General features: G+C 71.2%; 111 protein-coding genes and 1 other RNA gene (1 of these 112 only partly in view). 34 read left to right on the top strand and 78 right to left on the bottom strand.

Annotation, left to right across the window (positions count from 1 at the left end; genetic code table 11):
• The 7 genes from AB0K15_RS33245 to rnpB all read right to left on the bottom strand — a co-directional run.
• A protein-coding gene (locus AB0K15_RS33245) for a hypothetical protein (protein WP_364059474.1) crosses the window boundary here: on the bottom strand, positions 1 to 151 show its start. Its footprint begins 458 nt before the window's first position; 151 of the gene's 609 nt are visible here — the first part of the coding sequence; it begins with the start codon at positions 149 to 151; its stop codon lies off the left edge, out of view.
• A gap of 3 nt (positions 152 to 154) precedes the next feature.
• Complete coding sequence (locus tag AB0K15_RS33240; RefSeq protein WP_364059471.1) at positions 155 to 2236, bottom strand: magnesium transporter; 2082 nt, start codon at positions 2234 to 2236, stop codon at positions 155 to 157.
• A complete protein-coding gene (locus AB0K15_RS33235) occupies positions 2233 to 5205 on the bottom strand; it encodes an ATP-binding protein (RefSeq protein ID WP_364059468.1) in 2973 nt (990 codons plus the stop codon). Before AB0K15_RS33235 ends, AB0K15_RS33240 begins: the two co-directional genes overlap by 4 nt.
• A 3-nt stretch (positions 5206 to 5208) precedes the next feature.
• On the bottom strand, positions 5209 to 5697 hold the full coding sequence (locus AB0K15_RS33230) for a hypothetical protein (protein WP_364059465.1): 489 nt from the start codon (positions 5695 to 5697) through the stop codon (positions 5209 to 5211).
• A 12-nt stretch (positions 5698 to 5709) separates the two neighbouring features.
• On the bottom strand, positions 5710 to 5976 hold the full coding sequence (locus AB0K15_RS33225; protein WP_285970229.1) for a hypothetical protein: 267 nt from the start codon (positions 5974 to 5976) through the stop codon (positions 5710 to 5712).
• A 460-nt stretch (positions 5977 to 6436) separates the two neighbouring features.
• Positions 6437 to 7294 (bottom strand): hypothetical protein, encoded by an 858-nt coding sequence (locus tag AB0K15_RS33220; protein WP_364059462.1) that lies wholly within the window; start codon positions 7292 to 7294, stop codon positions 6437 to 6439.
• Positions 7295 to 7374: 80 nt separating this feature from the next.
• Positions 7375 to 7770, bottom strand: an RNA gene (gene rnpB, locus AB0K15_RS33215) — RNase P RNA component class A.
• A 263-nt stretch (positions 7771 to 8033) separates the two neighbouring features.
• Here rnpB and sfnG point away from each other — a divergent pair.
• Both sfnG and AB0K15_RS33205 read left to right on the top strand, forming a co-directional pair.
• Positions 8034 to 9209: a dimethylsulfone monooxygenase SfnG gene (gene sfnG, locus AB0K15_RS33210; protein ID WP_364059459.1), complete on the top strand. Its 1176-nt coding sequence runs from the start codon at positions 8034 to 8036 to the stop codon at positions 9207 to 9209.
• 136 nt (positions 9210 to 9345) lie between these two features.
• Positions 9346 to 10590, top strand: a complete 1245-nt coding sequence (locus AB0K15_RS33205; RefSeq protein ID WP_364059456.1) for an SLC13 family permease — start codon at positions 9346 to 9348, stop codon at positions 10588 to 10590.
• A gap of 159 nt (positions 10591 to 10749) precedes the next feature.
• On the opposite strand, the gene AB0K15_RS33200 is transcribed toward AB0K15_RS33205, so the two are convergent.
• The 6 genes from AB0K15_RS33200 to AB0K15_RS33175 all read right to left on the bottom strand — a co-directional run bounded on the left by AB0K15_RS33200 (position 10750) and on the right by AB0K15_RS33175 (position 16557).
• A complete protein-coding gene (locus AB0K15_RS33200; protein ID WP_364059453.1) occupies positions 10750 to 12495 on the bottom strand; it encodes a hypothetical protein in 1746 nt (581 codons plus the stop codon).
• Positions 12496 to 12690: 195 nt separating this feature from the next.
• Positions 12691 to 13842 carry a bifunctional RNase H/acid phosphatase gene (locus AB0K15_RS33195; protein ID WP_364059450.1) on the bottom strand — a complete coding sequence of 384 codons (1152 nt, stop codon included), beginning with the start codon at positions 13840 to 13842 and terminating at the stop codon, positions 12691 to 12693.
• Entirely contained in the window at positions 13839 to 14576 is a 738-nt protein-coding gene (locus AB0K15_RS33190; protein ID WP_364059447.1) for a C4-type zinc ribbon domain-containing protein, read from the bottom strand. The genes AB0K15_RS33195 and AB0K15_RS33190 overlap by 4 nt, the downstream gene beginning before the upstream one ends.
• Before the next feature lie 35 nt (positions 14577 to 14611).
• Complete coding sequence (locus AB0K15_RS33185; protein ID WP_364059444.1) at positions 14612 to 15427, bottom strand: Nif3-like dinuclear metal center hexameric protein; 816 nt, start codon at positions 15425 to 15427, stop codon at positions 14612 to 14614.
• Between the two features lie 243 nt (positions 15428 to 15670).
• A complete protein-coding gene (locus tag AB0K15_RS33180) occupies positions 15671 to 16288 on the bottom strand; it encodes a hypothetical protein (protein WP_364059441.1) in 618 nt (205 codons plus the stop codon).
• On the bottom strand, positions 16285 to 16557 hold the full coding sequence (locus AB0K15_RS33175) for a hypothetical protein (protein ID WP_364059438.1): 273 nt from the start codon (positions 16555 to 16557) through the stop codon (positions 16285 to 16287). Before AB0K15_RS33175 ends, AB0K15_RS33180 begins: the two co-directional genes overlap by 4 nt.
• Positions 16558 to 16722: 165 nt before the next feature.
• On the opposite strand from AB0K15_RS33175, the gene AB0K15_RS33170 reads away from it, so the two are divergent.
• The 5 genes from AB0K15_RS33170 to AB0K15_RS33150 all read left to right on the top strand — a co-directional run bounded on the left by AB0K15_RS33170 (position 16723) and on the right by AB0K15_RS33150 (position 19918).
• Positions 16723 to 17571, top strand: coding sequence for a helix-turn-helix transcriptional regulator (locus AB0K15_RS33170; RefSeq protein ID WP_364059435.1), 849 nt, complete (start codon positions 16723 to 16725; stop codon positions 17569 to 17571).
• Positions 17568 to 17750, top strand: a complete 183-nt coding sequence (locus tag AB0K15_RS33165; protein ID WP_364059432.1) for a DUF397 domain-containing protein — start codon at positions 17568 to 17570, stop codon at positions 17748 to 17750. The genes AB0K15_RS33170 and AB0K15_RS33165 overlap by 4 nt, the downstream gene beginning before the upstream one ends.
• Before the next feature lie 102 nt (positions 17751 to 17852).
• Positions 17853 to 18314: a low molecular weight protein-tyrosine-phosphatase gene (locus AB0K15_RS33160; RefSeq protein ID WP_364059429.1), complete on the top strand. Its 462-nt coding sequence runs from the start codon at positions 17853 to 17855 to the stop codon at positions 18312 to 18314.
• Between the two features lie 79 nt (positions 18315 to 18393).
• A complete protein-coding gene (locus AB0K15_RS33155; RefSeq protein WP_364059426.1) occupies positions 18394 to 19224 on the top strand; it encodes an SURF1 family cytochrome oxidase biogenesis protein in 831 nt (276 codons plus the stop codon).
• 79 nt (positions 19225 to 19303) lie between these two features.
• The gene (locus tag AB0K15_RS33150; RefSeq protein ID WP_364059423.1) at positions 19304 to 19918 is read left to right on the top strand and encodes an FMN-binding negative transcriptional regulator; all 615 of its coding nucleotides are present in this window, start codon (positions 19304 to 19306) and stop codon (positions 19916 to 19918) included.
• 1 nt (position 19919) lies between these two features.
• Here the strand turns inward: AB0K15_RS33150 and AB0K15_RS33145 are convergent, their stop codons facing one another.
• Complete coding sequence (locus AB0K15_RS33145) at positions 19920 to 20927, bottom strand: cobalamin biosynthesis protein (RefSeq protein ID WP_364059578.1); 1008 nt, start codon at positions 20925 to 20927, stop codon at positions 19920 to 19922.
• Between the two features lie 94 nt (positions 20928 to 21021).
• Positions 21022 to 21732: an FCD domain-containing protein gene (locus AB0K15_RS33140; RefSeq protein WP_364059420.1), complete on the bottom strand. Its 711-nt coding sequence runs from the start codon at positions 21730 to 21732 to the stop codon at positions 21022 to 21024.
• 95 nt (positions 21733 to 21827) lie between these two features.
• On the opposite strand from AB0K15_RS33140, the gene AB0K15_RS33135 reads away from it, so the two are divergent.
• Together AB0K15_RS33135 and AB0K15_RS33130 are read left to right on the top strand one after the other, a co-directional pair.
• Positions 21828 to 22322 (top strand): gluconokinase, encoded by a 495-nt coding sequence (locus tag AB0K15_RS33135; protein WP_364059417.1) that lies wholly within the window; start codon positions 21828 to 21830, stop codon positions 22320 to 22322.
• Entirely contained in the window at positions 22319 to 23686 is a 1368-nt protein-coding gene (locus AB0K15_RS33130) for a gluconate:H+ symporter (RefSeq protein ID WP_364059414.1), read from the top strand. The genes AB0K15_RS33135 and AB0K15_RS33130 overlap by 4 nt, the downstream gene beginning before the upstream one ends.
• A gap of 5 nt (positions 23687 to 23691) precedes the next feature.
• Here AB0K15_RS33130 and AB0K15_RS33125 read toward each other — a convergent pair whose 3' ends face one another.
• On the bottom strand, positions 23692 to 24669 hold the full coding sequence (locus AB0K15_RS33125; RefSeq protein ID WP_364059411.1) for an aldo/keto reductase: 978 nt from the start codon (positions 24667 to 24669) through the stop codon (positions 23692 to 23694).
• Between the two features lie 91 nt (positions 24670 to 24760).
• Here AB0K15_RS33125 and AB0K15_RS33120 point away from each other — a divergent pair, with 91 nt between their 5' ends.
• From AB0K15_RS33120 to AB0K15_RS33110, 3 genes are all read left to right on the top strand, one after another.
• A complete protein-coding gene (locus tag AB0K15_RS33120; RefSeq protein WP_364059408.1) occupies positions 24761 to 25651 on the top strand; it encodes an AraC family transcriptional regulator in 891 nt (296 codons plus the stop codon).
• Positions 25652 to 25722: 71 nt separating this feature from the next.
• On the top strand, positions 25723 to 26049 hold the full coding sequence (locus AB0K15_RS33115; protein ID WP_354871546.1) for a metalloregulator ArsR/SmtB family transcription factor: 327 nt from the start codon (positions 25723 to 25725) through the stop codon (positions 26047 to 26049).
• Entirely contained in the window at positions 26046 to 26555 is a 510-nt protein-coding gene (locus tag AB0K15_RS33110; RefSeq protein ID WP_354871544.1) for an SRPBCC domain-containing protein, read from the top strand. The genes AB0K15_RS33115 and AB0K15_RS33110 overlap by 4 nt, the downstream gene beginning before the upstream one ends.
• 40 nt (positions 26556 to 26595) lie before the next feature.
• On the opposite strand, the gene AB0K15_RS33105 is transcribed toward AB0K15_RS33110, so the two are convergent.
• The 13 genes from AB0K15_RS33105 to AB0K15_RS33045 all read right to left on the bottom strand — a co-directional run bounded on the left by AB0K15_RS33105 (position 26596) and on the right by AB0K15_RS33045 (position 41843).
• Entirely contained in the window at positions 26596 to 27606 is a 1011-nt protein-coding gene (locus tag AB0K15_RS33105; RefSeq protein WP_364059404.1) for a BadF/BadG/BcrA/BcrD ATPase family protein, read from the bottom strand.
• On the bottom strand, positions 27603 to 28868 hold the full coding sequence (locus AB0K15_RS33100) for a 6-phospho-beta-glucosidase (protein ID WP_364059401.1): 1266 nt from the start codon (positions 28866 to 28868) through the stop codon (positions 27603 to 27605). Before AB0K15_RS33100 ends, AB0K15_RS33105 begins: the two co-directional genes overlap by 4 nt.
• Complete coding sequence (locus AB0K15_RS33095) at positions 28865 to 29755, bottom strand: carbohydrate ABC transporter permease (RefSeq protein WP_364059398.1); 891 nt, start codon at positions 29753 to 29755, stop codon at positions 28865 to 28867. The genes AB0K15_RS33100 and AB0K15_RS33095 overlap by 4 nt, the downstream gene beginning before the upstream one ends.
• Before the next feature lie 70 nt (positions 29756 to 29825).
• Positions 29826 to 30815: a sugar ABC transporter permease gene (locus AB0K15_RS33090; RefSeq protein WP_364059395.1), complete on the bottom strand. Its 990-nt coding sequence runs from the start codon at positions 30813 to 30815 to the stop codon at positions 29826 to 29828.
• Entirely contained in the window at positions 30812 to 32188 is a 1377-nt protein-coding gene (locus AB0K15_RS33085; protein ID WP_364059392.1) for an extracellular solute-binding protein, read from the bottom strand. The genes AB0K15_RS33090 and AB0K15_RS33085 overlap by 4 nt, the downstream gene beginning before the upstream one ends.
• A gap of 20 nt (positions 32189 to 32208) precedes the next feature.
• Positions 32209 to 33450, bottom strand: coding sequence for an ROK family transcriptional regulator (locus AB0K15_RS33080; RefSeq protein WP_364059575.1), 1242 nt, complete (start codon positions 33448 to 33450; stop codon positions 32209 to 32211).
• Between the two features lie 599 nt (positions 33451 to 34049).
• Positions 34050 to 34427 carry a hypothetical protein gene (locus AB0K15_RS33075; protein ID WP_364059389.1) on the bottom strand — a complete coding sequence of 126 codons (378 nt, stop codon included), beginning with the start codon at positions 34425 to 34427 and terminating at the stop codon, positions 34050 to 34052.
• Positions 34428 to 34857: 430 nt separating this feature from the next.
• A complete protein-coding gene (nudC, locus tag AB0K15_RS33070; RefSeq protein WP_364059386.1) occupies positions 34858 to 35865 on the bottom strand; it encodes an NAD(+) diphosphatase in 1008 nt (335 codons plus the stop codon).
• Complete coding sequence (locus AB0K15_RS33065) at positions 35865 to 37250, bottom strand: pitrilysin family protein (protein WP_364059383.1); 1386 nt, start codon at positions 37248 to 37250, stop codon at positions 35865 to 35867. The genes nudC and AB0K15_RS33065 overlap by 1 nt, the downstream gene beginning before the upstream one ends.
• Positions 37247 to 38545 carry a pitrilysin family protein gene (locus tag AB0K15_RS33060; protein WP_364059380.1) on the bottom strand — a complete coding sequence of 433 codons (1299 nt, stop codon included), beginning with the start codon at positions 38543 to 38545 and terminating at the stop codon, positions 37247 to 37249. The genes AB0K15_RS33065 and AB0K15_RS33060 overlap by 4 nt, the downstream gene beginning before the upstream one ends.
• 9 nt (positions 38546 to 38554) lie before the next feature.
• Complete coding sequence (locus AB0K15_RS33055; RefSeq protein WP_364059377.1) at positions 38555 to 40129, bottom strand: DUF2207 domain-containing protein; 1575 nt, start codon at positions 40127 to 40129, stop codon at positions 38555 to 38557.
• Positions 40122 to 40808 (bottom strand): DUF2207 domain-containing protein, encoded by a 687-nt coding sequence (locus AB0K15_RS33050; RefSeq protein ID WP_364059374.1) that lies wholly within the window; start codon positions 40806 to 40808, stop codon positions 40122 to 40124. Before AB0K15_RS33050 ends, AB0K15_RS33055 begins: the two co-directional genes overlap by 8 nt.
• A 3-nt stretch (positions 40809 to 40811) precedes the next feature.
• Complete coding sequence (locus AB0K15_RS33045; RefSeq protein ID WP_364059371.1) at positions 40812 to 41843, bottom strand: RDD family protein; 1032 nt, start codon at positions 41841 to 41843, stop codon at positions 40812 to 40814.
• 152 nt (positions 41844 to 41995) lie between these two features.
• Here AB0K15_RS33045 and AB0K15_RS33040 point away from each other — a divergent pair, with 152 nt between their 5' ends.
• Positions 41996 to 43000, top strand: a complete 1005-nt coding sequence (locus tag AB0K15_RS33040) for a stage II sporulation protein M (protein WP_364059368.1) — start codon at positions 41996 to 41998, stop codon at positions 42998 to 43000.
• On the opposite strand, the gene AB0K15_RS33035 is transcribed toward AB0K15_RS33040, so the two are convergent.
• From AB0K15_RS33035 to AB0K15_RS33010, 6 genes are all read right to left on the bottom strand, one after another.
• Complete coding sequence (locus AB0K15_RS33035) at positions 42997 to 43773, bottom strand: ricin-type beta-trefoil lectin domain protein (protein ID WP_364059365.1); 777 nt, start codon at positions 43771 to 43773, stop codon at positions 42997 to 42999. The genes AB0K15_RS33040 and AB0K15_RS33035 overlap by 4 nt on opposite strands.
• Before the next feature lie 93 nt (positions 43774 to 43866).
• Positions 43867 to 45159: a DUF58 domain-containing protein gene (locus tag AB0K15_RS33030; protein WP_364059362.1), complete on the bottom strand. Its 1293-nt coding sequence runs from the start codon at positions 45157 to 45159 to the stop codon at positions 43867 to 43869.
• 3 nt (positions 45160 to 45162) lie between these two features.
• Entirely contained in the window at positions 45163 to 46146 is a 984-nt protein-coding gene (locus tag AB0K15_RS33025; protein WP_364059359.1) for a MoxR family ATPase, read from the bottom strand.
• Entirely contained in the window at positions 46143 to 47282 is a 1140-nt protein-coding gene (locus AB0K15_RS33020) for a DUF4350 domain-containing protein (RefSeq protein WP_364059356.1), read from the bottom strand. The genes AB0K15_RS33025 and AB0K15_RS33020 overlap by 4 nt, the downstream gene beginning before the upstream one ends.
• Complete coding sequence (locus tag AB0K15_RS33015; RefSeq protein ID WP_364059353.1) at positions 47279 to 47914, bottom strand: DUF4129 domain-containing protein; 636 nt, start codon at positions 47912 to 47914, stop codon at positions 47279 to 47281. The genes AB0K15_RS33020 and AB0K15_RS33015 overlap by 4 nt, the downstream gene beginning before the upstream one ends.
• Entirely contained in the window at positions 47908 to 49170 is a 1263-nt protein-coding gene (locus AB0K15_RS33010; protein ID WP_364059350.1) for a hypothetical protein, read from the bottom strand. Before AB0K15_RS33010 ends, AB0K15_RS33015 begins: the two co-directional genes overlap by 7 nt.
• Positions 49171 to 49544: 374 nt before the next feature.
• Between AB0K15_RS33010 and AB0K15_RS33005 the strand changes: the two genes are divergently transcribed.
• Complete coding sequence (locus tag AB0K15_RS33005; protein WP_364059572.1) at positions 49545 to 50543, top strand: neutral zinc metallopeptidase; 999 nt, start codon at positions 49545 to 49547, stop codon at positions 50541 to 50543.
• Between the two features lie 56 nt (positions 50544 to 50599).
• On the opposite strand, the gene AB0K15_RS33000 is transcribed toward AB0K15_RS33005, so the two are convergent.
• The gene (locus tag AB0K15_RS33000) at positions 50600 to 51019 is read right to left on the bottom strand and encodes a hypothetical protein (RefSeq protein WP_364059569.1); all 420 of its coding nucleotides are present in this window, start codon (positions 51017 to 51019) and stop codon (positions 50600 to 50602) included.
• Between the two features lie 169 nt (positions 51020 to 51188).
• On the bottom strand, positions 51189 to 52271 hold the full coding sequence (locus tag AB0K15_RS32995; RefSeq protein WP_285970266.1) for a potassium channel protein: 1083 nt from the start codon (positions 52269 to 52271) through the stop codon (positions 51189 to 51191).
• 106 nt (positions 52272 to 52377) lie between these two features.
• Here AB0K15_RS32995 and AB0K15_RS32990 point away from each other — a divergent pair, with 106 nt between their 5' ends.
• Entirely contained in the window at positions 52378 to 52761 is a 384-nt protein-coding gene (locus AB0K15_RS32990; RefSeq protein WP_364059347.1) for a hypothetical protein, read from the top strand.
• Between the two features lie 37 nt (positions 52762 to 52798).
• On the opposite strand, the gene AB0K15_RS32985 is transcribed toward AB0K15_RS32990, so the two are convergent.
• Entirely contained in the window at positions 52799 to 56239 is a 3441-nt protein-coding gene (locus AB0K15_RS32985) for an ATP-dependent DNA helicase (RefSeq protein ID WP_364059344.1), read from the bottom strand.
• Positions 56236 to 59409 carry an ATP-dependent DNA helicase gene (locus AB0K15_RS32980; RefSeq protein WP_364059566.1) on the bottom strand — a complete coding sequence of 1058 codons (3174 nt, stop codon included), beginning with the start codon at positions 59407 to 59409 and terminating at the stop codon, positions 56236 to 56238. The genes AB0K15_RS32985 and AB0K15_RS32980 overlap by 4 nt, the downstream gene beginning before the upstream one ends.
• Positions 59410 to 59548: 139 nt before the next feature.
• Here AB0K15_RS32980 and AB0K15_RS32975 point away from each other — a divergent pair, with 139 nt between their 5' ends.
• Positions 59549 to 59875, top strand: coding sequence for an MGMT family protein (locus AB0K15_RS32975; protein ID WP_364059341.1), 327 nt, complete (start codon positions 59549 to 59551; stop codon positions 59873 to 59875).
• Between the two features lie 26 nt (positions 59876 to 59901).
• Positions 59902 to 60723, top strand: coding sequence for a siderophore-interacting protein (locus AB0K15_RS32970; protein WP_364059338.1), 822 nt, complete (start codon positions 59902 to 59904; stop codon positions 60721 to 60723).
• 17 nt (positions 60724 to 60740) lie between these two features.
• Here AB0K15_RS32970 and AB0K15_RS32965 read toward each other — a convergent pair whose 3' ends face one another.
• Genes AB0K15_RS32965 through AB0K15_RS32955 form a run of 3 tightly spaced genes read right to left on the bottom strand, consistent with a single transcriptional unit; the run spans position 60741 to position 62996 of the window.
• On the bottom strand, positions 60741 to 61232 hold the full coding sequence (locus tag AB0K15_RS32965) for a DinB family protein (RefSeq protein WP_364059335.1): 492 nt from the start codon (positions 61230 to 61232) through the stop codon (positions 60741 to 60743).
• Positions 61232 to 62026, bottom strand: coding sequence for a uroporphyrinogen-III synthase (locus tag AB0K15_RS32960; RefSeq protein WP_364059332.1), 795 nt, complete (start codon positions 62024 to 62026; stop codon positions 61232 to 61234). Before AB0K15_RS32960 ends, AB0K15_RS32965 begins: the two co-directional genes overlap by 1 nt.
• Complete coding sequence (locus AB0K15_RS32955) at positions 62019 to 62996, bottom strand: YafY family protein (RefSeq protein WP_364059329.1); 978 nt, start codon at positions 62994 to 62996, stop codon at positions 62019 to 62021. The genes AB0K15_RS32960 and AB0K15_RS32955 overlap by 8 nt, the downstream gene beginning before the upstream one ends.
• A gap of 62 nt (positions 62997 to 63058) precedes the next feature.
• On the opposite strand from AB0K15_RS32955, the gene AB0K15_RS32950 reads away from it, so the two are divergent.
• Together AB0K15_RS32950 and AB0K15_RS32945 are read left to right on the top strand one after the other, a co-directional pair.
• A complete protein-coding gene (locus AB0K15_RS32950) occupies positions 63059 to 63457 on the top strand; it encodes a DUF3224 domain-containing protein (protein ID WP_364059326.1) in 399 nt (132 codons plus the stop codon).
• An 11-nt stretch (positions 63458 to 63468) separates the two neighbouring features.
• Complete coding sequence (locus AB0K15_RS32945; RefSeq protein ID WP_364059323.1) at positions 63469 to 64587, top strand: crosslink repair DNA glycosylase YcaQ family protein; 1119 nt, start codon at positions 63469 to 63471, stop codon at positions 64585 to 64587.
• Here the strand turns inward: AB0K15_RS32945 and AB0K15_RS32940 are convergent, their stop codons facing one another.
• Positions 64588 to 65061 (bottom strand): MarR family transcriptional regulator, encoded by a 474-nt coding sequence (locus tag AB0K15_RS32940; protein WP_364059320.1) that lies wholly within the window; start codon positions 65059 to 65061, stop codon positions 64588 to 64590.
• 111 nt (positions 65062 to 65172) lie between these two features.
• Here AB0K15_RS32940 and AB0K15_RS32935 point away from each other — a divergent pair, with 111 nt between their 5' ends.
• A complete protein-coding gene (locus tag AB0K15_RS32935) occupies positions 65173 to 66372 on the top strand; it encodes an FAD-dependent monooxygenase (RefSeq protein WP_364059317.1) in 1200 nt (399 codons plus the stop codon).
• A gap of 508 nt (positions 66373 to 66880) precedes the next feature.
• Here AB0K15_RS32935 and AB0K15_RS32930 read toward each other — a convergent pair.
• The 10 genes from AB0K15_RS32930 to AB0K15_RS32885 form a co-directional block, all read right to left on the bottom strand.
• A complete protein-coding gene (locus AB0K15_RS32930) occupies positions 66881 to 67984 on the bottom strand; it encodes a uroporphyrinogen-III synthase (RefSeq protein WP_364059314.1) in 1104 nt (367 codons plus the stop codon).
• On the bottom strand, positions 67981 to 68319 hold the full coding sequence (gene nirD / locus AB0K15_RS32925) for a nitrite reductase small subunit NirD (RefSeq protein WP_364059311.1): 339 nt from the start codon (positions 68317 to 68319) through the stop codon (positions 67981 to 67983). Before nirD ends, AB0K15_RS32930 begins: the two co-directional genes overlap by 4 nt.
• Positions 68316 to 70835 (bottom strand): nitrite reductase large subunit NirB, encoded by a 2520-nt coding sequence (gene nirB / locus AB0K15_RS32920; protein ID WP_364059308.1) that lies wholly within the window; start codon positions 70833 to 70835, stop codon positions 68316 to 68318. The genes nirD and nirB overlap by 4 nt, the downstream gene beginning before the upstream one ends.
• Positions 70835 to 72172 (bottom strand): nitrate/nitrite transporter, encoded by a 1338-nt coding sequence (locus tag AB0K15_RS32915; protein ID WP_364059306.1) that lies wholly within the window; start codon positions 72170 to 72172, stop codon positions 70835 to 70837. The genes nirB and AB0K15_RS32915 overlap by 1 nt, the downstream gene beginning before the upstream one ends.
• A 32-nt stretch (positions 72173 to 72204) precedes the next feature.
• Complete coding sequence (locus AB0K15_RS32910) at positions 72205 to 73620, bottom strand: FAD-dependent oxidoreductase (RefSeq protein ID WP_364059303.1); 1416 nt, start codon at positions 73618 to 73620, stop codon at positions 72205 to 72207.
• Positions 73617 to 75671 (bottom strand): molybdopterin oxidoreductase family protein, encoded by a 2055-nt coding sequence (locus AB0K15_RS32905; RefSeq protein WP_364059300.1) that lies wholly within the window; start codon positions 75669 to 75671, stop codon positions 73617 to 73619. Before AB0K15_RS32905 ends, AB0K15_RS32910 begins: the two co-directional genes overlap by 4 nt.
• 118 nt (positions 75672 to 75789) lie before the next feature.
• Positions 75790 to 76587 carry a TIGR02569 family protein gene (locus AB0K15_RS32900; protein WP_364059297.1) on the bottom strand — a complete coding sequence of 266 codons (798 nt, stop codon included), beginning with the start codon at positions 76585 to 76587 and terminating at the stop codon, positions 75790 to 75792.
• 153 nt (positions 76588 to 76740) lie between these two features.
• Positions 76741 to 77922 (bottom strand): adenylyltransferase/sulfurtransferase MoeZ, encoded by a 1182-nt coding sequence (gene moeZ / locus AB0K15_RS32895; RefSeq protein ID WP_364059294.1) that lies wholly within the window; start codon positions 77920 to 77922, stop codon positions 76741 to 76743.
• A gap of 147 nt (positions 77923 to 78069) precedes the next feature.
• On the bottom strand, positions 78070 to 79278 hold the full coding sequence (locus AB0K15_RS32890; protein WP_364059291.1) for a DUF3152 domain-containing protein: 1209 nt from the start codon (positions 79276 to 79278) through the stop codon (positions 78070 to 78072).
• Positions 79279 to 79358: 80 nt separating this feature from the next.
• A complete protein-coding gene (locus AB0K15_RS32885; RefSeq protein WP_364059288.1) occupies positions 79359 to 80360 on the bottom strand; it encodes an alpha/beta fold hydrolase in 1002 nt (333 codons plus the stop codon).
• A 108-nt stretch (positions 80361 to 80468) separates the two neighbouring features.
• On the opposite strand from AB0K15_RS32885, the gene AB0K15_RS32880 reads away from it, so the two are divergent.
• Positions 80469 to 81095: a TetR/AcrR family transcriptional regulator gene (locus tag AB0K15_RS32880; protein ID WP_364059285.1), complete on the top strand. Its 627-nt coding sequence runs from the start codon at positions 80469 to 80471 to the stop codon at positions 81093 to 81095.
• A 5-nt stretch (positions 81096 to 81100) separates the two neighbouring features.
• Positions 81101 to 81784: an alpha/beta hydrolase gene (locus AB0K15_RS32875; protein ID WP_364059282.1), complete on the top strand. Its 684-nt coding sequence runs from the start codon at positions 81101 to 81103 to the stop codon at positions 81782 to 81784.
• On the opposite strand, the gene AB0K15_RS32870 is transcribed toward AB0K15_RS32875, so the two are convergent.
• Positions 81747 to 82682, bottom strand: a complete 936-nt coding sequence (locus tag AB0K15_RS32870; RefSeq protein WP_364059279.1) for an alpha/beta hydrolase — start codon at positions 82680 to 82682, stop codon at positions 81747 to 81749. The two genes, AB0K15_RS32875 and AB0K15_RS32870, sit on opposite strands and share 38 nt — an antisense overlap.
• Positions 82679 to 83587 carry a diiron oxygenase gene (locus AB0K15_RS32865; RefSeq protein ID WP_364059276.1) on the bottom strand — a complete coding sequence of 303 codons (909 nt, stop codon included), beginning with the start codon at positions 83585 to 83587 and terminating at the stop codon, positions 82679 to 82681. Before AB0K15_RS32865 ends, AB0K15_RS32870 begins: the two co-directional genes overlap by 4 nt.
• 54 nt (positions 83588 to 83641) lie before the next feature.
• Here AB0K15_RS32865 and AB0K15_RS32860 point away from each other — a divergent pair, with 54 nt between their 5' ends.
• Together AB0K15_RS32860 and AB0K15_RS32855 are read left to right on the top strand one after the other, a co-directional pair.
• Positions 83642 to 84430, top strand: coding sequence for a TetR/AcrR family transcriptional regulator (locus tag AB0K15_RS32860; protein ID WP_364059273.1), 789 nt, complete (start codon positions 83642 to 83644; stop codon positions 84428 to 84430).
• A 29-nt stretch (positions 84431 to 84459) separates the two neighbouring features.
• Positions 84460 to 84780 carry a DUF4873 domain-containing protein gene (locus tag AB0K15_RS32855; RefSeq protein WP_364059270.1) on the top strand — a complete coding sequence of 107 codons (321 nt, stop codon included), beginning with the start codon at positions 84460 to 84462 and terminating at the stop codon, positions 84778 to 84780.
• 88 nt (positions 84781 to 84868) lie between these two features.
• Here the strand turns inward: AB0K15_RS32855 and AB0K15_RS32850 are convergent, their stop codons facing one another.
• From AB0K15_RS32850 to AB0K15_RS32840, 3 genes are all read right to left on the bottom strand, one after another.
• Positions 84869 to 85090 carry a hypothetical protein gene (locus AB0K15_RS32850; RefSeq protein ID WP_364059267.1) on the bottom strand — a complete coding sequence of 74 codons (222 nt, stop codon included), beginning with the start codon at positions 85088 to 85090 and terminating at the stop codon, positions 84869 to 84871.
• A gap of 90 nt (positions 85091 to 85180) precedes the next feature.
• Positions 85181 to 85411, bottom strand: a complete 231-nt coding sequence (locus AB0K15_RS32845) for a DUF3107 domain-containing protein (RefSeq protein ID WP_220246448.1) — start codon at positions 85409 to 85411, stop codon at positions 85181 to 85183.
• 97 nt (positions 85412 to 85508) lie between these two features.
• On the bottom strand, positions 85509 to 86162 hold the full coding sequence (locus tag AB0K15_RS32840) for a ferritin-like fold-containing protein (protein WP_364059264.1): 654 nt from the start codon (positions 86160 to 86162) through the stop codon (positions 85509 to 85511).
• Between the two features lie 290 nt (positions 86163 to 86452).
• Between AB0K15_RS32840 and AB0K15_RS32835 the strand changes: the two genes are divergently transcribed.
• Both AB0K15_RS32835 and AB0K15_RS32830 read left to right on the top strand, forming a co-directional pair.
• Positions 86453 to 88219, top strand: a complete 1767-nt coding sequence (locus AB0K15_RS32835) for a DEAD/DEAH box helicase (protein WP_364059261.1) — start codon at positions 86453 to 86455, stop codon at positions 88217 to 88219.
• 35 nt (positions 88220 to 88254) lie between these two features.
• Positions 88255 to 89634 (top strand): hypothetical protein, encoded by a 1380-nt coding sequence (locus tag AB0K15_RS32830; protein ID WP_364059258.1) that lies wholly within the window; start codon positions 88255 to 88257, stop codon positions 89632 to 89634.
• On the opposite strand, the gene AB0K15_RS32825 is transcribed toward AB0K15_RS32830, so the two are convergent.
• The 4 genes from AB0K15_RS32825 to AB0K15_RS32810 form a co-directional block, all read right to left on the bottom strand.
• The gene (locus AB0K15_RS32825) at positions 89573 to 90340 is read right to left on the bottom strand and encodes a class I SAM-dependent methyltransferase (RefSeq protein WP_364059255.1); all 768 of its coding nucleotides are present in this window, start codon (positions 90338 to 90340) and stop codon (positions 89573 to 89575) included. The genes AB0K15_RS32830 and AB0K15_RS32825 overlap by 62 nt on opposite strands.
• Positions 90341 to 90346: 6 nt before the next feature.
• Entirely contained in the window at positions 90347 to 90895 is a 549-nt protein-coding gene (locus tag AB0K15_RS32820) for a hypothetical protein (RefSeq protein WP_364059252.1), read from the bottom strand.
• A gap of 40 nt (positions 90896 to 90935) precedes the next feature.
• Positions 90936 to 91796, bottom strand: coding sequence for a PD-(D/E)XK nuclease family protein (locus AB0K15_RS32815; RefSeq protein ID WP_364059249.1), 861 nt, complete (start codon positions 91794 to 91796; stop codon positions 90936 to 90938).
• A gap of 70 nt (positions 91797 to 91866) precedes the next feature.
• The gene (locus AB0K15_RS32810) at positions 91867 to 92700 is read right to left on the bottom strand and encodes an NAD(P)H-binding protein (RefSeq protein ID WP_364059246.1); all 834 of its coding nucleotides are present in this window, start codon (positions 92698 to 92700) and stop codon (positions 91867 to 91869) included.
• 87 nt (positions 92701 to 92787) lie between these two features.
• On the opposite strand from AB0K15_RS32810, the gene AB0K15_RS32805 reads away from it, so the two are divergent.
• Complete coding sequence (locus tag AB0K15_RS32805) at positions 92788 to 93228, top strand: MarR family transcriptional regulator (RefSeq protein ID WP_364059243.1); 441 nt, start codon at positions 92788 to 92790, stop codon at positions 93226 to 93228.
• Here AB0K15_RS32805 and AB0K15_RS32800 read toward each other — a convergent pair.
• From AB0K15_RS32800 to AB0K15_RS32785, 4 genes are read right to left on the bottom strand one after another with little or no spacing between them, the layout of a single operon-like run.
• Positions 93209 to 93838, bottom strand: coding sequence for a MarC family protein (locus tag AB0K15_RS32800; protein ID WP_364059240.1), 630 nt, complete (start codon positions 93836 to 93838; stop codon positions 93209 to 93211). The two genes, AB0K15_RS32805 and AB0K15_RS32800, sit on opposite strands and share 20 nt — an antisense overlap.
• Before the next feature lies 1 nt (position 93839).
• Positions 93840 to 94712: a PHP domain-containing protein gene (locus AB0K15_RS32795; RefSeq protein WP_364059237.1), complete on the bottom strand. Its 873-nt coding sequence runs from the start codon at positions 94710 to 94712 to the stop codon at positions 93840 to 93842.
• A 55-nt stretch (positions 94713 to 94767) separates the two neighbouring features.
• The gene (locus AB0K15_RS32790; RefSeq protein WP_220246440.1) at positions 94768 to 95328 is read right to left on the bottom strand and encodes a PH domain-containing protein; all 561 of its coding nucleotides are present in this window, start codon (positions 95326 to 95328) and stop codon (positions 94768 to 94770) included.
• Positions 95329 to 95347: 19 nt separating this feature from the next.
• A complete protein-coding gene (locus tag AB0K15_RS32785) occupies positions 95348 to 95512 on the bottom strand; it encodes a hypothetical protein (protein ID WP_285970301.1) in 165 nt (54 codons plus the stop codon).
• A gap of 169 nt (positions 95513 to 95681) precedes the next feature.
• On the opposite strand from AB0K15_RS32785, the gene AB0K15_RS32780 reads away from it, so the two are divergent.
• On the top strand, positions 95682 to 96083 hold the full coding sequence (locus AB0K15_RS32780) for an NUDIX domain-containing protein (RefSeq protein WP_364059233.1): 402 nt from the start codon (positions 95682 to 95684) through the stop codon (positions 96081 to 96083).
• A gap of 240 nt (positions 96084 to 96323) precedes the next feature.
• Here AB0K15_RS32780 and AB0K15_RS32775 read toward each other — a convergent pair whose 3' ends face one another.
• Positions 96324 to 97439, bottom strand: coding sequence for a DUF2332 domain-containing protein (locus AB0K15_RS32775; RefSeq protein ID WP_364059230.1), 1116 nt, complete (start codon positions 97437 to 97439; stop codon positions 96324 to 96326).
• A 347-nt stretch (positions 97440 to 97786) separates the two neighbouring features.
• Here AB0K15_RS32775 and corA point away from each other — a divergent pair, with 347 nt between their 5' ends.
• From corA to AB0K15_RS32755, 4 genes are all read left to right on the top strand, one after another.
• A complete protein-coding gene (gene corA, locus AB0K15_RS32770; protein WP_364059227.1) occupies positions 97787 to 98875 on the top strand; it encodes a magnesium/cobalt transporter CorA in 1089 nt (362 codons plus the stop codon).
• A 194-nt stretch (positions 98876 to 99069) separates the two neighbouring features.
• A complete protein-coding gene (locus AB0K15_RS32765) occupies positions 99070 to 99723 on the top strand; it encodes a metallophosphoesterase (RefSeq protein ID WP_364059224.1) in 654 nt (217 codons plus the stop codon).
• Positions 99720 to 100583, top strand: a complete 864-nt coding sequence (locus AB0K15_RS32760) for a chromosome partitioning protein ParB (protein WP_364059221.1) — start codon at positions 99720 to 99722, stop codon at positions 100581 to 100583. Before AB0K15_RS32765 ends, AB0K15_RS32760 begins: the two co-directional genes overlap by 4 nt.
• A 48-nt stretch (positions 100584 to 100631) precedes the next feature.
• Positions 100632 to 100982 carry a ClpX C4-type zinc finger protein gene (locus AB0K15_RS32755; protein ID WP_364059218.1) on the top strand — a complete coding sequence of 117 codons (351 nt, stop codon included), beginning with the start codon at positions 100632 to 100634 and terminating at the stop codon, positions 100980 to 100982.
• Here AB0K15_RS32755 and AB0K15_RS32750 read toward each other — a convergent pair.
• A complete protein-coding gene (locus AB0K15_RS32750) occupies positions 100968 to 102149 on the bottom strand; it encodes an alpha/beta fold hydrolase (RefSeq protein WP_364059215.1) in 1182 nt (393 codons plus the stop codon). The two genes, AB0K15_RS32755 and AB0K15_RS32750, sit on opposite strands and share 15 nt — an antisense overlap.
• 104 nt (positions 102150 to 102253) lie before the next feature.
• Positions 102254 to 103759: an MFS transporter gene (locus AB0K15_RS32745; RefSeq protein WP_364059212.1), complete on the bottom strand. Its 1506-nt coding sequence runs from the start codon at positions 103757 to 103759 to the stop codon at positions 102254 to 102256.
• A gap of 121 nt (positions 103760 to 103880) precedes the next feature.
• On the opposite strand from AB0K15_RS32745, the gene AB0K15_RS32740 reads away from it, so the two are divergent.
• The gene (locus AB0K15_RS32740) at positions 103881 to 104594 is read left to right on the top strand and encodes a TetR/AcrR family transcriptional regulator (protein ID WP_364059209.1); all 714 of its coding nucleotides are present in this window, start codon (positions 103881 to 103883) and stop codon (positions 104592 to 104594) included.
• A 45-nt stretch (positions 104595 to 104639) separates the two neighbouring features.
• On the opposite strand, the gene AB0K15_RS32735 is transcribed toward AB0K15_RS32740, so the two are convergent.
• Positions 104640 to 104834, bottom strand: coding sequence for a PspC domain-containing protein (locus AB0K15_RS32735; protein WP_360583287.1), 195 nt, complete (start codon positions 104832 to 104834; stop codon positions 104640 to 104642).
• A gap of 225 nt (positions 104835 to 105059) precedes the next feature.
• Here AB0K15_RS32735 and AB0K15_RS32730 point away from each other — a divergent pair, with 225 nt between their 5' ends.
• Positions 105060 to 105974 carry a hypothetical protein gene (locus tag AB0K15_RS32730; RefSeq protein WP_364059206.1) on the top strand — a complete coding sequence of 305 codons (915 nt, stop codon included), beginning with the start codon at positions 105060 to 105062 and terminating at the stop codon, positions 105972 to 105974.
• A gap of 55 nt (positions 105975 to 106029) precedes the next feature.
• Here the strand turns inward: AB0K15_RS32730 and ugpC are convergent, their stop codons facing one another.
• The 8 genes from ugpC to AB0K15_RS32690 form a co-directional block, all read right to left on the bottom strand.
• A complete protein-coding gene (gene ugpC / locus AB0K15_RS32725; protein ID WP_364059203.1) occupies positions 106030 to 107211 on the bottom strand; it encodes a sn-glycerol-3-phosphate ABC transporter ATP-binding protein UgpC in 1182 nt (393 codons plus the stop codon).
• Between the two features lie 3 nt (positions 107212 to 107214).
• Complete coding sequence (locus AB0K15_RS32720; RefSeq protein ID WP_364059200.1) at positions 107215 to 108057, bottom strand: carbohydrate ABC transporter permease; 843 nt, start codon at positions 108055 to 108057, stop codon at positions 107215 to 107217.
• The gene (locus AB0K15_RS32715) at positions 108057 to 109046 is read right to left on the bottom strand and encodes a sugar ABC transporter permease (protein ID WP_364059197.1); all 990 of its coding nucleotides are present in this window, start codon (positions 109044 to 109046) and stop codon (positions 108057 to 108059) included. Before AB0K15_RS32715 ends, AB0K15_RS32720 begins: the two co-directional genes overlap by 1 nt.
• Positions 109043 to 110359 carry an ABC transporter substrate-binding protein gene (locus AB0K15_RS32710; protein ID WP_364059194.1) on the bottom strand — a complete coding sequence of 439 codons (1317 nt, stop codon included), beginning with the start codon at positions 110357 to 110359 and terminating at the stop codon, positions 109043 to 109045. Before AB0K15_RS32710 ends, AB0K15_RS32715 begins: the two co-directional genes overlap by 4 nt.
• A gap of 386 nt (positions 110360 to 110745) precedes the next feature.
• Complete coding sequence (locus AB0K15_RS32705) at positions 110746 to 111267, bottom strand: general stress protein (RefSeq protein ID WP_364059563.1); 522 nt, start codon at positions 111265 to 111267, stop codon at positions 110746 to 110748.
• Between the two features lie 96 nt (positions 111268 to 111363).
• A complete protein-coding gene (locus AB0K15_RS32700) occupies positions 111364 to 112254 on the bottom strand; it encodes an alpha/beta hydrolase (RefSeq protein ID WP_364059191.1) in 891 nt (296 codons plus the stop codon).
• Between the two features lie 66 nt (positions 112255 to 112320).
• Positions 112321 to 113280: a sigma-70 family RNA polymerase sigma factor gene (locus AB0K15_RS32695; RefSeq protein ID WP_364059188.1), complete on the bottom strand. Its 960-nt coding sequence runs from the start codon at positions 113278 to 113280 to the stop codon at positions 112321 to 112323.
• A gap of 60 nt (positions 113281 to 113340) precedes the next feature.
• The coding region (locus AB0K15_RS32690; RefSeq protein WP_364059185.1) for an acyl-CoA dehydrogenase family protein at positions 113341 to 113772 on the bottom strand (432 nt) is incomplete at its 5' end.

Raw genomic sequence — 113772 nt, 5'->3', positions numbered from 1 at the left:
TGCCCATCACCTTCGGCAGCACGATGCCGAGCGCGGTGACCACGATCGCCAGGAACACGATCGTGCCCACGAGGTGGCGCGGCGAGCGCAGCGGATAGCCCCACAGGCGGCGATAGACCGCGGTCCGGCCGCGGTTGGTCCGGATCGGCACGCGTCACCGCCCCATGAGCTGATCGGTGTCACGGACCTCGATGCCGCGGGAAGGCCGATACAGCACGAAAACGGGCTTGCCCGCCACCACCTCCGGGTCGACCCGGCGCGGCTGCGCGCGGATGCCCGGCGGTGTGTAGACGTTGGCCTGCTCCGGAATCGACTCCGGCGAGGCGTAACCGCGGTCCGACGAGCTCATCCGCGAGGGGACGACCACGGGTTCCGGCTCGTCACTCCAGCGCCGATCCGCGACCGGCGACGTGTCGACGCGCCGGCTCTCCCGCGACGGCACGCGGCGGCCGCCGACGACGTAATCGCCCGGCTCGCCCGTGACCGGGTTGTACTGCGAGAACACCGGCGCTCCACCGCCGCCCGAGGTCAGCGCGGCACGCTCGCCCGCCGACCCGACAGCGCCCGGCCAAGGCGCACCCGACCACGCGGCGGCCGGACGCGCGGAGCGAGACCCGTTGTCGAGCCGCTGCGCGCTGGCGAAGACCGCGGCCTCGGGCCGGTAGCGCCCGCCGCCGACGGTGGCACCCATCGGGCCGCGCGCTTCTCCGTCGACCACGTCGTCGGTGTCGCGCACGTTCTGCCAGAACTCGTCCTGCGGCGACGGCCCGGTCTTCTTGCGGAAGCGGGAGAAGATGCCGCCGTTGGGCGAAGGCACGGCCGCGCCCACGACGTTGACGGACATCTCGACCATCTGCCACAGCCGCCGCACGGGCCGCCCGACGAGGAACAGCAGCACCGTGATCAGGCCCGCGAGCACCATCTGCGTGAGCAGATTGAGCGAGTTGCCGGCGTCGAAGATCGCCTGCAGCAGCAACGCGTGCACACCCGCGAGCACCGACAGCACCACCAGGTTGAACGCGATCCCGCCGGCCACCTTCAGCACACGGCGCAGGATGTCCGGGTGCAGCAGCGCCACGAGGCCGATGAGCGGCGCGGTGAGCGTGAACAGGCGGATCAACACCTGCGCGAGGAGCACGGAAGCCTTGGCCAGTAACTGGAACAGCGAATAGACGATGCTCTGGCCCAGCGCCAGGAACCCGGCCCCGGTGCGGCCGCCGGACTCACCGGTGAAGTAGCCGGTGGCGGGGCCGAGCTTGCCGGAGATGTCCTTGAAGGCGGCCTTTTTGGCGTCGACGACGTTTTGTTTGCCGTCATCGCCGTTCACGAGCTGGTCGCGGGTGAACGCCTGCGCGTCGAGCAGCGGCTTGCCGAACTGCTCGGCCTGCGGCGCGGTCGGTGAACCGAACTCCCCCCGCAGCCAGTTGTCGTAGACGATCTGGGTGTGCAGGTTCGTCGGCAGGATGTCGCGCACGATCCGGTCGGAGTTCTCGTCGACGAAGCCTGCCTGGATGTTGGTGGTGGTCTGGACGATCGCTTTGTCGATCGGGTCGAAGTACCGCAGCATCGCCAGTGACGACGCCGCGAGCCACACCCCCGCCAGCGCGTACAGCGCCCGTTTGCTCACCGCCGCGAGGTCACCCCGCCAGATCTGGCGGAACAGCATGATCGACAGGATCAGCGCGACGAGCCCGAACAGCTGCGCGTAGATGTTGTTGTAGACCTTCTCCGCGCCCGATTTCACCGCGTTGTAGATCGGGTTCAGCAGGCCGCCCTCGAGCACGGTGTAGTGCAGCGAGTTGGTGGCGCCGACGATGTTCTTGCCGATGTTGAACAGCTGGTTGCCCGCCCACGTGTCGATCGTCGAGCTGGGCGAGGCGATGGCGGACAACGCCGTGCAGTTGGTCTGGTAGGTGTTCCAGACCATGCCCGCGTAGCTGTAGTCGATGTAGGCGCTGCCGGGCTCGCCGTGACCTTCGGGCGGGTCGATCGCGCCGACCATGCCGGAGCCCGGACGCTCCGGGTTCGGCGACTCACCACAGGCCGCGGCGTTGGCCGACGGCGCCATGAGCACCGTCTGCAAGCCGAGGATCGTGATCACGGCGAGCATCGCGGCCCGCCGGCTCGGCCGCCGACCCGTGCTCGATCGTTTGGGGCCGTCCTTGATGCGCCGCTTCAGGGCATGCCAGCCGGCGGCGAACGACAGGACGAACGCCAGCGTCCAGACTGTGTTCACGCGGCATCCCTGCCGGTACCACCCTTGCCGCCGGCCCGGGCGTGCCGGTCCGGGGAGTGTCCGTTGGCAGGTTGTCCGTTTCCGTTGTGCACCGCACCCTCCACCTCGCCGGTCTCGGACGCGAGCGGGTCCGGCGAGCCGAGGAGCTGCTCGTCGGTCAGGCCGACTTCGAGCTCGGCCTGGAGCTCGAAGTCGTGTTCCAGCTCGTCGTCCTCCGGTGGGGTGGGGACGTAGGGGGCGGGCGCCTCTTCGTGGGGTAGCACGAGGTCGGTGCCCGGCTTGGTGCGCGCGTCGGGGGAACCCGGGGTGGTGTCCATGACCGAGCGCAGCTGGTCGAGGTGGGGGCCGGAGAAGTCGACGCGGATGCGTTCCACGCCGCCGGCGCCGTCGCCGAAGATGAACTGGCGGGGTTCCACGTCGCGTTCCGTGCCGCGTTGGGAGCCGGGGCGGCGGCCGAGCGCGGCGACGACCTGTTCGTAGCCCACGCCGACGGGCACCTTGAGCAGGCGCAACGCATCCGCTTGGGCATCGTCGTCGTCGAGGCGGCCGACGAAGACCGAGTCCAGCAACGCGACGAAGCCCTGGATCTTCAGGAAGTCGGCCGGGATCTGCGACGACAGCAGCACGCGGACGTTCCACTTTCGCGAGTCACGCGCGAAGCGGTTCATCAGCACGCGACCGGTCGGGACCTCGGAGAGGAAAAACGCCTCGTCGATCCAGACGCCCTTGCGCTGTTCCTTCGGCTTCTCGTAGACCGACCGCTGCGTGAGCCACGCGGCGAGGTTCAGCATCTCGACGCCGAGCGACTCCGCGTCGGTCCAGTACTCGCGCGGCACGCCGTCCTTGGGCAGGGTCAGGCCCGCCATGGTCAGCACCGTCATGCGGTCGTCGCGCGTTTCGGAGTACGGGTCGGCGTCGCGCTCCGGGATGAGCAGCGCCATGCGTTCGCGCATCTCGTCGAGGAAGTCGGCGACGACGACGGCGTGCTCGTGGTGCTCGCTGGAGTCGCGGCGCAGAGCGTCGATGACCTGGCCCGGGTCGGCGTCGAAGCGGCCGCCGACGGCGCGGACGGCCCGCAGCAGCACGATGCGGGTCTGCGCCATGCGCGACACCTCGTACGGCAGCACGCCGGTGAGCACGTCGAGCACCAGGCGGCGCCGGGTCGCGCCGGCGAGCGCCTTTTCGCGCCGCCACGAGCGTTCCGGGTCGTCCTCGTCCATGAAGTGCTCGAGCAGCGGGTCAGCGACCACGCGATACGGGTTGAGGATGCCGGGCTGCGCGTTGAGCAGGTTGATCGGCCGCGCGTACGGCCGCAGCTCCGGCAGGTCGCACAGCCGCGCCAGCGGGCCCGACGGGTCGAGGATCGTCCAGTGCGCCCCGGCGCGCAGGGTCTTGTAGACGATGCCGCCGCCGAGGAACGACTTGCCGCCACCCAGGCCGGCCACCATCGCGGTGAGGCCCGAGCCGTCGCGGATCTCCTGCGCCATCCACGGGTCCCACGCCACCGGGCGGCGGGTCGCGGTCACGGTCTCGCCGAGCAGGATGCCGCGCCGGTCGCCGACCTCCGCGGTGGCCGTGGGCACGGCCGACGCCGTCCACACCACCGAGCCGCGGCGCATGTACGCCGCCGACGCCAGCGGCTCACCGGGGATGAACTCCCGCGCCATCGCGTACTGGGCCTCGGGGTGCTCGATCGCGACCTTCGGCTTGTACAGGTCGAGCAGCTGCTGGGCCAGGCGCAGCGCGTCGCGTTCGGTCGGACCGGACACGGCCAGGCGCCACCACGAGCGCACGCGCGTGGCCAGCGCGGTGAAGCCCGACGTCATCTCGTCGTCGATCTCCAGCACGCGCCCGGCCTGGCGCGCAAGCGATTGCGGCGGCTCCAGCTCGTGCTCGTCGGTGTAGTGCTTGACCTGCGAGCGCACCTTGTTCATCTGGCGCTGCAGCTCACCCGCGACCTCTTCGGGCCGGCGCACGTAGATGCGCGCGGACACCTCGACGGCGGCGGGCAGGCGGTCGGCGTGCTGGATCCACGGGTCGTCGACCTCGGGGATCTGCAGGCCGTGCATCTGGCCGACGGTGAGCACGGCGAGGTGCCGCGACACGCCGGCGTTGGACCCCGTGCGGCCACGGACGGTGACCGTAGGCGCGTACGGGTCGGCGTGGAAGTCGGCCGCGTCGGTGAAGCTGGCGAGGTCCTCGGGCTCCCACGCGGCGCCCGGCACGGCCGGCATGTTGCGCGGCGCGGGCAGGCCCAGCGAGCACGAGCGGTGCATCAGCCAGGACATCTCCTCGGCGTGCACCGGACGGCCTTCCAGCCCGGCGGTGCCGATGACCTGGTCGAGGTGCTCGACCTCGGAGTCGAGCGCCACCAGCTCGGCGTCGACGGCCTCGGGCAGGATCTTGCGCAGCACCGGAGCGGCGCGTTCGACGGCGCGGTCGACCATGCGCCGGGTCTGCACCTGGACGCCGAGGTAGACCTCTTTTTCGGCCATCGAACGGCCCATCAGCTGCTGCTGCTCGCCGATGAGGTAGTCGTCGAAGGAAAGGGCACCCGGCACGTCCTGGGGCCGGCCGACGGCGTTGTGCACGTGGGCCTCGGCCCACATGCGAATCGGGTACGGCCGGTTGGTCACGCGCAGGTGCAGCCAGCGGCCCTGCAGCTCGGCGTACTGGCCCGCGATGGCCGCGATCAGGTCGCGGCGCTGGGAGTCGGAGCGGAACGACCACCGCTGCGGCGCGAGCCGGTACCAGGCGTACACCTCGTGGCCGGTGCGCAACAGGTGCCCGTCGATGCTGCGCGCGGCGATCGACGGCGTGTACGCGGGTATGGCCTGCTCACCGGGCAGCCTCTTGCCCGCCGAGGAGTTGTTCCTCGGCGAGGGTTGCCGGACCTGCTGCGGGGTTTCCCAGGCGCCCGTGGGCACGCTTCGATCCCGCTTCCCTCGGCTTCCGCCGCGACCGAACAACGACTACCTCCCGGCCCGAGCCGCGGGGCGGCTCCGGCGCGCTCGTGGTGCTCCCTGTGCTCCGGCCGTAACCCCGGTGCCTTGGCCGTAGCCGTGGTGCCGGTACTGCCGCCTCCTCTTGTGCTTCGGCAGCGGGCGCTCGGCCCGCACGCGGATGCGGCTGGCGCTGACGGCGCCGCCCGTGCCCGCGGGCTTCTCACGCGGTGTGTTGAGCTCACGGCCGGCCATCGCGATCACCGCGCCCAGCGGGCGCTCGTGGCTGATCTTGGCGGTGATCAACCGGGTGATCACGATCGTGGCCACGAAAGCCCACGCCGTGGAGAAGAACCCGAAGCTCCAGCCGGCCCACCGTTCGATGGTGAGCACGACCAGGAAGACCGGTATGCCGATGAGCCACGCTACGTAGCGGGCCCTCCAGGGAAAAGTCGCCTTCGGCGGGCCGAGCCAGACGGCGTCGACCCGGTAGACCTCGTCATCCGTCCTGATACGCACGCCTGCTCCGCCTCAGCCCGTGAACAGGCCGGCGATCCACTGGCCCACGTTGACGCCGGCGCCGCTGACCGCGAGTCCGATGATGGCGAGCGCGATGACGACACCGGCGAGCCTGCGCATGACACCGGCGTTGTCACCCTTGCCGCCACCGAGCCAGAGCAGCAGGAGCGCGACGGCGAGCAACACCAGGGGGACGATGTTGTCGAGCAACCAGTTTCGGACGTTTCCGGTGCCGAGTTCGCCGGCAGCCAGCGTCTCGAGGGTGGTCATGGTCATCATCGCGATACTCCCGGTGCGCGGACGGTCCCGCGCGGTTCTGGCTTCGGCGAAGCCTCGAACAACATCATGGCGTCACAAGGGGTAGTGGTCAAAGCGCGCTGCGTTAATGTCGACTTGTGGACACGGGGCGGGGTAGGGGTCGTCTGGTCAGAATTCCTCGCCCTCCATCATGGTGGCAAGGGTGCTTGGGATTAACCCCGGCCACCCGGATTTCGCAGTGGACCCACGAACTCACCCTGCTGGGAGTGTTTTGCTCACTCTCGGTACTTCCCAAGCGGTCGGGATCCGGCCGGACCCAGTGTGGCATGCCCCATTCGGCCTCCCCGAGCGAGCCCGCAGTGTCACCACCACGCTGCCCCAGGGTCGCCGGGAGCAGTGAGGCGCTTGTCACGATACGCGCAAGCCAGGCCAGGATTTTCACTACATAGCGTGATGCCGGACATCGGGCACGAGAGGTGCCTTATCGGGAAGACGTCACCGCTCGGGGAAACGCTCCGGCCTTGACGACGGCGCGGCTCAGCGGCCGGCACAGCTCGGCGAGACGGGCGGATTTTTCCTTACCCAGGTGCCGCCAGGGGCCTTCGGAGGCGGCGTTGGTGGCGGCCTCGACGCGCTCGCGGAGCTCGGCGCCCTTGTCCGTGAGGTCGCCGTCGGGGCCGATGACGCCCTGGTTCGCCAGGCGCGCGACCTCGGCGTTCCACTGCTCGTCGCTCCAGCCGCGCGTGCCCTTCGCCATTTCGGGCGTGAAGCCGGCGCCGCTCGCGACGTGCGTGACGAGGGCGGCCAGGCCGTCGAGGCCGTGGAGCACAAGGGCGGCGACGTGGGCGTCGCCGCGGTGCTCGCGCAGGAGCGTCAGGGCATGCCACAGAGCGAGGTGCGGCTTTTCGGGCCAGGCGAGGCTCGCGTGGCCGGCGTAGAGGGCTCGGCCTTCCGGGCTGCAGCCGTCCGTGGCTTCGCGCGCGAGCTCGGCGGCTTCGGCGGTGGTTTCGGCGTGGATCTCGTCGCCGAGGAGCCTGCTGAGGGCGGCGTCGACGGCGTTGAAGCGGGCTTCGGTGATTTGCTCGGGCGTGGCGAGGGTCCACGCGCGCGGGATGTGGCGCTCGACGATCTCGGGGTTGAAGTTGTAGAACGTCGCGGCCACCACGCCGGCGTCCACAGCTCCCATCGGCGCCGAACGGCTGGCGAAGTACGTCATGCGCCCAGGCCGCAACCCCGCGGCGGTGAGGTGCTCTTCGGCTTCGGGGACGAAGTAGATCAGGGAGTGGAGGGTGTCGAAGGTGCCCTTGAACTTCTTCGCCGCTTCGGCTGCTTCGCCCATGAGCAGATGCTACCGGGCGGTAGGTGCCTCTGCCTTGAGGCCGGCCGCGGGTTTTCGACAGCCTGCAGCGAAGGACAGGGCGGACGAGTTGGCGTGTAAGCCGGATCCTGTGCCCGGCGCGGCCTCGCGGCCGGTCGGGCGACGGTCATCCATCTCGGCCTGCCGTTGCCGGCAGGCTCCAGCGGCCTACCCGCAGGCATCGGACGGGCCGTCCTCAAGCGCCTGCGCAGGAGCGGCAGCTCCCTCTTGGCCTTGCTCCGGGTGGGGTTTACCGAGCCACCCCGGTCACCCGGGGTGCTGGTGGTCTCTTACACCACCGTTTCACCCTTACCCCCGTCCGGAGACGGGGGCGGTCTGTTTTCTGTGGCACTGTCCCGCGGGTCGCCCCGGGTTGCCGTTAGCAACCACCCTGCCCTGCGGAGTCCGGACTTTCCTCGGACCGGGTCACCCCGATTCGCGACCGTCCAGCCAACTCGTCCGCGCGTGAATCGTACCCGCGCACCGCCGGACGGGCGCGCGGCGGGGCGAGCAGTTCGACGACGCCGAGCGTCACGATCACCGCCAGCGCCACGAGCTCCACGACGTTGATCAGATCCACGAGCCACCAGCTCCCTCCGCAAAGGGGAGTACGGACCCCGCCCGGGACCGGTTCAAGTCGATCACCGCAAGGTCCTTTGTGGATGATCCCACGCCGTGGACGTGCGTTGACGCTGCTCAGGGCCGCTGTTTCACTCGCGCCATGTCCGCACCAGACCTGCACGAGCCCCTGAAATTCGCCTACTGGGTCCCGAACGTGAGCGGCGGCCTGGTCACCAGCGACATCGAGCAGCGCACCGACTGGGGGTACGAGTACAACAAGCAACTCGCCGTCCTGGCCGAGAACAACGGCTTCGAGTACGCGCTCACCCAAGTCCGCTACACCGCCAGCTACGGCGCCTCCTACCAGCACGAGTCCACCGGCTTCAGCCTCGCGCTGCTGCTGGCCACGCAGCGGCTCAAGGTGATCGCCGCGATCCACCCCGGGCTGTGGCACCCCGGCGTGCTCGCGAAGTTCGTGGCCAGCGCCGACGTGATCTCCGGCGGGCGCGCGGCCATCAACGTCGTCAGCGGCTGGTTCAAGGACGAGTTCACCAAGCTGGGCGAACCGTGGCTCGAACACGACGAACGCTACCGCCGCACGGAGGAGTTCATCACCGCCGTGCGCGAGCTCTGGACGAACGACCACGCCGAGTTCGGCGGCGACTTCTACCGCATCCACGACTTCGACATCAAGCCCAAGCCCGAGGTCTCCCCCGGCCGCCCGCACCCGGAAATCTTCCAGGGCGGCAACTCCACGGCTGCCCGCAAGGTCGCCGGCCGCGTGTCCGACTGGTACTTCAGCAACGGCAAGGACTACGACGGTTTCACCGAACAGGTCGAAGACGTCCGCGCCGTCGGACGAGGCCGCACTGTCCGCTTCGGACTCAACGGCTTCGTCATCGCCCGCGAAACGGCTTCCGAAGCCGAAGCCGTGCTACGCGAGATCATCGAGAAGGCGAACCGGCCGGCCGTCGAAGGGTTCCGCTCCGCGGTGGCGCAGGCGGGAAAGTCCACGGCGGACGACAAGGGCATGTGGGCCGACTCCGAGTTCGAGGACCTCGTGCAGTACAACGACGGTTTCCGCACCCAGCTCATCGGCACGCCGGAACACATCGCCGACCGCGCCATCGAGTACAAGAAGCGCGGCGCGAACCTGCTGCTGCTCGGTTTCCTGCACTACCTGGAAGACGTGGAGCACTTCGGGAAGCACGTGCTGCCGGTGATCCGCGAGAAGGAGCGCGAACTGGCGAAGGGCAAGGGAATCCCGGAACCGGTGTTGTCCGCCTCAGCTGAGTCATCTGCCTCGGCTCCGCCGAGGCGTGCGGGATCGCGTTAAGCCGCGGGGCGTATGGGCGCGGGCGCACTGGCGAGCCGGCAGCGTGTGGTCGACACGGCCGTGTGCAGGCCGGGCCGCGGCAGCACCTTCAACAGCCGCTCACCGGTCGCCGGGTGGGCTCGATTAGCGTTCTCGCGTGCCCGAACCCCTCGCCGCGGTCGTCTCGCTCGTTCTCCTGGCCGTGACGCTGGCGTTCGCGATGGTGCGTCCGCGCGGGCTGCCTGAGGCGGTCGCCGCGGTGCCCGTCGCGGTGGTGGTGCTCGCGGTGGGGCTCACGACGCCGGAAGCCGCGTGGGACCGGGTCGTCGAGATCCTGCCGACGATGGGGTTCCTGGCCGCGATCCTGCTCGTCAGTCACCTCGCCGCCATCGACGGTGTGTTCACCTGGCTGGGCAGCCGGCTGGCCGAGGTCTGCCGGGGCCGGCCCCAGCGGCTGCTCGTGCTGACCTTCGCCGCGGCGGCGGGCGTGACGGCGGTGCTGAGCCTCGACGCGACCGTCGTTCTGCTCACGCCTGTCGTGCTGGCCACGGCGGAGGGGCTGCGGCTCGAGTCGAAGCCGCACGTCTACGCCTGCGCCCACCTCGCGAACTCCGCGTCGACGCTGCTGCCCGTCTCCAACCTGACCAACCTGCTGGCCTTCGCCGCGTCCGGGCTGACGTTCGCCGGGTTCACCGCGCTGATGGCGCTGCCCTGGCTGGTCACGATCCTGATCGAGCTGGCCGTGTTCACGCGGTTCTTCAGACGCGACCTGGCGGGCCCCCGCAGCACCGAAAAGCCACAGCACCGCGAGCCGCCGGTGTTCGCGCTCGTCGTGCTCGGCGTGATGCTCGTCGGTTTCGGTGTGGGCCAGCTCGTGCACGTCGAACCCGTCTGGGTCGCGGCGCTGGCGGCGCTCGTGCTCAGCGCGCGGGCGCTGGGCGAACGCAAGATCAAGCCGTGGCAGGTGATCACGGAAGCGTCGCCGATGCTGGTGCTGTTCGTGCTCGGCCTGGCCATCACCGTGGAGGCCGTCGACGAACACGGGCTCGGCGGCGCCCTCAAGGCGTTCCTGCCGACGACCGCGGGGTTGCCCGAGCTGCTGCTCACCACCGCCATCGCGGCCGTGCTGGCGAACCTCGTCAACAACCTGCCCGCGACGCTGATCCTGCTTTCGGTCCTCGGCGACCACCCGAACACGGGCGTGCTGCTGGCCGTGCTGATCGGCGTGAACGTCGGCCCGAACGCGACCTACCTCGGCTCCCTGGCGACGCTCCTGTGGCGCCGCGTGCTGGCCCGCCACGGGCACACACCGAGCGCGAGGGAGTTCACGGCGCTGGGCGCGTTGACCACGCCGGTCTCCCTGGCCGCGGCGACTGCGGCGTTGTGGCTGGTGCTGCCGTGACGGATCAGGGCAAGCGCGCCCGCGGTCCGGGAAACGGCGCGTCGGTGCTGAAGACGGACAGGCACCGCTCGGCGTCGGTCCGTGCGGCGCGGGCGATGCACCGCAGGTAGGCCCGGCGCCGGTCCACCGGCAACGAGTGGACCAGCGAACGAAGCCGGGCTAGGGCCGCGGCGGGATCGTCTGCCCCGGCTCCAGCGTGGGGCCGCAGTCGTCGAGGCCGTTGCCGAAGCGGTAGGCCTCGACGTCCATCATCGTGGTCGCCGCGTAGTGCTGGACGGCCTGGAGCTTGGCCGGGTCCTTCACCGCGTCCTTGCGGACCCAGTCGCCGTTGCGCAGGCCGGGGCCCGGGTAGATGAAAATCGGGTAGTAGTCGCGGTCGATGCGCGGGTCGAGGGAGATGCCGTTGCCGCCGGCCCAGGGGCCCCACGAGTGGATGAAGGTGGGCTTGACCGTGTCGAACACGTAGTCGCGCAGGCCCGCCATGTTCTCGTCGTGCGTGAGGTCGGCGATGGGCGCGTTGACCAGGCCCGCCATGTCCACGAGCTGCAGCCGGCTGGTCATCGACGAGCCGCCGAGGTCCGGCAGCAGCAGCGACGCCTGCTGCAGGCCCAGCATGTCGGCGTAGGTGTTGAAGCCGCGGCCGAAGCGGTCGGCGATGAGGCACGCCGGCACGGTGGGGCTCTTGATGAACTCGTCGGACTGCTGCACGAACCCGACCAGCGACGGGATCGCCGCGGCGACCACGACCACCGACGCGACCGCACGCCAGCGCACCTTCACCGTGCGCAGCAGCTCGCCGAACGACAGCGTGCCCGCGAGCACGCCCAGCACCCACACCGGCGTCGCGAAGCGGAACTGCGCCATCCAGTCGGGCATCAGCACGCCGAAGGCGATCACGCCGAGTGCGAACGGGGTGATCAACGCGGCCAGCGGACGCCGCCACGGCGCCTTGCGCAGCGCCCAGATCACGACCACCGCGAGCACGACGACGGCGGCGACACCGGCGTAGAGGATCAGGGTTCCGGGCCGGACCACCGACATCAGGTCGGGCAGGCCCTGCTTCTTCGCCACCGACGGGTTGGCGAGGAACCGGCCGCCGAACTCGCTGTGGCGCCAAGCCACATAAGCGCCGAACGGGACCGCGAAAGCCACAATGGACAGCACGGCGTAGCGGAAGCTGACCCAGAAACCCTCGCGCCGCACGCCGTACAACAGGACGAGCGGGAACGCGGCGGCGTAGATCAGGCCTTCCGGCCGCGTGAGCGCGGCGAACGCCACGATCACGCCCGCGCCCACCGCGACCTTCCACGTGAGCGTGCGTTCCTTGCGCACCGCGGTGAACAGCAGCACCGCGAGGCCGAGCACCGCGAACGCGAACAGCGAGTTCTCGAGGCCCGAGACCACCCAGATCACGAACGACGGGATCGTCGCCAGCGTGAGCCCCACGGCCAGCGTGGCCGCCCACGCGTGACGCGGGAAGATCTGCCGCGCCACGACGTGGCACAGCGTGAGGATGCCGGCGGTGAACAGCAGGCCGAGCAGCTTCGGGAACAGCACGTAGTCGGGGATGCCGAACAGCAGGCCGTGGTCGAACAGGCCGACGAGCTTCCCGCCCGCGAGCAGGACCATCCACGTCGGGTCGGAGAAGCCCTCGACGGGCGGCGCGCCCGGCTGCAGCACCGGGCCGAGGCCGTCGGCCAGGCTGCGCGAATAGGAGAACGTGATGGCCGCGTCGTCGACGATCCAGTGGCCGTAGCGCGTGGCGTGCCAGGCGACCGCCGCGACACCGGCGAGCACCGCCAGGACGGAGGCGATCCAGCCGTGGCGCAGGCCGACGGCGGTCACGGGCGCGTCCTCGCCGGGGAGGTCGCGTTCGGATGCTTCGGTGAGTGCGCTAGCGGTCATTACCTCGTCACTGTTTCTACTCGCAGAGCTTGCCGAGAAACGCACGAGCCTGCGCCCCCCTGATGAGGATCCCGGGTGGAACCCGCGCCGCGGCGCCGCGGTCGACACAGCACTCTAGCCAATACCGGATCGGCGCCCGCTCACGCGTCGTCCTCCAGGGTGATCCGCCCCACACTTTCCCCGGTCAGAAGGCGGTCACGACAGGTGCGAGATGTCGTTGGCGAGGTGCACGGAGGAGTTGCCATCCGGGTAGAACTCCACGATCGAGAGCGACGCCAGGTCCAGGTGCAGGCGGAACAACAGGCTCGGGCCCGCGTCGAGCCCCATCCGCAGCAGCGTCTTGATGGGCGTGACGTGGCTGACGACGATGATCGTCTTGCCCTCGTACTGCTCGATGAGGTCCCGGCGCGCCTGGCCGACGCGCTCGTGGACCGCGTCGAAGCTCTCGCCCCCGGGCGGCGCGCACGACGAGTCACGCAGCCAGCAGCGGTGCAGCTCGGGGTCGCGTTCGGCGGCCTCGGTGAAGGTGAGGCCCTCCCACTCGCCGAAGTCGGTCTCGATGAGGCCCGGGTGCGTGACGAAGCGGGTGCCCAGCGCGTCGGCCACGGCCTGCGCGGTCTGCTTCGTCCTGGTCAGGGGCGAGGAGACGATGGGGGCGGCCTCGCCGTCCTCGGAGACCAGGCCCGGCCACGCGCCGAGCCGCTTCGCCGCCGCGGCCGCCTGGCCGCGCCCGCGCTCGGTGAGCGGCACGTCGCCGCGGCCGGAGTAGCGGCGGTCGACCGACATCTCGGTCTGGCCGTGGCGCAGGAGCAGCAGGCGGGTGGGCGTGCCGCGCGCGCCGGTCCAGCCGGCCTTGGCGACGCGGTCGGCCTCACCGGTGCCGGAGGTGGTCTTGACCTGCGGTTTGTGCTGCGCCGGAGCCGGGGTGGCAGCCTTGCCGGTGCCGCTGTCCATGGCGACGTTGGCGAGGTGGTCGGCGTGGGAGTTCTCTGCGCGCGGGATCCACATGTAGGTGACACGATCGAACCCGTCCGCGAGTTCACGCGCCCGCGCCGCGAGCGGCTGCAGCGCGGCGTGCTTGATCTTCCAGCGGCCGGACATCTGCTCCACGACCAGCTTGGAGTCCATCCGCACGTCCACAATGGACGCGCCGGCCTCCGCCGCCGCGGTCAGCGCCGCGATGAGCCCCGAGTACTCCGCGACGTTGTTGGTCACCACGCCGAGGTACTCGTGGCGCTCGGCCAGCACCTCGCCGGTGGCGGCGTCCTTCACGACCGCGCCGTAGCCGGCCGGGCCCGGGTTGCCCCGCGACCCCCCGTCGGCCTCGACGACGACCCGGTCGGTCACAGGCCCGACTCCACCGTACGGACCAGGATCGCCCCGCAGTTCTCGCACTGGACGATGGTGTCCTCGGGCGTCGCCTTGATCTCGGCGATGGTGTTGCGGTCCAGCTCCAGCTGGCAGGCGCCGCAGCGGCGGGCACGCAGCAGGGCCGCGCCGATGCCCTTGTGGGCCAGCACGCGCTCGTACAGCTTGAGCACCGGCTCCGGGAAGCGCGGCAGCAGCTTCGCGCGGTCCTCGTCGCGGCGGGCGCGCGTGGTGTCGAGGTCCTTGAACTCCTCGTCGCGGCGCTCGATCGCGGCCGCGACGCCCGCCTCGGCCTTGTCGACCTCGGCGCCGGTGCGCTGCGCGTCGAGCTCCAGGGCCTCGCGCTGCTCCATGAGCTCCAGCAGGTCGTCTTCGAGCGCGCTCTGGCGGCGGCCGAGCGTCTGCAGCTCGTGCTCGATGTCGGTCATCTGCTTGGCGTTGACCGAGCCCGACTCCAGCAGCTTGCGGTCACGGTCCTCGCGGGCCCGCACCGACTCGACCTCTTTCTCCTGCCGGGCGATCTCGCGGTCGAGGTCCGACGCGGCGGTCTGCACGGACACCAGCGCGTCGCGCTTCTCGCGCACGGTCTTCTCGCCCGCGTCGATCTCGGCGAGCTCGGGCAGGGTGCGCCGGCGGTGCGCGGTGCGCGAAAGCTCGGCATCCACCTTCGCGAGTTCGAGCAGCTGGCGCTGGACGGCGGGGTCGGCCTTCACGGTGCTCCTTGGTGAATGGGGGGACTTGCGGTGAGTCAGCTGGCGGGGGTCGCGCGGACAGTCCACGGGTCGGTGCACCGCGTGGAGACGTGACTGTCGACGTTACCCGCAAAGGCCGTGTCGACAAGGGCCGAGGCCTGCCCGCACCAGGGCCATTCGCTGGCCCAGTGCGTGAGCCCGACCAGCGCGGGCCCCGCGGCCGCGAGGTGCTCGCCGGCCGGGTGGTGGCGCAGGTCCGCCGTCACGTACGCGTCGACGCCCTCGGCGGCCGCGCGCGCGAGGTAGGAGTCGCCGGCCCCGCCGGACACCGCGACGGTGCGGATCGGCCGGTCCGGGTCGCCGGCACCCAGCACACCCGGCACGGTGGCCGGCAACGCCTCGGCGACGCGCTGCACGAACACCGCGAACGGCTCGGCTTCGGCCAGGTGCCCGATCCGCCCGATGCCCGTGCGGCCGCCGGGTTCCTGCGGGTCGAGCGGCCGGTCGACGGTGAGGCCGATGGCGTTCGCGAGAGCGTCGGACACGCCGGGGTCGGCCGAGTCGGCGTTGGTGTGGGCGCAGTAGAGCGCGCGGCCGCCGCGGATGAGGCGGTGCACGAGACCGCCCTTCACCGTGTCGGCGGGCACGCCGTGCACCCCGCGCAGCAGCAGCGGGTGGTGCGCCACGATCAGCTGCGCGCCCAGGTCCTCGGCCTCGGTCACCGTCTCCTCGACGGGGTCGACGCAGAACAGCACCCGCGTGACCTCCTCCGCCGGGTCCCCGCACACGAGCCCGACGGCATCCCACTTCTCCGCGAGGCGCGGCGGGTAGTGGCGTTCGAGGACGTCGAGGATCTCGGCTAGGGCAGGCACCACCGGATCTTCCCACGAGGGCGGCGGCAGCCTCGGGACCCCGAGGCTGCAGGACGCCCCCGGCGTCCGAGAAGTCACCGGGGGTGTCCGCCCTCCACCGTTTTCCGCTGTTCGCCGGCGGTCTCCCGGCGGTCTCCGGTGTCGGCCGGTGTCGGGCGGCGTCGGCCGGTGGAGGTGGAGCCCGGCCGCCGCGCCCTGGTCGGGGAAGCGGAACGCGGCGGCCGGGAGCTGGGTGCGGGTGGGTCAGGTGTGGGTGACGTCCTCGGCGAGGCCGCCCCCGGCGGTGCTGTCGTCTGCGGCGCGGTCCTCGGGCGCTCGGTCCTCGGCAACGCGGTCCTCGGCGGCGCGGTCGCGGGCAGCTTGGTCTTCGGCAGCTCGGTCTTCGGCAGCTCGGTCTCGGGCGGTGTCGTCGACCTGACCGCCCTCGGCGGCGCTGGCGTCGGCAACGCGGTCCCCGGCGGCGCGGACCTCGGCGGCGCGGACCTCGGCGGCCCGGTCCCCGGCGGCGCCGCGGCTGGAGGCGCGGTCCTCGGCAGCTCGGTCTCGGGCGGTGTCGTCGACCTGACCGCCCTCGGCGGCGCGGTCCCCCGCGGCGCGGTCCCCCGCGGCGCCGCGGCTGGTGGCGCCGCGGCTGGCGGCGCGGTGGCGGCGGGCCACGAGGATCGCGAGGTGGATCAAGGCGTCGCCGCATTGGGCGGTGTCGGCCAGGTCGTCGATGGTGCGGCCCTGTTCGACGCCGGTCAGGGCCCACTCGGCGAACTCGGCGACGGTGCGCCGGCCGGCGTCGTCGATGGGGCGGCCGGTTTCGCGGTCGGTGTCGACTTCGCAGCCGTCGTCGGTGATCCACCAGCCCACGGTCATCGCCTCGCCCGGAAGCACACGCGGCAGTCGCGGGACTTGTCGCGTTCGTCGCCGAGCTCGTCCGACGACAGTTCGGACCGGAACGCCCAGCGCGCCGGGATCATCAAGCTGCTCAGCACACAGCCAGGCTGGAAGGTGCCGCGGTCCGGGTCTTCGAGCTGCGATCGCAGGTACCGGTGGTTGCGGGTGTCGCCCGCCCAGAAGTGCACCGCGTACAGCCCACGCTCGACCATCGCCGGCGACAGTTCACCCGAAATCCTCGTGCCCATCCGACCCCCTAGCCATGCCTCGGTCCTCCCTGGTCTCCAGCCGGTGCCGCCCTGGTGCCATGCGGTGCCGCCTGAAGCCGGGAAACTATGATCGATGGCACCGTTCGGCACAATGCACCGATCGGGGTAACCGTTCGCAACTCTGCGTGTGGTTTCCTATGGCACATGGCTGGCACCAGTCCCCGAGCGCGCGCAATCGGCGCCGAACTCCGCAGGGCTCGCGAAGACGCGGGGCTCAGCGCGCGAACGCTCGCGGCCCGTATCGGCGTCGCACACACCACGGTCGGCCGTTGGGAGTCGGGTGAGCGGAGCCCGCGACCGACGGACGTGGCCACGGTGCTCGGCGCGCTCGGCACCGACCACGAGCTGCGCGAAGAACTCGTGGAGCTCTCGCGCAACACCGACGGACGGCACTGGGTCGCCTCAGGCCTGCCCGAGCAGCAACGCCAGCTCGCGGCACTGCTCGAACTGGAACGAGACGCCACTCGGATCGTGAACGTGTCGCCGCTGCTGATCCCGGGCCTCCTGCAGACCTCGGGCTACGCGCGCGCCATCATCGGTGCCGGCGGTGTTCCAGCCGGAGAGATCGAAACCCGAGTTGCCGTGCGCATCGGACGCCGTGACGTGATCATGCGACGCGAACGCCCGGCCGAGCTGCTCGCGCTGGTTGACGAGTCCGCGTTGCGCCGGAACATCGGTGGCCCAGCCGTGATGGCGGAGCAGTTGCGCGCACTCGATGAGGCGAGCTGCTGGAGCAACGTGACCCTTCGGGCCATCCCGGAGTCCGCGGGCTGGCATCCCGCGCTGGAAGGTCCGTTCGATGTTCTGGAATTCGTCGACCGCACGCCGGTGGTTCAGATCGAAAACCGGCGATCAGCCCTGTTCTTCCACGAATCCGTCGACGTCGAGGCCTACCGACTGGCGACCGATAGAGTTCAGGACATTGCGATGAGTCCGGACGAAACACGTGCGTTCATCGCTGATGTCCTCGGCAACTTGGAGACGAAGGCATGAAACAGCAGCAGTTCACCGGCTGGCGGAAGTCGAGCCGGTCACAGAACACGTCGAATTGCGTGGAGGTCGCCGTGGCGGCCGACCTCGTCGGGATCCGCGACACCAAGGACCGGCCGGCCGGGCATCTGACGGCCACGCGTGACGGCTGGTCGGCGTTCCTGACGCAGCTCGGACGCTGACCCGCATCCCGAGAAACACCGGAGAAAGCCCTCCAGCGATCCGAGAACCCTGGAGGGCTTTCTCGTGTCCGAGCCACCCACCCGAGGAGTGAAGGAAAACCCGTGCTGAATGTGGTGTTCGTGTGTTCAGGCAACATCTGCCGCTCGCCGATGGCAGAGCTGGTGTTCCGGGCGAAGCTCGCCGAGGCGGGGCTCGAGGACGTCGTGAAGGTGTCCAGCGCGGGTACGGGGCCGTGGCACGCCGGGGAGCCGGCCGACCGGCGGGCACAGGCGACGCTGCGGGCGCACGGTTATCCGACGCAGCACGTCGCGTCGGAGGTGAACGACCAGGACCTCGAAGCCGACCTGCTGCTGGCGGCGGACGAAGGGCACCTCGACTTCCTGCGCGGGCGCGTCGAGGACCCGGCGAAGGTGCGGCTGCTGCGCGAGTTCGACCCGTCGGCGAAAGTCGGCGCGGAGGTGCCGGACCCGTACTACGGCGGTGACGAGGGCTTCGAGAACGTGCTGGCGATGATCGAGCGCGCGATGCCCGGCCTGCTCGACTGGGTGCGCGCGCACGGTTAGGACCGGTTTGTCCCGGGCGAAATCACAGGTGGGAGAGGTCGCCGCGCACCCGGTGCGGGCGACGGCCTACCGTGGAGGGGTGCGGTTGCGGTTTCTGCTCCGGCCCGGCTGGCTGGCATTGACGGTGGTGGTGTTCACCTTCGCCGTCTGCTGCTACACCCTTCTCGCGCCTTGGCAGTTCCGGCGCGACGCCGAGCAGGAAGCCCAGAACAACGCGCTCACCGCGTCGTTCACGGCCCAGCCGGCGCCCGTCGCCCAGCTGCTGCCGGCCGGCACGACACCGGGCCGGCAGACGGAATGGCACCTCGTGTCGATCACGGGCACGTACCTGCCGTCGGCGGAGGTCGTCGCGCGGTTGCGGACCGTGCAGGGCGAGGCCGCGTTCGAGGTGCTCACGCCGTTGCGCGCGGCCGACGGGACCATCTATCTCATCGACCGCGGTTACGTGCGGCTCGACGACCAGTCCGGCGTGCTCCCCTACGCCGCCGCGCCCGGGGGCCAGGTCACCGTGGTCGCCCGCGTGCGCAGCGACGAGGTGGACCCGAAGCACCGCGACGCGTTCTCCGACGCGTCGACGAAGGGGAAGCTGCAGAGCTACACCGTCGACTCGCAGGTGGTGGCGCGCTCGTCCGGCCTGAAGATCCGGTCCGGCTACTTCCAGCTCGACCAGAACCAGCCCGGCGTGCTCGGCGCGCTGCCGCTGCCGCAGCTGGACTCGGGGCCGTTCTTCTCCTACGCGTTGCAGTGGCTGGCTTTCGGCAGCATGGCGATCCTGGGCTGGCTGTACTTCACGATCCGGGAGCTCAAGCCCGGTGGCGCGCTGACCACGGAGAAGCCGGAGCGCACGCGCCGCAAGTCCGTGGCGGAGATGCTGGCCGAAGACGAGGAAGAGTTCACCCCCTCGGCCTAGCCCGCCGCCAAGTGGTCTCCTGGTCCAGCCTGGAACTGGCCCTGTTTCGGGGCCACTTCGCCGGGCGATACTCGACGCCATGCTGATCCACCCTTGGGACGCCGGGGACGACGCGGAATGGCGGCAGTGGCTCAAGGGCCACGACTTCGGCCAGCTCGTGGCCGGTGGCCGCGGCCGCGACCTCCCGGTGGTCGTCCCGACGCACTTCACCTTCGACGGCGAAGCCACCGTCTGGCTGCACCTCGCGCGGCCCAACCCGGTCTGGCCACTGCTGGAGGAACACCCGCGGGCCCTGCTCACGGTGATCGGTGAGTACACCTACATCCCGTCGGACTGGAACACCGCCGACGACCCGGCGGTGGGCGTGCCGACGTCGTACTACGCGACCACGCAGCTCGCCTGTGACGTCCGGATCGTCGACGACCCGGCCGAGAAGGCGGAGGTGCTCAACCGGCAGCTCGGGCACTTCGAGCCGGGCAGCGGCCGGACGCCGGTGTCCTCGGTCGACGCCCCCGACCGGCGGCTGCTGCCGGGGATCCGCGGGATCGAGCTGACCGTGACGTCGGTGCAGGCGAAGTTCAAGTACGGCGGCAACAAGACGCCGGCCGACCGGGAGCGGATCTCGGGGAAGCTGGCGGCGCGAGGCGGGCCCTCGGACGCGGCCGCGCTGGAGCACCTTCAGCGGCGCAGCTGACTCACCTGCGACGGCGTCGGCGCGCGCCGACGAGGACGGCCACCGTGACCGAGGTCGCGCCCGCCAGCCAGCCGACGACCCGCGACAGCTCCACCGCGCGCGTGACGTGACCGGCGTCCGGGTTGCGGCCGACGCCGAGCACGGGCAGCTCCACCACGCCGTGCGGGTACACCGTGCGCCCGCCGACGCGGATCTCCAGCGCCCCGGCGAACGCGGCTTCCACACGGCCCGCATTCGGGCTCGGGTGGGCGATCGTGTCGCGCCGCCAAGCGCGCCAAGCGCCACCCGCGGAGCCGCCGACGACGGGGGCGGCCAGCACCGTCAGGGCGGCCGCGATCCGCGTCGGCACGAGGTGAACGAGCTCGTCGAGCCGGGCGACCAGCCAGTGCCCCGCCGAGCCGCGCGCGAGGACGCTGATGGTCCGCGACGCGAGCAGCCCCGGCACCCCGGCAAGCGCTCCCCACAGCAGCGGCGCGACGACCACTTCGGACGTGTTCTCGGCCAGAGTTTCCACGGCGGCACGGGAAAGCGCGATCATGCCGAGGCCGTCGGCGACGCGTGGGTCCAGTTCGGACAGTGTGCCGCGCGCGGGTTCGAGGCGGCCCTCTTCGAGGTCGCGCGCGAGCTCCGTGCCCTGCGTGGCGAGGCCGGCGGCGCCGACGACCGCCCAGGTCGTGACGGCCGTGGTCACGGCCTGCACCACGGGCCGGTCGCGAGCGGCGCGTTCGGCGACCAGGCCCACCACGACCGCGGCGCCCGCCAGGCCGAGGCCGGCGGCGGCGGCGCGGGCGGACCCGGTGGCGGCGGGCGCACCGGCAGCCTCGGCGCCGGCTTCCTGCGTGCCGGCGGATTCCCCAAGCGCCCCAACGGCAACACCGCTCCCGGCGCGCAGCGCAGCGGCGGAACTCCCGCCCTGCCCGGCGCCCAGCGTCGCCAGGCGGCGGAACGCCGTGACCGGCGGGCGCTGCCGGGGGTTGCCGAGGACACCGTCGGCCGCCAGGCCGAGCATCAAGCCGATCGCGCGTGCCGCGCTCACCAGTAGCCCCCCGGGAACGTGGTTCGATGCCGCCGGGGCGAAGGCCCGGCGAGGTCAGTGCCGCTGTTCACTGCCCGCCGAGATTACTCGACACCGCGGCGGCGATTTCGTCCCGTGCCTGGTCCACGATGCCGCGCATGGCGCGCTCGGCTCGATCGGCGTCGCCGGCGTCCACGGCCACGGCCACTTCCACGTGCAGCGCGACGGCCTCGGGCTGCGGCTCCTCGGGCATCAGGCCGTGGGAGGTGCGGCCCGCGAGCACCTCGGCGACCACCGTGGACAGCTGCGCGAACATCGGGTTTCCCGACGCGGTGAGCAGCAGGTCGTGGAACGCGATGTCGTGGCCGAGGAACGTCGTCAGGTCGCGCGCCCGAGCCGTCTCCTCCAGCCGGTGGCCCAGCGCGCGCAGCCGGCCGCGGTCCTCCGGCGTCGCGCGCAGCGCCGCGAACCGCGCGGCCGACGGCTCGACGCCCGAGCGCAGCTCCGTCAAGGTCCGCAGCGCCACCGCGCGCCCGGAACCGTCGAGCTGCCAGCGGATCAGGCGCGGGTCGTAGTGGTTCCACCCGGCCGGGTCGCTCACGATCACGCCGACGCGGCGGCGGCTCGTGGTGAGCCCCATGGTCTCCAGCACGCGCACGACCTCGCGCGCCACTGTGCGTGAAGCGCCGAAGCGTTCCTGCAGCTCGTCGGACCGCAGCACGGCGCCCGGCGCCAGCTCGCCATTGGCGATCGCCGCACCCAGCACGTCGAGGACTTCCTCGTGCCGATCGCTCCCCATCCGACCAACTTACCGCTCTGATTCGATTAAGTACTACTTCTTCTTGAATAAGTAGTACTTTTGGGTTTGACTCGTGCGGACACAAGGAGGTGCGGATGACCGTCATCGTCGTGATGGGCGTGTCCGGCTCGGGGAAGACGACGGTCGGCGAAGCGCTGGCCGAGCGCCTGGGCGTGGAGTACGCCGAGGCCGACACCTTCCACCCGAAGGCCAACATCGAGAAGATGACCGCCGGCCACGCGCTGACGGACGCCGACCGCGAGCCCTGGCTGCAGGCGATCGCACACTGGATCGCGTCGCACCAGGAGTCGGGCGGGGTCGTGTCGTCGTCCGCGCTGAAACGCCGCTACCGCGACGAGCTGAGAACCGGCGGCAACGTCTGGTTCCTCCACCTCCACGGCGAGCGCGACGTGCTCGCCGAGCGCATGCAGACCCGCAAGGGCCACTTCATGCCCGTTTCGCTGCTCGACTCCCAGCTCGCAGACCTCGAACCGCTGGGGCCGGACGAGCCGGGCCGAGTCTTCGAGATCACCGAAAGCCCCGCCGCCCTCGTCGAGGCGGCGCTTCTCGCGTTCCGGGAGCGTGCATGACCCCCCTCGCCGCCGGCTGGACCGGCCACGACACCCGCCTGATCGTGGCGACGGTGCTCGCCATCGCCGTGATCGTGGTGCTGATCAGCAAGCTGAAGCTCCACCCGCTGCTGGCGTTGACGATCGGTTCCGGCGTGCTCGGGATCGTCGCGGGCATGCCCGTGGACAAGCTGTTGAAGAGCTTCGAAAACGGCGTCGGCAGCACGGTCGCTTCGGTCGGGTTGCTGATCGCGTTCGGCGCGATGCTCGGCAAGCTGCTGGCCGATTCCGGTGGCGCGGACCGGATCGTGGACACGATCCTCGGACGCGTGCACGGCGCCGGGCTGCCGTGGGCGATGGCGCTGGTGGCCGCGTTGATCGGGCTGCCGATGTTCTTCGAGATCGGTCTCGTGATGCTGATCCCGGTGGTGCTGCTCGTCGCCAAGCGCAGCGGGAAACCCGTGCTGCTGCTGGGGATTCCGGCACTCGCGGGCCTGTCCGTCCTCCACGGGCTGATCCCGCCGCACCCCGGCCCGCTGGCCGCGGCGGGTGCGCTCGGCGCCAACGTGGGCATCACGCTCGCGCTCGGCCTGCTCGTCGGCATCCCGACGGTGGTCATCGCCGGTCCGCTGTTCGGCCGCGTCGCCGCGCGGTGGGTGCCGGACGCCACGCCGCCGCAGCGCCTGGTGCCCGAGTCCGAGAGCACCGAGGTCGACAAGCGGCCCAGCTTCGGCGCGACGCTGACCACGGTGCTGCTGCCCGTGGTGCTGATGTTGCTGAAGGCGCTCTCGGACATCCTGCTGGGCAAGGAAAACGGCGTGCGCCGCGTGCTCGACTTCGTCGGCGACCCGCTGGTGGCGCTGCTGGTCGCGGTCCTCGTCGGCATGGTGACGCTGGGCCGCCCGGCGGGCCTGCACCGCGCGAAACTGTCGTCGATCATCAGCGACTCCCTCGCCCCGATCGCGGGCATCCTGCTCATCGTCGCCGCGGGCGGTGGTTTCAAGCAGACGCTGGTGGACGCGGGCGTCGGCGACGTGATCACCAACCTCTCCACCGGCGCCCACCTGTCGCCCCTGCTGCTCGGCTGGCTGGTCGCCGTGGCGATCCGCCTGGCGACGGGCTCCGCGACCGTCGCCACGGTGTCCGCCGCCGGCATCGTCGCGCCGCTGGCCGCCACCCTCGACCCGACCCACAACGCACTCCTGGTGCTGGCCATCGGCGCCGGTTCGCTGTTCTTCTCGCACGTGAACGACGCCGGGTTCTGGCTGGTGAAGGAATACTTCGGCATGTCCGTCGGGCAGACCCTGAAGACGTGGTCGGTGATGGAGACGGTGATCTCGGTGGTGTCGATCGCGTTGATCCTGCCGCTGGGTGCGTTGCTCTAGGTGAGCTAGGGCGTTCGCGACGGGTAGGCGCCGGCGAGGGCCCAGGCCGGGTACTCGGGCGTCAGCGCGCTGACGGCGTCCAGCTCGGCGAGGTCCTGTGCGGTGAGCTCGAGGTCGACGGCGGCGAGGTTCTCGTGCAGCTGGCCGGGCCGCTTGGCGCCGACGATCACGCTGGTCACGCCGCGCTGTGCGAGCACCCAGGCCAGCGCGACGCGGGCGACGCCGACGTCGTGGCGGCCGGCGACCTCGCGCAGCGCGTCGACGATGTCGTAGCCGCGCTCGCGGTCGATCGGCGGGTTGTCGGCCTGGGCACGGCGGCCGGAGGCGTCCTGGCTGTCGCGGGTGAACTTGCCCGACAGGAAGCCACCGGCGAGCGGGCTGTAGACGAGCAGGCCGAGTTTCTCTTCGTTGACCAGCGGAAGCAGCTCACGCTCGAGGTCGCGGCCGACGAGCGAGTAGTACGCCTGCAGCGACACGAACCGGGGGTAGCCGCGCAGGTCGGCGACGCCGAGGGCCTTGGCGAGCTGCCAGGCGAAGGTGTTGGACGTGCCGACGTAGCTGATCTTGCCCTGGCGGACGGCGTCGTCGAGGGCGGAGAGGGTCTCGTCGAGCGGCGTCAGGTGGTCGTGGGCGTGGATCTGGTAGAGGTCGATGTGGTCGGCGCCGAGGCGGCGGAGGCTGTCCTCGATCGCGTGACGCAGGTGCACGCGGGAGAGCCCCACCTCGTTGGCGCCGGCGCCCATGCGCGAGTAGGCCTTGGTGGCGAGCACCACGTCGCGGCGGCGGCCCTTGAGGATCTTGCCCAGCAGCTCCTCGGTCTCGCCGCCGGCGTACATGTCGGCCGTGTCGATGAGGTTCACGCCCTGGTCCAGGGCGATGCCGACCAGTTCGTCGGCCGCCTTCAGGTCCAGGCCGCCGATCACGTCCCACGGCTTCCGGCCGGAGCCGCCGAACGTCATGGTGCCGAGTGCGATCCTGGACACGAAAGTTCCGGTGGCGCCCAGTTGTTGGTACTGCACGGAGGGTCCTTTCTTTCGGTGCTTTCCACGCTAGGCAGAGCGGAGGCCGCGGACCATGAGTGAGCGTTCGGAGCTCGTGCTGGATCGTCCGGATCCCCTCGCCGACGTCCTGTCGATGGCCGACGTCCGCCCGGCTTTCCCGGCCCGGCTGACGGCGGGCGGCGAGTGGGCGGTGCGGTTCGGCGGCTCGCACCCCAAGGTGATCACCGTGACGGCGGGCTCGTGCTGGGTGCTGCCCGAGGACGGCTCACCGGTCTTCTTGCCGGCGGGTTCCTGCTACCTCGTGGGTCGCGACGCCGCATACGTCACGGCCAGCACTCCGGACGTCGCACCGGTCGAGGCCCGCAGCGTATTCACCGGCACCGACGGACAGGCCGGTTCCTCCTCCGACGTCACCCTGCTCGGCGCCGCCCTGGACTTCGCCGACCCCGCGGCGGCGGTGCTGCTGGAGGACCTCGGTTCCTCGATCCGCATCACCGATCCGGACACGGCGCTGAGCTCGACACTGCAGCTGCTCGCGTTGGAAACCGCCGCCCGGCCGGGCGGCGGTGTGATGCGGGAGCACCTCACGCAGATCCTCTCCCTGCACGTGCTGCGCAGCCTCCTCGGTGCCGACGCGCGGCCGGCGGGTTTCCGCGATCCCGCCATCGGCGCCGCGCTGGCCGCGATGCACCGGCGCCCCGCGTTCGGCTGGACGGTGGCCCGGCTGGCAGCCGAGGCGAACCTGTCGCGCACCGTGTTCGCGACGCGGTTCAAGGCGCTGGTGGGCTCGTCCCCGATGGACTACCTGCTGCACCGGCGGATCTCCGGCGCCACCCGGGAGCTTGCCGAGGGCCGGACCGTCGCTTCCGTGGCCTCACGGTGGGGGTACGGCTCGGAGAGCGCGTTCAGTGCGGCGTTCAAGCGGGTGACGGGCCGGTCGCCGGCGAGCAGCCGAACTCGCTGATCAGCACAAACACCACATCCTGAGACGAGCACGGGTTGACATGTGACCTTTTGGTCACCTATTCTCGTCGGGTGCCTGACGACGACCTGGTGTTCAAGGCGCTGGCGGATCCGACCCGCCGGGGCCTGCTGGACCGGCTGTTCGAGCGTGACGGCCGCACGCTCACCGAGCTCGAGTCCGAAGTGGACATGACGCGGTTCGGGGTGATGAAGCACCTCAAGCTGCTCGAGGAGGCCGGGCTCGTCGTCACGCGCAAGGAGGGGCGGGAGAAGCTGCACTTTCTCAACCCCGTGCCGATCCGGGAGATCCACGACCGGTGGATCGACAAGTACACCGAGCGCCACGTATCGGCGCTGATGGAGCTCAAGAGCGATCTGGAGAGGGAGCCACCGAAATGACCGAGACCAAGACCGTGCAGGTCAACCGCGTGTACATCAAGGCGACGCCGCAGGCGATCTGGGACGCGATCACCAAGCCGGAGTGGACGCAGAAGTACGGGTACTCCGGGCTGGCCGAGTTCGACCTCAAGACGGGCGGCAAGCACCGCACCAAGCCGACGCAGGAGTTCATCGACGCGGGATTCACGTCTGACCTGCTGGACGGCGAGGTGCTCGAGTCCGATCCGCCCCGCAAGCTCGTGATCACGTGGAAGCTGCTGATGGACCCGAGCCTCGTCGCCGAGCCCTACACCACGCTCACCTACGACATCGAGGAAACCAAGACCGCCGGGACCAGACTGACCGTGACCCACGACGTCACGGGCGCGCCCGGGCACGCGGCGCTCGTGTCGGGGGCGATGGAGAACGTCGACGCCGGTCCGGGTGAGAACGCGGGTGGCGGCTGGGCGTGGGTGCTGTCCGACCTCAAGTCCGTGCTGGAGACCGGGAAGAACATCGTGGGCTGAGGTTCCGGCCCACACCGCCCCGATGTGGCGTCCGGTGCGCTCAACGCACCGAACGCCACATCGGGGTGCGTTGCGTGGCTGCCTTGAGAGCCGCCTTGGCCTCCGCCGAGGCACCCAGCTCGTCGAGGCCGAACAGAGCCGCGCCGACGACCGGGTTCACGTCGACCACGCGCACCACCGCCCGCGGAGCCACCTTCAGGCAGCGTCGCTCGATCTCGGAGATCACCGACGGGCCGACGCCCGTCAGCACTCCCCCGCCGAGCACCACCTCGGGCGCTTCCGTGGTGAGGTCCAGCCGCCGCAGGATCACGGCGGCGAACACGCTGACCTCCTCCACGAACCGCGTCACGACCTGCTGCGCGACCTCGTCGCCGGCGGCGGCGACGTCGAACAGCAGCGGGCACAGGCCGTGGATGCGCGCGGAGTCGATCTCCTTGAAGTGCAGACCCTGCACCACGTCGAACACCCTCGAAACACCGAAGAAGCCCGAAACCGCCGCCTGCAACGCCGTGGACGGCCCGCGGCCGTCTTCGGCGCGCACGGCCCACCACAGGGCTTCCTCACCGAGGCGGTAACCGCCGCCCCAGTCGCCGGAGACCTTGCCCAGCGCGGGAAAGCGGTGCACGCGCCCATCCGGGCCGACGCCGGCGCCGTTGATCCCGGCGCCGCACACCACCGCCACACCCGTGCCGTCGGAGCTGCCCGCGCGCAGCAGCGCCAGCACGTCGTTGCCCACGTGCAGGGTGGAGCTCCAGCCGCGCGCGAACAACGCGGCGTGCAGCGCCTCTTCCTCACGCGGGAAATCCAGCCCCGCGAGGTAGGCCGACGTGTGCACGCCGAACGGTCGCGTCGTCGGCAGACCCGCCGACGTCAAGGCCGACAGCACCAGGGTCTCCAGCGCCGCGACGCAGCCGTCGACGCCGACGTTCTGCGGCGAGGCGCCGGGGCCACGCGATTCGGCGAGCACGCCGCCCTCGCGCGACACCACGAGCACCTCGGTCTTGCTGTTCCCCCCGTCGATCGCGACGACCGCGGGCCCGGCTTCGCTCATCCGCGCGCCCACGGCAGGAAATCGCGGTTGATCGACACGAGGGAGTCGGCCAGCTGGTCGGCCTTGGTGTACTGGCCGACCAGAGGGTGGGCCAGCAGCGCGTCGGCCACGCGGTCGCGGCCGCCCTTCACCGCGGCTTCGAGTGCGAGGTGCTCATAGGCCGTGACCGCGGCGATGAGGCCGGCGAAGCGCGGCTCCACCGTCTGCTGGGAAATCGCCCGAGCGCCGGAGGAATCCACAGTGGACGACACTTCGATCACCGCGTCGTCAGGCAGGAAGGAGAATGTGCCGTCGTTGCGCACGTTCACCACGTGCTCCTCCGCCGGGCCGCCCGCCGTCAGCGCGTGCACGAGCTGCACGGCGGCCTCCGAGTAGTACGCGCCGCCACGCTTCTCCAGCGAATCCGGCTTGGTGACCTGCTCCGGGTCGAGGTAGATCTTCAGCAGCTCTTCCTCGACGTCGCTCACCACCTCGGCGCGCGGACGCTCGGTGAGCTGCTTGGCCACCTGCGCGTCGTGCGAGTAGTAGTACTTCAGGTAGTACGACGGCACGGCGTTCATCCGCCGCATCCACTCGACGGGCGCGGACACCTCCTCGCCCAGGAACTCCGCGTGCCGGTCGAGCAGCTCCGGCAGCCGGTCGACGCCGTCGACGAGCACGCCGCGTTCCCAGCTCAGGTGGTTGAGTCCCGTGTGGACGAGGCGCACGTCGTCGGTCGACGCGCCGAGCAGCTTGGCGAACTTCCGCTGCAGGTTGATCGCGACGTTGCACAGCCCGACCGCGCGGTGACCTTCCTGCAGCAGCGCCCGCGTGACGATGCCGACGGGGTTCGTGAAGTTCACGATCCACGTGTCGTCACCCGCGACCTTGCGCACGCGCTCGGCGATGTCGAGCACCACCGGCACCGTGCGCAGGGCCTTCGCCAGACCGCCCGCGCCGGTCGTCTCCTGGCCGACGCAGCCGCACGCGTGCGGGAACGTCTCGTCCGACGCCCGCGCCTTCTGCCCGCCCACCCGCAGCTGGATGAGCACGGCCGAAGCGCCCTCGACGCCTTCCTCCAGGTTCGCCGTGGTGCGGACCCGCGCCGGGTGCCCGGCGTGGTCGAGCAGCCGCTGGCTGAACCCGCCGACGGTCTCCACGCGGTAGGCGTCCGGGTCGATCAGCACGATCTCGTCGACATCCAAAGTAGACCTTCGGCCCGCGATTCCGTCGACCAGCTCCGGCGTGTAGGTGGACCCGCCACCGACGACTGCCAGCTTCATCCCTTGACTCCCGTGAACGTGATGCCCTTGACGAACGACTTCTGCGCGAACACGAACAGCACGATCACCGGCGCCATGATCAGCGCGGTCGCGGCCATCGTGAGGTTCCACTCCACGTGGTGCATGCCGCGGAACGAGGCGATGGCCAGCGAAAGCGGCCAGTTGTCCTGGTTCTCGCCGGTGTAGAGCAGCGGTCCGAAGTAGTCGTTCCAGGTGAACAGGAAACAGAACATCGCGGTGGCCGCGATCCCGGGCTTGGCCATGGGCAGCAGCACCCGGGTCATCGCGCGAAACTCGTTGCAGCCGTCGATCTTCGCCGCTTCCAGGTAATCCTTGGGGATGGTAAGGAAAAACTGGCGCAGCAGGAAGATCGAGAACGCGTCGAAGAAGAAGTACGGCACGATCAGCGGAACGAGAGTGCCCGTGAGACCCATCCGCACCCACAGGTCGTACAGCGGCACGACCGTGACCTGCGGAGGCAGCATCATCGCGGCCACCGTGAGCATGAAAAACAGGTTCTGGCCACGCCACCTGAGCTTCGCCAGCCCGTACGCCGCCGGGATGGCCGACACGAGCGCGCCGACCGTCGCGAGCGCCGAGTACAGCAGGCTGTTGCCGAAGTACTCCAGCAGCGGCGCCTTCTTGAACACCTCGACGAAGTTCTCGAAGTGCCATTCCGTGGGCCACAGGCTCGACGTCATCGCCTGGTCGCTCTTCATCACCGCGGTGAGGAACACGAACAGCAACGGCAGCACGAAGATCACGCCGAGCGCGATGCCGATGGCGTGGGTCGCGATGAAGCCCAGCCGCTTGTCCCACTGGCGCCGGAACTGCACGCGCGGCGGGACGGGAGCCGCGGGTTTCGCAGGTGCCGAAATCGTCGTCATGCCCCCACTCCGTTCCTGCGGGACACCCGCGCCCGGTCGGGGTCACGAACAGGCTGGCGCGAGTATAGGTTCATGCCCCCTCCTCCTGGTGCTGGCTCTTGCGCAACTGCCGCACCAGCACCCACGTGAAGCCGGCGGACACGATGAACAGCAGCACGGCCATCGCCGCCGCGTAGCCCATGTTGAAGTAGCGGAAACCCTGGACGTACAGCCAGATCGGATACGTCAAAGTGGAGTTCTCCGGCGCACCGATCAGCTTCGAGTTGCCGGCCACGTCGGCTGTGCCCGCCGAAGCGGACGCGGCCACGATGGCTTGGGTGAAGAACTGCAGCGCGTAGATCATCGAGTTGACCACGCCGAAGAGCAGGACCGGCGAGATCGTGGGCAGCGTGACGTGCCAGAACTTGCGGACCGCACCGGCGCCGTCGAGCTCGGCCGCCTCGTACTGCTCGGCCGGCACGTCGAGCAGGGCGGCCAGGATGATGATCATCAGCTCGCCCGAACCCCACAGCGCCAGCAGCGTGAGTGACGGCTTCGACATCACCGGGCTGTTGAACCACAGCCCGCCGTCGATGCCCACGAGGTGCAGGAACCGATTGACCGGGCCGAACTGCGGGTTGAACACGAAGACGAACGCGAGTGTCGCCGCGGCCGGTGGTGCGAGCGTGGGCAGGTAGCACAGCGTGCGCACCAGGCCGACGCCGGACTTCAGCCGCGAGATCACCGACGCGACGCCGAGCGAGAACAGCACGCGGCAGATCGTCAGGACGATCACGAGCCACAACGTGTTGTACGCGGCGGTTTTCACCAGCGGCTCGCTGGTGAACATCCGCACGTAGTTGTCGAACCCGATCCACTGTGGAGGGTTGATGAGGTCGTAGCGGGTGAACGAGTAGTACACCGTGGCGATGAGCGGGTACCCGAAGAAGATCAGGAACCCCAGCGTCGCCGGCGCCATGAAGTAGAACACCGTGCGACGGCGCTTGGCTCGGCGGGACCCCGCCCGCACCTTCGCGGGTGCGGGCGGGATCGTCGCCTCGGTGGGGAGGACCGAGGTCATCCGCCGGCGCCCTTCTGCGCCAGCTCGTCGTTGACCTGGGCGTCGACCTGCTTGAGTCCGGCGTCGAGGTCGGGCACGGAACCGGCCTGCCACTTCTCGGCGAAGTCGTTGACCGCCTTGAGGAAGGCGTCACCGATCGGCGTGGAGGGGTTGGCGACCAGCTTGCCGCTGCCGTAGATGTCGAGGAACGTCTTGAACTGCGGCGGCGCGTCGAGCTTCGGCGAGGACAGCGAAGCCGTGGTGCTGGGCACGTTCTTGAGGCCGTTGGCCATGTCCACGAGCGTGTCGGTGTCGAGCGTGACCTGCTTGATCAGCTCCCACGCGGCGCCGGGGTTCTTGGCGCCCTTGGGGATCGCGATGATCGTGCCGGTGGCGAAGCCGGCGCCGTAGTGGTCGGCCATGCTGTCGAGCACCGGCGCGGGCGCGGTGGCGTAGTTCAGCGTCGGCGTCTGGTCCTTGATGAACGCGGTGCGGAACTCACCGTCGTACATCATCGCCAGCTTGCCCTTCTGGAAGCCGTTGTCGGCGGAGTACTCGTCGCCGAGGCCGGCCTTGAACTTCTCGACCTTGTCGTGGCCACCGTAGAAGTCGATGAGCTTCTTCTGGAACTCGAACATCGCCTTCCAGCCGGGGCTGGACGAGATCGACGACTTGCCGTCCGGGCCGATGAACTGCGCACCGAAGTTCGGGGCCCAGTACTGTGCCTGGTTGGCGTAGAACGGCATCGACGGGATGAAGCCCATCGTCTTGATCGAGCCGTCCGCGTTGAACTCGGTGAGCTTCTTCGCGTCCTCGAACAGCTCGGTCGTGGTCTTCGGCGGCGAGGAGATGCCGTGCGCCGCGAACATGTCCTTGTTGTAGTACAAGCCGTAGACGTCGGCGAGCATCGGCATGGCGCAGCGCTTGCCCTGGTACGACGTGTAGTCGCGCACCGCCTGCGGGATCTGGTTCACGTCGATCTTGTCGCGGTCCAGGTACGGCTTGAGGTCCTGGAAGCTGCCGGTGGAGCACCATGCGCCGAGGTTGTCGGTGTAGAAGGAGATGGCCACGTCGGGCGGGTTGCCGCCGCGGATCGACTGCGTGAGCTTGTCGTCGTCCTGGTTGCCCTCGTGGTTGATGGTGATGTTGGGGTACTTGGCCTTCAGCTTGTTCAATGCGGCCGTGACGACGCCGTACTCACGGTCGGTGAACTTGCTGTAGACGGTGAGGGTGAGCTTGTCGTCCTTGTTCGGCGGCGCGGCGGCGTCGCCCGAGCCGCTCGGCGCGGCCGCGCCGCACGCGGCGGTCGCCAGCAGCGTGGCGGCGGCCGCGGCGGACAGCAGCAGAGAACCACGCCTTCGCGCGATCCTCCGGATGCGGGTCGTGGGGGCCATGACCCTCCTCCTCATGGTGGTTACTCGGTCGGGGACGGGGCTGAGCTCGGGAGTGCCGTCCGCGGCGCTCCCGCTGGGTCCTCTGCGGGTCGGCTCGGCCCGCGGAGCGTGGGGGTGACGACGCCGAAGACGTCTTCACGGGCGGTGGCGAGCGCGGACTGCAACGCGCCCGCGCGCACGGCGTTGCCCTGCACCGAAGCGAGCGCGACGGGAGTGCGGGGCAGGACGAGTTCGTGAAGCTTTTGTGCGACCAGCTGGGCGAACTCCTCGCCGCCGGCCCGGCTCGTGTCGCCCGAGAGCAGGATGAGCTGCGGGTCGGCCACGGCCACGAGGCTCGCGAGGCCACCGGCGACGCGGCGGGCCAGGTCGTCGAGGAAGGGCTGGTTTTTCTCGGTTTTCGCCATTGTCACGGCCTCGGGGCCGGTTTTCGCGGCCAGGCCGTGGGCGTTCGCGAGCCTTGCGATGGCGGGCGAATCCACGAGGTTGCCGAAGCGCGCGCCGGCCTCGGGCCAGCGGTCACCGGTGTCCACAGTGGCCGGATCGGGCACGCGCATCCAGTCGATCTCGCCGCCACCGCCGGTCGCGCCGCGCAGCAGCCGGCGGCCGATGACCACAGCGCCACCGACGCCTTCGGAGAGCCAGACCATCACGAAGTCGTCGACGTCCTGGGCTTTCCCGACCGTCATCTCCTCGACGGCCACCAGGTTCACGTCGTTCTCGATGGTCACGGCCAGGCCGAGCTCCTCGCTGAGCCTCGCCGGGACGTCGAACCCGAGCCAGCCGGGGATGTGGGGCGCGGACGAGAGCAGGCCGGTGCGCGGGTCGAACGCGCCCTGCGCGCCGATCACGACGTTGGCCAGGTCGTCGAGGTTCTTGCCGGCCTTCTTGGTGACGTGCTTGAGCGCCTTGCCGAAGGTGCCGATCACGTCGGCGCCTTCGTGCACGGGCAGCTCGACCTGGTACTCGGCTCGCACGGTTCCCGCGATGTCGGCGATCACGAAATCGGCGACGTGCGGCGTGAGGTCCACGGCTGCGACGTGGGCGAGGCTGCCGTTCACCGCCCACAGCTGGGCCCGCGGTCCGCGCCCGCCGCCCGCGCGTTCGCCGGCTTTGCCCACCAGGTTGTCGTGCTCCAGGCGCGTGAGCAGCTGCGCCGTGGCCGGCTTGGACAGCCCGATCACGACCTCGAGCTCGGCCCTCGTGAGCGGCCCGCCGCGCAGCAACGCCTCGATCGCCGCGCGATCGTTGATCTCGCGCAACATCCTCGGGCTTCCGGCGCGCACTGTGGCCCCTTAATTAGGATACTTTACAGACGGTTTCGGGCGACTGTAGTGAGCGGGGCCACATCGCGTCAATGGTCATCCGGAACGAGCGGGTAACACTTCGAGTCGAGGAGGTTTCGGGCGCGGCGGTGGGTGACTGAGCGAGTGCTCAACGTGTGCGACCGGGAGTATCCGGCGAGAGGCCGCGCGAGCCCGCTGCTTTTGCGGTGTTCTTATCGGCCCCTGACCTCGAAAAACGGCCGAAGCGAAATCTGTGGACAACCCCGCGCACGACGGGTTCCGTGTGGACAGGTGCCGGCGAGCGCTCGACGCGACAACGACAAAGGCCTCCCCGGCTCAAGCCGGGAAGGGCCCTCTCACGAACAAGCCGAAGCTCACTCCTCCGCGTCAGCCCATGCCTTCGACATCACGCGGGCGATCGACGAGTTGCCCGGCAGGATGATCTCCGAAGCGCCGCCCGCGGTGGGCGTCGGAGTGGCGGTTCGGGGAGGTTTCGGGCGCGGCGGTGGGCGACTGAGCGGGTGCTCAGCGTGTGCGAGAGTGGTCGGCCTCGGGTGCCGTGCGAAGCCGGGCGGCCATCAACCGCCGTAGAAGTCGCCCAGCGAGGTGCGGGTGTAGGAAATCAGCAGGTCGGCGTGGGCAAATTCGGCAGGCAAGCACTCGCGCACGCCGTCGAGGAGCTCCGCGAACCCGACGGGCGGCGTCACGACGTGGGCGAGCGGATGGTGTTCGCGCAGCTGCTTCATCAGCTCGGCGATGTGGATCACGGCGGCATCGGCGTCGGTCTGCCACAGCCACGCCAGGACCTCACCGAACGCGGCCGGCGGGCGCGCGACCCCGTCCCGGGCGGTGGTGCGGAATCGGTCGATCAGCACGGTGGCTGTTCCGGTCACGCTGGCTTGCCTCAGCGCACTGACGACGCTCCGCGGGACGGCGACGGTGTCCATGAGCTCCATGCTGGCACCGCGGGAACGCGGTCGGCGGAGGCTCGCCGGGCGCCGTCCGTCCCCGGAAACCAGCGGCACCGCGAAACACCCTACGGCGAAACGACGAAGGCCCTCCCCTGCTCAAGCCGGAAGGGCACTGTCACCAAGCCGCGGAGGGCATTCCTCGGCAGGAGGAACGCGCGAAGGCAGGTGGAAGCGGCCGCCTCGCCTGGTCGGGGGCCAGAACGCGGAGGCCGGAGGTCAGGGTTACGCCCAACACCACCAACCGTCGGTCGTCGAGACTGTGCGCGCTCGTGGCCGCCGAACCACGCACGACGGGTCCGCTCGCCGGGTTCGCGCAGCGGGCGGCAATCCAGCCCTGAACAACAACCGGCTCGCGAAACGACGAAGGCCCTCCCCGGCTCAGCCGGGAAGGGCCCTGTCACGAACAAGCCGAAGCTCACTGCTCCGCGTCAGCCCACGCTTTCAGCATCACGCGGGCGATCGACGAGTTGCCCGGCAGGATGATCTCCGAAGCGCCGCCCGCGATGGGCGTCGGAGTGGCGGTGCCGCTGTTGCGGAAGGCGGCGCGGACCTCGTCGCGCGAGACCCAGAGGGCTTCCTCGATCTCGCCCTCGGCGGGGACCAGCGGGGCCGTGCGGTCGGCGCGCGCGGTGAAGCCCAGCATGATCGAGCGCGGGAAGGGCCAGGGCTGGCTGCCCAGGTAGCGGATGTCCGACACCTCGACACCCACCTCCTCGCGGATCTCCCGTGACACGCAGCCCTCCAGCGACTCGCCGGCTTCGACGAAGCCGGCGAGAACGGAGTAGCGGCCTGCCGGCCACACCGGCTGGCGCGCGAGCAGCACGTGGGAGCCGTTGACGCCGTCCTGGTCGTGCACGAGGCAGATCACGGCCGGGTCGGTGCGCGGGTACTCCTCGTGGCCCTTGGCCTCACACTTGCTGGCCCAGCCGAACTGGATCAGGTTCGTGGGCGAGCCGTCGCGGGTGCAGAAGCGGGACTGGCGCCGCCAGTGGCGCAGGGCCTGCGCGGTGGTGAACAGGCCGGCCGACGTGTCGTCCAGCTGGTCACCGTAGCCGCGCAGCTCGACCCAGATCTCACCGTCGACGCGCGGGACCTCTTCGACCACGCCCCAGCTGCCGGACATCTTCACGGTGTCCGCGTCACCCTCGGGGCGGCCGGGCAGCGACCAGTAGTCGGTGTCCTCCCACTCGCCGAGGAACACCGCGTCGGCCGGGGGTTCCGTGCCGAAGTCGATGGCCTTGCGGGCAGCCAGCGAGGAGCTGCCCTCGACCACCGGCGTGCGGCCGGTGTCGTCGAGCAGCACCACGCGGGCTTCGGACCACTTGGAGATCAGGCGTTCCGGGTTGGTGCGCAACGTCTCCTGACGGTCCACAGTGGACCGGGACAGGGTCGGCAGCGACTCCAGGGCGAACGGTGCGGTCATCAGTCGGCCGTCTCCGAACCCACCGTCACGTCGCCCAGCGCGGTCAGCTTCGGCGCGAGCAGCTCCGCGTCGCCGACCACCACGCCGGTGAACCGCTTGGGCGCGAAGTATTCCAGCGCCGCCTCGGCCACCTGCTCCCCCGTCACGGCCGCGAGCCGCGCCGGGTGCTCCTGCAGCCATTCGACGCCGAGACCCGTGGTCGCCAGCGCCATCAGCTGCCCGGCGAGGCCCGACTGCGACGACGTGGAGGTGAGCAGCGAGCCGATCGCGTACTGGCGCACCGACTCCACCTCATCGGCCGTCGGCGGCACGAGCCCGAGGCGCGCCAGCTCGTAGCGCGTCTCGAGCAGCGCCGCGGCGGTGACCTCGTTGGCCGTGTCGGCGTCGACGTTCACCACCGCGTTCTCTCCGGTGAACTCGAACCCGGAGTGGGCGCCGTAGGTGTAACCCTTGTCCTCACGGATGTTCTCGACCAGGCGCGAGGAGAAGTAGCCGCCGAAGGCCAGGTTCGCCAGCTGCAGCGCCGGGTACGACGGGTGCGTGCGGGCCACCGTCTGCGCCGAAAGCCGGATCTGCGACTGCACGGCGCCGGCGCGCGGCACCAGCAGCACGTCGCCGCCGGTCAGCTCCGGCAGCGGCGGGAGCACGAGAGCCGAGCGGTCGGAGGCCCAGCCGCCGAGCGCGCGTTCGAGCTCGGCCGGCACGGTGTCGGGGTCGATGTCGCCCACGATCACCAGAACGGAACCGCGCGGCAGCACCGAAGCCGCGTGCAGCGCCCGCACCTGCTCCGGCGTCACGACAGCCACATCGTCGGCCTGCGGGACCTCCCGCGTGACGGGGTGGTCGCCATAGCGCTGCTTCTGCAACGCCTCCCGCGCGATCGTGCGCGGCTGCGTGCGCGACACCGCGATGCGTTCGATCAGCCGCTCGCGTTCCCGGGTCACCTCGGCCTCGCCGTAGGTGGCGCCGGTCAGCACGTCGCCGAGCACGTCGAGCAACGTCGGCAAGCCGTCGGAGAGCGCGGAACCGTTGAGGTACAAGCGTTCCGGGTCCACGCCCGCGCCGAGGTCGCCGCCGATCAGCGCCAGCTCGGCGTCGATCTCCACCCGGTCGCGCTTCGCGGTGCCGGTGAGCAGCGTCTCGGCCAGCACCTCCGCGGTGGCCGGGTGCAGCGCGTCCTCCCCCGCGAACGGGATCCACAGCCGGACCTCCACCAGCGGCACCGAAGCCTTGCGCACGGCCAGCACGCGCAGGCCGTTGCTCAGCGTGGTGTCCACGTGGGACAGGTCGGTGGCGGCGCGCTGCTCACCGAGCGGTGGCAGCGGGCGCGGACCGGTCGACGTGCGGCCGATCTCCTGCGCGCTGCGATGCGTAGCCGAAGTCACTGCTCTTCGATCCCTTCGGTGTTGGCGGCGGGCTTCACGACGAGCACGGCGCGCGCGTCGGGGCGCAGCGCCTTCGCCGCGGCCGACACGGCTTCGCCGGTGACCGCCGACATGCGGTCCGCCAGCCGGTGCACCAGCGACGCGTCGCCGTAGAGCAGCTCGAACGCGCCCAGCGCCAGCGTGCGCGACACCAGCCGGTCGTGCTCCGAGTGCAGGCTCGCGGCCCAGCGCGCGGTCACCTTCTTGAGCTCCTGCTCGTCGGGCGGCGTCGTCGCGAGCTCGTCCAGCACCTCGTCGAGGGCGGCCAGCACGCGCTCGCGCTCCACGTCCGGCGGGTGGATCGCGGTGATCGTGAACGTGTCCGGGTCACGCGCCTCGAACGGGCCGAACAGCCCGGCGCCGGCGCCGATGTCGACCACCAGCGGCTCGCGGTGCACCAGGCGCTGCTGCAGGCGGGAGCCGTCACCGTCGGTGAGGACACCGGCCAGCACGAGGTACGCGAGGTAACCGTCGAGGTCGTTGATCGGGTCGGGCATGCGGTAGCCCACGGCGATCGCGGGCAGCGGTGCGTGCGCGTCCTCGTGCTCGCCGTGCAGCTCGGTGGTGGGCAGCGGCTCGGCGAAGGACGGGCGGACCGGCGCGGGCCGGTGCGGCACGTCGCCGAAGTGCTTCTGGATGAGCTCCTTGGCGTTGTCGACCTCGAAATCGCCGGCGACGGTGAGCACCGCGTTGGCCGGCGAGTAGTAGGTGTCGAAGAAGGCGGCGCAGTCGTCGAGCGTCGCGCCTTCGAGGTCCTCGAACGCGCCGTAGCCGTCGTGGGCGTTGGCGAAGGTCGAGTACAGCACCGGCGGCAGCAGGATCCAGGGGAACCCGCCGTACGGGCGGTTGCGCACGTTGAGGCGGATCTCCTCCTTGACGACCTCGATCTGGTTCGCCAGGTTCTCCGCGGTCAGCTTCGGTGCGCGCATGCGGTCGGCTTCGAGGAACAGCGCGCGCTCGAGGGCCGCCGAGGGCAGCACCTCGTAGTAGTCGGTGTAGTCGGGATGGGTGGACCCGTTGAAGGTCCCGCCGCTCGACTGCACGTGGCGGAAGTGGGCCAGCTTCTCCAGGCTTTCACTGCCCTGGAACATCAAGTGCTCGAAGAGGTGCGCGAAACCCGTCAACCCCTCCGGCTCGGAACGGAAGCCCACGTCGTAGTGCACGCTGACCCCGACAACAGGCGCGGTCGGGTCCGGGGCGAGCACCACGCGCAGACCGTTGTCAATCGTGAAACGGACGAGCTCGGGATCGGCCATGCCCCCACCCTACGCAGAGGACCCGACCCTCGGCTCGGCTGGTGGCACCGCTCCCAGCGCCGGGCGCGCGCTTGTGGTCGCGGCGCCGAGGGCGGCCAGGAAAGCGCTGGTCCGGGCGGGTGTGGCGGGGCCGCCGAACCAGTACGCCTGAAGCGAACAAACCGGTTCCGCGAGCGTCCCGAGCCAACGGCTGGTTTCGCCGAGCGCGAGGGCGTACGGGAGGGCACGGGAGAAGATGAGTTCGGTGACTTCGGCCGGGTCGGCCAGTTCGGCGCGCAGGCCCAGGAGCTGGTCACGGAGGAGGCTGCCGTCCCGCGTGCGCGGGGGCAGCCACGCGGCGAAGAGGCCGAGGGCGGCGCCGGTGGCGACGACGACCAGGCCGAGCTGCGCGTAGCCGGCGGTGAAGGCCAGCAGGGCGGTGAGGAAGGCGCCGTAGCAGCAGAGACGGACGGCGATCTTGGTGAGCAGGGCGGGCCGGCGCGAGAGCCAGCCGCGGCGGACGACGGCCGTGCGCAGTTCGTCCTCGATGTCCGGCGTGATTCTCGACAGCGGCGCCGAATCGCCGGGGACGGCGGTTTCGTAGACCGTCCGTTCGAAGGCGGTGAGGTACTCGTCCGGCGGGTTGCGGCGGTGCAGGGTCCAGCTTTCTTCGCCGGCTCCGCCGACCCACAGGTAGTTGCGGACGCAGAGGTCGAGCACGGTGGCGGCGACGTCGAGGGCGTCGGTGCGGCCCGTGAGCAGGAACCCGAGGTGGCCGGGCAGCACTCCCTGCGGTGAGGAGAACTGGCCGTCGGCTTCGAGGCGGACCGGGAGCGCGGCGGCCCGGTCACGGCGGCGCAGGACCAGCAGCGTGACGAGGCCCGCCAGGACGAGCGCCGCGAAGGCGAGCCACGCGGCCAGGATCGGGGTGGTGACGAGGAAGGCGCCGGCGACGGACTTCGCGGGCACGAGCTGTTCGGTCGCGGGCACGGTGCCGGCGGGCAGCTCCGCGGTGAGCTCCACGCGGTCGCCCGGCGCGAGCTTCGACACCGACACCCGGGTGAGCCCGGAGTGGTCGAGCTGCGCGGCGCCGCACGGGGTGGCGGAGCCGGGCGGGCCCGCGAGGCAGGTCACGGCGTCGGGCAGGTTCGGGGCGGCGAAGGTCGCGCGCATCAGCTCCAGGCGGGTGTCCCAGCCGCCGGCGAGGTCCCACGTCAGGTGCTCGATACCGAACCTGCGGCCTACGGTGCCCACAGCGCCGACGACGGTGTAGCGGACCACCGAGGTCCCGCCGCGCAGGTCGACGACGATCTGGTCGTCCGAGGTCTGCGCGCTGCCCGAGCCCTCGATGCTGAGGTCGCGCACGGTGAGCACGCGGTCGTGACCGGCGTCGGCGGAGCTGCGCAGCGGGAGGGTGCGCGTCATCGTGGTGCCGGCGGGGACCGAGACGGCCTCGGTCACCGACAGCGTGCCGTCGCGCTGGAGTTTGAGCGTGACCTCGGCGCTTTGCGGGAGCGCGGGCAGGTCCTGGGCTTGGGCCGGGCCCGCGGCGAGGACCAGGGCCGGGATCGCCAGGACGACGGCGAAGCTGCGGAGGCTAACCACGGTCGAGCACCTCGAAGCGGTTCTTGCCGCGGCGGCGGTGCAGCCACGTCGGCACGGCGGCGATCAGCAACAGGACCAGGGCGAGCAGGGGAATCCCCGGGCCCTTGAAGAAGTCCGCGACCGGGGAGACGGCGACGAACCGGGCGTTCACGGGCAGCGCGCCGGGCGGGATGCCGACCGCGAGGTCCACGCGCTCGCCGGGGCGCAGGCCGTCCTGCTCGACGCGGGCGATGCCGCCGGCTCCGAGCTCCGAGAACGTGCAGTGGCGGGCCGAGCCGATGACGCCGGCGAAGCAGTCCACTGTGGAGATTCCGGGGGCGGTGAACTCCGTGGTGAGGCGGGTGAGGTCGGCGTCCCAGCCGCCGGTGACCTGCCAGCGCAGCTGCCCGCCGTCGGCGACGGAACCGTCCACTGTGTACGAAAGGGTGGCCGGGCCGGTGTAGGTCGCGGTGAGGCCGTCGGAATCCTCGTCGAGGTGGCCGGAGCCGGTGAGGCGGGCGTCGCGGACGGTGTAGACGCGGTCTTCGTCGTCGGCGATGGGCACGCGCAGGGCGATGCGGTGGGTGGCGGGCGTGGCGGTGGTGACCTGCTCGGCGACCGTGACGGAGCCGTCGGGGTGGGCCGTGGCGGTGACGTCGGCGGTGAGCCCGGCGAGGGCCGTGGCGAGTTCGAGGAGCACCGGTCAGCTCGGCGGGGTGAAGGGGTTCTCCGGCTCCTGCGGCGCGGGCCGCGGGGCCGTCGGCTGGGGCTGCTGGGCCGTCGGCGGCGGGTACTGCTGCGGCAGGGGCGGCTGGGTGACCGGCTGGATCTGCTGGGCCGTCGGCTGGAACTGCTGCCGGGTCGGCTGGGTGACCGGCTGGAACGGCTGAGCCGGCGGCTGTTGCGGGAACGGCTGCGGCTGATGAGCCTGCTGCTGCGACCCCGCGTAAGCCGGCGGCGGCCCCGCGTACACCTGCTGCGCCAGCCGCGCCTGGTCGCGGTTGCGCCGTTCCGCCAGCACCGCCGAGAGGAACACCCACGCCGGCATCCCGGACGGCACCGCCACCCCCACGGCGTGGGCCGTCTGATCGGCGAGCCCTTGACCGAGCGCGTGGGCGGCGTCGGGTCGCAGCTCGTGGAAACGGTTCAGGTACTGACGCGCGGCGAGCGCCAGGTCGTCGGGCAGCCGGCTGAGGTCGAGCTGCGCGGCCCAGCCTTCGAGACCCGGCGGCATCGCGACGTAGGCCTGCGCGCTCTGCGGCACGCGTTCCCGGATCACCAGCGTGCCCGCGAGGTAGTCGCCGACGCGGCGGCCGTTCGACGAGCTCAGCGACACGATCACGGCCACCGCGCCCAGGAACCCGAGAGCCCAGAAGTCGACGAAGAAGCCGGCGAGGGCGCGAGTGAGGGCGTGGCGGAAGCGGATGGGGCCGCCGTCGAGCCGGACCACGCGCAGGCCGAGCGCCATCTTGCCGAGCGACTTGCCGCGGGTGAGCGTCTCGAACAGCACCGGGTAGCCGATCACGATCAGCACGAACACCGACAGCAGCAGCGCGATCGTGAGCGCCGGGTCGAGATCGGCCGAGGTCGCGGCGACGGTGACCACGACGATCAGCAGGAGCGCGCCCTGCACCAGCACGTCGAGCAGCATCGCGACACCGCGGCTGGCCAGCTTGGCCACCCGGAGGTCGAGGACCACGGCCTCACCGGTGACGAGATCGGACTCTTCCTGCACCGGGCAAGCCTAGTTGCCGGTCCGGCCGAAAGGAGGCGGACACCCAATCAAGCACCGCCTGCACGTCGCAACGTTTTCCGCCGTGACTGTGGCCGGATCGGCAACAGTCACGGCGCAGTGGGCCCTAGGCTGGGGCTCCAGGAGGTGATCGGGTGGACGTCGACGTCTTCGTCGCGGCGCACGGAGCGGAGTGGGCCCGGCTCGGCGAGCTCGTGCGGCAGCGCAGGCTGTCCGGGGCCGAGGCCGACGAGCTCGTGACGCTCTACCAACGCACGGCGACGCACCTGTCGATCATCCGCTCGACAGCGCCCGACCCGGCCCTGCTGGCGCGGCTGTCGGCCCTGGTCGCGCGGGGCCGTTCGGCCGTCACGGGCTCGCACAGCGCGGCGTGGCGCGAGGTGGCGCTGTTCTTCACCCGCCGCTTCCCGGCCGCGGTGTACCTCAGCCGGCGCTGGTGGATCCCCGCAGCGCTGGCGTCGCTGGTCGTGATGGCCGTGCTCGGCGTGTGGATCGCGGGCGACGAGTCCGTGCGGTCGGCGCTGGTCTCCCCCGACGAGATCAAAGCCATGACCGCGCCCGGCGGCCAGTACGAGACGTACTACTCGACCGGGCCGGCGAGCTCGTTCGCCGCGAAGGTGTGGACGAACAACGCGTGGGTGGCCGCGACCTGCCTGTTCCTGGGTGTCGCACTGGGCCTGCCCGTGATCAGCGCGCTGTGGCTCAACTCGCTCAACGCCGGTATCGCCATCGGCCTGATGTCCTCGGCCGGCCGCGGCGACGTGCTGCTCGGCCTGCTCCTGCCCCACGGCCTGCTGGAGCTCACGGCCGTGTTCATCGCCGCGGGCACCGGCCTGAAGCTCGGCTGGACCGTGATCGACCCCGGCCGCCGCTCGCGCAGCGCCGCGCTGGCCGAACAGGGCCGGTCCGTGGTCGTGATCGCGCTGGGGCTGGCGTGCGTGCTGCTGGTGTCCGGCGTGATCGAAGCCTTCGTCACGCCGTCGGGCTGGCCGACGTGGGTGCGCATCGGCATCGGCGCGGTCGTGGAGCTGCTGTTCCTGACCTACGTCTTCACGCTCGGCCGCCGCGCCGCTCGCGACGGGGAGCGGGGCGATCTCGACCGCCGCTACACCGGTGACGCGCTGCCGGAAGCGGGCTAGCAGAGGCAGCTGCCCTCGAAGGCGATGGAGTTGCCGTCGTCGAGGGTGGCGCTGCCGGTGAAGCGGATGTCGAACTCGCCGGGATCGGTGAGGACGAGCTTGGGGCTGGTGGCTTCCCCGTCGGCGCCGGTTTTCGCCTGCGCGGTTTCCTTGCCGCCTTCGAAGACCAGGACGTTCTGCGCCCGGGCGGCGTGCACGTAGAAGGTGACCGGCACGTCCGGCGCCGGCTGGCCGTTCTCGCCGATCACGCGGACCACGAACGGCGCCGCGGGGTCTTTCGTGGCCAGGTGCTGGCCGTTGCCGGACAGGATGGCGAGCGTGCGGCCGCCCGCGGCCCACGCGTTGGACAGGCCCGGCAGCGAACAGACTTCCTGGTACAGCCGCGCGCCCGGCGTCGGCGCCTCGGCGGTGAGGCAGCGCGCGGTGGCGACGTTCGCGATCGTCACCAGCCCCGGGTTGCCCGCGACGCGGCGCCACTGCTGCTTGTGATCCCCGTCGGCGCAGGCGGCCATCAGCACGCCGACACCGTCGACGGGGCTCTGCGCGGCGAGGCACTGTCCACTCGCGACATTGCGGTAGTGCTGGGAGGCCTTGTCGTACGTCCAGGCGGCGCCCGGGTCCTTCGCGTCGGCCAGCTGCACCTTGCCGCCGGCCGTGGCGAGCGAGACCGCGCCCCCACCGTCGGCGAGGTAGACGGGCGCGCCGTCGGCCGCGTACGCGACCCCGCCGGACCCGATCAACAGCAGCACCACCACGGACAGCAGCCGACGCACGCGAGCACTCCCTCGAGCCGAAGTTGCTTCCGGCTTAACAGCACCGGAGGCGGCGCACCAAGGGATGCCACTCCAACGAGTGCCGAACCTCCGCTACAGGCGGCCCGCGGCCTTCAGCGCCAGGTACCGGTCCGCCAACGCCGGGGGCAGCTCTTCCGGCACCGCGTCCACCACGTCGACACCGCGGCGGGTCAAGCGGGCGGTGGCGGAGGCGCGTTCGGCGAGGGTGCGCTCGGCCGAGGCGGCGTCGTAGACGGCTTCGGCGTCGCCGCGGGCGCGGGCCATCTCGGCGACGCGCGGGTCGGCCACGGACGCGACGATCACGTGGTGCCGGGAGGTCAGGGAGCTGAGGACGGGGAACAGGCCCTCTTCGAGCGGCGCCGCGTCGAGGCCCGTCAGGAGCACGACCAGCGCGCGGCGGCGGGTGCGCTGGAGGATTTCCGCGACCATGCCGCGGGAGTCGGTCTCGACGAGGGACGGTTCGAGCGGCGCCATGGCGTTCACGAGTGACGGCAGCAGCGTCGCGGCCGACGAGCCCGGCACGGCGGCGCGCACGCGGCGGTCGTAGGCCAGCAGGTCCACGCGGTCGCCGGCGCGGGAGGCCAGGGCGGCCAGCAGCAGCGCGGCGTCCATGGCGGCGTCGAGCCGGGGCGCGTCGCCGACGCGGCCGGCGGACACGCGGCCCGTGTCGAGGACGAGCACCACGTGCCGGTCGCGTTCCGGGCGCCAGGTGCGGACCATCACGTCGGCCGCGCGGGCGGTGGCGCGCCAGTCGATGGAGCGGACGTCGTCGCCCGCCACGTATTCGCGCAGGGAATCGAACTCCGTGCCCTGGCCGCGGATCATCACCGCACTGCGGCCGTCGAGCTGCTGCAGCCGCGCCAGCCGCGACGGGAGGTGCTTGCGGCTGTGGAACGGCGGCAGCACGCGCACCGACCACGGCACCTCGTGCGAACCCTGGCGCGCCGCGAGTCCCAGCGGCCCCATCGCGCGCACGGTCACGCGGAACGCCTGGCGGTCGCCGCGGCGCGTCGGCAGCATCGCGGTGGTGAAGACGCGCCGTTCGCCCGGTGGCACGGAGATCCGGTGGCGGTCGTCGGCGCCCGCGCTCGGCGGCCACGCGTCGCGCAGCAGCCCGCGCACCCCGCGCCGGCCCGGGTTCGTGACGGTCAGGGTGACCTCGGCGGGCTCACCGAGGCGCACGGAAGTGGTGCCACCGCGCGAAAACCGCAGCGAGCGCACGCTGCCGGCGAACACGAGGTCCACGGCCACCAGCACGAGCAGCACCACGACGACGCCGAGCACGCCGGCCGCGGACGGGAACAGCAGCCCGACCACCAGCGCACCCAGCAGCGCCAGCAGCCCGAGCCGCCCGGTGAGGGCCACCGCTCAGCGCGGCACCGGCACGGAGGCCAGCACCCGGTCGAGGACCCCGTCGGCGGTCACGCCCTCGAGCTCGGCCTCGGGCCGCACGTCGAGCCGGTGCCGCAGCGCGGGCCGGGCCAGCGCCTTCACGTCGTCGGGCGTCGCGTAGTCGCGGCCGGCGAGCCAGGCCCACGCGCGCGTGACGGCGAGCAAAGCCGTTGCGCCACGCGGGGAAACGCCGATGCGCACGGCCGGCAGCTCCCGCGTCGCGCGGCACAGGTCCACGACGTAACCGATGACCTCGGGCCCGATCGTCACGCGGGCGACGGCCTGGCGCGCGGTCGCGAGCTGCTCGGCGCCGGCAACCGGACGGAGGCCCGCGGCCGCGAGGTCCCGCGGATCGAAGCCCTGCGCGTGGCGCCAGAGGATGCCGATCTCGTCCTCACGCGAGGGCGCCGGCATCGTGAGCTTGAGCAGGAACCGGTCCAGCTGCGCCTCCGGCAGCGGGTAGGTGCCCTCGTACTCCACGGGGTTCTGCGTCGCGATCACCATGAACGGATCGGGCAATGGCCGCGGCGTGCCGTCGATCGAGACCTGCCGCTCCTCCATCGCCTCCAGCAGCGACGACTGCGTCTTCGGCGGCGTGCGGTTGATCTCGTCGGCCAGCAGCAGGTTCGTGAACACCGGGCCCTCGCGGAACGAGAATTCGCCGCTGTGCGCGTCGTACACGAGGGAACCCGTGACGTCGCCCGGCATCAGGTCGGGCGTGAACTGCACTCGCGTGGTCTTCAGGTCCAGCGACGCCGCCAAAGCCCGCACCAGCAGGGTCTTCGCCACGCCGGGCACACCCTCCAGCAGCACGTGCCCGCGGCAGAGCAGCGCCAGGATGAGCCCGGTGACGGCCGCGTCGTTGCCCACCACGGCCTTGCCGACCTCCGTGCGCAGGGCGATCAGGGCCGCTCGCGCGTCTTGAGCCTGATTCGGCGCCTGCGTCTGTTCGGTACTCAAGACCGCTCCACCTCTCGTTCCACGCTGTCCAGTTCGTCCGCCAGCCGGACCAGCCCGGCCTCGTCGGCCGGGGGCGGACCGTAGAGCACGCCGCCGACCTCGGCCGGGTTGCGGCCCGTGCGCGCGCTCACCGTCTCGACGACCGCCGCCGCCTCGGCGTCGCGCGGCAGGCCCAGTCTCGTGCGCAGCCGCGCGCGGGCCGCTTCCCGCAACGTCTCGGCCGCGTGCCCGGCCGCACCGCCCCGCCGGTACAGCCGCGCGCGGCCCTCGGCCGTTTCCGCCGCGCGCACCACGATCGGCAACGGTTCGCTCACCACCGCGCCGAGGCGGCGCGCGCGCCACAAAGCCAGCAGCACCACGGCGATCGCGGCCGTGACGGCGCCGTAGCGCCAGCCGGGCGGGATGAGCTCGTAGAAGGACTTCTGCCCGCCGCCGAGCGCGGGATCCGTCGGCGACGGCACGTACCAGACGAGCCGCTGGTGGTCGCCCAGCAGCCGCATGCCGAGCGCGGCGTTGCCCTCGTCGGAGAGGCGGTCGTTGGTCAGCGGCGCGCCCGTGCCGAGCACCGTGACGGTGCCCGAGCGGTCGGCGACCTGCACGAACGTCGGCGCCTCGCCGTCGCGGTAGCACTGGCGGGCTTCGGGGTCGTCGGTGCGGAAGCGCGTGCCGCCGAGCGTCGCGGGTCCGGCGCCGACCGCGGCCCCGACCGTGCAGCCGGGATCGAGCGTCGCGACGTCGGTGCTGCCGACCGCGCTCACCGTCGGGAGCACTTTGGACAGTGCCTCCGGACCCGGCGCCAGCAGCACGAGGTGCGCGACGCGGCGGCGCAGGTCGACGAGCCCGTCGCCCGGCACCCGGTCCGGCGAGGTGATCACGAGGGTGCCCCCGTCGACCTGCTGCAGCGCCTCTTCGATGGTGTGGACGGGGCGGACGTCGACGCCTTCCTCCTGCAGCAAGTGGGACAGGGCGTGGCTGCCGTTCGGTTCGTAGGAACCGGGTTCGAACTCGCCGCTCGTCTGGTCGCCGCGGCTGAGCACGAGCGCCAGCGCGACAAGCACGATCAGCAGCAGGAGCGCGAGCGGAACCCGCACGCCGCGCCAGATGCGCCGGAGATCAGGCGAAACGGAGGTCGTCACGCGCCCACCAGCACCGGCCGCTCACGGCGGACGCGGTCGTCGAGGTCGGTCAGAGCGCGGTAGGCGGCCTCGGTGCCGGGCCGGCCGCCGTAGTGCACGTCGTCGAACTGCCGGGCGCCCGCCGCCAGGTCGGCGGCGAGGTTGGGCAGCAGCGCGCCTGCTTCGGCGGCGGCTTCGTCGGCCGTGCGGCCGGAGCGCGAGTCCAGCAGCGCCCGTTCTTCGAGGCCCCGCACGATCGCGCGGAACCGTTCACGCACGGCGTCGGCGAACTGTCCTTGCGCGGCAGCCTGTTCGGCTGCTTTGCGGTATTCGTCGGCGCTGCGGCGCCGTCCCGAGAAGACCTGCCGCGCGGCCTGCGCCGCGCGCCCGACCTTCCCGACGCGCAGCCGGACCACCACGATGAGCACGATCAGAAGGCCGATGATCAGCAGCAGCCCCAGCGGCCCGCCCGGCACCCCGGACAGGCTGTTCAACAGCTCGCTGAACTTCTCGCCCAGCCAGTGCGCGACCTGCTGGAGCAGCCCCGGCCGCGCGGCCGCGTACGCCGGGTCGCTCAGCTCCTGGACCGCCCGCAGGCGGGCGGGGTCCCGGTCGATGTCGACCGGGACGTCGGTGAGCAGGAACGTCACCACGCCTGCCGCGGAGCCGGCGGCGGGTTGAGGCCCGCGGCCCGCGCCAGCTCGATGTCCATGCCCTCGCGGCGCATGCGCTGGTCGATGTAGAGGACCACCGTGACCAGCGCGACGAACGGCGCGACGATCGTCCTCGCGATCACCGAGCCCACCGCGCTCAGCACCAGGCCGCCGGTGGTCTGGACCGGCGCGGTGGCCTGCGGGTCGAACAGGCCCGAGAACGCGCCCGAGCCCAGGTCGAACGGGATGGCGATGATCGCCGTGATCAGCCAGCCGATCACGGCGGCCAGCAGCAGGATGCCGAGCACGCGCCAGAACGCCCCCGACACGAGCGTGCGCGAACGGCCGAACGCCTGCCGGATCGTGCCGCGCTCCAGCACCAGCGCCGGGCTCGCGAGCGCCCAGAACACGTACGGGATCACAGCCGGCAGCAGGCAGAAGATCGCGGCGACCATGGTGGCCAGCCCGTACAGGATCGTGAGGCCCAGCAAGGGAAGCAGCCGCGGTGCGGCCTCGCTCAAGGCCGTGCGGAAGTCGACGGGACGGCCGAGCACGGCCTTGCCCATCACGACCGTGAGGAAGCCGGTGAGGAACGTCTGGCCGAGCAGCGTGATGATCAGCGTCGGGATCAGCGACAACGCGGTGCTGCCCAGCAGGTTGTACATCGCGTCGAGCGCTTCCTGCTGCGTGGCGGCCGGGCCGAGCGTCGCGACGCGGTTGAGGTCGGGCTGCACCACGAGCTGCACGATGAGGGTCAAGCCCGCCACGAACACCGCGATGACCGCCGACGTGCCCAGGATCAGCACCGGGTAGCGGCGGATGGCGGTGATCGCGCCGTCGAGGATGTCGCCGACGTTGAGCGGGCGCAACGAGATCACGCCCGGTTTGCCGAGGCCGTGCGGGGACCAGCCGCCCTGCTGCCCGTAGGCGCCGCCGGGGTACTGCGGCATCGGCTGCCCGTACGACTGCGGGGGCTGCTGGCCCGGCGACTGCCAGCCGCCGGACGGCGGGGTCTGCGGAGCCTGAGCGGTCTGCGGAGTCTGGGGCTGCTGCTGCGAAACGCCGCCGGTGCCGGGCGTCTGCTGCGAGCCTTCGGGCTGCGGGGTGCCGGAAGACGCGGGCGGGCCGGAATCGGGCGCGCCCGTGGCGCCGGTCTGGTCGGGACCGGACGGTTCGGGGCGCCGGAAACCCTGGCTCGGAGTGGGCGCGTCGTCGTCGGGCGCGCCGGACCCCGGCGAACCGGGTGTGTCTGTCATCGAAGCCCCTCGTACTCACGACCCGTCACTTGCTGCCGCTCACTCTTCCAGAGGCGCCCAAACCGGGCCAGACCTGGGGTGACACCCGGGTCGGGTGACGGCGTCGGCACGAGTGGTGCGTACGGCCCCCGTTCCCCCGATATGCTGAACGGAAGCCGGGGGCCGCCCGGCCCGTGCCGAGACCCTCCGGGACTGCCCTGATGACGCAACCGCCCTACGGCCAGGTGCCGCCTCGCGGGACCGTTCAACCGCCGCCGGTCCCGGGTCAAGCGCCCGGCAGGCAGGGACCCCCGGGTCCCTCGCCCCAGGGCCGATCGGCGCAGGGTCCGTCGATGCAGGGCCCGCCCCAGGGCCCTCCGCCGCAGAACCCGTGGATGGGCCAGTACCCGCCGCAGCGCTTCCCGCCGCAGCACCAGAAGAAGTCTCCGGGCGCGATCATCGGGATCGCGCTCGGTGCTGTCACGGTGCTGGTGCTCGGGGTCGTCGCGATCGTCGCGCTGAACCGGCCGAGCCAGGGCGTGAACGCCACCGGCTACCAGAACCCGCCGGCACCGGCGCCGACCAGCGCGTTCGAGCTGCCGCCGAACAACGGCTCGTCCTCCACCGCGTCCTCGGCGCCGACCGAGTCGTCCGAGCCGAGCTCCACCGGCCCGCAGAAGATCCTCAAGCTGGCCGACCACCCGATCCTGCAGGACCCCAACGCCGGGCTGCAGAACCGCGTCTGCGACCTGCCGTCGTGGCAGAGCACGCAGTCGGGCGCGGAAGCGTTCTTCACCGCGGCCAGCAAGTGCCTCGACGCGGCGTGGGGCCCGTTCCTCGAGGCCTACGACCTGCCGTTCACCCCGCCCGCGCTGCACTTCCCCACCGGGCCGAGCTTCGAGACCGCGTGCGGCACGATCCAGGTCGGCATCGCGACGGCGGCGTACTACTGCGAAGACAACCTGTACGTGCCGTTCGCCGGACTCCAGACGGACCAGTACGGCAACAACCCGGGCGTCTACCTGGCGTTGTTCGCCCACGAGTACGGCCACCACGTGCAGGAGGTCGCCGGGATCATGGACGCCGCGTGGCAGAAGATCTACGCGGCCGGCCAGAACAGCCCCGAGGGCCTGGAGATGTCGCGGCGCAAGGAGCTGCAGGCGCAGTGCTTCTCGGGCATGTTCCTCGGTGCCCACGTGGACCAGGGCGGCACGATCACCCGCGACATGTACAACAAGGCCTGGAACGACCAGGAAACCCGCGGCGACAACACGTCCCACAGCCACGACCACGGCACCAACGCCCACTATGCCTACTGGTGGCGCCAGGGCGCGAAGGCCAACCGGATCGCCGACTGCAACACGTTCGCCGCGCCTTCGTCCCTGGTCAGCTAGGGATCCAGGGGCGGGCCGCGGTCCCGTGAGCACGCCCGGTGCCCTGAGGCGGGCGCTCAGTGCAGCAGGGCCAGCTTGCCCGAGCCCCGGATGACCAGGAACGCGTACATGCCGCCGGAGAAGCACGCGAAGACCAGCAGCACGAGCGCCATCGGGCCGCGCGCGTCCTGAGCGCCGGCCGAGGTGTCGGCCGCGCTGACGGTGATCGGGCCGTCGGCCGGGGCGTCCACGGGCACGCCGACCTCGACGCGTTCGCCCTTGGCGTGGCCGCAGCCGTTGAGCGTGCCTTGGCGCGGCTTGCCGCCGAGGCTGAACGTGACGGATTCGACCGGGTCGCCGGCCGAGCACGCGGCCGGCTGGGTCACCTCGGCCTGCACCGGCGCGCCGGCGTCGTCGCCCGCGATGCCGAACAGGCCGGGCCCGGCGAGCCACGCCAGCACCACCACGAGCACACCGGCGGCAGCCGGGATGCCCACCTGCAGCCACCTCTGGACTGAGGTCTTGCTCGTGAGGTCGGAGAGCTGCACGCCGCCATGGTTCCAGATCCACGGGGCAAAACCCAGTGAGGTCCCGGCGGCCGTCGTCACCGTCCGCCGATCGGCCGTCACCCAGCGGTCAGGAAGTCACGGCCCGGGATTCATCGCGTCAGGATTCGACCTTGTCGGCCGAGGTGACCTTCTTGACGTACAGCAGCCGGTCGCCCGGTTCGATCGCGTCGGCCTGCGGGGCGTCGACGCGGTAGAGCACGCCGTCGCGGACCACGCCGAGCACGATGTCGGGCAGGTGCCGCGGCGAACCACCCTCCTCGGACGGCTCCACGGCGCGTTCGGCGATCGCCAGGCCCGACTCCGGCGTGATGAGGTCCTCGACCATGTCGACCACGAGCGGCGTCGACGTCGCCATGCCCAGCAGGCGCCCGGCCGTCTCGCTCGAGACCACGACCTGGTTCGCGCCCGACTGCTTGAGCAAGTGGACGTTCTCCGCCTCCCGCACCGACGCCACGATGTGCGACTTCGGCGCCAGCTCGCGCGCGGTGAGCGTGACCAGCACGGCGGTGTCGTCGCGGTTCGGGGCCACGACCACGGCCTTCGCGTGCTGCACGCCGGCCACGCGCAGCACGTCGGCCCTGGTCGCGGAACCGTGCACGGTCACCAGGCCCATCGAGCTGGCCGCCTCCAGCGCCTGCTGGTCGGTGTCGACCACGACGATGCGGCTGGGCTGCACGTCCTCGTCACCGAGCAGCGCGTTGACGGCCGAGCGGCCCTTGGTGCCGAATCCGACGACGACGGTGTGGTCGCGCACCTTCGTCCTCCACTTCTGGATCTTGAATGCCTGCCGGGAGCGCTCCGTGAGCACCTCCAGCGTGGTCCCGACGAGGACGATGAGGAAGAGCACGCGCAGAGGCGTGATGATGAGGACGTTCACCAGCCGCGCCGACGCCGAGGCCGGCGCGATGTCGCCGTAACCGGTCGTGGAGAGCGAGACGGTGGAGTAGTAGATCGCGTCGAGGAAGGACACCCCGTCGCCGTTGACGTCGCGGTAGCCGCCGCGGTCGGCGAACACGATCAGCACCGTCGCCAGCAGCGCGAGCAGCGCGCCGATGATCCGCTTGACGATCGAGCGCATCGGGCTCGTGGTGAACTCCGGCATCCGGATCACGCCGACGAGCTCGTGGTCGGGGCGGTCGTTGAGCCGGACGTTCAGGGGCAGCCGTTTCAGGGCTTTCATACACCGGCTCCCCGCGGGTGTTCGGCGTCACTCACAGCGGGGAGGATAGCCGAAGGTCATCGCCCGCACACCCGTCGCGGTGATCACGTTGTGGCAGGCTGGACGCATGTCCGACTCGAGCAGGCCGCAACGGCCCGCCTACTGGCTCGCCGGTTTCCTCGCCTCCGCCGGTCTGACGCACTTCCTACGCCCCAGGCAGTACGACGCGCTGGTACCGGAGGAGCTCCCCGGTTCGCGTCGCGCATGGACGTACGCCTCGGGCGCCGCCGAGCTCGGCGTGGCGGCGGCCATCGCCCTGCCCCAGACCCGCCGGCTGGGCGGGCTCGCGGCGGCGCTGCTGTTCGTGGGTGTGTTCCCCGGCAACGTGAAGATGGCGCTGGACTTCGAACGCAAGAAGCTGCCGGCGCCGGTGCGCGCGGCGGCCTGGTTCCGGTTGACGGCGCAGTGGCCGCTGGTGAAGTGGGCGTTGAAGGTTCGCGACAGCGCCTGAACCAGCTGCCTGAACCAGCTGCCTGAATCCGCCTGAGTCACTCGCGCGGGACGCTGCGCAGCAGGTCGCGCAGGCCTTCGGCGTCGAGGAGGTCGGCGGGGCTGAGCGTGTGGCCGTGGCGGACGTAGTGGAAGGCCGCGCGCACGCGGTCCACCGGCACGTTCTTCAACGCCGCCCACGCGAGCCGGTACGCGCCAAGCTGCACGGCCAGCGCGGGCAGGCGGTCGGCTGACGGGACGGAGCCGGTTTTCCAGTCCACGACGGTCCAGCCGCCGTCGGGATCCGCGTAGACGGCGTCCATCCGGCCGCGCACCGTGATGCCCTCGACGTCGGCCGAGAACGGCACCTCCACGGCCAGCGGCACGCGCTCGGCCCACTCGCTGCGTTCGAAGGCTTCCTGCAGCTCCTCGAAATCGGAGTCGGGGGCCTCGCCGAGGTCGGCGGCGCCGGGCAGGTCGTCGATGTCCAGCAGGCCCTCGCCGGAGAAGCGCTGTTCGAGCCAAGTGTGGAATGCCGTGCCGCGGCGGACGAAAGTGTTGGGCGGCAAGGGAAGCGGTCGACGCAGCTTCCGGGCGAGCGCTTCGGCGTCGGCGGCGAGCTCCACGAGCTGGCTCACCGACAGCTGGGCCGGGAGCACGACCCGGTCCACAGTGGCCTGGGCGCGGGCGCGTTCGGCGAGCAGGACGTCGGTGTCGGCGGCCCAGCCGTCGGGGTCTTCGGGGTCGACCTCGTCGGTGTCTTCGTCTTCTTCGTCGTAGGTTTCTTCGTCCTCGTAAGGTTCTTCGTCGAACTCGTCGGGTTCGGGCGGGAGCGGCACCTCGTCGTCCTCGGCCACACCGAACAGTTCCGGCTGCTCGGGCTCGGCCGGCACCGGCGCACGCTCTTCGGGTGTTCCGGGTGTTCCGGGTGTCTCGGGTGTTTCGGGCAGCACCGCCATCGCCGCGAACACCATCTCGACGCCCGTCGACACGCCCGTCCGCCGGTCGCCCAGCGGGTCGACGGGCCAGCTCGCCTTGCGAGAGTCCGCCACCAGCGGGTTGTCCTCGTCGTCGGCGGGTTCGTCGGCCCACGCGTCGAGCACACCGATCGGTGGGTCGGCCTCGCGCAGCACGTCGGCGATCTCCGTGAGGAACACCGACGGTCCCTTCGCGCGCGTGCTGCTCTCGTTCCACCAGTGGCCGGACACGATCAGCGCGCGTTCCGACCGCGTGAGCGCGACGTAGCAGAGCCGGCGTTCCTCGTCGGCCTCCCGCTCGGCGAAGCCCTCCTCGTGCAGTTCGAGGGCTTCCTGCACCTCCTTGCGGTCGAACCCGTCGGAGACGCGCAGCTCAGGCAGGTCGGCCGAGTCGCCGCGCAGCAACGCGGGCAGCGACGTCGACGTGCGCAACCACGACGAGGACCGGCGTTTGCTCGGGAACACCTCCGCCACGAGGTGCGGCACGGCCACGACCTCCCACTCCAGCCCCTTGGCGGAGTGCACGGTGAGCACCTGCACGCGGTCGGGCACGACCTCGACCTCGCCGGGCGTGAGGCCGTCTTCGGCGTGCGCGGCGGTGTTGAGGTAGTCCACAAAGGACAGCAGGGTCGCGGTCGGCGCCGTCTCGGCGTAGTCGGTGACGACCTCCGCGAACGCGTCGAGGTGCGCGCGGCCGGCCGAGCCCGGGCGGGCCAGGGACTCGACGTCGAGCAGCATCGTGCGTTCGACGTCGGCCACCAGCTCCGGCAGCGACTGGTCGAGGCGCCGCCGCAACGCCGCCAGCTCCGCACCGATGCGCCGGATCCGCCGGTAGCCGTCCTCGGAGTAGCGCTCGGGCTTGCCGGGCTCGTCGACGGCGTCGATGAGCCCGGCCTGCTCGGCGCGTTCGGTGACGAGCACGGGTTCGTCCTCGGAGTCCGCCTGCGGCACGGGCGAAGACAGCTCCCCCGCGCGCCGCCACAACGCGGCCAGGTCCGCCGCCGCGAGCCGCCAGCGCGCGCCCGTGAGCAGGCGGGCCGCCGCGCTGCCGGCGAGCGGGTCGGCCAGCACCCGCAGCGTGCTGACGAGGTCGGCGACCTCCGGTTCGTCGAGCAGCCCGCCGAGGCCGACGACCTCCACCGGCAACCCGCGCATGCGCAACTCGGCCGCGATCGGCGCCATGTCCGCGCGCCGGCGCACCAGCACGGCGGCCGTCGGTGGCTTGCCCGTCTCCTCTTTTTCGGCGAGCCACCGGCGCGCCAGCGCGTCGGCCACCCACTCGCGCTCGGCCCGGACGTCCGGCAGCAGCGCCACGGCGATGTCGGCCGGGCCGGCACCGTCGCGCGCCCGCAGCGGTTCGACGCCGAGTCCGCGCGCCCGCAACGGCTCCGCCACGGCGTTGGCCAGGTCCAGGATCTGCGGCGGGTTGCGGAAGCTGGTGAGCAGGCCGAACTCGTGCGCGGGCGCGAGGCGGCCGTCCACCTGGCGCGGGAAGTCGGTGGTGAAGCGCGGCAGGTTGGCCGCTGAAGCACCGCGCCAGCCGTAGATGGCCTGCGCCGGGTCGCCCACCGCGGTGACCGGCATCGGCGCGTGGTCTCCCCCGCCGAACAGCGACCGCAGCAGCACGCGCTGCGCGTGGCCGGTGTCCTGGTACTCGTCGAGGAGCACGGCGCCGTAGCGCTCGCGTTCGCCCGTGATCACCGCCGGGTAGCCGTCGGCCAGCTGCGCCGCGAGCGACATCTGGTCGGCGAAGTCGAGCGCGCCTTCGGCCCGCTTGCGCCGGTGGTAGGCCTCGACGAGCGGCAGCAGCGCGAGCCGGAACCGTTGCGCCGCCATCACTTCCTGCAGCTTCTGCGGCAGCGCGGCCCGCTGTCCCTTGGCCCGCGGGGCGTTCTCGATCACCTCGCACAGCCACGTCGTGTACTGGGCGAGCCGTTCGGTCGACACGAGGTGCTCGCCGAGCTCCCCGGCCAGCGCGAGCAGCTGCGCCGTGACCGAGGACGGCACGCGGTCGGTGTCGAGGTCGTCGTCCCAAGTGGACACCACGCGGTGCGCGAGCTGCCACGAAGACGTCTCCGACAGCAGCCGCACGCCCGGCTGCACCGGCAGCCGCAGGCCGTGTTCCGACAGCAGCCGCCCGGCGTACGCGTGATAAGTCAGCACGGTGGGCTCGCCGGCGACGACCGTGGCGCGCAACCCGCCCGACGGGTCGAGCTTCTCCAGCAGCCCGGACCCGGCCAGGCGGCGCAGCCGGGCGCGCACGCGTTCACCGAGCTGGCGCGCGGCCTTGCGGGTGAAGGTCAGGCCCAGCACGCGTTCGGGGCTCACGATCCCGTTGGCCACCAGCCACACCACGCGCGCGGCCATCGTCTCCGTCTTGCCCGCGCCGGCGCCGGCGACGACCAGCGACGGCTCCACGGGCGAGGCGATCACCGTGGCCTGCTCGGGGGTCGGGCGGTGCAGGCCGAGTGCGTCGGCGATCTCCGCGGGCTCGACCGGGTTGGCGATGAGCCGGAAGCTCACGGGCCGGTCACCTGCCTGCCCTCGGGTCGCAGCGGGCAGCAGCCGCGGGCGGGACACCGGTCGCAGTCGGGGTTCTCGTGGGCCTGGTACTCGGGCCCGGCCGCGGCGGCCGCCGCCGACCGCACGAGGTCGAGCCACTGCCGGCCGCCGTCGTCGTCGAGCGGCGGCTGGTCGCGTTGCGTGGCGCCGGTCTTGTTGTTGGTCTTCGCGACGTACACCAGCCGCGCGCCGCCCGGGGTGTTCTTGCCCTCGATCGCGCCGAGCAGCACGGCGAGCTGGTACGCGGCGAGCTGCGGGTGCTGCTCGGCGTCGGCGCTGGACACCGGCACCTTGCCGGTCTTGATGTCCACGATCACCGGGCGGCCGTCCTTGTCCAGCTCCACGCGGTCGACGCGGCCGCGCAGCAGCACGCGCACCTCGTCGTCGCCCATCGGCAGCTCGACCTCGATGTCCTGCTCGACACCCGCCTCGATCAGCTCCTTGCGGCTGCCTTCCAGCCACGCGACGAAGTTGCGCAGCATCTGCTCCACGCGGTTGCGCTCGCGCCGGGAGAACCACGGGGCACCCGCGTCCACGCGCACCCAGGCGTCGTCGAGCGCGGCCTGGATCTGGTCTTCGGTGCGACCACCCGCGACGGCCTGCGCGAGGCCGTGCACCAGCGTTCCCGTGACGGCGGCGAGCTGCGCGGGGTCGCTGCCGCCGTGGCGTTCGACGAGCCAGCGCAGCGGGCACTTGACCAGGATTTCCACTGTGGACGGTGAGATCCGCATGAGGTCACCGGGTTTGTGCACCGGGTCGTCGGTGGAGGACGGCAGCAGGCCGTACCACGTGCTGGGGTGCGCGCCCGGCACACCGGCGTCGGCCAGCCGCGCGAGCTGCTTCGCCGCACGGGCGCGGCGTTCGGGGTCGGCCTTGTCGTCGCACACGACCTCACGCAGCTCGCCGACGAGCTCGGCCAGCACCAGCGAACGGCCGGGCGGCTTCATGCGGGAGTCGAGCGCGCCGTCGTCGGCGCCGTTCTCCTCCAGGTCGTCGAGGAAGCGGGACGGCTGCTCGTCTTCACCCGCGACGGCCGTGACCAGCAGTGTCCGGCGCGCGCGGGCGGCGGCGACGTAGAACAGGCGCCGCTCCTCGGCCAGGATCGGGGCGATGGCCGAGACCTTGTCGCCGTCGTCCACCCCGGACAGCAGGTCGACGAGCCGCTCCACGCCGAGCAGGGAGCCCCGCAGGCGCAGGTCCGGCCACGCGCCCTCCTGCACGCCCGCCACGGCCACGACCGTCCATTCGCGACCCGCGGCCGCGTGCGCGGTCAGCAGCGACACGCCCTCACCCGGGATCGCGGCGGGCGCCAGCGTGTCCCCGGCGATGTTCTGCGACGACAGGTAGTCGGCGAACGACGCGACGCTCGCGCGCGGCAGCCGGTCGACATAACGACCGGCGGCGTCGAACAGCGCGACCACGGCGTCGAGGTCGCGGTCGGCCTGCGCACCGAGCGAGCCGCCGCGGTCGACGAACCGCAACAGCCGTTCCTGCAGGCCACTGGCTTCCCACAGCTCCCACAGCACCTGTTCCACGCCTTCGCCGCGCGCGACCGCCTGGTGCGTGACGCTCAGCAGCTTCCCGACGCGCCGCACCGGCGTCGCCTCGGCGTCGGCGAGCCCGACCAGGATGTCGCCGCCGCGCAGTGCTTCCACGAGCAGCTCGTCACTGGAGCGCTGGCCGCCGCCGGCCAGCTCGAGCCGGCGCAGGCCGCGGCGGACCCGGCGCAACGCGAGCGGGTCGGCGCCGCCGAGGGCGGAGGACAGCAGCATTTCGGCGAGGTCGACGTCGAGCAGCTCCGGCTGGGCCGCGATCCGCAGCACGGCCAGCAGCGGCCGGACGGCGGAGTGCTTGGCCAGCGGCAGCTCTTGCGTCGCCGAGCCGATCGGCACTCCGGCCGCGCGCAACGCCCGTTGCAGCACGAGGAAAGTGCGCGCGGGCGAGCGCACGAGCACCGCCATCTCGGACCACGGCACACCGTCGACGAGGTGGGCGCGGCGCAGCTGATCGGCGATCCAGCTCGCCTCGGCGGCGGGCGTCGGCATCAGCCGGACGCGGACTTTGCCGCCGCGTTTTCCTTGCGGCGACACGAGTTTCCGGTGCCGCGACGCGCCCGGCAGCGTGGCGCCGAGCTTCGTCACGGCCTCGCGCACGGCCGGGGCGAGCCGGTGGGAGGTGGTGAGCGTGACCGTGCGATCGCCATCGGAGTCCGCGTCGGCGAACAACCGGGGATCGGCGCCGCGGAAGGAGAACACGGACTGGTCGGGGTCGCCGGCCACCACGAACTCGGCCGCGGTCTGGCCGATCTGGCGGATCAGCTGGATCTGCAGCGGGTCGAGGTGGTGGGCGTCGTCCACGAACAGGTGCCGCACGCGGCCACGCTCGCGATCGCGCAGCTCCTCGTCGTCTTCGAGGGCCAGCAGCGCGGACGTGACCAGTTCGGCGGCGTCGAGCGCCGGCGCGCCGCGGACGCCGAGCGCGTTGCCGCCCGCGCCCTGCAGCTGCGTGACCTCCTCGTACTGCGCCCAGAAGTGCCCGGCCGCGACCCACTCCTCGCGATCCGTGCGGTGGCCCAGCTCCACGAGGTCCTCGGGGCCGAGCCCGCGTTCGGCCGCGCGCATCAGCAGGTCGCGCAGCTCCTCGGCGAAGCCCGGCACGAGCAGCGCCGGACGCAGCTGGTCGGGCCAGCCGGGGGCGCCGACGTCGAGGTCACCCTGCAGCAGCTCGCGCACCACCACGTCCTGCTCCGCGCCGGCGAGCAGGCGCGGCGGCGGCAGCTCTTCGGCGCGGGCTTCGAGGCGAAGCAGCGAAAACGCGTACGAGTGCACCGTGCGCACGAGCGGTTCACTCACCGTGCGCGGCAACACCGACGACTGCTCGGGATCGGACGTGAGGCGGCGGGTGATGTCGGCCCGCAGCGCGTCGGCCGCGCGGCGCGACGCGGTGAGCACGAGCACGCTCTCCGGGTCGGCTCCGTCGGCGATGCGGCGCGCGGCCGCGGTGGCGAGCAAAGTCGTCTTGCCGGTGCCGGGACCGCCGAGCACGCGGAGGAACCCCGCGGGTGCGGACAGCAGCCGGCGAGCGCCCGCGTCCCAGGTGAACGTGGGTGCGCCGGCGGCAGGCGGGCGCACGAGCCGCGCCCTGCCCTGCGCCGTTCTCCGCCCGTTCACGCCTACGATGGAAGCACGCTGACACGCACGGGTGGCGCACCGGCACGCAGTTGCGCGACCGGCGGTCGAAACTGTCGGTGGCGTGCGGCACAGTGCTCGGGTGGACGACGAACTTCACGAACGGATCCGGGGCGTGATCAGCGACGTGCCGGCGGGCACGGTGGCGACGTACGGTGACATCGCCGCGCTCAGCGGCGCTCCTTCACCCCGGCTGGTCGGGCGCGTGCTCGCCGAAGACGGGCACGACCTGCCGTGGCAGCGGATCCTGCGCGCCAACGGCACTCCGGCGCCGCACCTGGCCCACCGGCAGCTCGAGCTCCTGCGCGCGGAGGGCGTGTTCGCCGACGGCCAGCGCGTGAACCTGCGCGAGTACCGCTGGCGGCCGGACGGGCTGCCGCAGGACGAGGGACCCGAAGGCCTTTTTTAGCCCGACTACTTAGGTTAGGTTTCCTAATGGCATTGCTGACTGCGCACCGCGGCCGGGTCACCGCGGTCCGGCGGGTCACCCCGCACATGGCCAGGGTCACGTTCGACTGCGCCACGCTCGCCGCGACCGAAGGCTTCGGACCCGACGCTTACCTGAAGGTGTTCTTGCCGCTCGACGATCAGGACGAGCCGCAGCTGCCGCCCCCGCCGGCGAGCGGCGACGTGGTGTCCTGGTACCGGTCCTACCTCGCGATGCCCGACGAGGTCCGGCCGCCGATGCGCACCTACACCGTGCGCGCGTTCCGGCCCGTGCCCGGCGAGGTGGACATCGACTTCGTGCTCCACGACGAGACGCTGGGCCCGGCTTCAGCGTGGGCCGCGCGGGCGACGGCGGGCGATCGGGTCGCGTTCGTGGGCCCCCACAGCCTGTACGAGCTGCCGGAGAACGCCGAGTGGCAGCTGCTGGTCGGCGACGAGACGGCGCTGCCCGCGATCGGGGCGATCGTGGAGAACCTGCCACGTTCGGCGCGGGCTTCGATCTACGTCGAGATCCCGGACCGCGCCGAACGCCAGACCTTCGACACCCTCGGCGCCGTCGAACTCCACTGGGTCGTGCGCGGCGCCCGCCCCCACGGCGAAGCTCTGCTCGGTGCCGTGCGCGCCGCGGCCCTGCCCGGCGGCGCGCCGTACGCCTGGGTTTCGGGCGAGGCCGACATCGTGAAGCACGTCCGCCGCCACCTCGTGCGCGAACGCGGCTTCGACAAGAACACGATCTGCTTCACCGGCTATTGGCGCCACGGCCTCAGCGAGGAAGCGGCCGGGCGCGAGCGCGTGGCTGCAATTTCCTGAGCTGGGGCTTCCTGAGCTCAGGCAGCGAGGACCTGCTCGCGCAGGATGTCGGCGTGGCCGCAGTGGTGGGCCAGCTCCCGCAGCACCTGCAGGTACACCCAGCGAACGGTGCGCGGGCCGGACCGGTGACCGGTCACGACGGCGTCCAGCGCCCGGTCCGCGACCGCCGACCGGGCCGTGGCGCAGGCTTCCCGGTAGTCCGCCGTGACCGAGGCGACGGTGTCGTCGGCGGCGAGCCGGAACGACTCGTCCGGGCTCCGCACCAGCCCGAGCTCACCGCGCGACGTGCCGCCGACGCATTCCTCGAACCACACCCGCTGCATCCACGTGACGTGCTTGACCAGCCCGAGCAGCGTCGTCGCCGACGGCACGAGGCTGCGGCGGGCCTGCTCCTCGGTGAGCCCGTCGAGCGTCTTCTCGATGCCCACGCGGTATTCCTCGATGAACGCCTCGAGCTGAGTGCGTTCGTCGTCCAGCGGCACCGCGAACGAACCCCTGAACTCACCCATCAAGCCCTCCCCAGCGTCGAAACCACCAGCTTCACCAGAGCACCGAGCCGTTGCCGGTCGGGTTGGCGCGTCGGAATGCCCTGCGCTTCCAGCGGGGCCGCCGTCACCGGGCCCACGCAGAAGGTCTTGACGGCGCCGCGCCGGAGGACGTCGTGGGCGCCGGTGTCGGCCGTGAGGGCCAGGAAGTTGGTGGCGGCCGGGGCGCTGGTGAAGACGAGGGCGTCGACTTCGGCGGAGACGATGTCGCGCGCCAGGGAGGAGACTGGGGCGGTGTCGGCGGGTGAATGCCAGCGGTAGGGCTGCACCGCGACGACCTCGGCGCCGACCAGAAGACCGGTGAACTCCGGCAGTGGCGCGCCGTGGAGCTGGACGGCAACGCGGGAACCGGCCACGCCCGCGGAGACCAACGCCCCGAACAGCTCGGCGTTGCTCTCCCCCGGCGCCGAGAACTCCTCGCGCAGCCCCGCTCCCCGCACCGCGCCCACGGCTTTCGGGCCGCGCGCGAAGATCCGCGACGAGCCCAGCACCGTGAGCAGGTCGTCCTTCAGACCCCAGCCTTCCGCGGCGGCGAGCCAGCCGCGGAAGCCGGCACCGGTCGTGACGGCCGTGAATGCCACCGGCGCGGCGAGCACGGCTTCGGTGCTGAGCCGCAGCTCGGGGTCCTCGGCGAGGGGCACGATGGTGATCGTCGGCGCGTGGCGCACCTGCGCGCCGTGACGAACAAGCGCCGAGATGAGGTCGTCGGCGCGGCGTTCGGCCGTGACGCCGATCCGCACCCCGTCCAGCTCACCCATAGGTCGCGCCCATCTCCCTGATCGCCTCCGCGAGCCGCGCTCGCAGGTCCGCCGGCTCGAGCACCTCCAGGTGCGGCCCGAACCGCAGCAGCTCGCCGACCGCGGGTTCCCCGGGCTCGACCGGCAGCTGCAGCGTGAGCCAGCCTTCCTCATCGGCGACGGCACCGCCGTCCAGGGCCTCGCGCAGCGCCCGCGCCCCGACGCTGCCCGCGTAGAACGGCAGCAGCCCCTGCGCCCGCGGCGACAGACGCACGGTCGCGAGCCGCGGGTACATGCGTCGCTCGAACTGCTCCGACCACTCCTGCCAGTAATGCGGCAGGTCGAAATCCGCCGGTCGCTCGAACGCCTCACCGAGGTCGGTCAGGTCCAGGATCCGGGAAATCCGGTACGTGCGATCGGACCCCTCGCACCGGCCGGCGAGGTACCAGTTGCCCGCCTTGAGAATCAGGCCGAGCGGCTCCAGCACGCGCTCGACCTCGCGTTGGCCCCAGCGTTCGTAGCGGATCCGGATGCGGTGGCTCGACCACACGGCGTCGGCCACCGCGGACAGCACCGGCAGGCTCTCGATTCCGCGGTGCCACCCGGGCACGTCGAGGTAGAACCGCTCGGCAACGCGGCCCGCGCGGCTGCGCAGCTCCTTCGGCAACGCGGCATACAGCTTGAGCTGCGCCGCCGCCAGCACCGTGCCCAGGCCCAGCTCCGCCGCGGCCACGGGCAGGCCGGCCAGCGAAAGCGACTGCGCCTCCTCCTCGGTGAGCCCGGTCAGCCGCGTGCGGTAGCCGTCGACCAGCTGGTAGCCGCCGGTGCGGCCGCGGTCGGCGTAGACGGGCACGCCGGAAGCCGACAGGGCGTCGATGTCGCGGTACACCGTCCGGACGGAGACCTCCAGCTCGGCGGCCAGCTCCTCGGCCGTCATCCGGCCGCGGTTCTGCAGCAGGAGCAGCACCGTGAGCAGCCGGGACGCGCGCATGAGTCGAGTATGACCGAAAATCCTGACACAAGCTGACAGGTATGGGCGGTTGAGTGGTCCGCATGAACACGTTCAGCATGAAGAACTGGGACGAACACCTCGCCAGCGGCAGCGAAGGCGGCCCCCGCGTGGCCTACGCCCACGCCTCGATGGAGTACCGCGGGGTGATCGAAGGTGAGTCGATCTGCGATTACCTGCTGTACTACGCGGGCGAGGGTTACGACGGCGGCGGCACCACGTCGCCGAGCTTCGAACGGTTCGACGCGACCGTGGACGGCCGCCGCGGCACGTTCGTGGTCCGGCACGAGGGCGGCTTCGACCCGAAGGGCATCTGGTCGAAGTTCGACGTCGTGGCCGGCTCCGCGACGGGCGAGCTCACCGGCCTGACCGGGTCGGGCACGGTGAAGGGCACGATGGGCGAGCCGACGGTGTCGTACACCTTCGACTACGCACTGAGCTGAAGGAGGCCGCTGTGCTCGAGGTGTCACGCAAGCAGGTGCTGGCGTACCGGGTCGCGCGGCACGGGCTGCACCGGGACTTCGCGGATCCGGTGGCGTCGCCGCTGTTCGACCTCGGCCTGCAGGACAGCATGCGTGACACCGCCCTGCTCGCCCTCTCGGCGCGGTCTTCGTCGCCGGTGGAGCCGACGTCCCTTGTGGACGATCCGCGTGTCGTGCTCGTCTGGTCCCACCGCGGCGCGCCGCACTTCCACCGGCGTGAAGACCTGCGCGAGCTCGTGACGTCGCTGATCCCCCTCGACGACGCCGACGCCCTGGCCCGGATGCTGTGGCAGAAAAAGGAAATCGGCGCGACGGGCGTGCCCGCGTCGGAGGTCCTCTTCACCGCGGCGCGGGCCATCCGCAAGGTCGTGACGGAGCCGATGACGAAGGGCGCGGTGAGCGCCGCCGCCACGCGCGAGCTGCCGGATTCGTTTTCGCGCTGGTGCCGGCCCTGCAACGCCACGCACATCCAGGAGCAGCTCATGCGCCTGGCCACCCTCCACGGCGGCGTGCGCCTGGAAGCCGACCGGTCCCCGGCGACACTGGCGCCGCTGGAGAACCGCGGCCGCATGCGCACTTCGCCCGACGCGGCGGCCGTCTCGCGCGTGGTGCGCGGCTATCTGGTCGCGAACGGTCCCGCCACCCAAGGCGACGCGGCGGGTTTCGTGGGCACGGCGAAGACGGCCCTGGCGGCGGCCTGGCCTACCGACCTGGCCGAGGTCAAAGTGGACGGTCGCCGCGCGTTCCTGCCCGCCGATCAGGTGGCCGCGCTGGAGAACCCGCCCTCGCCGTCGGTGGTCCGGTTGCTGCCGCGGCTCGATCCGTTCACGCAGGCCCGCGACAAGGCCGTGCTGGTGCCGGACAAGGCTCGCGCGAAGGAAGTGTGGAAGATCCTCGGCAGCCCCGGCGCGTTGCTGGTGGACGGCGAGCTGATGGGCGTCTGGCGCACCCGCGGTTCGGGCAAACGCCTGGCCTTCACCATGACCGCGTTCGACCCGCTTCGCGCCGCGGATCGGGATGCGGCCGAGGAAGAGGCCTCCCGGGTCGCGGTGGCGCGGGGGTACGCGGACTTCTCCGTCACCTGGGCCTAGTCACTCCACTTCGGACAGCCGGGCCGTCAGGTCGTCGACGAACCGGTTCAGCAGCGTCCCGAACGTCCGCTGGTCCTCGATCGACCAGTCGGCCACCGCCTCGGTGAACCAGCTCAGCACGGTCTGCAGGTAGCGCCCGGCCGCGGCCGCGCCGTCCGGCGTGAGCTCGATGAGGCGCGCGCGCTGGTCGTCGGGATCGGCGACGCGGCGGACGAGGCCGCGCTTCTCCAGGGCGTTCAGGTGGCGCGTGACGTGCGGGCCGACGACCTGCATCCGCGTCGCGATCTCGCCGACGCGCAGCGGCTTGCGCGCCATCTGGAGGGTGATGATCACCGTGAGCGCCGGCCGGTCGAGGGCGAGGCCGGCCTGCTCCATGGCGCGTTCGGCGAGGTGGCTGCGGTTGAGCGCCGTGCTCAGCTGCATCAGGCGCGGCAGCACCGTCAACGGATCGAGGCGGCCGTCTGTGTCGCTCATCACACCTCTTACATACCTAAGTTAGCTATATAGTTGCCTCGAGCGCAGGAGTCGTCCGAGGCCCATTGTGCTCGCGAGAAGCATACCTAACTTAGCTATTGAGGAGTCACCATGACCACCGTCTTGATCTCCGGCGCCAGCATCGCCGGCCCCGCGCTGGCCTACTGGCTGCGTGAATACGGTTTCGACGTCACCGTCGTCGAGAAGGCCGAAGCCCTGCGCGGCGGCGGCTACCCCATCGACATCCGGGGCACCGCCCTCGGCGTGGTCGAACAGATGGGGTTGATGCCGCGGCTGCGCGAAGCCCACGTCGACAGCCGCAAACTCACCTTTCTCAACGAAGACGGCAGCACGGTCGCGTCGCTCCGCCCCGAAGCCATCGCCGGCGGCGTCGAAGGCCGCGACCTGGAGGTCCGGCGGGGCGACCTCGCCGAGGCGCTCTACAGCACCATCCGCGAAGACGTCGAGTTCCTCTTCAACGACAGCCTCGCCACCCTCGACGACCGCGGCGACGCCGTCGACGTGACCTTCCGCAGCGGCCGGCACCGCACGTTCGACCTGGTCATCGGCGCCGACGGCCTGCACTCGGGCGTCCGTGCGCTGGCGTTCGGCCCGGAGGAGCAGTTCCACCGCTACCTCGGCTACTGCTTCGCCGGCTTCACGATGCGCAACGACTTCGGCCTGGTCCACGAGGGCGTCCTCTGGTCCACCCCTGGCCGGGGCGCCGCCCTCTACGCCGTGGGCGACAGCGACACCATCTTCGGCTTCCTCAACTTCACCCGCCCCGAGCCGCCCTTCGACGCCTTCCGCAACCCGGCCGCGCAGCGCGAGCTCATCGCCGAGATCTTCGAAGGCGGCGGCTGGGAGATCCCGCGCCTGGTCGCGGCCATGCGCACGGCCGACGACCTGTTCTTCGACATCGTCAGCCAGATCCACCTGCCCCGCTGGTCCTCCGGCCGCGTCGCCCTCGTCGGCGACGCCGCGCACGCGCCGTCGTTCCTCACGGGCCAGGGCTCCAGCACCGCGCTCGTCGGCGCCTACGTGCTGGCGGGCGAGCTGGCCACCCACGCCGACCACCCGACCGCTTTCGCCGCCTACGAACAGACGGCGCGCCCGTTCGTCGAGGCCAACCAGGCCCTCGTCAGCGTCGGCAACGCCACCATGTTCCCCGCCACGGCCGAAGCCCTCGCCGAACGCAATTCCGGCCTGCGCAAGCTCACGACGCTGCCCATCGGCCCGGGCCGCCCGGAACACAGCGCGCTGGAACTGCCGGACTTCACCGGTCGACGGCCGGCCGGTAGCCGCGCCTGACGGGCCACGTCCTTTTCGGACAGTCGGGTACGTGCTCAGTCTCGAAGCTCGGCGTGCCATTCGACGGCGCACGGCAACCGGGCGGCAGCGGTTTCGACCGGAGTGCCTCGGTAGCAGGGATCCAGCACCACCGCTTCGCCGCCGGCGTGAAGATCGAGCACACCGTGGACGTGCGCTTCGACGTAGCCGTCGAGCGGATCGGGGTCGTCCGCCAGGGCCGCCGGGGTTCGAAAACACTGTCCGGGTAGCAGAACGGGGTACGAGCCAGAACCCACACTGAGGCGCGGGTGGGCCGGCCCGAACCGCGATGAGCCTCCGATCCGGCGCCGGCGGAAGTTCCGCGAACCGTACTTCGGCCGCCGCGCCGGCGGTGCGTCGTCGTAGGCGCCGGCGGTCGCCGCCGGGATGCGCGGACAGGCTCCCATTGCCGGCGCCGGTCGCGCGTGCTGCCACGTGGGCGATCGCGGTCTCGTGCGGGTGCGGCATGGCTCCAGTATCCGCGCCGATCTCACCGATCCACCGCAAGCCGGTAGCCGCGTTTGACCACGGTCTGGATGACGGCCGGGCCGCCGAGGGCGGTGCGCAGGCGGCCGATCGCGGTCTCGACCGCGTGTTCCTCACCGCCGCCCGGGAGGGAGGTGGTGAGTTCGCGGCGGGAGACGACGCGGCCGGGTGAGTGGGCCAGGGCGCGGAGCAGGGCCATGGGGGCAGGAGCGATGTCGTGCCAGTCGCCGTCGAGGAGGACGGCCTGGCCGCGCAGTTCCAACGCGTGGCCGGCGACGGAGAGGCGCGGGGTGCGGGCCAGGAGCGCGTCGGCGACGGTGCGGGCGAGGGCGCCGAGGCGGGAGCGCGCGGGCTGGACGGTGGGGATGCCCAGCGCGGCAAGGGGTGCGGCCGTGATCGGGCCGACGCAGGCGACGACCACGCGGGAGGACAGGGCGTCGACCAAGCCGGGCAGGCGGCCGGTGCGGCGGGCCAGGGCGAGCGTCGACGCCGCGGCCGGCGCGGAGGTGAAGGGCAGGGCATCGACAGTGCCGTCGAGCACGGCGTCCAGCAGGCGGTCGAGGGGGCCCGGGTCGGCCGGGCCGACCCAGCGGTAGACGGGGATCTCGATCACGGCCGCGCCCGCCGCGCGCAGGGCCTCGGTGAAGAACGGCAGAGGTTCACCGTGGAGCTGGACGGCGATCGTCAAACCGTCCACACCGGACTCCAGGAGGTACTGCAGCACGCCCGCGTTGCTTTCCGACGGCGGGGAGTAGTCCTCCGACAGGCCCGCGGCCCGCAGGGCGCCCGTCGCTTTCGGGCCGCGGGCGACGAGGCGGGCGCGGGCGAGGTGGGCCAGCAGCGCGTCGCCGAGGTTCCAGCCCTCGGCGGCCTCCACCCAGCCGCGGAAGCCGATGCCGGTGGTGGCGACCACGACGTCGACGGTGGACTCCAGCATCCGAACGGTGGCCGCGTGCAACTCCGTGTCGTCGGCGAGCGGCACGATGCGGATGGCCGGCCCGTACCGCACAGCAGCCCCCTTGCGCACGAGCAACGCACCGAGCTCGTCGGCCCGGCGCGCCGCGGTGATGCCGGCGACGAAACCCGCCAGCGGGAGCACGTCCGTCACGGGGAGCCCACCTCGACGATCCCCTCCCGCACCCGCACCCGGTAGACCGGCACGGCAACACCCCGCGCGTCCAGGCACTGTCCGGTGTGGAGCGAGAACCGTTCCTTGTAGACCGGCGACGCGACCACGGGCTCACCCCCGGCGTCGCCCACGATCCCGCGCGACAGCACCGCCGCACCGCTGCACGGGTCCCAGTTGGACAGAGCGAACCACTCCGAGCCGACGTGGAACACGGCCACCTGCTCGCCCTCCACCAACGCCGCCACCCCGGAGCCGTCACCGACCCGCGAGGCCGCGCACACGGCCGTCCAGATCCGTTCGATCGAGGTCGTCATCGCCGCACCTCCGATTTCTCAAGCAGCGGCATGCCCAGCAGCACCGGAACCCGTTGCGAGCGCTCCGGCCGGAACGAGATCGACGGGTCCGGCGTGCCCGGCGCGTTCACGAACGAGCTGAACCGCGCCAGCTTCTCCGGATCCTCCAGCACGCCGCGCCACTCGTCTTCGTAGTCCGTGACGTGCTTGGCCATCGCGGCGTCGAGGTCCTCGCAGATGCCGAGGCTGTCGTCCACGATCACCGCGCGCAGGTGCTCCAGGCCGCCGTCGAGCTCCTCCAGCCACGGCGCCGTGCGCTGCAGCCGGTCGGCGGTGCGGATGTAGAACATGAGGAACCGGTCGATCGTGCGGATCAGCGTTTCGGTGTCCACATCGGACAGGAACAGCTGCGCGTGGCGCGGGGTGGCGCCGCCGTTGCCGCCCAGGTAGAGGTTCCAGCCGTGCTCGGTCGCGATGATGCCGAAGTCCTTGCCGCGTGCCTCCGCGCATTCCCGCGCGCAGCCGGACACGCCGGACTTGATCTTGTGCGGTGACCGCAGCCCGCGGTAGCGCAGCTCCAGCTCGATCGCGAGGCCGACGCTGTCCTGCACGCCGTAGCGGCACCACGTCGACCCGACGCACGATTTCACCGTCCGCAGCGCCTTGCCGTACGCGTGCCCGGACTCGAACCCCGCGTCCACGAGCCGCCGCCAGATCTCCGGCAGCTGGTCCACCGTCGCACCCAGCAGGTCGATCCGCTGACCGCCGGTGATCTTCGTGTACAGCCCGAAATCCTGGGCGACCTGCGCGATCACCATCAGCTTCTCCGGTGTGATCTCGCCACCGGGGATGCGCGGGACCACGGAGTAGCTACCGTTTCGCTGCAGGTTGGCGAGGAATTTGTCGTTCGTGTCCTGCAACGTCGCCTGTTCGCCGCCGAGGATGTGGCCGTTGCCGAGCGTCGCCAGGATCGACGCGACGGCCGGCTTGCACACCGCGCAGCCCGACCCCGTGCCGTAGCGGCTGACCAGCTCGCTGAAGGTGGTGATGCGGGTGGCCCGCACGATCTCGAACAGCTCCGCGCGCGACTGGGAGAAATGTTCGCAAAGCGCTGTCGACTGTTCGACTCCGCACGCGGTCAGCACCTTCGCCAGCATCGGCACACACGAGCCACACGACGTGCCCGCGCGCGTGCACGCCTTGAGCTTGCCGACCGAGTCACAGCCGTCCTCGTGGATCGCCCGCGTCAGCGCGCCCTTGGAAACGCCGTTGCACGAACAGATCTGCGCCTCGTCCGGCAACGCCTCCACACCGACCGCCGCCCCGCCGCCGGCCGGGGCCAGCAACGCACCCGGCTCCGCGGGCAACGGACGGCCGACCAGCGCCCGGAGCGTGTGGTACTCGGCCGCGTCGCCCACGAGCACGCCGCCGAGCAGGGTCCGGCCGTCGTCGGTGACCACGAGCTTCTTGTACGTCCCGGCCACGGCGTCGTTCACCGCGACTTCCAGCGCGCCCTCGGTCGCCGCGTGCGCGTCGCCGAAGCTGGCGACGTCGACACCCATCAGCTTCAGCTTCGTGGCCGTGTCCGGCTCCGGGAACAACGCCGCTCCCCCGGTGAGCCGCGCCGCGACTACCTCCGCCATCGCGTACCCGGGCGCGACGATCCCGTACACCCGCCCCTCGACGGCCGCGCACTCGCCGATCGCGAACACCGCCGGATCGCTGGTGCGGCACTCGGCGTCGACCAGCACGCCACCGCGTTCGCCCACGTCCAGGCCGCACTCCCGCGCCAGCTCGTCCCGCGGCCGGACACCCGCCGAGAACACCACGAGGTCGACGTCCAGCTCTGTGCCGTTGCCGAGCTTGGCGAGCAGCCGGGACCCGTCGGCCTCGAGCGCGTCCGTCGATGTTCCCGTGTGGACAGTCACGTCCAGCTGCTGGATGAGCCGACGCAGCAGCGCGCCGCCACCCTCGTCGACCTGCAACGGCATCAGCCGCGGCGCCATCTCCACCACGTGCGGTGACAAGCCCATGTCCCGCAACGCCTTCGCGGCCTCCAGCCCGAGCAGCCCGCCCCCGATGACCATCGCGGACCGGCGCCCACGACCCGGCTTCGAGGCAGCCACCCGGATGGCGTCGAGGTCTTCGATCGTCCGATACACGAACACGCCCGGCAGCTCCCGGCCCGGCACCGGCGGCACGAACGGCCGTGAGCCCGTGGCCAGCACAAGGGTGTCGTACTCCTGCACGTGACCGGACGCGGTCGTCACCGTGCGGGCAGCGCGATCGACCGCGACCACGGCGTCACCCAGCCGAAGGTCCACCAGGGAATCGTCCGCGTAGTCCGCGCCCGGTAGCGCCAACGCCGCCGGGTCCCACGTGTCCACATAAGACGTCAGCGCCACCCGGTCGTAGGCGGGCCGGTTCTCCTCGGCCAGCACGACGACGCGCCACTCGCCCGCCGTGTCCGCCGCGCGCAGCGCCTCCACGAGCCGGTGCGCGACCATGCCGTGCCCGGCCACCACGAGTGTCCTCATCAGACCTCCGCCCCGGCCAGCGCGACCTGCGCCCGCACGGCGGGTTTGCGCAGGTACACCACCCACGTCACGGCCACGCACACCGCGTAGAACACGAGGAAGCCGACGAACGCGGGAATCCCGCTGTGCGCGTCGGCGAACGACTGCCGGAACGCGAGGTTGATGAACAACCCACCCAGCGCGCCGATCGCCCCCGCGAGCCCGATCAACGCACCCGACAGGCGACGGGCCTTGAGCAGTTCCGCGGCCTCGTCACCACCGAGGTCGATCGCCGCGCGCGCCTTCAGCTGGAAGATCGCCGGGATCATCTTGTACGTCGAGCCGTTGCCGATGCCCGTGAGGACGAAGAGGACGATGAACGCGACCGTGAACAACACCAGGGAGTTCGCCGACGACGCCAGCACCAGCACCACCGTGGCGAGTGCCATCAAGCCGAACGTCGCGAAGGTGACCCGGCCGCCGCCGAGCCGGTCGGACAGCCGGCCGCCCAGCGGCCGCGCGAGCGAACCCAGCAGCGGTCCGAGGAACGTCACCGCCGCGGCCTGCAACGGCGTGCGGCCGAACTGGTTCTGCAGCACCAGCCCGAACGCGAAGCTGTAGCCGATGAACGACCCGAACGTGCCGACGTACAGCAGCGACATCACCCACGTGTGTCCGTATCGGACGACCTCGCGCATGGCCTTGGTGTCGCCGCGGACCGTGGCGAGGTTGTCCATGAACAGCGCCGCGCACAAGGCCGCGACCACGATCAGCGGCAGGTAGATGAACAGCACCAGCCGCGGCGCGGTCGCTCCGGCCGTGCCGATCACCAGCAAGCCGACCAGCTGGATCACGGCGACCCCCAGGTTTCCGCCGCCCGCGTTGAGGCCGAGCGCCCAGCCCTTGTACCGCTCCGGGTAGAACGTGTTGATGTTCGTCATCGACGACGCGAAGTTCCCGCCGCCGACGCCGCCCAGCGCGGCCATCAGCACGAACGTGCCGAGCGACGTTCCGGGGTGCAGCACGATCGCCGTCAGCACCGTCGGCACCAGCAGCAGCGCCGCGCTGAAGATCGTCCAATTGCGACCGCCGAACTTCGCCACCGCGAAGGTGTAAGGCAGCCGCATGATCGCGCCCACGAGCGTCGGCGTGGACACCAGCAGGAACTTGTCCGCCGCCGAGAACCCGTACGCGGGCCCCATGAACAGCACGACGACCGACCACAGTGTCCAGATCGAGAACCCGATGTGCTCGGCGAACACGGAGAACCACAGGTTGCGGCGGGCGATCCGCTTGCCGGTCGTCTCCCAGAAAGTCTCGTCCTCGGGTGCCCAGTGCTCGATCCAGCGATCCTTCACGGCGTCCTCCTTCACAAGAGAGAGTCGGGTGCTCACTGCGCCGCCAGCCAGCCCGCGACGGCCGACACGGTGTCGTGGCAGCCGCCGCAGCCGGTGGTGGCGCGGGTGGTGCGGGCGAGCGCGGCGACGTCGGTGGCGCCACCGCGCCACGCGTCGACGAGCCGGCCCTTGGTCACGGCGTTGCACCGGCAGATCAGCGCCGACGCCGGGAGGTCGGCGGGACTCGCGGCTGCCGGCGTGCCCGCGGGCAGCGCGCGGCCGAGCAGCACAGCGAGCCGGTCTTCGGGCAGTGGAATGCCGCGGTCGTGGAACTGCGTGATGGTCGCGGCGGCGTCGGGTAGCCCGAGCAGGATCGCGCCGGTCACGCGGTTGTCGCGGACGACGAGCTTGCCGTAGCGACCGCCGGACGGGTCGTCGATCGTGAGCACGTCGGCGTCCTCACTCGTGTGCGTCTCGCCGAGCGCGGTCAGGTCGACGCCCTTGGCCTTCAGCCGCGTGACCACCGTCGTGCCGCGGTAGCGCGCTGCGGTGTCGGCGCCGGTGAGGAGATCCGCGAGGACCGCCGCCTGCTCCCACGCGGGTTGCACGAGCCCGGCCGGCGCGTGAGCGTGCCTGGCGCAGTCACCGAGGGCGTGGATGCGGCCGTCACTCGTGCGCAGCAGGTCGTCGACGACCACGCCGCGGTCCACTTCGAGCCCGGCTGCCTCGGCGAGCGCGGTCTCCGGCCGGACGCCCGCGGCGACCACGACCAGATCAGCCGGGACGAAGCTGCCGTCGTCGAGCTTCACGCCGTCGCCGGGCAGGTGGCGCGCGGCCGTCGCGTCGAAGCGGAAGGTCACGCCCAGCTCGGCGAGCCGTCGCGCGAGCACGCGGCCGGCGCCGGCGTCGAGCTGGCGTTCCATCGGGTGGCCGTGCGGGTGCACCACGGTCACGTTCGCGCCACGTCCGGCCAGGCCGCGCGCGGCTTCGAGGCCGAGCAGCCCGCCGCCGAGCACGACGACGGGTGCGCCGGGCCGCGCGGCGTCGAGGATGCGGGTGCAGTCGTCGAGGGTCCGGAACGTCACGACGCCCGGCCCCGGCTCGAGCCCTTCGACCGGCGGGAGCCACGGCGTGGCGCCGGTGGCGAGCACGAGCGCATCGTACTCCAGCGGGCCGCCGGTGGTCGCCACGCGGCGGTTCGCGCGGTCGACCCCGGTCACGAACGTGCCCAACCGCAGGTCGACGTGCGCCCGAGCCGCCCAGTCCTCGTCGTGCAGCCGCACCGTCGCCGCGTTCAACCCGCCGGCGAGCACGGACGACAGCAGCACCCGGTTGTACGCGGGATGCGGCTCGGCGCCGACGATCGTCAGCCGCACCCGCTCCGCCGACGGGTCCCGGCGGCGGAGCTCGTCGGCGAGCCGGGCCCCGGCCATGCCGTAGCCGGCCACGACCACGTGCCGGGCGCTCATGCGTCCACCCCGGCATCCACGGTGGACAGTGCGACCGCGCACACTTTGAACTCCGGCATGCGGCTCACCGGGTCGAGCGCCGGGTTCGTCAGCAGGTTCGCGCGCCCCTCGCCGGGAAAGTGGAACGGCAGGAACACCAGATCGGGCCGCAGCGAGGCGACGCACCGGACCCGCGCGACCGTCTCCCCGCGCCGCGAGCGGACCAGCGCCCGCTGCCCCTCGGCGAGGCCGGCACGGGCCGCGGTCTCGGGGTGGACCTCCACGAACACCTCGGGCACCACGTCCACCAGCTCCGGGATCCGGCGGGTCTGGGCGCCGGACTGGTAGTGCTGGAGCACCCGGCCCGTGGTGGCCTGCAGGGGAAACTCGGCGTCGGGCAGCTCCGCGGGCCCGGTGTGGTCGACGGCGGCGAACCGTGCCCGGCCGTCCGGGTGGGCGAAGCGGTCGAGGAACATCCGCGGGGTTCCGGGGTGCTCCGCGGAAGGCACCGGCCAGTGCAGGGCCGCACCGGACCGCAGCCGGTCGTAGGTAACGCCGGAGTAGTCGGCCGTGCCGCCCTTCGACGCCGCGCGCAGCTCCTCGAAGACAGTCGAGGCGTCCACCGGGAACCGCTCGGCGGGCTGGCCGAGCCGGGTGGCGAGGTCGTGCAGCACGTCGAGGTCGGACCGGACGCCCACGGGTGCGTCGACGGCCTTGCGGCGCAGCAGGATCCGGCCTTCGAGGTTGGTGAGCGTGCCGTCTTCCTCGGCCCACTGCGTCACGGGCAGCACGACGTCGGCTCGCTCGGCCGTCTCCGAGAGCACGAAGTCGGCGACCACCAGGAAGTCCAAAGCGGACAGTCGATCCTGAACGCGCCGGGACCGCGGCGCCGAGACCACCACGTTGCTGCCGAACACCAGCAACGCCTTCGGCCCGTCCTCCTGTCCCAGCGCCTCGAGCAGCTCAGTCGCCGAACGGCCCGGCCCCGGCAGGCTTTCCGGCGAGACACCCCAGACCCCGGCGACGTGCTCGCGCGCCACCGGATCGTCGATCTTCCGGTACCCGGGCAGCTGGTCGGCCTTCTGGCCGTGCTCCCGCCCGCCCTGGCCGTTGCCCTGGCCGGTGAGACAGCCGAAGCCGGACCCGACGCGGCCGGGCAGCCCCAACGCCAGCGCCAGGTTGATCCACCCGCCGACGTTCGCCGTCCCTGTCGCGTGCTGCTCGGTGCCCCGCGCGGTGAGGACATATGCGTTGTGCGCCTCACCCAACATCGCCGCGGCGCGGCGCTGGTCGGCCGCCGCGACCCCGGTCACGCGCTCGGCCCGCTCCGGCCACCAGGCGGCGGCGAGGCGCCAGGCTTCGTCGAACCCGGCCGTCCGAAGATCCACATAGGACTTGTCGAGATGTCCCTCGGCGACCACCGCGTGCAGGATTCCCAGCGCCAAAGCCAGATCCGTGCCCGGTGCCGGCGCGAGGTGCAGGCTCGCGAGCTCGGCCGTCGGCGTGCGCCGCGGGTCGATCACGATCAGCTCGGCACCTCGCAGGTGCTGCACGAACGGCGGCATCGTCTCCGCCGGGTTCGCCCCGGCCAGCAACATGACGTCCGCGCCGGCCAGGTCCGTGACGGGGAACGGCAACCCGCGATCGGCCCCGAACGCCGTCAGCCCCGCCGCCGCGGCCGAGGACATGCAGAACCGGCCGTTGTAGTCGATCTGCGAGGTTCCCAGCGCGACCCGAGCGAACTTCCCCAGCAGGTAAGCCTTTTCGTTGGTCAGCCCACCGCCGCCGAACACGGCGACGGAGTCGGGCCCGTGCGAAACCCGCAGCGCGGCCAGCTTCGCCGCCACGAGGTCCAGCGCCTCGGCCCAGCTCGCCGGCGTCAGCTCACCGTCGCGCCGCACCAGCGGTGTGGTCAGCCGGTCGCCGGACCGCAGGAGCTCCCCGGACGTCCAGCCCTTCTGGCACAAGCCACCCGCATTGACCGGGAAGTCGCGCGGCGTGACGCGCGTGCCGGCCAAGCGCATCCCGCACTGGAGCGCGCAGTAGGGGCAGTGCGTGTCGACGTGCGGCACGGGCGCTCCTCGGGGTCGGCGATGGCCCCGACGCTAAGCACGCCGTGTTACCTGAAGATGCCTGATTGTTTCAGGCAGTTGACATCACTCGCCACTTCCCGCGCGCCCGCGGTGAGAACTAGAGGATCGCGCTGACCTCACGCGCCGCCGCACGCAGACCGTCGAGCGCCGCGCCCGTCGACCGCGGGTTCAACGCGTTGGCCGCCAAGCGGAACAGCACCGCGCGCAGCAGCAGCTGCGGCCACTCCGGCAGGTGCGCCCAGCGGTCGAGCAGCTCGCCGGTGGCGCCGCCCCACGCCAGGGCGTCGACGGCCACGATCGCCGCGCCCCACTCGCCCGGCCGGTAGTACGGCACGAAGTCGACGATGCCGGGTGCCGCGTCGCCGTCGAAGAGCACGCCGGCGAGCAGCTCGCCGTGCGCGACCTGCAACGGCAGCTTGATCGGCCGGCGCGAAGGCGCGAGCACCTCGAACCAGCGGCCGCCCTTGGCCTCGTCGAGCGGGCGGTCGAGCTCTTCCCACGCGATGCGGTCGGCCACCGCGTCGAGGTCGTCGCGCGCGGACAGGAAATCGGGCCGAGGCAGGTCGGCCGTGGCGCGGTGCAGCTTCACGGCGGCGAGCATGGCGCCGTCGACGTGGTTCTCGGCCGTGCCCGAGACGTAGCGCCACGCCGACCAGTCGCCGACGATCCACCGGCCGTCGCTCGCGCGCACCGGCTTCGCGATCCGCAGGCCCGGGTCGTCGGCGTGCTCCAGCGCGCGGGCGGTCCACAGCGTGCGCGACCGGTCGGAAACCGGCTTCAGCACGAGGTCGCCGCAGCGCCAGGCCGTCGAGTCCGGCAACGCCGAAACGAGGCCGATGTCGCCGCCGAAGGCCGCGCACACCCGCTCGGGTGGCCGTTCGAGAGTGGACCGCACGAGATCAGAAGGTACCCGCCTGTGCGCGCCACGAACGAGAAGACGCGCTGGTCACGGAACGCTTTCATATTTCAGACACACCCGCCGCCACGCGCCCAAAACGCCGGGAAGGCCTCCCCGGCGAACCGGAAAGGCCTTCCCGCGCGGAAACCGTCAGTAGGTGGGCAGGCTCGGGTCGATCTGCTTGGCCCAGGACAGGATGCCGCCACCGAGGTGCGTGGCGTCCTTGAACCCGGCCGCGTGCAGCGCGGCCAGCGCCTCCGCCGAGCGCGCACCCGACTTGCAGTGCAGCACGATCGGCTTGTCCTGCGGCAGCTCGGCCAGCGCCTCGCCCGAGAGGATGCGGTCCTTCGGGATCAGCGTGGCGCCCTTGATGTTCACGATCTCGTACTCGCCGGGCTCGCGGACGTCGATGAGGGCGAAGTCGTCGCCGTTGTCGAACTTGGCCTTGAGCTCCGCCGGCGTGATCGTGCTGCCCGACGCGGCCTGCGCGGCCTCGTCCGACACCACACCGCAGAAGGCTTCGTAGTCGATCAGCTCGGTGATCTTCGGGGTCTCCGGGTCCTTGCGGATCTTGACCTCGCGGTACTTCATCTCCAGCGCGTCGTAGCTGATGAGCCGCCCGAGCAGGGGCTCACCGATGCCGGTGATGAGCTTGATCGCCTCGGTCACCATGATCGAGCCGATGGACGCGCACAGCACGCCCAGCACGCCACCCTCGGCGCACGAGGGGACCATGCCGGGAGGCGGCGGCTCCGGGTAGAGGTCGCGGTAGTTCAGGCCCTTGCCGTTGGGCGCGTCTTCCCAGAAGACGCTGACCTGGCCTTCGAAGCGGAAGATCGAGCCCCACACGTACGGCTTGCCCAGCAGCACGGCGGCGTCGTTGACCAGGTAGCGCGTGGCGAAGTTGTCGGTGCCGTCGAGGATCAGGTCGTACTGCTCGAAGATCTCGAGCGCGTTCGACGATTCCAGCCGCTCGACGTGCAGGTTCACCTTGACCAGCGGGTTGATCTCGGCGATCGACTCCTGCGCCGACGCGGCCTTGAGCTTGCCCACGTCGGACTGGCCGTGGATGACCTGACGCTGCAGGTTCGACTCGTCGACCACGTCGAAGTCGATGATGCCGAGCGTGCCGACCCCCGCCGCGGCGAGGTACAGCAGCGCGGGGCTGCCGAGGCCGCCGGCACCGATGACCAGGACCTTCGCGTTCTTCAGCCGCTTCTGCCCGGTCACCCCGACGTCCGGGATGATGAGGTGACGGCTGTACCGGGCCACCTCTTCCTTCGTGAGCTCCGCAGCCGGCTCAACGAGCGGCGGCAGTGCCGTGTCTGACATCGGGTCCTCCATACTCGCGTGGATCGCGTAGTCAATCCCAGTATCCACAACGCCCACAGGCAAGGTGGGCTTCCCGGCGTCCGAATCGTGGGATGAGGGTTGCTTTGTACCGTGCGCTTCGGATGGGGCGCCGTGCAGCGGCCGTGACTACGCCGGCGGCGTCGGGTTCGGCCAGGCGTTGGGCACGCACACGTGGTGGTCGGACGCCACCTTGCCCTTGTCGCCGCCGGGGATGTTGTTCAGCATCGCCACGTAGTCGTCGGCGACGCCGAACGACTGCTGCATCATCACGGGCGCCGGATCGCCGTTGGCAGGGCAGCCCACGTGGATGTTGCCGAGCGCGTGGCCCACCTCGTGGTTGATGGCGTACTGCCGGTAGCCCGTCATGTCCGCGCCGTAGGCCTTCGCGCCGCGCACCCAGCGGGCGAGGTTGATGAGCACGCGGCCCATGCTGCGCCGGTAGCACGAGGCCTCGAACTTGATCTGGAACCCGCACGCGTCGGCGCGGTGCGTGGTGTTCGGCGTGGTGAGGCTCACGCGGAAACTCGGGTCGGGGTAGCTCGCGTCCACGCGCTGCAGCCGGATCTTGCCGTTCCACGTCCAGCTGCGTGGGTCGGACAGGATGCCCTGCACGGCGGTGGCGAAGCTGTCGTCGCCGGCGTAGCTGGACGGGTCGATGCCGTCTTCGACCTCGACGGTGTACGTGTACAGCTTGCCGCTCTTGCCGACCGTCGGGCCCGAGCCCGGCACGACGTGCCAGGTGCCCTTGCCGCTCTCGGTGTAGCTGCCACCGGTGGGCAGCTCGGCCGTCGGCACGTTCACGTCCGCCGGCTTGGCGGGGTTCTCGGGGATGGCCTGGCCGCCGTCGATCGCGCCGGCCGCCGCGTCGCCCACCGCCGACTCGCCGCTGCTCGCGGTGGTGGTCGAACCGGGCTCGGCCGGGCTGGTGGCCGTGTTCACCACGACGAGCGCGGTGATGACGACCAGGATCGGCAGCGCGTACACGCGCCAGCCGTAGGTCTTCACGAACCCGCCGACCCCGCGCTTCTTCGCGGCCGGCTTGCGAGCAGCGGGCTTCTCCTCGTCACCCTTCGGCTGCCACGACGCCTTCAGCGGCTCCGCGCTGGTGCGCCGGGAGCCGGGGCGGTAGCGGTCCTCGCCCACGCGCTGGGCGGGCGGTTTCGACGGCCGGAACTGGCCGACGCGCGGCGAGCCCGTGTCCGTGAGGGGTGAGTTGCGCGAGCTGCTCGACGAGCTCTTCGACGAATTCTTTGACGAGGCCGACGTCGCACGCCTGGCTGAACCGGCGTACGAGGCTCGCCGGTCGTCTCCTCGTGCGTCCTTCGGCCGGTCCACCGCCCCAGGGTGCCATATCCGAACCGTGATGCTCTCGGCGACCGGCTGATGACCGAGAGATGATCTGTCACTCGTTCGGACTACCAGGTGCCCTTCTCGGCGGACTCCCACAGCCCCAGAACGGCCCGCGCTACGACATTCGGGCGTTCCATCTGAGCCACGTGCCCGGTTCGGGGAAGGACCAGCAGCCGGGCGTGTCGGAGCAGCCGAGCGGTGCGCGGGGCGCGTCGTACCGAGATCACCCGGTCGTGAAGGCCCCAGACGACGAGTGTGGGGATGCTCACCCGCGCCGCGATGGACCACAGCGACGCGTCGCCGACCGCGCTCCAGCGCCGGAAGATGCCGAACGTGCTGCGCGCCATCGCGGGCGCGGCCCACGCCAGCGCGGCGCGGGCGCCGTGTTCCTCGGTCAGCTCGTCGAGCCGTTGCTCGGGGAACTTCGCCAGGTCGTAGAAGCACAGCTTGATGACCTGCGCCGCGCGTTCGCGGGCGGTCATCGAGGCCAGCCGGCGGCGCACGCGCGCGCCGATCACCGGCAGGTACGCCAGCGCCATCATCGGGTCCGACAGCCGGCGCGGGTCCGGGCGGCGGTCCGGCATCGCCGGCGAGATCAGCGTGAGCGTCCGGACCAGATCGGGACGCGCCGCGGCCACGAGCAGCACGATCGCGCCGCCCATCGAGTTGCCGACCAGGTGCACCGGCCCCGCGTCGAGGCCCTCGAGGTAGCGCGCGACGACCTCGGCGTGCTCGTCGAGGCTGAAGTCGAAGCCGGCGGAGGGCTCCGAAAAGCCGAAGCCCGGCAGGTCGATCGCGCGGCCGCTCGCGGTGGGCGCGAGCAGCGCGGCGAGGTCCGTCCAGTTGCTGGAGGACCCGCCCAGCCCGTGGACGTAGACGGCGACGGTACCGTCAGGCCCAGGAGTGCGGCGTACGTTGAGCGAAACTCCGCCCACGTCCTCGACGACACCGGGCCAGGGCGGCAGCACCGGCTCGAGCGCCGGCAACGGCGCCGTGGACAGCGGCACGTGGGTCACGGCCGGGCGCGCCGCCGTCGCGGTCGCCGGGCGCGTCGTGGATGTGGTCACCACCCCAGGATGCCCGACACTTGGCGTTTCAGGCGTACCCGCGAGTAATCTCAAACCCGCTTCACGCGGCGGTGCTACTGCCCGGCGAAGCCGTGGACGGGAGGAAGAATGACGGAAATGGCGCGACTGCAGCAACGAGGCGTCCGGCTGCCCAGGACCGAACGCCGCGCCCAGCTGCTGACGGCCGCGCAACGCGTCTTCGCCGAAAACGGCTACCACGCCGCGGCCATGGACGAGATCGCCGAGGAGGCGGGCGTCAGCAAGCCCGTGCTGTACCAGCACTTCCCCGGCAAGCTCGACCTCTACATCGCGCTGCTCGAAAGCCACGTCGACGACTTGGTGAGCCGCGTGAAGGGGGCGCTCGACTCGACGAGCGACAACCGCCAGCGCGTGCCGGCCACCGTCGGTGCCTTCTTCGACTTCGTGAGTGAAGACGCCGGCGCGTTCCGGATGGTCTTCGAAAGCGACCTGCGCGGCGAGCCGGCCGTGCAGGAAGCGGTGGACCGTGCGACTTCGGCGAGTGTCGAGGCCATCACCGAGACCATCACCGCCGACGCCGGGCTCGACGACCACAAGGCCCGGCTGCTGGCCGTCGGCCTCGTGGGCATGTCGCAGGTCTCCGCGCGCTACTGGCTTCAGCACAACCAGGCGATGTCCCAGGAGGAAGCCGTGGCGCTCACGGCCAACCTCGCGTGGCGCGGCATCGGCGGTGGCTTCCCGCTCAAGGACGGCTGACGCGCTTGGCCCCGCTCGTGGTGGCCGTCCCCGGCACGCTCTGCAGCCCGGCGGTCTTCGGTCCGCTCGCGCGGGCGTGGCCGGGTGTCGTGCACGCCGTGGACTGGATGTCGGCGCCCGGGCCGTGGCGGATCGACGACGTGGCCGAGCGGATCGCGGCTCGGATCGACCGGCCGGTGCTGCTCGTCGGGCATTCCACGGGTGGCTGCATCGCGTTGCGGCTCACGGCGAAGCACCCCGAGCTGGTGGCCGGGCTGCTGCTCGCGAACACCGGCGCGCACATGCGGGGCCACGGTGACGTCGACGGGATCCTGACGACGATCGCGCAGGCCTGGGGGCCGGAGCTGCACGCGGCGGTGCTGGACCGGTCGTTCGCTTCACCGTTGCCGGCGGAGCTGCGTGACGACCTGCTCGCGTACGCCGCGCGCGTGCCGCAGGAGGCCGCGCTCGAGGTGCTGACCAGCCAGCGTGATCTCGACCTCACGCCGGAGCTCGCGTCGATCCGGTGTCCCGTGCGGGTGCTGCACGGCGTCCACGACCGGGCGCGGTCCGTGGCTGACGCGCGATACCTGGCGGAGCACCTGCCCGGCGCGGAACTGACCACAGTGGACACTGGACACACCCCCGTGTTCGAGGATGTGCCCGCGACGGTCACGGCCTTGAAGTCCCTTGTTGGGCAAGGGTCATAGCGGCGTTGAGCAGGCTTTTGATGCGCGTGGCGACTTCGGCCGCGCGCTCCTGCGGAAGCATGTGCCCGGCACCCGGGTAGCGGACGTACTCGGCGTCGGGCAGCTCGTCGGCGATCACCTTCGCGTGCGGCAGCGGGCACAGCCGGTCCTTCTCCCCCGCCAGCACCACCGCGGGCACGGTCCGCAGCGCGCGCAGGGCCACGCGGCAGTCGTGCACGGAGATCGCGTCCTGGAACTCGCCCAGGCTCGCCGGATGCGCGCACAGCAGCTGGTCGACGACGCTGTTCACATCGCCGCGCTTCGGTTTGTCGCCGAACACCAGGAACCGCGCGCCGGACCGCACCATCGCCGGGCTCAACGGCAGCCGTTCGCCCTTGCGGTGCGCCAGCGCCTTGGCCAGCCGCCGCTCGAACCGCGCCGACATCGCCCCGGCCAGCCCCGGCAGCCCCAGCGTGATCCGGTCCATCTGGCCCGACGACGTGGCCACGAACGCGACGCCGGCCACGCGCGCCTTCACCAGTTCCGGATGACGTTCGGCGAGCGCCATGATCGTCATGCCGCCCATCGAGTGGCCCGCCAGCACGAGCGGTCCGTTCGGCACGCGTTCGGCGATCAGCTCGGCGAGGTCGTCCGCGAGTCGCGGGATCGTCGCCGTCCCCCGTCGAGCCGGCGACGATCCCCCGTGGCCACGCAGGTCGTAGCGCACCACCCGCGTGGCAGGTCCGAGGTGCCGGACGACGCCGTCCCACGTGCGGTGGTCCTGCGTCCAGCCGTGCACCGGCACGAGCGTGACCGGCGCGTCCGCCGGACCGGACCCCACCACGTGCAACGCGGCTCCGTCACCGGTCACGAACCGGTGCTCCCGCGAAGGGTTGCGGAGCCGTTCGAGGGTGGTCACTTGCCCTCCGGCAGCAGGAACGACTTCTTCCAGAAGTAGCGCCCCGGCAAGCCGACCAGGCCCGACTCCTGCAGGAACGGCATGATCTTCTCGCCGGCCCACGCGATCGTCGCGCGCCAGTGCGGGTTGTTCAGCGCTGCTTCGACGCCGTCGCGCGGGCGGATGCCGACGGCCTTGTAGACGTTGGGGTTGATGAACGCGCGCGTGACGAAGTACGAGATCAGCGCGATGATGAACTGCTGGTACGCGATCTCGTGCTTGCCCAGCTTGGCCATCCCGCGCGTGACCTCTTCGCGCGCGAAGGTCACGTGGCGCGCTTCTTCGAGTACATGGATGCGGTTGACCATGCGCACCAGCGGCTGCACGTTCTCGTCCACCATCTGCTCGCGCTGCAGGCGGTCGAGCACCTCCTCGGCCACGAGGATCGCGCCGTAGCGGGCGGGGCCGTAGGAGATCGTGGGCATGAGCTTGGCGAACTGGCGCAGGGCCGGCACCGGGCCGTAGGCGGGGCAGCCGATGCGCGCGGCCATGCGCGCGAACATCGTGGAGTGGCGGCACTCGTCGGCGATCTCGGTGAGGGCGAACTGCGCGTGCGAGCTCGTGGGGTCCTCTTCGTAAACCTCCTTGAGCAGCATCTGCATCAGGAGGATCTCGAACCACAGGCCGGTCGTCGCGACGCTCGCGACCTCGTGCTTGCCGAGCTCGATCCGCTGCTCGGAGGTGAGGGTGTCCCAGAGTTTCGTGCCGTAGAGCGACGAGCGCTCGGGGAGGATGTAGTGCTTGCCGTCGACGAGCGGTGCGTCCCAGTCGATGTCGACGTCGGGGTCGTAGAACTTGTTCGCCGAAGACTTCAGCAGCCGGTCGGCGGTCTTCTCCCGGTCGGTCTCCTTGAGCGTCCGCGTCATCGCGTGCCCTTTCTCTTATAGCTGTAACTTGAGGTAACAGTTACCTCTGGTAGCATGACCCGGGTGATCGAACGTGTCAAGCGCTCCAGCAAGCAGTCCGGCAAGCACCCGGCATCGGGGGAAGCCGCGACCGGTGACGCCCGGCGGGACCGGTGGCGCAAGCACCGCATCGCGCGCCGGGCGGAGTTCGTGGAGGCCGCGCTGCGGGCGCTCGACAGCCACGGTCCGGACCTGGGGATGGAGGACGTCGCGGCCGAGGCCGGCGTCACGAAACCCGTGCTGTACCGGCACTTCGAGGACAAGGCCGACCTGTACGTGGCCCTCGGGCAGCGCGGCACGGAGATCCTCTTCGAGCGCCTGATCCCGGCGATCAACGCGGAGCTCGCGCCCGTGCCGCGCATCCGGATGGCACTGGACGCGTTCTTCTCCGTGATCGAGGAGCACCCGAACCTCTACCGCCTGCTGGCCCGCGGCGGCCTGCAGGAGAAGACGGTGAGCGACGCCGACGTCGTCGCGGAGGACAAGGAGGTCATCGCCACCGCGCTGACCGCCCTGCTCGGCGACTACATGCGCATGTTCGCCATGGACTCGGGCGCGGCGGAACCGTGGGCGCACGGGATCGTCGGCATGGTCCAGAGCACGGGCGAGTGGTGGCTCGACCGCCGCTCCATGAGCCGCGACTCCGTGGTCGAGTACCTCACGCAGATCATCTGGGCGGCCATCGACGGGCTCACCCGCCAGCACGGCGTGGTGATCGACCCGAACCTGCCGCTGGAGGAGAACAAGGTCGTCCAGCTCGGACGCGCCAAGACCGACGCCCCGGCGGACAGCGACGCGGGCTGAGTTCGTTTCTTTCGTTCGGGAGGCTTTTCATGAGCGACGAAGACGGTTACGCCGGCCCCGCGACCCTCGTCGTCGACGGTGTCGAAATGGTCGTGCAGGTCGATCTGCGCGGCTACTTCCAGCCGATCGACGGCTACTACCACTGGTACGGGCGGGTTTCCGCGTCGCGCGAGCTGTCCGCGGCGGTGGGCGGCCGGAAGAAGGCGTGCACGGTTCGGGTGGAGGACCGTTCGGCCGACGGTGAGCTTTCGGATCCCGACCCGTGGGGGCGCTACCGGCTCATGGGGACGTCCACGCCGCCGTTTTCGGTGCCGACAAGCCTGGCCGAGGTCGAAGCGGCGACTGCCTGAGCCGAGCGGCGACCGCCTGGCCTTTGCGCGTCCGCCTGACCTGCGACCGCGAGGGGGCCGCCCCGCTCGGAGCGGCCCCTCGCGGGCGTCAGCTGCCAACTCGCGGCCCGGGCAGCTCCCGGCCCGGTAGCCACCCGCTCACGACATCGGTGGCCCGCCACTGCCTGACGTGCAGGGGCACCGTCTCCACCGGAATCGCCAGGAACGGCCGCACCTCGGGCACCTTCGCGACCACCGTCTCCCGCACCTGCTCGGCGACCTCCCCAGTCACCACCTCGGCGTCCGACTGGGCCGGCAGGACGCCGGGCACCGATGCGGTGAAGCAACCGCCCGGCCCGGGGAACCCGGGCACGAAAAAGCCGCCCCGGGCGCGGGCCCGGAGCGGCTCAGTCGTGAGACCTCAGTCGCCGACGCCGAAGCCGACCTTGCGGACGTCCGAGGGGGCGATCTCGACGTACGCGATGCGGTCGGACGGGACGATGTACTTGCGGCCCTTCTCGTCGTTGAGGCGGAAGAGCCCGTCACCGGCCGTCAGGGCCTCGGCGACCAGCTTCTCCACCTCGTCGGCGGTCTGGCCACTGGACACCACCAGCTCGCGCGGCGTGTCCTTGATGCCGATCTTGACCTCCACGTGGGACCTCCGCTGGAAATTCGTTGTCGTTACGCCTGGCAAGGCTAGCCCAACCGCAGCGCTGCGGTGTCGCGCCACCGCGTGGTGAACCGGCACTTCAGCCCAGACCGAGCGCCTGCATGCGCTTCGTGTGCCCCTGCTGCAACCGCCGGAACAACCCGCCGATTCCCGACAGGTCGCCGGAGCCGGAAACGATGAGTTCGGCCAGGCCATCGCGTTCGGCGACCACGTACTGGGCCTGCGTGAGGGCCTCACCGAGCAGCCGCCGGCCCCACAGGGCGAGCTTGTCGCGCGTCTTCGGATCGGCCTTGATGCCCGCCGCGACTTCGCGCTCGGCGAACGCGGAATGACCCGTGTCGGCGAGGACGGTGAGGACCAGGTCCTTCGTCTCCGGGTCGAGCCAGCTGGCGATCTCGCGGTAGAGGTCCGCCGCGAGGCCGTCGCCGACGTAGGCCTTGACCAGCGATTCCAGCCACGACTTGGGCCGCGTGGAGGCGTGCCACGCGTCGACCTGCGCCACGAAGGGGCGCATGGCGTCGTCGACGGACACGCCGTGGGCGGAGAGGTGGGCCGACAGCATGTCGAAGTGACCGATCTCGGCCGCGGCCATGGAGGCGAGCGCGGCGCGGCCGGCGAGCGTCGGCGCGGTGCGGGCGTCCTCGGCCATCCGGTCGAACGCGGACAGCTCGAGATAGGCGATCACGCCGAGCAGGTCGACGACGCCTTCGCTGATCTCTTTCGGGTCGGTCACGGCGACGAGGGTATCGCCGAACCCGTGGTCGACGTCGTGAAGAGACCGATCCCACGCCGCGCCGTCGCGCCCGGTACTGTTGAAAAACTCCTGACCAGGTACACTGCGGGGGAGATAAACAAGGCTTCCGCACGTCTTCTGGCTGCGGGAAACAGGCGGGCGACCGGCGCCACCAGGGCTGCCGGGGTTCGCCGCAATTGTGCGTGCACGCCTCCAGCGGCATTCCCGGGAGGGCGGCTGCGGCGCCGAGCGAGACTCCGGTGCCCGTCAGACCCCCGGTCGAGTGTCGAGTGACAACCGGCCTGTGCGCGCTGGTCACGAGAGAGGCGATCACCCTGACCGCAGAACAGTCCACAACCGAAGAAACCACCACCCCCGCGGTCGCGCTGGAGCACAGCGAATCCGGGCCGGCCGCGCTCGACACCTCGCACCCGCTCCAGGCGGGCGTCGAGGTCGAGCCGGAAGCGCCGACGTTCGCATCGTTCGGCGTGAAGCCGGAGATCGTCAAGGCGCTGAGTGAGGCCGGCATCGAGCGCACGTTCGCCATCCAGGCGCTCACGCTCCCGCTGGCCATGGCGGGCGACGACCTCATCGGCCAGGCCCGCACCGGCATGGGCAAGACGCTGGGCTTCGGCGTCCCGCTGCTGCACCGCGTGCAGGTGCCCGGCGACGGCACCCCGCAGGTGCTCGTCGTGGTCCCGACCCGCGAGCTGTGCATCCAGGTCGCCAACGACCTCAAGGGCGCCGGCAAGCACCTCGGCATCCGCACGCTGGCGATCTACGGCGGCCGGCCGTACGAGCCCCAGATCGAGGCGCTGCGCAAGGGCGTCGACGTCGTGATCGGCACCCCGGGCCGCCTGCTCGACCTGGCCGAGCAGCAGCACTTGGTGCTGGGCAAGGTCCGCGGGCTCGTGCTCGACGAGGCCGACGAGATGCTCGACCTGGGCTTCCTGCCCGACATCGAGCGCATCCTGCGGATGGTGCCGGACGAGCGGCAGACGATGCTGTTCTCCGCCACGATGCCGGGCCCGATCATCACGCTGGCGCGCACGTTCCTGCGCCAGCCCACGCACATCCGCGCCGAAGAGAACGACGCGAGCGCGATCCACGAGCGCACCACCCAGTTCGTCTACCGGGCGCACTCGATGGACAAGCCCGAGGTCATCGCCCGCATCCTGCAGGCCGAGGGCCGCGGGCTCACCATGATCTTCAGCCGCACCAAGCGCACCGCGCAGAAGGTGGCCGACGACCTGGTGGAGCGCGGGTTCGCCGCGGCCGCCGTCCACGGCGACCTGGGCCAGGGCGCCCGCGAGCAGGCGCTGCGCGCGTTCCGCTCGGGCAAGGTCGACGTGCTGGTGGCCACCGACGTCGCCGCGCGCGGCATCGACATCGACGACGTCACCCACGTCATCAACTACCAGTGCCCCGAGGACGAGAAGACCTACGTCCACCGCATCGGCCGCACCGGCCGCGCGGGGCGCACGGGTGTCGCGGTCACGCTCGTCGACTGGGACGAGATCCCCCGCTGGAAGCTGATCTCCGACACGCTGGGTCTGGACAAGCCGGAGCCGGTGGAGACGTACTCGTCGTCGCCGCACCTGTTCAGCGACCTCGGCATCCCGGAGGGCACCACCGGCCGGCTCCCGCTCGCGAAGCGGACCCGCGCCGGGCTGGCCGCCGAGGAGGAAGAAGACCTGGGCGGCAAGCGCCGTGGCCGTGGCGGCCGGGGCGCCGACGCCGAGGAGGCCGCGCCGCGCAAGCGCACGCGGGCTCCGCGCAAGCGCACCCGCGGTGGCGCGAAGGCGGCCGAGGCGATCGAGAAGGCGGACGCTGCTGCTTCGTCCGACTCCGCTGCGTCGGGTTCGGGTGAGGAGCGCACGCGCTCGCGTCGCCGCACCCGTGGTGGCGGTGGCGGGGAGTCGACCGGTCCCGCCGGTGCGGCCACCGCGTCGGCCTCGGCTTCGGGAGAAACCGGAGAAACGGGTGAGCGTCCGGCACGTCGGCGCCGTCGTCGCCGCCCCTCCGCGACGTCTGATACACCTGCGTCGGCAGACTGAGGGGACCAGCGGAGCCGACGGCGGGAGTCAGGTACGTGAGCGACCACGAGGACGGCGCACCGGACCAGTCTGAACCGGACGTTCCGGCTTTCGTCCCGCCTTCGGACTCCGGGGTGGTTTCGCGCCGCCCCATCGGCACTGAAGACGTTCTGCCCCCGTCGCCGGGCTCTGCGAGCACGGTGACGGGGCCTCCCGTTCGCGTGCGGCGCTCGCCGTGGAACCGTGGGCGGGACCGCGTGATCGCGGCGTTGATCGCCGTGGTCGTGGTGGCCGTGGCTCTGGTTGTCGCGTTGAACAGCGACAACCTGCACACGAGCCGCGCGCTCGCTTCGACGCCGCCGACGTTGCCGTCGGCCCCCGCGGCCGTACCGGGTTCGATGGCGCAGCTGTGGCAGGCGCCCAGCTCGGCCACGCCCGTGCCGATCGGCGAGGGCGACACCGTGACCACCGCCGACGGCGGCGAGGTCGCGGGCCGCGACCCGCTCACCGGGCAGATCCGCTGGCACTACACGCGCGAGAACCTGCAACTGTGCACTGTGGACACCGCGTGGGGCCGCGTGAACGCGGTGTACCACAAGGCCATGGGCTGCAGCGAAGTCACGCAGCTCGACCCCACCACGGGCGCGATCACGGCCCAGCGCAACGGCGACGCGGAGCTCGGCACCCAGCTCGTCAGCGACGGCAGCCACGTGACCACCACCGGCAAGCACCTGCTCGACACCTGGCGCGACGACCTCGTGAAGAGCATGGAATACGGCCAGGTCCCGTTCATGGTCAACCCGAACAAGCAGCCGCGCACGGGCTGCACCTACGGCACGGTCGCCGCGGCCGCCGATAAGGTCGGCGTGATCGAGCGCTGCCCCGGTGACCCCCACGACCGCCTCACCGTCTACAAGGCCACGGCCGAACAGGAGGACGAGCCGCAGGTCGTCTTCAGCAGCATCCTGGCCGGCTCGCGCGCCCGCGTGATCGCCATGTCGGGCGACTTCACGGCCGTGCTGCTGCCCGACCAGAAGCTCCTCGTCATCTACGGCCCGGACGGCAACGAGCGCTCCGCGTACCCCATGGACCTGCCGGCCAGTGACCTGGCGGGTGACCCCGCCGGCGGCGTCGAACAGACCACCCGCACCGACAGCGGCGTGTACTGGTTCACGGGCAGCAAGACCGTCGCTCTGTCCCGCGACGACCTCACCCCGCGCTGGACCCTCGACAGCACCCGCGGCCCCGGCATCACCTTCGCGCGCCAGCTCGTCGTTCCCATCAACGGCGGCCTTGCCGTGCTCAACGAATCCAACGGCTCCACGATCCGCACCGTCGGCGTCGACCGCGGCGGCTACAACGGCGTCGTGCGGCTCACGGCTTTGGGGCCGGTGCTGCTTGAGCAGCGCGGCCCTGTGGTGGCCGCACTGCGCTAGCGACGGTGACGATCTCGCGGCTCCGCTCCGTCAGGGGGCCGCGTTCCCAGTCCCCGAACCGCTCCTCGACGGCGAATCCCGCCGCGGTGAGGAACTCGTCCAGCTCGGCCGGGCCGAGGAACCTCAGCGACGCACGGTCCACGCGCAGCACGGTGCCTTCGGGGTCCGCGGCGGTCTCGCTGAAGCTGACGACATCACCGACGACCGACTCGACCTCGTGCCACAGGCGCAACGGGCGCGGCCGCGAGACGGTGACGGGATGAGCGGGAGTCCAGTCCTCCCAAGCCTTTGCCCGCGGGTGGCGCGTCTCGAACGCGAACCGCCCGCCGGGCCGTAGCGCGCGGCGGATGGCGGCGAGGGAGTCGCGCAGGTCGTCGTCGGCGGTGAGGCACTGGAACGCGTGGCCGGTCATCGTGACGAGGTCGAACTCCGCCTCCGAGCTGAGCGCCGCGGCGGTTCCTTCCCACCACTCGACGTCCGTGCGCCGCCGGGCCCTGGCGAGCGCCGCGCGGTCGGGATCGAGACCGACGAGCCGGCCTCGATGGCCTCGGTCGCGAGCGTGGTGCAGCATCCCGCCGGTGCCACAGCCGACGTCGAGGACGTTCCGCGCGCTCTCGACGAGGGCGCCGTAGAAGTGGTCCGCGGGGAAGTCGCCCCAGTGGTTGAGGACGTCGTACAGCTCCGCCGCTTCGTCGTCAGACAGCACGGGGCGTCAGGCCCACCAGAACACCGTGAGCGCCACGAAGGCGACCACCAGCACTCCGAGGCCCGCCAGGCCGGCGGCGCGGCCGTAGCGCCGATCCGCGACCCGCTGCAGCACCAACGCGACCACCGCGGCGACGGGGTGTCCTACCAGCAGCAGCACGCTCGGCCCGGGCGCCCCGGTGGCGAGGCAGACCACGGCGACACCCAGCACCCCCACTGCCAGCACGGCCAGCCCCGCGGCGATCGACCCGGTGAACCCGCGCCACCACCGTCCGCGCGGCTTCCCCGTTCCCTCGGCCTCGATCCGCTGTGGCGCCGCGACAGGCGCGTGCTCGGCCGCGTGCGTCGTCGTGGCCGGGTCGGGCTCGGCGTCAACGGCCGGCGACTCGGCGACCGACGCTTCCGGAAGAGCTTCCGGACCCGCACCGTGCTCGTCAACCTCGGTCGAGGCGGCGTGGGCGGCGTCCGGCACCTCGGCGTCACGGGCAGCACCAGCGGCGACGTCCGCCGCGGCCACGGGGGCGGTGGTCAGTTCCTCGGTCTCGGGTGAGGCCACGGTGGGGATCCGTCCAATCGTCGGCTCGAAGGGAGGGCGGTCAGGGCGCCAGGAGGTCCCACGGCTGGGCCGCGGGCGCGGCCTGCTGGCCTTCCGCGCAGCTCGGGCGGAAGTCGCACCAGGAGCAGCGGCGGTCGGGGCGGGCGGGGAACAGGGCGTCGCCGTCGGCGCCCGCGTCGAGGGTATCCGTGGCCAGGCGCAAGTCGCCCGCGGTTTCCTCGGCGCGTTGGAGGTGGCGGCGGAGCGAGTCGGGGGTGTGTTCGGCCGCGGCGATCGTGCCGGTGGGGAGGTGGTGGAGCTCGACCTTGGTGCAGGGCATGCGAAGTGTGCGCGACGAAGCCACCGCGTACATGGCCAACGCCTGCGAAGCGCGGGCCTCGTACTCGTCGGGGGCGCGCCGGCCCGTCTTGTAGTCCACGATCACCAGTTCGCCGCCGCGCTGGTCGATGCGGTCGGCGCGGCCCTCGATGATCATCGTGGGCTGCCCGCCCGTGGTGCTGACCGGCGCGGACACCCAGCGCTCGAGGCCGATCGGGTCTTCGGTGACGTCGTGGTCCTCCACGTACTCCCCGACCCAGCCCTTGGCCCGCGCCCGGTACCGCGCGGCCTGCTCGGCGTCCTCGAACCCGGCGTCCTTCCAGTACTCGCCCACGAGCGCCATCGCGCGCTGCGCGGTGCGCTTGGCCGCGGGCAGGTCGAACAACGCCCGCAACGCGTTGTGCACCACCGCGCCCAGCGTGCTGTGCGCCCACGGGCCGGTGCGTTGCGGCGTGGGCCGCTGCAGGTAACTCAGGCGGTAACGGCGCGGGCAGTCCTCGAACGTGCTCAGCCGCGCCGGCGACACCTTCGTGAGCCGCTGCGGCTGCTCGACGCCGAAATCGAACCCCAGCTGTTCCTTCACACGACCCCCGTTCGGTTTCGGCGCCCACGCTACGCACCACCACCGACACTTTCCGGCGCGGGGGCGGCTCTCAACCGAACGCCGCCGCATTGCGCTCACACCACGCGGCGAACGTCCGCGGCTCACGCCCCAGCAGCCGCGAAACCGTGTCGGTGCGCGAACCTTCGACGTCGGCGCGCATGAGCGCCGCGGTCTCCAGCAACGCCTCGGCGAGGGCCGGCGGCGCGCCCGCGGGGAAACGCGACCGCACGATCTCCTCCGGCGAAGCAGGCTCCCGCACTTCGATCGAGCGCCCCAGCGCCCTGGACAGAATCGCCACCTGCTCCGCCACCGTCATCAGCTCGCCACCGTCCAGCACATACGCGGCGCCCTCGTGCCCGTCCGAGGTCAGCACCCGAGCCGCCACCGCCGCTATGTCCGCCGTGTCGATCGGCGCGAACCGGCCGGGCCCCAAGGCGTCCAGCACGTAGCCCGCGCGGACGGCTTCCCGCCACTCCAACGCGTTCAGCATGAACCCGCCCGGCCGCAGGATCGTGAACGGGATCCCCGACGCCCGCACGAGCTCCTCGCGCTCGTGGTGCCACCGGCCCATCATCGGCATCGGATGGCCGAGCACGTTGCTCGATGACAGGTGCACGACGTGCCGTACGCCGGCCTCGCGTGCCGCCGCGAGAGCGTTGGCCACGCCGGAAGTGCCCAGCCCGGGTGTCAGCAGGAAGAACCGCTCCACCCCCGCGAACACCGCCGGCAGCGTCGACGGGTCTTCCAGGTCCCCGGCGACGACCTCCGCGCGCAGGTCCGCCGCGCGAGCGGGATCGCGGGTGAGTGCACGGACGTCCGTCCCTGCCAGCTCGCGGACGAGATCACGACCGATGTTTCCGGTGGCTCCGGTGACCAGTAGCATGAGTTCTCCAAGTCGTTTGCCAGCTAATGGCTTCCCGAGAAACGTTAGCCGGGAAATGATTAGCCGTCAATCGATTGAAGAGGCGTGATGCCGGAGTTCCTCGACCTGTTCAGCAAGACGCACAAAACGGTCCGCGCGCTTTCCGACGCGGCGATGCGCGCCCACGGCCTGCACGAGGGCCAGAACGTGCTGCTCGCCGCGCTCTGGGCTCACGACGGAGCCACGCCCGGCGAGATCGCCGCGCAGGTGCGGGTCACCACGCCCACCGTCGTGAAGATGGCTACACGGATGACCGCCGCCGGCCTGCTCACGCGCCGCCGCGACGAGAAGGACAACCGGTTGGTACGGCTGTGGCTCACCGACGCCGGGCGCGCGTTGCAGGAGCCGGTGGAGGCCGAGCGGCATGAGCTGGAAACCAAGCTCACGGCCGGCTTCAGCGACGCCGAGCGAGAGCGGCTGCTGACCCTGCTCGGCCGGGTCCACGCCGCGGCGAGCGACCTGTCCGAGCCTAGAAGTTCCCGGCGATGAAGCCCTTCACGGAGTTCGCCACCAGCTCCACGGCGATCGCCGCCAGCAGCAGACCCGCGATCTTCGCGACGAGTGTGATGCCGCTTTCCTTGATCAGCCGGATGACCACACCCGAGAAGCGCATGCACGTGTAGATCACGAAGTGCACGGCGACGATCGCGCACCCCAGCGCGATGTAGGCGCCGAGGTGGCCGTCGGCCTGGCGGACGAACACGATCGTCGCCGCGATGGCGCCCGGGCCGGCGAGCAGCGGCGTACCGAGCGGCACGAGGGCGACGTTCACGTCGTCGGCCGCCTCCGGTTCGGTGCCGCCCTTGCCCGTGAGCAGCTGCAGCGCGATGAGCAGGAGCAGCAGGCCGCCGGCGCCCTGCAGCGCGGGGATGCCGATGCCGAGGTAGGCGAGGATCGCCTGCCCGGCCACAGCGAACAGCGTGATGACCAGCAGCGACACCAGCACGGCCTGGCGCGCCGCCTTCACGCGCGTGGCCATCGGCTTGCGGCCGACCAGGCTCAGGAACACCGGCACCGTGCCCGGCGGGTCCATGATCACGATGAGCGTGATGGTGGCGCTGATGAACAGCTTCGCGTCGAAGAACTGCGCGACGCCCATCTCAGCCCTTCACGATCTGCGACCCGGTGGCCCGTGCGACGAGCTGCTCGAACTGACCGGGGTCGGTCGTCTCCTGGCCGAGGCCGATCGTCTTGTTCGTGCCGTGGTAGTCGCTCGACCCGGTGCGGATGAGCCCCAGCTCGTCGGCCAGCTCGCGCGTGCGGACGCGCGTGGCCGGCTCGTGGTTGGGGTGGTCCACCTCGACGCCGGTCAGGCCGCGGCGGGCGAGGTCACGCAGGGTGTCCTCGCTGATCGTCGCGCCGCGGCTGTAGGCGAACGGGTGCGCGATCACCGTGACGCCGCCCGCGGCGACGATCATGTCGATCGCCTCTTCGACAGGGGTGTCGTGGCGCGGCACGTAGTAGCCGCGGCGGCTGCCGAGGTACTCCGCGAAGGCCTCGTCGACGCTTGACACCAGCCCGGCGCGCACGAGCGCCTGAGCGAGGTGCGGCCGGCCGGCCGGCGAGTCGGCGGGCAGCAGGCCCATGATCTCGTCGGCGTCGACGGGGAGGCCGTCGGCGGCCATGCGGGCCGCCATCGCACGTAGCCGCGTCCGGCGTTCGGCCCGCAGGCGCGTCTGCTCGGCGACCAGCGCGGGCGCGGTCGGGTCGAAGAGGTACGCGAGCAGGTGCACGCTGATCCGCCAGCCCGTTTCCGGGTCGACGGACACGGTGGACAGCTCGGCGCCGGGGACGAGAGTCAGCCCGGGCGGGACGGCCTCCGCCGCCGGCGCCCAGCCGGCGGTGGTGTCGTGGTCGGTGATCGCGACCACATCGAGGCCGGCCCGGACGGCGGCTTCAACGAGCCCGGCAGGGCTGTCGGTGCCGTCTGAGGCCGTGGAGTGGGCGTGCAGGTCGATGCGCATCGTGACCATTCTCGACGATGCGCTGCGTCACAGCGACGCCGGTACCTGGGACAACGCCCGCCGGTCAGCCGACGGGCTTCTTGCCCCTCGCGGCACGCTGCGCCTTGATCATGGAGAAGCGCTCGGCCTGCTTCTGCTTGTCGCCGAACACGAGCTCCGAGATCGTGTCGTAGAACTCCTCGGGCCGCGGCAGGTAGTCGATGCGGTTCAGCGCCTGGATCTGGCCGGCGGACTCGACGACCATCGTCCCGTAACCGAGCACCCGGCCCCAGCCGGGCCGCTCGTAGGTGAGGTCGGTGACCTTCGTGATGGGCATCATCAGCACCTTCGTGGTGATGACGCCCTTGGTCAGCACGAACCGCTTGTCCGTGACGACGAGGCGCTCGACCCACCACTGGACCACCGCGTAGGCGAACCGCAGCACGACCAGCAGCGCGACGTACCAGAGGATGTTCTGCACCACCCACAACGACGGTGGCAGCAGGTACGAGACCAGCACGCAGACGGCGAGCAGCGCCGCCGCCTCGAACGTGTCCCAGAGCAGCACTGCCCAGTGGCGGCGGATGCGGATGACCCGCCGCTCGGTGTCGAGCAGGTACTCGTCGGGGTCGCGTGGCGCGAACATGTCTCGAGGTTATCCCCCGTCAGCCGTTGAAGACGTTGCTGACGAACGAGACCACCGATTCGGCCGAGCTACGGAGGAAGTCGACGATGTTGCCGACGAGACCCGCCGCCTGGTTCGGCTGAGCGATCACGAAGAACAGCACCAACGCGATACCCACGAGACCCGCAAGCTTCTTCGCGTTCACAGCGATCAATCCCGTCTCTAAACGTGGCACCGGAAAACTGACTTTCTACGTTGTACCGCACCAACCACCCACGCGGCAGGAAAGTCCCGCGCATGGGTCAGCAGGCCGTCCGAAGTGTACCGTATGGCTACTCTCCGTGTACAGCGTGACGAATCTAGGGTTGACACTCATGGACACCCGAGTGCCCTGCGTGGGCGGCATCGTCTTCGACGACCTGGGCAGACTGCTGCTCATCCAGCGCGGTCACGATCCGGGCAAGGGCCTCTGGTCGCTGCCCGGCGGCCGCGTCGAACAGGGCGAAACGGACACCGAAGCCGTCGTCCGCGAGCTGCGCGAAGAGACCGGACTCGACGTGACACCGCACACATTCGTGGGCATGGTCGCCCGCGGTCCTTACGACATCCGGGACTACGAGTGCACCGTCGCGGCCGGCACCCTCACCGCCGGCGACGACGCCGAGGACGCCCGCTGGGTCGACTCGGCCGAACTGGTGGACCTGGACACCTCGGGCCTGCTCGTGGACTTGCTTTTCATCACGCTGCGTGACTGGGGTGCGTTGCCGCGAGCCTGATTCCGTCGGTGCAATTGCGCGGCACGGCGATTGCTTGCGCGAATGTTCGTGGTTTTCGCACGCCGGTGAATGGCGTTATCGCCACACCGACCGCCGGGTGAGCACGGTAAATGCGGGTTGAGCAATTCCGCATCAATGCCCGTGCATATGAAGACGCAAGCGCGCAGTCCGCGAGTGTGACTGATGGGGTGAATGTGACACAGGTTACACAGCGTGCAGCCGGTGCACCTGCGCCGGCGGTCAGGCCGGCAGCCAGGTCATGCGCTGGCCGTGCGGCGACGTCCGGGCCAACGTGCGGACGACCGGCTTCCCGTCCGACCATGTGACCAGGCCGAGTACGCCGGCGTCCGACGGGTCCGGTGCCAGGGCGTCCAGGTCGGCGCGGTCGGGCAGCAGCAGCTTGAGGCCCGCTTCGTAGAAGCCCTGCGTGACCCACCACAGGGGGCGCGTGGCCGCGAGCGCGGCCAGCTCGGCCACGAAGTCGGCCCGGCGGTCACCGAAATAGGCCAGCGCGTGGCTGGTCAGGACCACCAAGGGCAGCTCGGCCGGCAGCGTCGCCGCGGCCGCGGCCAGGTCGTCCACGCCGTCGCCGGCGATCAGGGGCGGGACGTGCTTGCGCTGTTCCGCGGCGGCCGTCCGCAGCAGGCGGATGCGGTCCGGCTGGTCGGCCCAGACACAGGCCTCCAGCCAGGCCAGCTCGTCCTCGTCGGCAAGGTCGACGGGCGCACGGTCCAGACCTGCGCGCGCGGCGATGGAGACCTTCTTCGGCAGCTTCGGCAGCACGGCGCCGGGCGCGAGGTCCAGTGCGCAGTGCAGGCCGACGGCGGCCTTGGCGGGGCCGGCGACGAGCTGTTCGCCGCCGTCGCACTGGTAGCGGTAGGAGAAGCGGTCGAGGCCGAGCAGCAGGCCCGCGCTGCAGCCGACCTCGAGCAGGGCGATCTTGCCGCCCGCTTCCTTCGCGGCCGCCGCGACCGCGGGGTACACCAGCGACGCGCGGCGGACCTCGTTGGTCTGGGTGTAGCGCGTCGAAATCAGTTCGCGGGCCTTGTCCGCGCGCTCCAGCAGGAACGTGCGGAACAGGGGCCAGGTCTCGTTGTCCACGCCGTCGAAACCGCCCAGCGACGGGTAGTAGCGCGACAGCGGGTGGATCGGGTCGGCCTGGATGAGGCGGTGGGCCGTGGCCAGCAGCAGGGTGCCGCGCGCTTCGCCGCCGCGGGCGTCGGTGAGCAGGCCGGCGACGTCGTCGTCCTCGGCCGCCTGCGTGGCGAGGTGGTCGTACAGCGGCGAGACCCCGCGCGCCTCGACCTCGGCGAACGTTCGCAACCGCCGCTTGATCTCTTCCAGGGCGATGGCCACCCGCGCTCCTCCTCGAACAACTCCGTACCGGGGTAACGCCGCCTGAGCCACTTGCGACACTCACCGGTGGTGAGGAGTACCCTCGACCATTGGTGTTCGTGCGTCAACGCGAGCCCCACCACTCTCCGCGTCTCACGATCGCGCCGGCCCGAAGGAGGTGAGGAACGCCCCATGAGTAGTGGCGATAGTCCGCTCCCTAGTAGTCCCAGCGTTCCCGCCCAGCCGGCCGGCCGATCTTTCTCCTGGTAGGTCCGGCGAACAGGGAACGCCGGTGATGCCGGACGGACGCTGAAGTCCGCCTGGCCGTCGTCTTCGTGTTCCACCACGACGCCAGCCCAGGAGATCCCATGCCTGCCATCCCCTCCCTCGGAGGCCTTCGCGGTCGCGGCGGCAGCCGCACCAAGCCGATGCTCGAGCGGCCTATCCCCGTGCCCTTGTCGGCGTACGTCGTCGACTGCGCGGTGTACGTCGACGGCGCTCGCTTGCCCGGCCGCTGGACGCATTCCGAGGCCATCAAAGAGGTGCGCAAGCGGCACGCGGGGTTCGTCTGGATCGGACTGCACGAACCGGACGGAGAGCAGATCCAGGGCATCGCCGACACGTTCGGGCTCCACGAGCTGGCCGTGGAAGACGCGCTGGAAGCCCACCAGCGCCCGAAGCTCGAGCGCTACGACGACACGCTCTTCCTGGTGCTCAAGACCGTCCGCTACGTGGAGCACGAGTCGCCGACCACGGCCAACGAGATCGTCGAGACCGGCGAGCTCATGGTGTTCCTCGGCCGCGACTTCGTGATCACCGTGCGCCACGGCAACCACTCCGGTCTCGCCCGGCTGCGCCGCGACATGGACGACGACCAGGAGCGCCTGAGCCTCGGCCCGGCCGCGGTGGTCCACGCCATCGCCGACCACGTGGTGGACCACTACCTCGAGGTCTCGAGCCGCATCGAGTCCGACATCGACGAGATCGAGGCACAGGTGTTCGCGCCGCGCTCGCTGGTGAGCGCGGAGCAGATCTACCTGATGAAGCGGGAAGTGCTGGAGCTGCGCCGCGCCGTGCTGCCGCTCGCCACGCCCGTCTCGCGCCTGGCCGAGGGCTACACGCGGCTGGTGCCCGACGAGGTGCGCTCGTACTTCCGCGACGTCGCCGACCACCTCGTGACCGTGTCCGAGCGCGTGGCCGCGTTCGACGAGCTGCTGAGCACCCTGGTCGACGCCACCGTCGCGAAGATCTCGCTGCAGCAGAACACCGACATGCGCAAGATCACCGCGTGGGCCGCGATCATCACCGTGCCCACGATGGGCGCGGGGATCTACGGCATGAACTTCGACTACATGCCCGAGCTGCACTGGAAGTTCGGCTACCCGATCGCGGTCACGGTGATCTTCGCGATCTGCCTGCTCCTGTACCGAATATTCCGGAAGAACGGCTGGCTCTAGGCCGCCACGCGGTCCCCGTTCCTTCACCCGGTAGCGCTACAGGAGCACCCCCATGCCTCGTTTGCTGACCAACCTCAAGTTCTGGGCCCTGGCCCTCGGGATCGTCTGGATCCTCGGCATCGTCACCGTGATCACCCTCAACCCGGGTTTCTCTCACGGCATGAAGTGACGCCACCAGGCCTTACCCTGGGCGCATGCCCAAAGCGCTGGTGGTGGCCGACGAGGTCGACGAGCGGTTGTGGACCGGTTCGGTCCGCTCGCTCGACGTCGACCTCGTGGTCGCCGCCGGCGATCTGCCGTACGACTACCTCGAGTTCCTCGCCGGCGCGCTCGACGTGCCGTGCGTGTTCGTGCCGGGCAACCACGATCCCGACCTGAGCGGCTACACCCGCTACGGCGGACTGTCCATGAAGGACGGTTTCCCGACCGAATGGCCCGGCCCCGCGGGCGGCATCAACGCGGACGGGAGCGTGGTCGACGTCGCCGGCCTCCGGTTCGCCGGGCTCGGCGGCTCGATCCGGTACAACGACGGCCCGAACCAGTGGACGCAACGCCAGCAGTCACGCCGGGCCCGCCGGCTCGAGCGGCGCGCGAAGTGGCGCCGCCGCCGCGACGGGCGCGAGGTCGACGTGCTGCTCACCCACTCCCCTCCGCTGCACCTCGGGGACCGCGAAGACCCGCCACACCGCGGTTTCGCCTGCCTGCACCGCACGATCGCCACGCTGCGGCCCCGCTGGCTGCTGCACGGCCACATCCACCCGCACGGCGAACCGGTGCCCGACCGCGTGGTCGGCACCACCCGCGTGCGCAACGTGGTGGGCCACCGGATCATGGAGTTCCCGCGATGACCAGACCCACGGGTTTCCCGCGCGCCGACGCCGAACACGACTTCCTGCGCGCCCGCCGCGGCCAGGTCCTTTCGCGACTGTCCACGTGGCTGCGCCGCGAGCCCGACGACGTGAACATCATGCTGCCGTTCCACGAAGTCGTGGACGCGCTCGGTTACGCCGGCGAGTCACGCATCGGGCTGCGGGTGATCACCTTGGACTCGATCGTGGGCACGGTGGACCGCAGCCGCGACTTCGACCGCCGCTTTCGCCCAACGTCCGGGCGCGTGCGCGAACGCTGGGAACGGCTCGCACTCGCGGCCCGCCGCGGGGAGGCGATCCCGCCGATCGAGGTGTACCGGGTGGGCGAGCTGCACTTCATCATCGACGGCCACCACCGCGTGTCCGTCGCCCACGCGCAGGGTTTGTCCACAATAGAGGCCCAAGTCACGGTGGTGCGCACGAAGCTCAACCCCGCCGGTATCCGCTATCGCGGCGACCTGATCGTGAAGGATTACCGGCGGCTGTTCCTCGAACGCGTGCCGCTGACCGGCCACGCACGGGCGTCGGTGATCATGTCGGACCCGTGGGACTACGCCCAGCTCGGCGAGCACGTGGAAGCGTGGGGCTTCCGGCTGATGCAGGACGAAGGCCGCTTCGCCGACCGCGCCAAGCTCGCGCAGCGCTGGTTCGACGAGGAGTTCACCCCCGTCACCGGCATGCTGCGCCAAGCCGACCTGGTCGGCGACCGCACCGATGCCGAGGCCTACCTCTGGGTCGCCGCCGAGCGTTACCGGCTCATCCGCACGCACCGCTGGGACGACGACGTGATCGAGGCACTGCGCTCCCGTCGCCACTCACCCTTGTCAGGACGTCCCTGACGCCACTAGTGTCAGGGACGTCCTGACACGCTCCTGGGGGAGGTCGCGATGACCGACGACAGCTACTGCTCCTTCTGCCTCAAGCGCGCCGACGAGGTCGGCAAGCTCATCTCCGGCGCCGGTGTGTACATCTGCGACGGCTGCGTGAGCCTGTGCGGCGAGATCCTCGCCGGGCAGCACGAGCCGGCCGCGCCGGAAGTCACGCTGTGGGAACGGAAGTCCGACGACGAGATCCTGCAGAGCATCCCGCGCATGGCCATGGTGAGCGCCCAGGCCGACGCGCGCATCCAGGCGCAGGTGGACCTGCTGCGTTCGCGCGGTGTCGCGTGGGCCCGCATCGGCGAGGCACTGGGGGTCACGCGTCAGTCGGCGTGGGAACGCTTCTCAGCCGACAGGTGATGTGGTGAGCGTGTTTCGCAGCCACGGGTAGACCGTCCCCGCCCACACCTGCTGGCCGAGGCCGGCGCAGTGCCCGTCCACGCCTTCGGCGGCGGTGAGCTGCACGACCTGGGCTCGCGTGGTCAGCGCGTCGCGTAGGCGCGGTCCGCCGCCGGCCGTGAAGTCGTGTTCCGATTCGACCAGCAGGGCCGGGCAGGTGATGTTCGCCGCGTCGGCCAGCATCGTGAACCGTCGCAGCTCGGCGAAGTACTCGCGGACGGAGTCGATGCCGTGCGCCGCCATCCGGGCGCGGAAGAACTCCGCACGGTCGGCATTGCGCCGCATCCGCATCCGCACGACGGGCACGGCGGCCAGCGCACGCGGGCCGGAGGGCACGCGCGCGCCCAGGTCCGGCTGCGCGGGGTCGCACACGAGCGCGGCGATCCGGTGCTCGGCGGTCGCGGCGCGCGGCGCGAGGTAGCCGGCGAACGACCGCCCGACGAGCACCACCTTCGCAGGGTCGACCTCGGGCCGGTCGAGCAGCCAGTCGAGCACGGGGGTGAGCACGTTCTCGAAGTCGTGGCGCAGGTACCGGTGCTGGACGTAGAGCGTCTCGCCTTGCCCGGGGCCGTCGAACACGAGCACGTTGTAGCCGCGGTCGACGGCGGCGGGCACGTCGAGCCAGCCGGACTCGGCCGTGGAGTCGTAGCCGCACGGCAGCACGATGGTGGGCCGCGGTGTGCTGGAGGCGTGCGGGGCGAAGAAGTAGCCGTGCAGCGTCGTGTCCTCGTACGGGATCCGCACCGCTTCGGCGGGGTGTTCGAGGAGCTTCACGGCCTCTTCGAAAGCCTCGACGTGACCGCGGTACGCCGTTTGCAGCCGCGGATCGTCCACATCGGACCGGATGAAGAAGTACGCCTGCCGGAAGTACTCGCTCGCACGCAGGAACGCGTGGCGCGCACTCACGCGATCCCCCGCGGCCAGCGCCGAGTCCGCCGCCACGCGAGCGCGGTCCGCGGGGGCCGACCACGCGTCGTACCAGCCACCGCCGGAAAGCCTGCCGACGCCGCGCGCGGTCGCGAACGCCTCGCCGAGGTCGGCCGCGTGCACCACGGCGGCGTTGAGCGTGCGCGTGAACTGGCCGTCGTAGCTCGGCTCGCTGAAGAAGACCTTCGCCGGGTCCGTCATGCCCGGTGAGTCGGACGCGCCGCGGTGTGGGTTACCGCCGTTGAAAAAGGAACGGTCCCTCCCCGGCCGGGCCGGGAAGGGACCGTTAGCCCCCGGTCAGCGAGCTACAGGTGGACCGCCGGTGCCACGGCCGCACCGCGTGGTGCGCCCGGGCGCAGCAGCAGCCCGGTGATCACGGCACCTGCGGCGAAGATGACCGCGGCCCAGGTGAAGGCCGTGGTGTAGCTGTGCACGGCCGCCTCCGCGGCGAGCTGCGGCGTGGGCGCGCGCCCGGCCAGGAACGACGTCGCGGCGTTGCCCGCGAGGGTGCTCAGCAGCGCGGTGCCGATCGAGCCACCGACCTGCTGCATCGTGTTGACCGTGGCCGACGCGACGCCCGCGTCGTGGAGCTCGACCCCGAAGGTCGCGACGCTCATCGCCGGCGCCATCGACAGGCCGATGCCCACGCCGAGCACCATGAGCGGTCCCAGCACTCCCCCGACATAGGTGCTGTTCGCGTCGATCGCGCTCAGCCACAGCAGACCGCCCGCGGCGATCAGCATGCCCGTGGGCACGAGCGGCTTGGGCCCGAAGCGCGGCAGCAGCACGCTCGTCGCGGTGGTCGCGGCCGCCATCAGCGTGGCGACCATCGGCAGGAAGCCGAACCCGCTCTCGATGGGCGTGAACTTCAGGTTCTGCTGCACGTAGAACGTGAGGAACAGGAAGATCGAGAACATCCCGATGGCGATGAGGAACATCGCGATGTACGAGCCGCCGCGGTCGCGGTCGAGCAGCACGCGCATCGGCAGCAACGGGTGCTTCACGCGCTGCTGAAGCACGACGAACGTCGCCAGCAGCGCCAGCCCGGCCGCGAGGAAGCCCCACACCGAGATCGAGCCCCACGAGTCGTGCTCGGCGTTGGAGAAGCCGTAGACGAGCGCGAACAGGCCGGCCGACGCGCTGATCGTGCCCGGCAGGTCGAGCTTCGGGCGCGGACCGTCGGACTCCTGGCGGCGCAGCAGCAGCGCGCCGCCGATGAAGGCGATGACCGCGAACACGATGTTCACGAACATGCACCAGCGCCAGTCGAGGTACTCGGTGAGCACGCCGCCCAGCAGCAGGCCGATGGCGGCACCGCCACCACCGATCGCGCCGAACACGCCGAACGCCCGGCCGCGTTCCTTCGGGTCCGTGAACGTGGTGGTGAGCAGCGAAAGCGCGGCCGGCGCGAGCAGCGCGCCGAACACGCCCTGTGCCGCCCGGGCGATCAGCAGCATCTCGATACTGCTCGCCGCGCCGCCGATCGCGGACACCGCGGCGAAACCGGCGAGACCCACGAGGAACGCGTTCTTGCGGCCGAACAGGTCCGCGAGCCGCCCGCCGAGCAGCAGCAGGCTGCCGAACGCGAGCGCGTACGCGGTGACGACCCACTGACGCGCGTCGTTGGAGAAGCCGAGGTCGACCTGCGCGGAAGGCAGCGCGATGTTCACGACGGTGGCGTCGAGCACCACCATCAGCTGGGCCAGGCCGATCATCACGAGGATGGCCCAGCGTCTGGCGTGGTGCGGGTTGCCGGCGTGGCTCGGCGCGTCCTCCCCCGGACGCTCGAGCGTGGCCGTCGAGTCAGGCATGCGGATTTCCCTCACGGATAGTGATCACAGCGCTATGTGGAGTAGGTCCCTCCCCTTACTCGACCCAAGGTACACAAAAACCGGAGATGGTGCCTCGACTTCTTTTGGTAACCTGGGCGCCATGACACGGGACGCTGCTCCCGCCGCATCGGCGCGGCCGCTGCGGCGTGATGCCGAGCTCAACCGCCGGCGCATCCTCGAATCCGCTCGCGCCGTCTTCGGCAAACGCGGGCTGGAGGCGACGCTCGACGACGTCGCGCACCACGCCGGCCTGGGCGTCGGCACCGTCTACCGGCGGTTCCCCAGCAAGGAACACCTGGTCGAGGCGATGTTCGTCGAGCAGCTGCAGGAGATCGCCGACCTCGCGGAACAGGCGCTGAGCGCCGAAGACCCGTGGGACGGATTCGTCGACTTCGTGTGGCGCACGGTCGAGCTGCACTCCGGCGACCGCGGGCTGCGGGAGATCATGCTGTCCAAGGCCTTCGGGCACGAGCACGTGGCCGAGGTGAAGGCGCACATGGTGCCGCTCATCACGCGGCTGATGGAGCGCGCGCAGGAGTCCGGGCAGCTGCGGGCGGACCTCGTGCCCACCGATCTGCCGCTCATCCACCAGATGGTCGGCGCGGCGGTCGAGTACACCAGCGCCGTGGAGCCGCACCTGTGGCGCCGCTGCCTCGCGCTGATCCTCGACGGTCTGCGAGCCGAGCCGGGCCGCGCGACGGAGCTGCCGCACCCGGGGCTCGACCAGGCGGAGATCGACCAGGCGATGTGCGCGTGGCGCCAGCCCCGGCACCCGCACCCGGCGACTCCCCCGATTCCGCGCGAAAAGCCGTGAAGGGCACCACGCGGGTGCCCTTCACGGCTCAGGTGCGGCCGGACGTCACTCGCTGGGCATGATGGCCCAGAGGATCAGGTAGGCGACGAACTGCGGGCCGGGCAGCAGGCAGGACAGCAGCGCGAGCACGCGGACCTTGCCCGGCGTGGTGCCGAAGCGGCGGGCGAGCCCGGCGCACACGCCGCCGATCATGCGGTCGTTGCGCGGGCGGCTCAGCCTCTGCGTGACAGGTGCGGTCATCGTGGTTCCCTCCCGTTGGGTTCGTGACTCCAGGACACCAGGACGGCGCCGCGAGCACATCGCTCCCCGGGACGATTCGGACCCCTAAGGGCCCGGGCCCGGCATCGCGCCACGCACGGACCGGCATCCGATTTCACCGCACTGACCTGCGCGAACACCGCGGCGCAATGTGGGATTTCCCTGTCAGGGCTGATTTTCGCGCGATTCGTGGTGATACTGCACCCCGTGCGCTCCCCCCTCGGACCCCTTGTCGTCGCGCTCGGTGGCGCGCTCCTGCTCGCCGGCTGCTCGTCGGCGGCCGCCCCCGCGCCCGTCGCCCAAGCCCCCTCGCCGATGACGGCCGTGGCGGCGCTCGGCGACTTCACCACGCTCGACTACTGCAGCCTGCTCGACGTCTCCCGCCTGCGCGGCGCGACGGCCGACGACCCCGACTCGTCGTTCACCGACTGCCGGACCGACTACGTGCGCAGCGGGCGCCAGCACACGGTGAGCGTGGGCCCGCTGGCGGCCGACGCCGACCCGAACGTGAAGCCGTACGAGTACTCCGGCCCGCTCCCCGACGGCGTCGCCGTGCAGCAGGCCGGCTTCACACCCGACAAGACGTGCTCGCGCGTGGTGACGTTCGCCGACGGCATCCGCCTCAACGTCGCCGTGACCGACGCCGAGGGCGCCGGCGCGTCGGACGACCGCTGCTCCGACGCCGACGCCGTGGTGGGCGGGGTCCTCGCCGCGGCGAGCGGCGGCAAGGTGCGCCACCACCAGTTCCCCGACCGCTCGTGGGGCCGCGTCGACCCGTGCGCGCTGCTCAACGTCCACGAGCTCGACGCGATCGCCGGCGCCGGCACGCAGCCGTCGCCCGGGTTGTCGGGCCACTCGTGCATCCGCGGCACGGTGAGCGTCGCGTTCTCCGTGCAGAAGCAGGCGCCCACGGGCGCGACCGAAACCCTCGGCGGCCGCACGGCCCGACAGAGCACCGACGGGGCGTTCTGCCGGCTGACGACCACTCAGCCGTCGCCGGACACCCCGGGGCGCGGCGAGCAGGCGGCGGTGAGCGTGGTGGACACGAGCGGTTCGAGCGGCGCGGCCGCGTGCCCGGTCGCGAGCCAGGTCGCGGCGCTGGTGTTCGCGAAGATCCCCTGAGCACGACGAAGGCCCCTTCCCGAGCTGAGCGTGAAGGGGCCTTCTTGCCGGCAACCTATTCCTGGTAGGTCAGGTTCCGCCCGTTGCTCGGGTCGAACAGCTTGACCTTGTCCGCGTCGAACCAGATCTCCAGATCCGCGTTCTCCACGGCCTGCGACTCGGCCGACAGCCGGGCCACGATGAGCGACTCGGCGCCCGGCACGTCGGCGGAACCGCTGTCGGCGGCCAGCTCCGCGAGCTCGGCCGACGTGGCCACCTCGCCTTCCACGGTGAAGTGCGCGAACTTCTCCGAGCCCATCGACTCGAGCACGTCGATGTGCGCGGTGAACGTGGAACCGGCGCCGCGCTGGGCGGCGTCGACGAGCGCCGCGTCCTCGAAGTTCTCCGGCCGGATACCGGCGATCACCTCGCGCGGGGCGTTGGCGGCCTCGGCCATCCGGCGGACGCGGTCCGTGAGCGGCGTGGTGCCCAGCGGGCTGCGCAGCTCGCCGTTCTCCAGCGTCGCCGGCACGAAATTCATCGACGGCGAGCCGATGAACCCGGCCACGAACAGGTTCGCCGGGTTGTCGTAGAGGAACTGCGGCGAGCCGATCTGCTGCACGTATCCGGCCCGCAGCACCACCACGCGGTCGCCCAGCGTCATGGCCTCGGTCTGGTCGTGCGTCACGTACAGCGTGGTCGTGCCCAGCTGCTTCTGGATCTTCGACACCGACGTGCGCATCTGGCCACGCAGCTTCGCGTCCAGGTTGGACAGTGGCTCGTCCATCAGGAACGCCTTGGGGTTGCGCACGATCGCGCGCCCCATCGCCACCCGCTGGCGCTGGCCGCCGGAGAGGTTCGACGGCTTGCGGTCCAGGTGCGCGGTGAGGTCGAGGATGGCCGCCGCCTCCTCCACCTTCGCCCGCACCGTCGCGTCGTCCACCTTGGCCAGCCGCAGCGGGAACGCCATGTTCTCGCGCACGCTCATGTGCGGGTAGAGCGCGTAGGACTGGAACACCATCGCGATGTCACGGTCTTTCGGCGCCCGCTCGTTCACGCGCTTGCCGTCGATGCGCAGCTCGCCGGACGAGATGTCCTCCAGGCCGGCCACCATGTTGAGCGTGGTCGACTTCCCGCAGCCGGACGGGCCGACGAGGATGATGAACTCGCCGTCCGCGATCGTGATGTCCACTTCGGACACCGCGAGCGCACCGTCGGGGTAACGCTTCGAAACTTTGTCGAGGACGATTTCAGCCATGGGTCAGCCCTTCACCGCACCGGACGTCAGCCCCGCCACGATGCGACGCTGGAAGAACAACACGAACAGGATGATCGGGATGGTGATCACGACCGCGGCCGCGCTCACCTGGCCCGTCGGGTCCTCGAACTGCGAAGACCCGGTGAAGAACGACAACGCGGCCGGCACCGTGCGCGACGCCGTGGTGGACGTCAGCGAGATGGCGAACAGGAAGTCGTTCCAGCAGAAGATGAACACCAGGATCGCCGTCGTGAACACGCCCGGCGCGGCCAGCGGCGCGATCACCTTCCGGAAGGCCTGGGCCGGCGTCGCGCCGTCCATCTTCGCCGCCTTTTCGAGCTCCCACGGGATCTCCCGGAAGAACGCCGAGAGCGTGTAGATCGACAGCGGCAGGGCGAACGTGATGTAGGGCAGGATCAGCCCCAGCCACGTGTCGAACAGGCCCAGGTTGCGCTCGATGTTGAACAGCGGCGTGACGAGTGAGACCTGCGGGAACATCGCGATCAGCAGGGAGAGCCCGACGAGCAGCTGCTTCCCGGGGAACTCGAGGCGCGCGATCGCGTAGGCCGCCATCGTGCCCAGCACCACCGCGATCACCGTGGAGATCACCGCGATGCCGATCGAGTTCACCAGGGCCCGCAGGAACTCCGACGTCTGGAAGATGTCGGCGTAGTTCTTCAGCGTCCACTGCTGGGGCCAGAAGCTGCCGTCGTTGAGCGTGTCCTTCGTCTTGAAGGACAGGGAGATGATCCACAGCACGGGGATCAGCGCGAAGGCCACGACGAGGATGTCGATGAGGCCCCAGCTCACTTTGCGGCCGGTCGTGACCGCACCACCGATGGCCATCAGCGTTTACCCCCGTCGTCCGTACCGGGTGCGGCCGTGCCGAACACCTTGATGAAGATGAACGCGATGATCGCCACCGTGATGAAGATCAGCACCGCCATCGTGGACCCGATGCCCAGGTTCAGACCCTTGACGAGGTTGTCGTAGGTCATCATCGACACCGACCCCGTATCCTGCGCTCCGTTCGTGAGCACGTAGATGTTGTCGAAAATGCGGAACGCGTCGAGCGTGCGGAACAGCAGCGCGACGAGGATCGCGGGCTTCATCACCGGCACCATCACCTTGGTGAACCGCTGCCACGCGCTCGCGCCGTCCATCGCGGCGGCCTTGAGCAGGTCCTCCGGCACCAGCGCGAGGCCGGCCATCAGCAGCAGCGCCATGAACGGCGTGGTCTTCCACACCTCGGCGAGGATGATGATGAACAGCGACGGCCACTGCTGGGTGAGCGGCGCCGCGCCTTCACCGAGGGCGTTCGCGAGGTAGCCGGTCTCCGGCGTCCACGCGAAGTACCACGAGAACGCCGCCACGACCGTCACGATGCCGTACGGGATCAGGGCGACGGTGCGCACGAGCCCGCGGCCCACGAGCGTGCGGTGCATGATCAGCGCCAGCGCCATGCCGAGCGCGAACTCGATCGCCACCGACACCACGGTCAGGAACATCGTGGTGCCGAACGCCGTCCACCAGTAGGAGCTCGTGAGCACGGCCCCGTAGTTGGCGAACCCGATGAACTCCTGCTGCGCCGGGAACCTCAGGTCGTAGCGCTGCAGCGAAAGCCAGATCGAGTAGACGATCGGGTAGCCCGTCACCGCGATCATCACGAGGAAGGCCGGCGCGCAGAGCCACAGGCCCAGCCGCCGTTCGGCCTTCTTGCCCTCGCTGAGAACGGGTTTTCCCTTGCGGTGGCTCACGGCCTCGTGCGCCACCGGTGCTGCGCCGGTGGGTTCGGCGGGTTCGGCGGTGCCGGTTGAGGGGTCCTGGACGGTCACGGGATCACTCCCTTCGACTGGAGCGCGTCACTGAGTTGTTCCCGCAATTGCTGGGCCGTCACGGGCGGGTTGATCTCCGAAGGCGGCGAGAGGATCTTCGACATGACCGTGGAGGCGTTCTGGTACGCCGGGGAAAGCGGGCGCACCGCGGCGGTCTTCAACGCGTCGAGGATGGTGTCGCGCATCGGGTACTTGATGGCCATGTTCGGGTTGTCGTTCGACGCCGGCTTGGATGGGTCGACCGGAACGTCGTTGTGGTACACCGATTCGATGGTCGGCGGCACACCGTCGTTGATGGCCGAGAACTTCTGGTTCTCCGCACTGCGCAAGCACAGCGCCGCCTCGAACGCCTGGGGCTTGTGCTGCGAGTACGTGCTCACCGCGAGGTCGTAGCCACCGATGGTCGTCTTCGCCGGCATGCCGGCCTTCGCCTCCGGGTACACCGCCCACTTGAAGTGCGACAGGTCCTGCGGCTTCTCCTCGGCGTAGGAGGCGTAGACGAACGGCCAGTTGAGCTCGAACGCGGCGTTGCCGCGCTGGAACGTCTGGCGGACGTCGTCCTCCTTCTGGTTGGTCAGCGACGGGTCCGTGATACCCGACGTCGTGACCTGCTTGAGCAGCGCCAGCGCGTCCACGGCGCCCTGGTCCATCACCACGGACTTGCCGTCGTCGGACAGGATGTGGCCGCCGAGCGACTCGACGAGCGTGTTGTAGATGACGACCAGGCCTTCGTACTGCGCACCGGTGAAGACGATGCTGTAGGGCTTTTTCTCCTGCTTGAGCTGCTGCGACATCTGCATCATCTCGTCCCACGTCTTCGGCGGGTTCGGGGTGATGCGGTCGTCGTACCAGAGCAGCTGCACGTTGGTGTTCTTCGGTGCGGCGTAGAGCTTTCCCTCGTAGGTGGCCGTCTCGAGCGGGCCCTGCAGCACGCCGTCGGACGCGGCGGCCTTGTTCTGCCCGGTCCACTCCTCGGCCCAGCCGGCTTCGGCGAACTCCGACACCCACGTCACGTCGAGCCCGAGGATGTCCATCGAGGTGTCGCCGGCGGCGAGCCGGCGCGCCATCTGGATTCGCTGGTCGTCGGCACCGCGCTGGAGTTTGTTGTAGACGATTTCGTAGCGCCCGCCCGCCGCTTTGTTGCAGTTGTCCACAACGGTCTGGAAATTGTCCTCAGGCGCGTAGTACACGTTGATCTTCATCGGTCCCGCGCCCGTGCCACACGCGGCGAGCAGACCCGTGGCCATCAATCCGGCGGCCAGCAGCGCGCCCGTTCGGGCGGGCGAGCGACCCCGTAGCCTCTTCTTCCCCATCGAACAAAAGCCTCCTCACCCGCGCACGCCGGTTACCGTGACGCCCCCAGGCATCACGACGCGATGAGGCGAGTCGCGCCAGCACCCCGACGTGCTAGTGCTCGGTCGGTCGCGCTGGAGGACGCGGCCGCCCGACTGGTGTCGGACAACCTATGCCCGGCGATCACACCCCGCAAGCAGTATCCGTAACGATTCAGGGTTGTGCAGCGTGAAACGCCGGAATTATCGGGGTGAACTGTGGACCGACCGTGCTTCCATTCGGGTGACTCAGCACGAATTCGCGATCGGCACAACCCGAATTCGGCCCAAGACATCCCCTAATCGGCCCCCTGTTCTTCACCGCCCGGCACCACGGGGATGCGGCGCCGGGCAGTGGAGAACGGGTGTCAGGCGGTGGCGGGCGGCGGCTTCAGCGCCAGCTTCGAGAGCAGTTCCCGCCCCTGTTCTGCCGAACGCGGCTGGCACAGCACGTCGTAACGGCCGGCCACCAATTGGCTCGCGGACGAGAAGTCGCGCCGTCCGCGGGACGCGCGGTAGCCGATGGCGGCGAACAACAGACCCGAAAGGACACCGAGCACGAGCCCGGTGAGCAGTTGCAACGCGAAACCCTGGTTCACGAACAGGCCCAGCAGCAGCCCGGCGAACAAGCCGAACCACGCGCCGGACATCGCGCCCGCGCCCAGGACCCGGCCCCAGGTGAGCCTGCCGATCACGCGCTCCACGAGCATCAGGTCCACGCCGACGATCGTCACGTCGGTGACCGCGAACTCGCTCTCCGCCAGGAAGTCCACCGCCCGCTGGGCTTCCTGGTAGGTGCCGTACGACCCGATCGGCCAGCCGGTGGGCGGCGTCGGGAGCCGCGGCGGCCCGGCCGGCCGTCCACCACCAAAGGGACTGCTCACCATCATCACCTGCGTACTCGTCCGGTCCGAGGGGTCCATCTTGTCAAGAACCGGCGAACCGTGCGAACCGCGTACAGGTGAATGCCGTTCACCCGCGGTGGGTCAGTGGTCCAGCCCCTTCGCGAAACCGACCACCGCGTCGGCGAACAGCGCGGGCTCCTCCAGGTGGCCGAAGTGCCCGCTGTGCTCCAGGACCACGAGCCGCGAGCCCGGGATCCCGTCGTGCAGCTCGCGGCCCCAGCGCACCCCGCAGATCACGTCGTAGCGGCCGACGACCACGAGCGCCGGCACCCCGATCGTGTTCAGCACCGGCCGGTCGTCGAACAGCCCGGGAGTGCCGCCGGCGTCGCGGCCGGAGATGAACACGCCGCTCACCTCATCCTGCAGCGGGCCGAACTCCGCGAAGCGGCCGCGGAAGTCGGCGAAGTACGCGGGCAGGATGCCGCGCACGGCCTTGGTCACGTCCTCGTCGGACGACATCGAGCCGAGCGACTGGAACGCCGCGAGCACGTCGGGCAGACCGGGGTCGCCCTCGGAGCGGGCCGCGTACTCCTCCAGCTGCCGCATCAGCTCCTCGCCGTGCTCCGCCCCGACGACCGGCGCGCTGTCGTAGAGCACGATCCCGGAGACGCGCTCGGGGTGCGTCAACGCGAGGCGCTGGGCGACGAACCCGCCGTGGGAGTGGCCGAGGAAGAGAGTCTTGTCGAGCCCGAGGTGGTCGAGCAGGGCGAGGACCGCGCGGACGTAGCGGTCGCGCGTGTAGCCGTCGGGGTGCGTGGCCAGCCGGCTCGACCCGCCGGTGCCGATGGGCTCCGGGTAGACGACGGTGAACTGCTCCTCCACGACCGGCATGCGCAGGTACTCCCAGTCGATGCCGGGGCCGCCGGAGTGCGCGAGGCACACCGGCCCGAAGCCGTGGACGTGGTAGCGCTGCACGAGGCCGTCGAGCTCGACGGTGTGGGTGCCGGGGGCGAGGTGGGCGGGGTCGGTCACGGGGGGCTCCGTCTCGTACGGGTGTCTGGGCACCCGCACGATGCGCGGCGGTGATCGTTGGTTCGATCAGTTCGCTGTGACGGCGGCCATAGCCTCGCTCGGTGCCGGAGTCCGCGGCGCGTGGTGGAGCCGCAGATCCGCGACCCGGCCGCGGTCCAGCGTCATCAGCCACGCGACGCCGGGCGGGCAGTGCGTCGGGTTGTCCGGTGGGTTGAGCAGGTCCATCTCCCACACCACGACGTCGCGGCTCGCGACGACGTGCACCGGCCGCTGGCGGACGCCGGCGGCGAGGTCACCCTCCATGCCGCGCAGCAGGAAGTCGTGGCCGACGCCGCGGACGTCGCCCGCGGTGAGCACGACGTCCTCGGCCCACCGGTCGGCGAGCACCCGGGGGAACTCGCCGCGTTCGGCCGCGGCCAGGGTGTCCAGCGCGTCGAGCTTGCTGCCCGCGACGAGCGCGCCGGCGTCGTCGTGGGCCGAGGCGGCGGTGGCGCGCAGGGCTTCGGCGAGCTTGGCGCGGCCCTGGTTCAACCGGCTGCGCACGGTGCCGACGGGGATACCGAGTGCCCGCGCGATCTGCTCGTACGACGTGACACCGAGCGAGAAGTGCCGCAGCATCATCACCATCCGCACGGGCGGCGAGAGTTGTTCGACGGCCTGCCAGACCCAGTCGCGCAGCGCGTGGTCGTCGAGCAGCTGCTCCGGAGTGGCGAGCGGGGACGCGGTGAGGTCCCAGCCGTCGGCGACGGGAATGTCGCGTGTGGACCGAAGCCGCGCGCGGCAGGCGTTGCGCACCACCATCCGCAGCCACGCGCCGACCGCGGCGGGGTCGCGGACGTCGCCGATCCGCCGCAGCGCGACCACGGCCGCGTCCTGCACGGCGTCGTCGGCTTCGGCGGTGTAGCCGAGAAGCGCGATCGCGACACCGCGCATGCCGGCTTCGTGGCGCGCGAGCAACCCGCCGAGCGCCGTCACGTCACCGGACTGCGCGGCGCGCGTCAGCTCGGTGTCCGAAAGCTCGCTCACTGGTCCAGGGTACGAGCGGTTTCGCCGCACTTCGGTGTGAACTCGGGTACTCGGAACCGCTCAGGACTTCGGCTTGTATTCGCGCAGGAGGCCGCGGCTGATGATGGTTTTCTGGATTTCGCTGGTGCCTTCGCCGATGAGCAGGAACGGTGCCTCGCGCATGAGGCGTTCGATCTCGTATTCCTTGGAGTAGCCGTAGCCGCCGTGGATGCGGAACGCGTCCTGGGTGACCTCGGCGCAGTACTCCGAGGCCAGCAGCTTCGCCATGCCGGCCTCGACGTCGTTGCGGGCGCCGGAGTCCTTGAGCCGGGCGGCGTTGACCATCATCAGGTGCGCGGCCTCGACCTTCGTGGCCATCTCCGCGAGCTTGAACGCGACGGCCTGGTGCTCGGCGATCGGCTTGCCGAACGTCGTGCGCTGCTGCGCGTAGTCGATCGCCAGCTCGAACGCGCGGATCGCGATGCCACACGCCCGCGCCGCCACGTTCACCCG

The sequence above is a fragment of the Amycolatopsis sp. NPDC049253 genome, assembly GCF_040678995.1.
Taxonomy (GTDB): domain Bacteria; phylum Actinomycetota; class Actinomycetes; order Mycobacteriales; family Pseudonocardiaceae; genus Amycolatopsis.
The sequence above is the reverse complement of the archived record's forward strand: the minus strand, read 5'-3'. Positions and strand labels throughout refer to the sequence as shown.

Bases quoted from the DNA above. Each gene is read 5' to 3' on its own strand.
- AB0K15_RS33225 (WP_285970229.1), bottom strand. From the start codon at position 5,976: ATGATGACCATGACCACCCTCGAGACGCTGGCTGCCGGCGAACTCGGC.
- AB0K15_RS33220 (WP_364059462.1), bottom strand. From the start codon at position 7,294: ATGGGCGAAGCAGCCGAAGCGGCGAAGAAGTTCAAGGGCACCTTCGAC.
- sfnG (WP_364059459.1), top strand. From the start codon at position 8,034: ATGTCCGCACCAGACCTGCACGAGCCCCTGAAATTCGCCTACTGGGTC.
- AB0K15_RS33200 (WP_364059453.1), bottom strand. From the start codon at position 12,495: ATGACCGCTAGCGCACTCACCGAAGCATCCGAACGCGACCTCCCCGGC.
- AB0K15_RS33180 (WP_364059441.1), bottom strand. From the start codon at position 16,288: ATGACCGTGGGCTGGTGGATCACCGACGACGGCTGCGAAGTCGACACC.
- AB0K15_RS33175 (WP_364059438.1), bottom strand. From the start codon at position 16,557: ATGGGCACGAGGATTTCGGGTGAACTGTCGCCGGCGATGGTCGAGCGT.
- AB0K15_RS33170 (WP_364059435.1), top strand. From the start codon at position 16,723: ATGGCTGGCACCAGTCCCCGAGCGCGCGCAATCGGCGCCGAACTCCGC.
- AB0K15_RS33165 (WP_364059432.1), top strand. From the start codon at position 17,568: ATGAAACAGCAGCAGTTCACCGGCTGGCGGAAGTCGAGCCGGTCACAG.
- AB0K15_RS33150 (WP_364059423.1), top strand. From the start codon at position 19,304: ATGCTGATCCACCCTTGGGACGCCGGGGACGACGCGGAATGGCGGCAG.
- AB0K15_RS33145 (WP_364059578.1), bottom strand. From the start codon at position 20,927: ATGCTCGGCCTGGCGGCCGACGGTGTCCTCGGCAACCCCCGGCAGCGC.
- AB0K15_RS33140 (WP_364059420.1), bottom strand. From the start codon at position 21,732: ATGGGGAGCGATCGGCACGAGGAAGTCCTCGACGTGCTGGGTGCGGCG.
- AB0K15_RS33135 (WP_364059417.1), top strand. From the start codon at position 21,828: ATGACCGTCATCGTCGTGATGGGCGTGTCCGGCTCGGGGAAGACGACG.
- AB0K15_RS33130 (WP_364059414.1), top strand. From the start codon at position 22,319: ATGACCCCCCTCGCCGCCGGCTGGACCGGCCACGACACCCGCCTGATC.
- AB0K15_RS33120 (WP_364059408.1), top strand. From the start codon at position 24,761: ATGAGTGAGCGTTCGGAGCTCGTGCTGGATCGTCCGGATCCCCTCGCC.
- AB0K15_RS33110 (WP_354871544.1), top strand. From the start codon at position 26,046: ATGACCGAGACCAAGACCGTGCAGGTCAACCGCGTGTACATCAAGGCG.
- AB0K15_RS33105 (WP_364059404.1), bottom strand. From the start codon at position 27,606: ATGAGCGAAGCCGGGCCCGCGGTCGTCGCGATCGACGGGGGGAACAGC.
- AB0K15_RS33100 (WP_364059401.1), bottom strand. From the start codon at position 28,868: ATGAAGCTGGCAGTCGTCGGTGGCGGGTCCACCTACACGCCGGAGCTG.
- AB0K15_RS33095 (WP_364059398.1), bottom strand. From the start codon at position 29,755: ATGACGACGATTTCGGCACCTGCGAAACCCGCGGCTCCCGTCCCGCCG.
- AB0K15_RS33090 (WP_364059395.1), bottom strand. From the start codon at position 30,815: ATGACCTCGGTCCTCCCCACCGAGGCGACGATCCCGCCCGCACCCGCG.
- AB0K15_RS33085 (WP_364059392.1), bottom strand. From the start codon at position 32,188: ATGGCCCCCACGACCCGCATCCGGAGGATCGCGCGAAGGCGTGGTTCT.
- AB0K15_RS33080 (WP_364059575.1), bottom strand. From the start codon at position 33,450: ATGTTGCGCGAGATCAACGATCGCGCGGCGATCGAGGCGTTGCTGCGC.
- AB0K15_RS33075 (WP_364059389.1), bottom strand. From the start codon at position 34,427: ATGGAGCTCATGGACACCGTCGCCGTCCCGCGGAGCGTCGTCAGTGCG.
- nudC (WP_364059386.1), bottom strand. From the start codon at position 35,865: ATGACCGCACCGTTCGCCCTGGAGTCGCTGCCGACCCTGTCCCGGTCC.
- AB0K15_RS33060 (WP_364059380.1), bottom strand. From the start codon at position 38,545: ATGGCCGATCCCGAGCTCGTCCGTTTCACGATTGACAACGGTCTGCGC.
- AB0K15_RS33010 (WP_364059350.1), bottom strand. From the start codon at position 49,170: ATGACAGACACACCCGGTTCGCCGGGGTCCGGCGCGCCCGACGACGAC.
- AB0K15_RS33005 (WP_364059572.1), top strand. From the start codon at position 49,545: ATGGGCCAGTACCCGCCGCAGCGCTTCCCGCCGCAGCACCAGAAGAAG.
- AB0K15_RS32995 (WP_285970266.1), bottom strand. From the start codon at position 52,271: ATGAAAGCCCTGAAACGGCTGCCCCTGAACGTCCGGCTCAACGACCGC.
- AB0K15_RS32990 (WP_364059347.1), top strand. From the start codon at position 52,378: ATGTCCGACTCGAGCAGGCCGCAACGGCCCGCCTACTGGCTCGCCGGT.
- AB0K15_RS32970 (WP_364059338.1), top strand. From the start codon at position 59,902: ATGGCATTGCTGACTGCGCACCGCGGCCGGGTCACCGCGGTCCGGCGG.
- AB0K15_RS32965 (WP_364059335.1), bottom strand. From the start codon at position 61,232: ATGGGTGAGTTCAGGGGTTCGTTCGCGGTGCCGCTGGACGACGAACGC.
- AB0K15_RS32960 (WP_364059332.1), bottom strand. From the start codon at position 62,026: ATGGGTGAGCTGGACGGGGTGCGGATCGGCGTCACGGCCGAACGCCGC.
- AB0K15_RS32955 (WP_364059329.1), bottom strand. From the start codon at position 62,996: ATGCGCGCGTCCCGGCTGCTCACGGTGCTGCTCCTGCTGCAGAACCGC.
- AB0K15_RS32950 (WP_364059326.1), top strand. From the start codon at position 63,059: ATGAACACGTTCAGCATGAAGAACTGGGACGAACACCTCGCCAGCGGC.
- AB0K15_RS32940 (WP_364059320.1), bottom strand. From the start codon at position 65,061: ATGAGCGACACAGACGGCCGCCTCGATCCGTTGACGGTGCTGCCGCGC.
- AB0K15_RS32935 (WP_364059317.1), top strand. From the start codon at position 65,173: ATGACCACCGTCTTGATCTCCGGCGCCAGCATCGCCGGCCCCGCGCTG.
- nirD (WP_364059311.1), bottom strand. From the start codon at position 68,319: ATGACGACCTCGATCGAACGGATCTGGACGGCCGTGTGCGCGGCCTCG.
- nirB (WP_364059308.1), bottom strand. From the start codon at position 70,835: ATGAGGACACTCGTGGTGGCCGGGCACGGCATGGTCGCGCACCGGCTC.
- AB0K15_RS32910 (WP_364059303.1), bottom strand. From the start codon at position 73,620: ATGAGCGCCCGGCACGTGGTCGTGGCCGGCTACGGCATGGCCGGGGCC.
- moeZ (WP_364059294.1), bottom strand. From the start codon at position 77,922: ATGTCAGACACGGCACTGCCGCCGCTCGTTGAGCCGGCTGCGGAGCTC.
- AB0K15_RS32880 (WP_364059285.1), top strand. From the start codon at position 80,469: ATGACGGAAATGGCGCGACTGCAGCAACGAGGCGTCCGGCTGCCCAGG.
- AB0K15_RS32865 (WP_364059276.1), bottom strand. From the start codon at position 83,587: ATGACGCGGACGCTCAAGGAGACCGACCGGGAGAAGACCGCCGACCGG.
- AB0K15_RS32860 (WP_364059273.1), top strand. From the start codon at position 83,642: ATGACCCGGGTGATCGAACGTGTCAAGCGCTCCAGCAAGCAGTCCGGC.
- AB0K15_RS32855 (WP_364059270.1), top strand. From the start codon at position 84,460: ATGAGCGACGAAGACGGTTACGCCGGCCCCGCGACCCTCGTCGTCGAC.
- AB0K15_RS32810 (WP_364059246.1), bottom strand. From the start codon at position 92,700: ATGCTACTGGTCACCGGAGCCACCGGAAACATCGGTCGTGATCTCGTC.
- AB0K15_RS32805 (WP_364059243.1), top strand. From the start codon at position 92,788: ATGCCGGAGTTCCTCGACCTGTTCAGCAAGACGCACAAAACGGTCCGC.
- AB0K15_RS32800 (WP_364059240.1), bottom strand. From the start codon at position 93,838: ATGGGCGTCGCGCAGTTCTTCGACGCGAAGCTGTTCATCAGCGCCACC.
- AB0K15_RS32795 (WP_364059237.1), bottom strand. From the start codon at position 94,712: ATGGTCACGATGCGCATCGACCTGCACGCCCACTCCACGGCCTCAGAC.
- AB0K15_RS32790 (WP_220246440.1), bottom strand. From the start codon at position 95,328: ATGTTCGCGCCACGCGACCCCGACGAGTACCTGCTCGACACCGAGCGG.
- AB0K15_RS32780 (WP_364059233.1), top strand. From the start codon at position 95,682: ATGGACACCCGAGTGCCCTGCGTGGGCGGCATCGTCTTCGACGACCTG.
- corA (WP_364059227.1), top strand. From the start codon at position 97,787: ATGCCTGCCATCCCCTCCCTCGGAGGCCTTCGCGGTCGCGGCGGCAGC.
- AB0K15_RS32765 (WP_364059224.1), top strand. From the start codon at position 99,070: ATGCCCAAAGCGCTGGTGGTGGCCGACGAGGTCGACGAGCGGTTGTGG.
- AB0K15_RS32760 (WP_364059221.1), top strand. From the start codon at position 99,720: ATGACCAGACCCACGGGTTTCCCGCGCGCCGACGCCGAACACGACTTC.
- AB0K15_RS32755 (WP_364059218.1), top strand. From the start codon at position 100,632: ATGACCGACGACAGCTACTGCTCCTTCTGCCTCAAGCGCGCCGACGAG.
- AB0K15_RS32750 (WP_364059215.1), bottom strand. From the start codon at position 102,149: ATGACGGACCCGGCGAAGGTCTTCTTCAGCGAGCCGAGCTACGACGGC.
- AB0K15_RS32745 (WP_364059212.1), bottom strand. From the start codon at position 103,759: ATGCCTGACTCGACGGCCACGCTCGAGCGTCCGGGGGAGGACGCGCCG.
- AB0K15_RS32740 (WP_364059209.1), top strand. From the start codon at position 103,881: ATGACACGGGACGCTGCTCCCGCCGCATCGGCGCGGCCGCTGCGGCGT.
- AB0K15_RS32735 (WP_360583287.1), bottom strand. From the start codon at position 104,834: ATGACCGCACCTGTCACGCAGAGGCTGAGCCGCCCGCGCAACGACCGC.
- ugpC (WP_364059203.1), bottom strand. From the start codon at position 107,211: ATGGCTGAAATCGTCCTCGACAAAGTTTCGAAGCGTTACCCCGACGGT.
- AB0K15_RS32720 (WP_364059200.1), bottom strand. From the start codon at position 108,057: ATGGCCATCGGTGGTGCGGTCACGACCGGCCGCAAAGTGAGCTGGGGC.
- AB0K15_RS32710 (WP_364059194.1), bottom strand. From the start codon at position 110,359: ATGGGGAAGAAGAGGCTACGGGGTCGCTCGCCCGCCCGAACGGGCGCG.
- AB0K15_RS32705 (WP_364059563.1), bottom strand. From the start codon at position 111,267: ATGATGGTGAGCAGTCCCTTTGGTGGTGGACGGCCGGCCGGGCCGCCG.